Source organism: Halomonas terrestris (assembly GCF_049166755.1).
Lineage (GTDB): Bacteria > Pseudomonadota > Gammaproteobacteria > Pseudomonadales > Halomonadaceae > Halomonas.
Window position 1 is genome coordinate 1 of the sequence record NZ_JBMHFZ010000006.1, and the last position, 114,538, is coordinate 114,538.

The 114,538-nt window shown below is 68.5% G+C and carries 98 protein-coding genes (1 of these 98 cut by a window edge); 67 read left to right on the forward strand and 31 right to left on the reverse strand.

Going from position 1 to position 114,538, the window contains the following annotated elements:
• Window positions 1-205: 205 nt before the first annotated feature.
• From purH to dsbD, 7 genes are all read right to left on the reverse strand, one after another.
• Window positions 206-1,786, reverse strand: a complete 1,581-nt coding sequence (gene purH, locus ACOMD9_RS07630) for a bifunctional phosphoribosylaminoimidazolecarboxamide formyltransferase/IMP cyclohydrolase (protein WP_421413361.1) — start codon at window positions 1,784-1,786, stop codon at window positions 206-208.
• Window positions 1,787-1,896: 110 nt separating this feature from the next.
• Entirely contained in the window at window positions 1,897-2,244 is a 348-nt protein-coding gene (gene fis, locus ACOMD9_RS07635) for a DNA-binding transcriptional regulator Fis (RefSeq protein WP_421413363.1), read from the reverse strand.
• A complete protein-coding gene (dusB, locus tag ACOMD9_RS07640) occupies window positions 2,241-3,302 on the reverse strand; it encodes a tRNA dihydrouridine synthase DusB (protein ID WP_421413365.1) in 1,062 nt (353 codons plus the stop codon). Before dusB ends, fis begins: the two co-directional genes overlap by 4 nt.
• A 107-nt stretch (window positions 3,303-3,409) precedes the next feature.
• Window positions 3,410-4,324 (reverse strand): 50S ribosomal protein L11 methyltransferase, encoded by a 915-nt coding sequence (gene prmA / locus ACOMD9_RS07645; RefSeq protein ID WP_421413367.1) that lies wholly within the window; start codon window positions 4,322-4,324, stop codon window positions 3,410-3,412.
• Window positions 4,325-4,423: 99 nt separating this feature from the next.
• A complete protein-coding gene (gene accC / locus ACOMD9_RS07650) occupies window positions 4,424-5,767 on the reverse strand; it encodes an acetyl-CoA carboxylase biotin carboxylase subunit (RefSeq protein WP_421413370.1) in 1,344 nt (447 codons plus the stop codon).
• Between the two features lie 29 nt (window positions 5,768-5,796).
• A complete protein-coding gene (accB, locus tag ACOMD9_RS07655; RefSeq protein ID WP_421413372.1) occupies window positions 5,797-6,258 on the reverse strand; it encodes an acetyl-CoA carboxylase biotin carboxyl carrier protein in 462 nt (153 codons plus the stop codon).
• Between the two features lie 241 nt (window positions 6,259-6,499).
• Window positions 6,500-8,344, reverse strand: a complete 1,845-nt coding sequence (gene dsbD, locus ACOMD9_RS07660) for a protein-disulfide reductase DsbD (RefSeq protein WP_421413374.1) — start codon at window positions 8,342-8,344, stop codon at window positions 6,500-6,502.
• Window positions 8,345-8,533: 189 nt separating this feature from the next.
• On the opposite strand from dsbD, the gene ACOMD9_RS07665 reads away from it, so the two are divergent.
• Complete coding sequence (locus tag ACOMD9_RS07665) at window positions 8,534-9,793, forward strand: DUF2333 family protein (protein WP_421413376.1); 1,260 nt, start codon at window positions 8,534-8,536, stop codon at window positions 9,791-9,793.
• Between the two features lie 61 nt (window positions 9,794-9,854).
• Here the strand turns inward: ACOMD9_RS07665 and ppa are convergent, their stop codons facing one another.
• Window positions 9,855-10,385, reverse strand: a complete 531-nt coding sequence (gene ppa, locus ACOMD9_RS07670; RefSeq protein WP_421413378.1) for an inorganic diphosphatase — start codon at window positions 10,383-10,385, stop codon at window positions 9,855-9,857.
• Window positions 10,386-10,649: 264 nt separating this feature from the next.
• Between ppa and ACOMD9_RS07675 the strand changes: the two genes are divergently transcribed.
• Entirely contained in the window at window positions 10,650-12,377 is a 1,728-nt protein-coding gene (locus ACOMD9_RS07675; protein ID WP_421413728.1) for a protein kinase domain-containing protein, read from the forward strand.
• Between the two features lie 70 nt (window positions 12,378-12,447).
• Here ACOMD9_RS07675 and ACOMD9_RS07680 read toward each other — a convergent pair whose 3' ends face one another.
• A complete protein-coding gene (locus ACOMD9_RS07680) occupies window positions 12,448-13,704 on the reverse strand; it encodes a 6-phosphofructokinase (protein ID WP_421413381.1) in 1,257 nt (418 codons plus the stop codon).
• A gap of 208 nt (window positions 13,705-13,912) precedes the next feature.
• Between ACOMD9_RS07680 and mpl the strand changes: the two genes are divergently transcribed.
• The 3 genes from mpl (at window position 13,913) to ACOMD9_RS07695 (ending at window position 16,619) form a co-directional block, all read left to right on the forward strand.
• Complete coding sequence (gene mpl, locus ACOMD9_RS07685) at window positions 13,913-15,304, forward strand: UDP-N-acetylmuramate:L-alanyl-gamma-D-glutamyl-meso-diaminopimelate ligase (protein ID WP_421413383.1); 1,392 nt, start codon at window positions 13,913-13,915, stop codon at window positions 15,302-15,304.
• Window positions 15,297-15,911, forward strand: coding sequence for a flavin prenyltransferase UbiX (locus tag ACOMD9_RS07690; protein WP_421413385.1), 615 nt, complete (start codon window positions 15,297-15,299; stop codon window positions 15,909-15,911). The genes mpl and ACOMD9_RS07690 overlap by 8 nt, the downstream gene beginning before the upstream one ends.
• An 84-nt stretch (window positions 15,912-15,995) precedes the next feature.
• Window positions 15,996-16,619, forward strand: a complete 624-nt coding sequence (locus ACOMD9_RS07695; protein WP_421413730.1) for a LysE family translocator — start codon at window positions 15,996-15,998, stop codon at window positions 16,617-16,619.
• A 158-nt stretch (window positions 16,620-16,777) separates the two neighbouring features.
• Here ACOMD9_RS07695 and ACOMD9_RS07700 read toward each other — a convergent pair whose 3' ends face one another.
• The 3 genes from ACOMD9_RS07700 to ACOMD9_RS07710 are packed head-to-tail and all read right to left on the reverse strand — an operon-like array spanning window position 16,778 to window position 20,000.
• Complete coding sequence (locus tag ACOMD9_RS07700; RefSeq protein ID WP_421413387.1) at window positions 16,778-18,181, reverse strand: bifunctional DedA family/phosphatase PAP2 family protein; 1,404 nt, start codon at window positions 18,179-18,181, stop codon at window positions 16,778-16,780.
• A 27-nt stretch (window positions 18,182-18,208) separates the two neighbouring features.
• The gene (locus ACOMD9_RS07705) at window positions 18,209-19,138 is read right to left on the reverse strand and encodes a GGDEF domain-containing protein (protein ID WP_421413389.1); all 930 of its coding nucleotides are present in this window, start codon (window positions 19,136-19,138) and stop codon (window positions 18,209-18,211) included.
• Window positions 19,131-20,000: a hypothetical protein gene (locus tag ACOMD9_RS07710; protein WP_421413392.1), complete on the reverse strand. Its 870-nt coding sequence runs from the start codon at window positions 19,998-20,000 to the stop codon at window positions 19,131-19,133. The genes ACOMD9_RS07705 and ACOMD9_RS07710 overlap by 8 nt, the downstream gene beginning before the upstream one ends.
• Window positions 20,001-20,099: 99 nt before the next feature.
• Here ACOMD9_RS07710 and ACOMD9_RS07715 point away from each other — a divergent pair, with 99 nt between their 5' ends.
• From ACOMD9_RS07715 to lipB, 11 genes are all read left to right on the forward strand, one after another.
• On the forward strand, window positions 20,100-21,407 hold the full coding sequence (locus tag ACOMD9_RS07715; RefSeq protein WP_421413393.1) for a glutamate-5-semialdehyde dehydrogenase: 1,308 nt from the start codon (window positions 20,100-20,102) through the stop codon (window positions 21,405-21,407).
• Window positions 21,408-21,469: 62 nt separating this feature from the next.
• Complete coding sequence (gene nadD, locus ACOMD9_RS07720; RefSeq protein ID WP_421413733.1) at window positions 21,470-22,099, forward strand: nicotinate-nucleotide adenylyltransferase; 630 nt, start codon at window positions 21,470-21,472, stop codon at window positions 22,097-22,099.
• A 68-nt stretch (window positions 22,100-22,167) separates the two neighbouring features.
• Entirely contained in the window at window positions 22,168-22,545 is a 378-nt protein-coding gene (gene rsfS, locus ACOMD9_RS07725; protein ID WP_421413396.1) for a ribosome silencing factor, read from the forward strand.
• Window positions 22,542-23,009 (forward strand): 23S rRNA (pseudouridine(1915)-N(3))-methyltransferase RlmH, encoded by a 468-nt coding sequence (gene rlmH / locus ACOMD9_RS07730; protein ID WP_421413398.1) that lies wholly within the window; start codon window positions 22,542-22,544, stop codon window positions 23,007-23,009. The genes rsfS and rlmH overlap by 4 nt, the downstream gene beginning before the upstream one ends.
• Window positions 23,010-23,081: 72 nt before the next feature.
• On the forward strand, window positions 23,082-24,989 hold the full coding sequence (gene mrdA, locus ACOMD9_RS07735; RefSeq protein WP_421413401.1) for a penicillin-binding protein 2: 1,908 nt from the start codon (window positions 23,082-23,084) through the stop codon (window positions 24,987-24,989).
• 3 nt (window positions 24,990-24,992) lie between these two features.
• Window positions 24,993-26,153 (forward strand): rod shape-determining protein RodA, encoded by a 1,161-nt coding sequence (gene rodA, locus ACOMD9_RS07740; protein ID WP_421413404.1) that lies wholly within the window; start codon window positions 24,993-24,995, stop codon window positions 26,151-26,153.
• A gap of 33 nt (window positions 26,154-26,186) precedes the next feature.
• Entirely contained in the window at window positions 26,187-27,239 is a 1,053-nt protein-coding gene (mltB, locus tag ACOMD9_RS07745) for a lytic murein transglycosylase B (RefSeq protein ID WP_421413406.1), read from the forward strand.
• Window positions 27,236-28,264, forward strand: a complete 1,029-nt coding sequence (locus ACOMD9_RS07750; protein WP_421413408.1) for a septal ring lytic transglycosylase RlpA family protein — start codon at window positions 27,236-27,238, stop codon at window positions 28,262-28,264. Before mltB ends, ACOMD9_RS07750 begins: the two co-directional genes overlap by 4 nt.
• Before the next feature lie 53 nt (window positions 28,265-28,317).
• Window positions 28,318-29,520, forward strand: a complete 1,203-nt coding sequence (locus ACOMD9_RS07755; protein ID WP_421413410.1) for a D-alanyl-D-alanine carboxypeptidase family protein — start codon at window positions 28,318-28,320, stop codon at window positions 29,518-29,520.
• A 78-nt stretch (window positions 29,521-29,598) separates the two neighbouring features.
• Window positions 29,599-29,910, forward strand: coding sequence for an HP0495 family protein (locus tag ACOMD9_RS07760; RefSeq protein ID WP_421413412.1), 312 nt, complete (start codon window positions 29,599-29,601; stop codon window positions 29,908-29,910).
• The gene (lipB, locus tag ACOMD9_RS07765) at window positions 29,910-30,587 is read left to right on the forward strand and encodes a lipoyl(octanoyl) transferase LipB (protein WP_421413415.1); all 678 of its coding nucleotides are present in this window, start codon (window positions 29,910-29,912) and stop codon (window positions 30,585-30,587) included. The genes ACOMD9_RS07760 and lipB overlap by 1 nt, the downstream gene beginning before the upstream one ends.
• Here lipB and lipA read toward each other — a convergent pair.
• Complete coding sequence (gene lipA, locus ACOMD9_RS07770; RefSeq protein ID WP_421413418.1) at window positions 30,574-31,626, reverse strand: lipoyl synthase; 1,053 nt, start codon at window positions 31,624-31,626, stop codon at window positions 30,574-30,576. The two genes, lipB and lipA, sit on opposite strands and share 14 nt — an antisense overlap.
• A 199-nt stretch (window positions 31,627-31,825) precedes the next feature.
• Window positions 31,826-32,809 carry a LysR family transcriptional regulator gene (locus ACOMD9_RS07775; RefSeq protein ID WP_421413420.1) on the reverse strand — a complete coding sequence of 328 codons (984 nt, stop codon included), beginning with the start codon at window positions 32,807-32,809 and terminating at the stop codon, window positions 31,826-31,828.
• An 89-nt stretch (window positions 32,810-32,898) separates the two neighbouring features.
• On the opposite strand from ACOMD9_RS07775, the gene ACOMD9_RS07780 reads away from it, so the two are divergent.
• The 7 genes from ACOMD9_RS07780 (at window position 32,899) to ACOMD9_RS07810 (ending at window position 41,299) form a co-directional block, all read left to right on the forward strand.
• Window positions 32,899-33,858, forward strand: a complete 960-nt coding sequence (locus tag ACOMD9_RS07780; RefSeq protein ID WP_421413422.1) for an ATP-binding protein — start codon at window positions 32,899-32,901, stop codon at window positions 33,856-33,858.
• 88 nt (window positions 33,859-33,946) lie between these two features.
• Entirely contained in the window at window positions 33,947-36,445 is a 2,499-nt protein-coding gene (locus ACOMD9_RS07785; RefSeq protein WP_421413423.1) for a DUF3141 domain-containing protein, read from the forward strand.
• A gap of 259 nt (window positions 36,446-36,704) precedes the next feature.
• Window positions 36,705-39,332 (forward strand): type I DNA topoisomerase, encoded by a 2,628-nt coding sequence (topA, locus tag ACOMD9_RS07790; protein WP_421413425.1) that lies wholly within the window; start codon window positions 36,705-36,707, stop codon window positions 39,330-39,332.
• Window positions 39,329-39,793, forward strand: coding sequence for a DUF6586 family protein (locus ACOMD9_RS07795; protein ID WP_421413427.1), 465 nt, complete (start codon window positions 39,329-39,331; stop codon window positions 39,791-39,793). Before topA ends, ACOMD9_RS07795 begins: the two co-directional genes overlap by 4 nt.
• Before the next feature lie 5 nt (window positions 39,794-39,798).
• A complete protein-coding gene (locus ACOMD9_RS07800; RefSeq protein ID WP_421413429.1) occupies window positions 39,799-40,278 on the forward strand; it encodes a LabA-like NYN domain-containing protein in 480 nt (159 codons plus the stop codon).
• 114 nt (window positions 40,279-40,392) lie between these two features.
• Entirely contained in the window at window positions 40,393-40,857 is a 465-nt protein-coding gene (locus ACOMD9_RS07805) for a 2-hydroxyacyl-CoA dehydratase (RefSeq protein ID WP_421413431.1), read from the forward strand.
• Window positions 40,858-40,867: 10 nt separating this feature from the next.
• The gene (locus ACOMD9_RS07810; RefSeq protein WP_421413432.1) at window positions 40,868-41,299 is read left to right on the forward strand and encodes a hypothetical protein; all 432 of its coding nucleotides are present in this window, start codon (window positions 40,868-40,870) and stop codon (window positions 41,297-41,299) included.
• A 203-nt stretch (window positions 41,300-41,502) separates the two neighbouring features.
• On the opposite strand, the gene ACOMD9_RS07815 is transcribed toward ACOMD9_RS07810, so the two are convergent.
• Entirely contained in the window at window positions 41,503-42,501 is a 999-nt protein-coding gene (locus tag ACOMD9_RS07815; protein WP_421413434.1) for an IS110 family RNA-guided transposase, read from the reverse strand.
• 221 nt (window positions 42,502-42,722) lie between these two features.
• Between ACOMD9_RS07815 and ACOMD9_RS07820 the strand changes: the two genes are divergently transcribed.
• A complete protein-coding gene (locus ACOMD9_RS07820; protein ID WP_421413436.1) occupies window positions 42,723-44,315 on the forward strand; it encodes an ABC-F family ATPase in 1,593 nt (530 codons plus the stop codon).
• Window positions 44,316-44,569: 254 nt separating this feature from the next.
• Window positions 44,570-44,983: a CopD family protein gene (locus ACOMD9_RS07825; RefSeq protein WP_421413438.1), complete on the forward strand. Its 414-nt coding sequence runs from the start codon at window positions 44,570-44,572 to the stop codon at window positions 44,981-44,983.
• Window positions 44,984-45,028: 45 nt separating this feature from the next.
• Here the strand turns inward: ACOMD9_RS07825 and ACOMD9_RS07830 are convergent, their stop codons facing one another.
• On the reverse strand, window positions 45,029-45,499 hold the full coding sequence (locus tag ACOMD9_RS07830; RefSeq protein WP_421413440.1) for a DUF2231 domain-containing protein: 471 nt from the start codon (window positions 45,497-45,499) through the stop codon (window positions 45,029-45,031).
• A 69-nt stretch (window positions 45,500-45,568) separates the two neighbouring features.
• Between ACOMD9_RS07830 and coxB the strand changes: the two genes are divergently transcribed.
• From coxB to ACOMD9_RS07850, 4 genes are read left to right on the forward strand one after another with little or no spacing between them, the layout of a single operon-like run.
• Window positions 45,569-46,555, forward strand: a complete 987-nt coding sequence (gene coxB / locus ACOMD9_RS07835; protein WP_421413443.1) for a cytochrome c oxidase subunit II — start codon at window positions 45,569-45,571, stop codon at window positions 46,553-46,555.
• Window positions 46,552-49,074, forward strand: coding sequence for a cytochrome c oxidase subunit I (gene ctaD / locus ACOMD9_RS07840; protein WP_421413446.1), 2,523 nt, complete (start codon window positions 46,552-46,554; stop codon window positions 49,072-49,074). The genes coxB and ctaD overlap by 4 nt, the downstream gene beginning before the upstream one ends.
• Entirely contained in the window at window positions 49,071-49,427 is a 357-nt protein-coding gene (locus ACOMD9_RS07845) for a hypothetical protein (RefSeq protein WP_421413448.1), read from the forward strand. The genes ctaD and ACOMD9_RS07845 overlap by 4 nt, the downstream gene beginning before the upstream one ends.
• A gap of 16 nt (window positions 49,428-49,443) precedes the next feature.
• Window positions 49,444-51,723 (forward strand): heavy metal translocating P-type ATPase, encoded by a 2,280-nt coding sequence (locus ACOMD9_RS07850; RefSeq protein ID WP_421413449.1) that lies wholly within the window; start codon window positions 49,444-49,446, stop codon window positions 51,721-51,723.
• Here the strand turns inward: ACOMD9_RS07850 and ACOMD9_RS07855 are convergent.
• Entirely contained in the window at window positions 51,720-54,143 is a 2,424-nt protein-coding gene (locus ACOMD9_RS07855) for a phosphoketolase family protein (protein WP_421413451.1), read from the reverse strand. The two genes, ACOMD9_RS07850 and ACOMD9_RS07855, sit on opposite strands and share 4 nt — an antisense overlap.
• Before the next feature lie 230 nt (window positions 54,144-54,373).
• Here ACOMD9_RS07855 and ACOMD9_RS07860 point away from each other — a divergent pair, with 230 nt between their 5' ends.
• Window positions 54,374-54,988, forward strand: a complete 615-nt coding sequence (locus tag ACOMD9_RS07860) for a L,D-transpeptidase family protein (protein WP_421413452.1) — start codon at window positions 54,374-54,376, stop codon at window positions 54,986-54,988.
• Window positions 54,989-55,163: 175 nt separating this feature from the next.
• Window positions 55,164-55,427, forward strand: coding sequence for an Lpp/OprI family alanine-zipper lipoprotein (locus tag ACOMD9_RS07865; protein WP_282721603.1), 264 nt, complete (start codon window positions 55,164-55,166; stop codon window positions 55,425-55,427).
• A gap of 114 nt (window positions 55,428-55,541) precedes the next feature.
• On the opposite strand, the gene ACOMD9_RS07870 is transcribed toward ACOMD9_RS07865, so the two are convergent.
• Window positions 55,542-56,576, reverse strand: coding sequence for a L,D-transpeptidase family protein (locus ACOMD9_RS07870; RefSeq protein ID WP_421413734.1), 1,035 nt, complete (start codon window positions 56,574-56,576; stop codon window positions 55,542-55,544).
• A 201-nt stretch (window positions 56,577-56,777) separates the two neighbouring features.
• On the reverse strand, window positions 56,778-60,227 hold the full coding sequence (gene mfd / locus ACOMD9_RS07875) for a transcription-repair coupling factor (protein WP_421413455.1): 3,450 nt from the start codon (window positions 60,225-60,227) through the stop codon (window positions 56,778-56,780).
• Window positions 60,228-60,442: 215 nt separating this feature from the next.
• Between mfd and ACOMD9_RS07880 the strand changes: the two genes are divergently transcribed.
• The 10 genes from ACOMD9_RS07880 (at window position 60,443) to sthA (ending at window position 70,849) form a co-directional block, all read left to right on the forward strand.
• Window positions 60,443-61,906: a glyceraldehyde-3-phosphate dehydrogenase gene (locus tag ACOMD9_RS07880; RefSeq protein WP_421413457.1), complete on the forward strand. Its 1,464-nt coding sequence runs from the start codon at window positions 60,443-60,445 to the stop codon at window positions 61,904-61,906.
• 318 nt (window positions 61,907-62,224) lie between these two features.
• Window positions 62,225-63,574, forward strand: coding sequence for a Na(+)-translocating NADH-quinone reductase subunit A (locus ACOMD9_RS07885; RefSeq protein WP_421413459.1), 1,350 nt, complete (start codon window positions 62,225-62,227; stop codon window positions 63,572-63,574).
• Window positions 63,574-64,800, forward strand: coding sequence for an NADH:ubiquinone reductase (Na(+)-transporting) subunit B (locus tag ACOMD9_RS07890; protein WP_421413461.1), 1,227 nt, complete (start codon window positions 63,574-63,576; stop codon window positions 64,798-64,800). Before ACOMD9_RS07885 ends, ACOMD9_RS07890 begins: the two co-directional genes overlap by 1 nt.
• Window positions 64,800-65,615, forward strand: coding sequence for a Na(+)-translocating NADH-quinone reductase subunit C (locus tag ACOMD9_RS07895; protein WP_421413464.1), 816 nt, complete (start codon window positions 64,800-64,802; stop codon window positions 65,613-65,615). The genes ACOMD9_RS07890 and ACOMD9_RS07895 overlap by 1 nt, the downstream gene beginning before the upstream one ends.
• Before the next feature lie 2 nt (window positions 65,616-65,617).
• Window positions 65,618-66,286, forward strand: a complete 669-nt coding sequence (locus ACOMD9_RS07900) for an NADH:ubiquinone reductase (Na(+)-transporting) subunit D (protein ID WP_421413466.1) — start codon at window positions 65,618-65,620, stop codon at window positions 66,284-66,286.
• A gap of 1 nt (window position 66,287) precedes the next feature.
• Window positions 66,288-66,905, forward strand: coding sequence for an NADH:ubiquinone reductase (Na(+)-transporting) subunit E (nqrE, locus tag ACOMD9_RS07905; protein ID WP_421413469.1), 618 nt, complete (start codon window positions 66,288-66,290; stop codon window positions 66,903-66,905).
• Window positions 66,906-66,977: 72 nt separating this feature from the next.
• Window positions 66,978-68,210, forward strand: a complete 1,233-nt coding sequence (nqrF, locus tag ACOMD9_RS07910; RefSeq protein ID WP_421413471.1) for an NADH:ubiquinone reductase (Na(+)-transporting) subunit F — start codon at window positions 66,978-66,980, stop codon at window positions 68,208-68,210.
• A complete protein-coding gene (locus ACOMD9_RS07915) occupies window positions 68,207-68,998 on the forward strand; it encodes an FAD:protein FMN transferase (RefSeq protein ID WP_421413474.1) in 792 nt (263 codons plus the stop codon). Before nqrF ends, ACOMD9_RS07915 begins: the two co-directional genes overlap by 4 nt.
• Window positions 68,999-69,015: 17 nt before the next feature.
• A complete protein-coding gene (nqrM, locus tag ACOMD9_RS07920; protein ID WP_421413475.1) occupies window positions 69,016-69,270 on the forward strand; it encodes a (Na+)-NQR maturation NqrM in 255 nt (84 codons plus the stop codon).
• Window positions 69,271-69,457: 187 nt separating this feature from the next.
• The gene (gene sthA / locus ACOMD9_RS07925; RefSeq protein WP_421413477.1) at window positions 69,458-70,849 is read left to right on the forward strand and encodes a Si-specific NAD(P)(+) transhydrogenase; all 1,392 of its coding nucleotides are present in this window, start codon (window positions 69,458-69,460) and stop codon (window positions 70,847-70,849) included.
• Window positions 70,850-70,919: 70 nt separating this feature from the next.
• Here the strand turns inward: sthA and ACOMD9_RS07930 are convergent, their stop codons facing one another.
• The 6 genes from ACOMD9_RS07930 to leuS all read right to left on the reverse strand — a co-directional run bounded on the left by ACOMD9_RS07930 (window position 70,920) and on the right by leuS (window position 77,117).
• Window positions 70,920-71,357 (reverse strand): DUF488 domain-containing protein, encoded by a 438-nt coding sequence (locus tag ACOMD9_RS07930; protein ID WP_421413479.1) that lies wholly within the window; start codon window positions 71,355-71,357, stop codon window positions 70,920-70,922.
• Window positions 71,354-72,265, reverse strand: coding sequence for a PA2778 family cysteine peptidase (locus ACOMD9_RS07935; protein WP_421413481.1), 912 nt, complete (start codon window positions 72,263-72,265; stop codon window positions 71,354-71,356). Before ACOMD9_RS07935 ends, ACOMD9_RS07930 begins: the two co-directional genes overlap by 4 nt.
• Window positions 72,266-72,349: 84 nt before the next feature.
• Complete coding sequence (locus ACOMD9_RS07940; RefSeq protein WP_421413737.1) at window positions 72,350-72,748, reverse strand: PA2779 family protein; 399 nt, start codon at window positions 72,746-72,748, stop codon at window positions 72,350-72,352.
• Window positions 72,749-72,947: 199 nt separating this feature from the next.
• Complete coding sequence (holA, locus tag ACOMD9_RS07945; protein WP_421413482.1) at window positions 72,948-74,006, reverse strand: DNA polymerase III subunit delta; 1,059 nt, start codon at window positions 74,004-74,006, stop codon at window positions 72,948-72,950.
• A 10-nt stretch (window positions 74,007-74,016) separates the two neighbouring features.
• Complete coding sequence (locus ACOMD9_RS07950; RefSeq protein WP_421413484.1) at window positions 74,017-74,508, reverse strand: LPS-assembly lipoprotein LptE; 492 nt, start codon at window positions 74,506-74,508, stop codon at window positions 74,017-74,019.
• Window positions 74,509-74,534: 26 nt separating this feature from the next.
• The gene (leuS, locus tag ACOMD9_RS07955; protein ID WP_421413487.1) at window positions 74,535-77,117 is read right to left on the reverse strand and encodes a leucine--tRNA ligase; all 2,583 of its coding nucleotides are present in this window, start codon (window positions 77,115-77,117) and stop codon (window positions 74,535-74,537) included.
• A gap of 214 nt (window positions 77,118-77,331) precedes the next feature.
• On the opposite strand from leuS, the gene ACOMD9_RS07960 reads away from it, so the two are divergent.
• A complete protein-coding gene (locus tag ACOMD9_RS07960; protein ID WP_421413489.1) occupies window positions 77,332-77,850 on the forward strand; it encodes a zinc ribbon-containing protein in 519 nt (172 codons plus the stop codon).
• A gap of 12 nt (window positions 77,851-77,862) precedes the next feature.
• On the opposite strand, the gene ACOMD9_RS07965 is transcribed toward ACOMD9_RS07960, so the two are convergent.
• Together ACOMD9_RS07965 and ACOMD9_RS07970 are read right to left on the reverse strand one after the other, a co-directional pair.
• A complete protein-coding gene (locus ACOMD9_RS07965) occupies window positions 77,863-79,116 on the reverse strand; it encodes a hypothetical protein (protein ID WP_421413739.1) in 1,254 nt (417 codons plus the stop codon).
• A gap of 109 nt (window positions 79,117-79,225) precedes the next feature.
• On the reverse strand, window positions 79,226-80,137 hold the full coding sequence (locus ACOMD9_RS07970) for a LysR family transcriptional regulator (RefSeq protein ID WP_421413491.1): 912 nt from the start codon (window positions 80,135-80,137) through the stop codon (window positions 79,226-79,228).
• Between the two features lie 298 nt (window positions 80,138-80,435).
• Here ACOMD9_RS07970 and leuC point away from each other — a divergent pair, with 298 nt between their 5' ends.
• The 18 genes from leuC (at window position 80,436) to ACOMD9_RS08060 (ending at window position 100,567) form a co-directional block, all read left to right on the forward strand.
• A complete protein-coding gene (gene leuC / locus ACOMD9_RS07975; RefSeq protein WP_421413493.1) occupies window positions 80,436-81,884 on the forward strand; it encodes a 3-isopropylmalate dehydratase large subunit in 1,449 nt (482 codons plus the stop codon).
• A gap of 3 nt (window positions 81,885-81,887) precedes the next feature.
• Complete coding sequence (gene leuD / locus ACOMD9_RS07980; protein ID WP_421413495.1) at window positions 81,888-82,541, forward strand: 3-isopropylmalate dehydratase small subunit; 654 nt, start codon at window positions 81,888-81,890, stop codon at window positions 82,539-82,541.
• A 214-nt stretch (window positions 82,542-82,755) separates the two neighbouring features.
• Complete coding sequence (gene leuB / locus ACOMD9_RS07985) at window positions 82,756-83,835, forward strand: 3-isopropylmalate dehydrogenase (protein WP_421413498.1); 1,080 nt, start codon at window positions 82,756-82,758, stop codon at window positions 83,833-83,835.
• A gap of 149 nt (window positions 83,836-83,984) precedes the next feature.
• Window positions 83,985-85,097: an aspartate-semialdehyde dehydrogenase gene (gene asd / locus ACOMD9_RS07990; protein WP_421413500.1), complete on the forward strand. Its 1,113-nt coding sequence runs from the start codon at window positions 83,985-83,987 to the stop codon at window positions 85,095-85,097.
• A gap of 241 nt (window positions 85,098-85,338) precedes the next feature.
• Window positions 85,339-88,014, forward strand: a complete 2,676-nt coding sequence (locus ACOMD9_RS07995; RefSeq protein ID WP_421413502.1) for a FimV/HubP family polar landmark protein — start codon at window positions 85,339-85,341, stop codon at window positions 88,012-88,014.
• A gap of 7 nt (window positions 88,015-88,021) precedes the next feature.
• On the forward strand, window positions 88,022-88,945 hold the full coding sequence (gene truA / locus ACOMD9_RS08000; protein WP_421413505.1) for a tRNA pseudouridine(38-40) synthase TruA: 924 nt from the start codon (window positions 88,022-88,024) through the stop codon (window positions 88,943-88,945).
• 4 nt (window positions 88,946-88,949) lie between these two features.
• On the forward strand, window positions 88,950-89,588 hold the full coding sequence (locus ACOMD9_RS08005) for a phosphoribosylanthranilate isomerase (protein ID WP_421413507.1): 639 nt from the start codon (window positions 88,950-88,952) through the stop codon (window positions 89,586-89,588).
• A 75-nt stretch (window positions 89,589-89,663) separates the two neighbouring features.
• A complete protein-coding gene (gene trpB, locus ACOMD9_RS08010) occupies window positions 89,664-90,878 on the forward strand; it encodes a tryptophan synthase subunit beta (protein WP_421413509.1) in 1,215 nt (404 codons plus the stop codon).
• Between the two features lie 15 nt (window positions 90,879-90,893).
• Complete coding sequence (gene trpA, locus ACOMD9_RS08015) at window positions 90,894-91,709, forward strand: tryptophan synthase subunit alpha (protein WP_421413741.1); 816 nt, start codon at window positions 90,894-90,896, stop codon at window positions 91,707-91,709.
• Window positions 91,710-91,787: 78 nt separating this feature from the next.
• Window positions 91,788-92,804, forward strand: coding sequence for an acetyl-CoA carboxylase, carboxyltransferase subunit beta (gene accD / locus ACOMD9_RS08020; RefSeq protein ID WP_421413512.1), 1,017 nt, complete (start codon window positions 91,788-91,790; stop codon window positions 92,802-92,804).
• 11 nt (window positions 92,805-92,815) lie between these two features.
• The gene (locus ACOMD9_RS08025) at window positions 92,816-94,297 is read left to right on the forward strand and encodes a bifunctional folylpolyglutamate synthase/dihydrofolate synthase (protein WP_421413514.1); all 1,482 of its coding nucleotides are present in this window, start codon (window positions 92,816-92,818) and stop codon (window positions 94,295-94,297) included.
• Window positions 94,294-95,007 (forward strand): SPOR domain-containing protein, encoded by a 714-nt coding sequence (locus tag ACOMD9_RS08030; protein WP_421413516.1) that lies wholly within the window; start codon window positions 94,294-94,296, stop codon window positions 95,005-95,007. The genes ACOMD9_RS08025 and ACOMD9_RS08030 overlap by 4 nt, the downstream gene beginning before the upstream one ends.
• A 2-nt stretch (window positions 95,008-95,009) precedes the next feature.
• Complete coding sequence (locus tag ACOMD9_RS08035) at window positions 95,010-95,588, forward strand: CvpA family protein (protein WP_421413519.1); 579 nt, start codon at window positions 95,010-95,012, stop codon at window positions 95,586-95,588.
• Between the two features lie 58 nt (window positions 95,589-95,646).
• On the forward strand, window positions 95,647-97,170 hold the full coding sequence (purF, locus tag ACOMD9_RS08040) for an amidophosphoribosyltransferase (RefSeq protein WP_421413521.1): 1,524 nt from the start codon (window positions 95,647-95,649) through the stop codon (window positions 97,168-97,170).
• 10 nt (window positions 97,171-97,180) lie between these two features.
• On the forward strand, window positions 97,181-98,377 hold the full coding sequence (locus ACOMD9_RS08045) for an O-succinylhomoserine sulfhydrylase (RefSeq protein WP_421413524.1): 1,197 nt from the start codon (window positions 97,181-97,183) through the stop codon (window positions 98,375-98,377).
• Window positions 98,378-98,511: 134 nt separating this feature from the next.
• Entirely contained in the window at window positions 98,512-99,201 is a 690-nt protein-coding gene (locus ACOMD9_RS08050) for a type 1 glutamine amidotransferase domain-containing protein (protein WP_421413527.1), read from the forward strand.
• 164 nt (window positions 99,202-99,365) lie between these two features.
• Window positions 99,366-99,920, forward strand: a complete 555-nt coding sequence (locus ACOMD9_RS08055) for a cytochrome b (protein WP_421413530.1) — start codon at window positions 99,366-99,368, stop codon at window positions 99,918-99,920.
• 62 nt (window positions 99,921-99,982) lie between these two features.
• Window positions 99,983-100,567 (forward strand): YceI family protein, encoded by a 585-nt coding sequence (locus ACOMD9_RS08060; protein ID WP_421413533.1) that lies wholly within the window; start codon window positions 99,983-99,985, stop codon window positions 100,565-100,567.
• Between the two features lie 133 nt (window positions 100,568-100,700).
• Here ACOMD9_RS08060 and ACOMD9_RS08065 read toward each other — a convergent pair whose 3' ends face one another.
• Window positions 100,701-101,495, reverse strand: coding sequence for a 2OG-Fe dioxygenase family protein (locus ACOMD9_RS08065; protein ID WP_421413535.1), 795 nt, complete (start codon window positions 101,493-101,495; stop codon window positions 100,701-100,703).
• A 412-nt stretch (window positions 101,496-101,907) separates the two neighbouring features.
• Here ACOMD9_RS08065 and ACOMD9_RS08070 point away from each other — a divergent pair, with 412 nt between their 5' ends.
• From ACOMD9_RS08070 to ACOMD9_RS08085, 4 genes are all read left to right on the forward strand, one after another.
• A complete protein-coding gene (locus tag ACOMD9_RS08070) occupies window positions 101,908-103,641 on the forward strand; it encodes a putative bifunctional diguanylate cyclase/phosphodiesterase (protein ID WP_421413538.1) in 1,734 nt (577 codons plus the stop codon).
• Between the two features lie 117 nt (window positions 103,642-103,758).
• Window positions 103,759-105,048, forward strand: coding sequence for an MATE family efflux transporter (locus ACOMD9_RS08075; RefSeq protein WP_421413743.1), 1,290 nt, complete (start codon window positions 103,759-103,761; stop codon window positions 105,046-105,048).
• Between the two features lie 212 nt (window positions 105,049-105,260).
• Window positions 105,261-106,520 (forward strand): D-amino acid dehydrogenase, encoded by a 1,260-nt coding sequence (locus ACOMD9_RS08080; RefSeq protein ID WP_421413541.1) that lies wholly within the window; start codon window positions 105,261-105,263, stop codon window positions 106,518-106,520.
• Window positions 106,521-106,904: 384 nt separating this feature from the next.
• Entirely contained in the window at window positions 106,905-107,717 is an 813-nt protein-coding gene (locus tag ACOMD9_RS08085) for a hypothetical protein (RefSeq protein WP_421413544.1), read from the forward strand.
• Between the two features lie 152 nt (window positions 107,718-107,869).
• Here ACOMD9_RS08085 and ACOMD9_RS08090 read toward each other — a convergent pair whose 3' ends face one another.
• Together ACOMD9_RS08090 and ACOMD9_RS08095 are read right to left on the reverse strand one after the other, a co-directional pair.
• Complete coding sequence (locus ACOMD9_RS08090; RefSeq protein ID WP_421413546.1) at window positions 107,870-109,057, reverse strand: amino acid aminotransferase; 1,188 nt, start codon at window positions 109,055-109,057, stop codon at window positions 107,870-107,872.
• Window positions 109,058-109,396 (reverse strand): 4a-hydroxytetrahydrobiopterin dehydratase, encoded by a 339-nt coding sequence (locus ACOMD9_RS08095; RefSeq protein WP_421413549.1) that lies wholly within the window; start codon window positions 109,394-109,396, stop codon window positions 109,058-109,060.
• Window positions 109,397-109,610: 214 nt separating this feature from the next.
• On the opposite strand from ACOMD9_RS08095, the gene ACOMD9_RS08100 reads away from it, so the two are divergent.
• Entirely contained in the window at window positions 109,611-111,173 is a 1,563-nt protein-coding gene (locus ACOMD9_RS08100; protein ID WP_421413551.1) for a sigma-54-dependent transcriptional regulator, read from the forward strand.
• 45 nt (window positions 111,174-111,218) lie between these two features.
• Entirely contained in the window at window positions 111,219-111,851 is a 633-nt protein-coding gene (locus ACOMD9_RS08105; protein ID WP_421413554.1) for a hypothetical protein, read from the forward strand.
• Between the two features lie 10 nt (window positions 111,852-111,861).
• Here the strand turns inward: ACOMD9_RS08105 and ACOMD9_RS08110 are convergent, their stop codons facing one another.
• Window positions 111,862-113,823, reverse strand: coding sequence for a RecQ family ATP-dependent DNA helicase (locus ACOMD9_RS08110; protein WP_421413556.1), 1,962 nt, complete (start codon window positions 113,821-113,823; stop codon window positions 111,862-111,864).
• Between the two features lie 156 nt (window positions 113,824-113,979).
• Here ACOMD9_RS08110 and ACOMD9_RS08115 point away from each other — a divergent pair, with 156 nt between their 5' ends.
• Window positions 113,980-114,538: the beginning of an ATP-binding protein gene (locus ACOMD9_RS08115; RefSeq protein WP_421413558.1), read on the forward strand. It continues 3,125 nt past the right edge of the window; only the first 559 of its 3,684 coding nucleotides appear in the window; it begins with the start codon at window positions 113,980-113,982; its stop codon lies beyond the right edge, outside the window.

The following is a 114,538-nucleotide window of genomic DNA, read 5'->3' on the forward strand; positions in this document are numbered from 1 at the left end:
CTGAGAGCTTTAAGCCATAAGCTTTAAGCCATAAGACAGAAAACCCCATCGGTTCTGCCGATGGGGTTTTCTATATCTGACTTGCTTGAGAAGACGGCTGGGCGATGGTCAGGCTAGGCGAAAGTTGGCGAAAGAGCGGAGTTTGCTGTTGCAAATGAGCATCTTGAGCCGACTTTCAACGACGCATGACCGAGATCCAGTGTCTTTAATGCCTAAAATGGCGCATCCCCGTGAAGACCATGGCGATACCGGCCTCGTTGGCGGCGTCGATCACCTCCTGGTCGCGCATCGAGCCGCCGGGCTGGATCACCGCGGCGATGCCGGCCGCCGCCGCGGCGTCGATGCCGTCGCGGAAGGGGAAGAAGGCGTCGCTGGCCATCACCGAACCGGGTACCGAGAGGCCCTCGTCGGCGGCCTTGATGCCGGCGATCCTGGCCGAATAGACGCGGCTCATCTGGCCGGCGCCCACGCCGATGGTCTGGCCGTCCTTGGCGTAGACGATGGCGTTGGACTTGACGTACTTGGCCACCTTCCAGGCGAAGGCCAGGTCACGCATCTCCTGCTCGGTGGGCACCCGCTCGGAGACCACGGTGAGTTCGTCGCGTCCCACCATGCCCAGGTCGCGATCCTGTACCAGCAGGCCACCGGTGACCCGCTTGAAGTCGTGGGCATGCTCGCGCTCCCCGGGCCAGTGTTCGCCCACGTCGAGCAGGCGCACGTTCTGCTTCTCGGCGACGATGGCGAGGGCGTCGTCGGCCACCCCCGGAGCGATGATCACCTCGACGAACTGGCGGTCGATGATAGCGCGAGCGGTCTCGGCATCCAGCGGCACGTTGAAGGCGATGATGCCGCCGAAGGCGCTGGTGGGGTCGGTGGCGAAGGCCTTGTCGTAGGCCTCGAGGGGGCTTGCCCCCACTGCCACGCCACAGGGGTTGGCGTGCTTGACGATCACGCAGGCGGTGTCGGTGAAGGCCTTGACGCATTCGAAGGCGGCATCGGTATCGGCCACGTTGTTGAAGGAGAGCGCCTTGCCCTGCAACTGGGTGGCGGTGGCGACGCTGGCCTCGCGGGCACCGGCTTCCACGTAGAAGGCCGCGCCCTGGTGGGGGTTCTCGCCGTAGCGCATGGCCTGCTTCTTCTCGAACTGCAGGTTGTAGGTGCGCGGAAAGCCGTCCTCGCCCCCCGGCACGCGCTGGCCGAGGTAGTCGGCGATGGCGGCGTCGTAGCCCGCGGTGTGCTCGAAGGCCTTGACCGCCAGGTCGAAGCGGGTGGCCTCACTCACCGCGCCGTCCCGGGCGGCGAGTTCGTCGAGCACCCGGGCATAGTCCTCGGCATTGACCACGATGGTGGTGTGGGCGTGGTTCTTGGCACAGGCGCGCACCATGGTCGGGCCACCGATGTCGATGTTCTCGATGGCATCCCCGAGGGTGCAGTCCGGCTGGGCCACGGTCCGGGCGAAGGGGTAGAGGTTGACCACCACCATGTCGATGGGGTCGATCCCGTGTTCGGCCATCACGGCATCGTCCTGGCCGCGACGCCCCAGGATGCCGCCGTGGATCTTCGGGTGCAGGGTCTTGACCCGGCCGTCCATGATCTCCGGGAAGCCGGTATGCTCGGAGACTTCGGTAACGGCGATGCCATTCTCCTGGAGCAGGCGGAAGGTGCCGCCGGTGGAGAGCAGTTCGACGCCGTGCTCGGTGAGACCGCGGGCGAAGTCGACGATGCCGGTCTTGTCGGAAACGCTGATCAGCGCGCGGCGAACCGCGGCGGAGGAGGGTTGGGCCATGGGGACACTCTCTGGCTGGCAGTGGGTGGGTGGAACGTCGGGTCATGGAAGCCGGGGCACGAAGCGCATGGCGGCATGGCGAAGGGTGCCACGGGGCTCCCTCGTCGTGATCAGATCAGGCCGTACTGCTTGAGCTTCTTGCGCAGGGTGCCGCGATTGAGCCCCAGCATCTCCGCGGCACGGGTCTGGTTGCCCTGGGTGTGCTCGAGCACGGCGGCCAGCAGTGGCGACTCGACCTCGGCCATCACCATGGCATAGAGGCCGGTGACGTCGCCGCCGTCCAGGTGGTCGAAGTAGCGTCGCATGGCGGCGTCCACGGCTTCGCGCAACGGCTGCTGCGATGCCGGCCCGGCCTGGCGGTCGCCCTGGGCAGGGTCGGCCACGTCGGCGAGATCACGGGAGGTCCGGGCATCTAGCCCCGACAGCTCGGGATTCTGGGGAAAGGCTTGGCTGGTCATGCGGCACAGATTCCATCCGTCGTCACGCCCCGGGCCAGGCGGCTCGCAGCCGCGGCGGGGTCGTGACGAAACAGTTCGTCAATGAAGCGGCACTGGGCTGTCGGGCACTCCAGGCCGTTGAAGGTGGCTCGCAGGGCACGCCTGCCCGCCTCGTCGAGACGGGCATCGCCGGCCAGGTACCAGCCGACATGCTTGCGTGCGATGCGCACCCCCATGTGCTCACCATAGAAGTCATGCAGGGCCGCGAGGTGGGCGCGCAGGACGCTGGCGCGCTCCCCGTCGGCCGGGGGAGGGAGATGCTCTCCCCGGCGCAGATAGTGATCGATCTCGCGGAAGACCCAGGGATTGCCCTGTGCGCCGCGACCGATCATCACTGCATCCGCCCCAGTATAGTCGAGGACACGGGCGGCCTTCTCGGCGGAATCGATATCGCCGTTGGCGAAGACCGGGATGCCCACCGCGGCCTTGATGGCGGCGATGGTGTCGTACTCGGCCTCGCCCGAGTAGCGCTGCTGGCGATGGCGGCCATGGACCGCCAGGGCCTGGATGCCGGCGTCCTCGGCCAGCCGTGCCACACGCACGCCGTTGTTGCTCTCGGCGCACCAGCCGGTGCGGATCTTCAGCGTCACCGGCACGTCCACGGCGGCCACCACGGCGTGGAGGATCTCGGCCACCAGGGCCTCGTCACGCAGGAGTGCGGAGCCGGCGGCCTTGTTGCACACCTTCTTGGCCGGGCAGCCCATGTTGATGTCGATGATCTCGGCACCCTGTGCGGCATTGAGCCGCGCCGCCTCGGCGAGCATGTCGGCGTCTCCGCCGGCGATCTGTACCGCTCGGGGCCCCGGTTCGCCGCGATGGTCCATGCGCAGGCGCGACTTGCGGGTGTGCCACAGCCCCGGGTCCGAGGTGACCATCTCGCCCACCACCAGGCCCGCCCCCAGTTGCCGGCAGAGCTGGCGGAAGGGGCGGTCGGTGACACCGGCCATGGGCGCCAGGATCACCCTGTTGGGCAACTCGAAGCGGCCGATCCGGGGCAGGGGGGAGCGGGTCTCGGGCATGATGGCGTCTGTCGGTTCGAAGGGGGCATATCATACGCCCCCGCCAGTCGATGGTGAAGGCGATCTTTGGTTGGGAGGCCGTCGCAACGGCCTTCGCTTCCCGCCGTTCAGCCGGGCCGATGCCCGCTCAGCCTCACCCAGCCCTCGCGTCCCACCGGCGCCTCCATCAGCAGGCCCTCGGCGCGGTAGGCCTCGAGCACCTCCTCGGCCTGGTGCTCGAGAATGCCGGACAGGGTCAGGCGACCACCCGGCGCGACATGGCCGGCGATCATCGGGGCCAGCTCGACCAGCGGTCCGGCGAGGATATTGGCCACCACGATGGGGAAGGTCTCGCCAGCGTCGAGCTGCTCCGGGTAGCAGAGGCGCAAGTCGCGCTCGGCCACGTCATTGCGTTGAGCATTGTCGCGGCTTGCCTGCAGCGCCTGGGGGTCGATGTCGGTACCCACGGCGCCGGCCGCCCCCAGCCGGAGGGCGGCGATGGCGAGTATCCCCGAGCCGCAGCCCACGTCGAGGACCTCTCGACCCTCGATCTCGTCGGCCACGGCCAGCCCGTCGAGCCACTCCAGGCAGAGCGCCGTGGTCGGGTGGGTGCCGGTACCGAAGGCGAGCCCCGGGTCCAGGTGCAGGTTCACCGCGCCGGGCTCCGGCGGCTCGTGCCAGCTCGGCACGATCCACAGCCGCTGGCCCATGCGCAGCGGCCGGAAGTCCTCCATCCACTCGCGCTCCCAGTCGCGGTCGGCCAGCAACTCGACCTCGATCTCGGGGCAGGGCTCCCCGGGAAACTCGGCGGCCCAGGCCTGGCGCACCCGGTCGAGCATGGCATCGACGCCCTCCAGGTCGTCGTAGAGGCCGGTGAGTACCGTCTCGTCCCACAGCGGGGTGGTGCCGCGCTCGGGTTCGAAGACCGGGTCGTCGTGGGCGTCCTGCAGGGTGATGGCGGTGGCGCCCTCGGCGAGCAGCAGCTCTTCCAGGGTCTCGGACTGTTCGGGGGCGATATGAGCCTTCAGTTGTAGCCAGGGCATGGCGGCGGGCTCCTCGAGGCGGCGATCGGGTCGCCGGGGTGACGGACATCGGGAAACGAAAACGGGGTGGCGTCGGCCACCCCGCGAAGCGCTGCGCGCTTACTGCGCGAGCTTCTTTTCCAGGTAGTGGATATTCACGCCACCCTGCTGGAAATAGCCATCGCGGACCAGGTCCTTGTGCAGGTCGGTGTTGGTCTTGATGCCCTCCACCAGCAACTCGTCCAGCGCGTTGCGCATGCGGATCAGCGCGGTCTCGCGGTCGGCGCCCCAGGTGATCAGCTTGCCGATCAGCGAGTCGTAGTGGGGCGGCACGGTATAGCCGGTATAGACGTGGGAGTCCATGCGCACCCCGAGTCCGCCGGGCGGGTGGTAGAGGGTCACCTTGCCGGGGGAAGGCATGAAGGTGCGGGAATCCTCGGCGTTGATGCGGCACTCGAAGGCGTGGCCGTTGAGCTGTACCTCTTCCTGGCTGACCGACAGCGGCAGCCCCGAGGCGATGCGCAGCTGCTCGCGGACGATATCCACCCCGGTGACCATCTCGGTGACCGGATGCTCGACCTGGACCCGGGTGTTCATCTCGATGAAGAAGAACTGGCCGTCCTCGTAGAGGAACTCGAAGGTGCCGGCGCCGCGATAGCCGATGGTGATGCAGGCCTGGCGGCACGCCTCGAGCACCTCGGCGCGGGCGGCCTCGTCGATGCCCGGGGCCGGGGCCTCCTCGATCACCTTCTGGTGGCGGCGTTGCAGGGAACAGTCGCGATCATAGAGGTGGATGGCGTTGCCCTGGCCATCGGCCAGCACCTGCACCTCCACGTGGCGCGGGTTCTCGAGGAACTTCTCCATGTAGACGGTGCCGTCGCCGAAGGCCGAGTGGGCCTCGGTGCGGGTGACGGTGACCGCGGAGAGCAGGTGGGCCTCGGTATGCACCACGCGCATGCCGCGCCCGCCACCACCCGCGGCGGCCTTGATGATCACCGGGTAGCCGATGCGCCTGGCGATGGCGACGATCTCGCCCTCGTCATCCTCCGGCAACGGGCCGTCGGAGCCGGGCACGGTGGGGACGCCGGCCTTCTTCATCGACTCGATGGCGCTGACCTTGTCGCCCATCAGGCGAATGGTCTCGGCGCGGGGGCCGATGAAGATGAAGCCGGAGCGCTCGACCTGCTCGGCGAAGTTGGCGTTCTCGGACAGGAAGCCGTAGCCGGGGTGGATGGCGCTGGAATCGGTGACTTCGGCGGCGCTGATCAGCGCCGGGATATTCAGGTAGGACTGGGCCGAGGGGGCCGGCCCGATGCACACGGCCTCGTCGGCCAGGCGTACGTGCATCAGCTCGCGGTCGGCCTTGGAGTGGACCGCGACGGTCTTGATGCCCAGTTCCTTGCAGGCGCGCAGGATGCGCAGGGCGATCTCGCCGCGATTGGCGATGAGAACCTTGTCCAGCATGATGGGGTCCGCCAGTGTCTGTGGGAAGATCAGGAGATGACGACCATCGGCTGGTCGAACTCGACCGGCTCGCCGTCCTCGACCAGGATCGCCTCGATCACGCCATCGCGATCGGCCTCGATCTGGTTCATCATCTTCATGGCCTCGATGATACACACGGTATCACCCTTCTTGACGCTGGAGCCCACCTCGATGAAGGGCTTGGCACCCGGTGCCGGGGAGCGGTAGAAGGTGCCGACCATGGGCGAGCAGACGGCATGCCCCTGATAGGCGGGGGCCGACTCGCCGGCGGGCTCGGCGGGCGCCGCCACGGCCTCGGGAGCGGGTGCCGGCGCCGCCGGGGCATAGCCCTGGGGCATGGGCTGCTGCAGGCTCGGGCCATTGGGGTGTCGGCTGATGCGTACCGATTCCTCGCCTTCCTGGATCTCGATTTCGCTGATGTTGGACTCTTCGAGCAGTTCGATCAGCTTCTTGACCTTGCGGATATCCATGGCTCTGTCTCGATCGATTGGTATCGGTGGGTGGCGGCAGTCCCGGGGCGCTGTCAACCCGGGCCAACTCGCAATAGATCGCGGCAAGATGGCGACTCTTGCCGCCTCTATCGGCCTTGATAAGGCATTGACGCCGGAGTGTGCCGAAAATCGGCGTGGATGTCCAGCAGGCGTGAGAACAGCGTTCGATCATCACGTTCAAACGCCTGTTTGACGACGTTCGCGGTCATTCGCCACCGACTCAGCCCCGGCGGCCGCCCAGCCAGTCAAGCACGCCGTCCAGGTGACTGGCCAGGCCGGCAGCGCGCATCTCCCCCTGGATGCGTGCCTCGCGGATCTCCTCCTCGCCATCGAAGAACAGCAGGCTGGGCGGGCCGAAGAGACCGAAGTGATCGAGCAGCTCGCGAGTGGTGTCACCGGTGTCGGTGACATCGACATTGATGCGGGCAAAGGCCGAGAGGGGTTCGGCGACCCGGGGGTCAGGGTAGACCTGGCGCTCCATCTGCTTGCAGGAGATGCACCAGTCGGCGGTGAAGTGCACGAAGGCCGGCCGTTCCCGGTCGGCGGCCCCGGCCAGGGCCTGGCGCAGGCCGTCGAGTCCGCTGACCGTGGTGATTTCCGCTTCCACGCTGCGGGCCTGGCTCCCGGCGCTGGTCAGTCCCGCCAGCGGGCGCAGCGGGTCCGTGGCACCGCCGGCGGCACCCAGCACCAGGGCGATGCCCCAGGCGAGCAGCACCAGGCCGGTCGCCTGGCGTACCCGCGGCCAGCCCTGGGCCTGGTTGACGGTCATCGCGCCCAGGGCCAGGGCACTGCCGATGGCCAGGGCGGCCCACAGCAGCAGGGCCACGCTGGCGGGCAGCAGCCGCTCGATCAGCCAGATCGCGACCCCCAGCATCAGGATGCCGAAGGCGATCTTCACACCGTTCATCCAGGCGCCGGTGCGCGGCAGCAGGGTGGTGCCGAAGGTGCCGACCAGCAGCAGGGGCACCCCCATGCCGAGCCCGAGGGCGAGCAGGGCGGCGCCGCCCATCAGGGCATCCCCGGTGGAGGAGATGAACACCAGGGCGCCGGCCAGGGGCGCCGAGACGCAGGGCGAGACCACCAGCACCGACAGTGCCCCGGCCAGTGCCAGGCCGCCCGGGCCGCTGCGCTGGGCGCGGGCCTGCCAGGCGTCGATGCGCCCGGCGATTCGGGGCGACATGCGCAGCTCGAAGGCACCGAACATCGCCAGGGCGAAGAGGGTGAAGAGCACCGCGAAGGTGATCAGCACCGGGGCCGACTGCAGGCGGGCCTGCAGGTTGAGGCCGGCGCCGAACAGGCCCATCAGGACCCCGACGGCGGCATAGGTCAGCGCCATCCCCCCCACGTAGCTGGCCGAGAGCGCGAAGGCCCGTGGCCGGGAGGGGTTCTGGCCGACGATGATCGACGACAGGATCGGCACCATGGGCAGCACGCAGGGCGTGAAGGTCAGACCCAGGCCGGCGAGGAAGAACAGGCCCAGCGCCAGTGGCAGGCTGGCGTCGGCCATCAGGGCACTGAAGCGACCATCGGCGCTCTGGGGGGCGGCCGGGGCGGCGGCGTCGCGCGTGCCGGTGTCGCCGGGGCCCGCACCACCGGCGCCCCAGCCGGCGAAGGCGGCCGGCGCGGCGCGCTCGGCGGCCTGGAGGTCGACCCGCTCGGGGGGATAGCAGAGGCCGGCATCGGCGCAGCCCTGGAAGGTCAGCGTCACCGGCAGCACGCCGCTGGCGCCATCCTCGATCGGCACCTCGAAGACCACGTCATCGCGGAACACGTAGACGTCGCCGAGGAACTCGTCACTGGTGAATTCGCCCTGGGGAACCTCGGGCTCGCCGAGGGTCGCGGTGTCGGCGTCCACCGCGAACTGGTGGCGATAGAGGTAGTGTTCGGGCGTGACCTCGACCCCCACGAAGAGGGTCTCGCCATCATGCCAGGCGCTCGGCTGGAAGGCTTCCAGCACCGGCAGGAAGTCTCCGCTGGAGGAGCTCGAGGAGAACCACTGGGCATGACTGCTGAGAGGAAGTAGCGCGAGGGCCAGCAGGCAGGCCAGGTGTCTGATGTTCAACACGGTCTTCCTTTTCCAGATGGGCGCGAATATGACTCCCCGCGACTGCCTCGGGTTCCGTGACGGACGCCGCGAGGGGGCATCAGCTGCTAGGATAACGCAGGAGGCCGGCGCTGTAGATCACATGATGCCGGCCTCGGCTGCGCCCCATTGTCGCGCTGCCGCATCTGCCAACATCAGGGAATCGGGACCATGGCATTGACGGGAACGGGCGCCGCCAGGCGCCGAAGGAGGGCCGAGGCGCTGGAGCGTCCGGAGTACGGCTGGATATGGAAGCCGCTGCTGGCGCTGGTGGGGGCCTACCTGCTGGTGACCGTGGCGCTGGGGATCTGGTGGAGCCGGGTGCCGGCCGCCTTCGACGTGGAACAGGCCACCGCCGAGCGGCGTGGTGAGCAAGCTTCCACCCCGGCGGCTCGCGGCGCGGTGACCACCGCCACCCTGATGACCGCGGTGCATACGCTGCTGGACAAGCCCGGCGGTTACCTGCGCAACGATATAGCCCCGCCGGGGCTGTGGTTGGACAACATGCCCAACTGGGAGCTCGGGGTGCTGACCCAGGCCCGTGACCTCTCCCGGGCGTTGTCGGTCATGGAGCCGGGCGACCACCCGGCGCTGGAGGAGGCCGCCGAGCGGCTGCGGGGGGACAGCCGCGACTGGCTCTACCCCTCCACCGAGCAGCGTCTCGAGGAGGCCCTCGCGTCACTGGGGGGCTACCTGACGGCGCTCGGGGAACAGGGGGATGCCGGCTTCACCGCGGGGGCCGGCCTGTCGGCCTGGCTGGAGCAGGTCGCCTGGCGTCTCGACGACCTGGGGAGGCGTCTCTCGGCCAGCGTCGGCAGTCGCGAGCAGCTTCGCGACCTGGACATCGAGCCCGATGAGCTGCCGCCGCGCACTCCCTGGCACCGGGTCGACGACATCTTCTTCGAGGCCCGGGGCACCGGCTGGGCGCTTCCCCACCTGCTCGAGGCGGTGCGCCGTGACCAGGCGGACGTGCTGGAGCGCGCCGCGGTGCTGGGTGAGTGGGAGATGCTCGTCGCCGAGCTGGAGCGCACCCAGCGCCGGCTGTGGAGCCCGGTGGTGCTCAACGGCTCGGGGTTCGGCCTCTTCGCCAACCATTCGCTGGTGATGGCCAACCATGTCATCCGTGCCCGGGACCTGGCCCGGGAGCTGGCGGCGGCCCTCGAGGTGCCGCCGGCAGGGCTGGCGGCTCCCGAGGCGTACCAGGAAGAGGCGCCCATCGAACCCCCGGTGGAGGAGGTCGAGCGTCGCGAGGGGGCCGGGGGCGAGAGCCCGCCGCCGGCGCTTGAGTCGCTGGAGGAGCTCCGCGAGGACGACCGGGCCGGGGAGCCGGCCCCGAGGGCCGCTGACGACGAGGAGCCGATGCCTCCCGAGACCGATGAGTATCAGGCGCCGGCCTCGGAGGAAGAGCGCGGAGCTTCCGGCGGGGAGTGACTCCTCGACAGGCGAACGGGCCGCCCGGAGGGCGGCCCGTTCGGTAGGACGATCCGTGCGATCAGGCCTTCTCGTAGGCCGCCACGGACTTCTCGATGGCCTTGCGGGCAGCCTCGACGCCTTCCCAGGACTCCACCTTCACCCACTTGCCCTTCTCGAGATCCTTGTAGTTCTCGAAGAAGTGGGCGATCTGCTGGCGCAGCAGCTCGGGCAGGTCGGTGACCTCCTGGACGTCGTCGTAGAGGGTGGAGAGCGTGGGGTGCGGCACGCAGACCAGCTTGGCGTCCTCGCCGGCCTCGTCGGTCATGTTGAGGATGCCGACCGGACGCGCACGGATCACGGCGCCGGCCTGTACCGGATAGGGCGTCACCACCAGCGCATCCAGGGGGTCGCCGTCGTCGGCCAGGGTGTGCGGGATGAAGCCGTAGTTGGCCGGGTAGAACATCGGGGTGGCCATGAAGCGGTCGACCAGCAGCGCACCCATGTCCTTGTCGATCTCGTACTTGATCGGCGTGTGGTTGGCCGGGATCTCGATGGCGACGTAGACGTCGTTGGGGAGATCCTTGCCGGCGGGGATGTTGTCGAAGTTCATCGTCGCTTCCTTCGGTTGGCGAAAATCCGGATAGGCGAAAAATCCGGCGAATTATACGGAGCCGATGCGGGGATTACCAATGCGACAAAGGTGCCGCGAGACGGGGCCGAGGCTCGGCGCAAGGTGGCGCCTCGGGGTGGATGGGGGCGTCTTCGCCGTTGGTTGACACCCCGGCTGCACCGCCACGAGTGTATCATGGTGTTCCGATGGAGCCGGCAGCCTCGTGCGACGCCGGCCAGCCGTTTCGACTCCGAGGAGAACGCCTTGGCACCCGACCAGCTGTCACTGAGTTATGGACAGGCCTTCGTGGCCCCGGACCGGCGCCGGCATCGCAGCTCGATGTCGGTACGGGTGCCCGAGCAGGCCCTCCTGCGTGCCAAGGGGGCCTGTGCGGTGATCAGCGATTCCACCTCGCGCAACGCCATCGCCAAGCAGGCGGGGGACCTCAGCGTGCGTGGCTTCCTGGCGGACTACTTCTCCACCCCGGACCACTGGGACGTCAAGACCTCGGCGACCCGGGTGCTGCGCGCCCTCAACGGCTGGTGCTACAGCCAGAGCCAGCATCTCGCGGAAGGCAGCTATGTCGCCTCGCTCTCGGCCGTGGTCTACCGGGGACGCGAGGCGCACCTCTTTCACATGGGCGATACCCTGGTGTTCCGGCTGCGCGGCGCGGAGTTCGAGCAGCTCTCCCGCGACCATGTCACCGACCTGGGCGGCTATCGCTACCCCTCGCGGGCATTGGGCATGGACGGCAGCATCGACATCGACTACATGCACATGCCGATCAAGCAGGGTGACCTCTTCCTGTTCACCACCCAGGTGGCGCTGGGGACCCTGATGCCCTCGGAGTACGTGCAGCTGATCCGCCAGGATGCCAGCGACCTGGATGCCGCCTGCGAGCGCCTGGCCGAGGCAGCGGTCGCCCGTGCCCAGGCGCGTGGCTATGGAGCCGAGCAGTTCTGCTTCCAGCTGGTGCGGATCGACCAGCTGCCCGACGAGGAGCAGGACGTGCCGGGGCGGATCTACGGCGACCTGCCGATTCCCCCGGAACTCGCCCCCGGCGAGCGCCTGGACGGCCTGGAGGTCCAGGCCGTGCTGTCGCGTACCGCCCAGTCGCGGGTCTACCGCGTGCGAGACGTGCACACCGAGCGGGAGATGGTGATGAAGGCGCCGAGTCCCGAGCTTTCCAACCGCAACGCCTACCTGGAGCACTTCCTGCTCCAGCAGTGGGTGGTGGAGCGGGTCAAGTCGCCCTTCGTGGTGCGCATCATGGAGCCCTCGCGGCCACGGCGCTATCTCTACTACCTGATGGCCTATGTGGAGGGCGAGACCCTGATCGACTGGGCACGCCGACACCCCCAGGCGAGCCTGGTGCAGCGCCTGGACATCGCCAACCAGCTGGGCAAGGCCGTGCAGGCGCTGCATCACCGCGACCTGCTGCACCAGCAGATCCATCCCGGCAACGTGTTGATCGACCCCCATGGCCAGGTGGTGCTGACCGATTTCAGCGCCTGCCATCTGCGCGACGTGGACGGTCACAAGCGCTCCCGGGAGCTGGTGCGCCAGGTCGGGTTGACCGAACACAGTGCCCCGGAATATGCCCTGGACGATTCGGTAGGGCGGCGCAGCGACCAGTACTCGCTGGCGTCCACCGTCTACTGGTTGCTGACCGGCGAGCTGCCCTATGCCCTGGCGCCCAACCGCCTGCGCCGCCATACCGACCTGGAACAGCTCGTCTACCGCAGCGCCAGGACCCTCAATCCCGAGGTGACGCCCGCCCTGGATGACGCCCTGCGCCGGGCACTGGACCCGCAGCGTGCGCTGCGTTACCGGCGCATGTCGGAGTTCCTGCACGCCCTGCGTCAGCCGCTGAGCGCCGAGCGTGAGGGAGGGCGTGCCACCCCCCGAATGCTGCGCGAACCGGCCGGCTTCTGGCAGGGGGTGGCGGGGATCCTGCTGCTGCTGCTGGTGCTGTCGTGGCTGTTGCGGTAAGCGCCGAGGCTGACCCCATGGGGGGCACGGGCCACGAGCTGCGAGCAGACTAGTGCCCGAAGCCCTAAGCCTAGAGCTTGAAATCGGCCAGCTTGCGGTCGACCTTGGCCAGCTTGAGGTGGGCGACCTTCGGCAGGCCGTTCTCGAAGGGCGGGAAGTCCTCGCCCTGGATCAGCGGCGATAGGTACTGGCGGCACGCCTCGGTGATGCCGAAGCCGTCCCCGCGGATGTACTCGGCGGGCATGAACTTCTCCCGATTGGCCACCTCGGCCAGCGGGGCGGCCTCGATGCGCCACTCGTAGGGGGTGTCCGAGACCCGCTTGATCGCCGGCATCATCGAGTTCTTGCCCTCCAGGGCCAGCTCCACCGCCTTCTCGCCCACGGCATAGGCCTGGTCGACGTCGGTCTTCGAGGCCAGGTGCCGCGCGGCACGCTGAAGGTAGTCGGCGACCGCCCAGTGGTACTTGTAGCCCAGGTCCTGCTTGACCATGCCGGCCAGTGTCGGTGCCACGCCGCCCAGCTGACGGTGGCCGAAGGCATCGGTGTTGCCCGAATCGGCCAGGAAGGTGCCGTCCTCGTAGCGGGCCCCCTCGGAGACCACGATCACGCAGTAGCCATACTTCTGCACCGCCTCCTCGACCCTGGCCATGACCCTGGCGCGGTCGAAGGGGACCTCGGGGAAGATCACCAGGTGGGGCGGTTCGCCCTCGCCGTTGCCGGCCAGGGCCCCGGCGGCGGCGATCCAGCCGGCGTGGCGGCCCATCACCTCGAGCACGAACACCTTGGTCGAGGTGGCGCACATCGAGGCGATGTCCAGGGAGGCCTCGAGGGTGGAGGTGGCGATGTACTTGGCCACGCTGCCGAAGCCGGGCGAGTTGTCGGTGATCGGCAGGTCGTTGTCCACGGTCTTGGGCACGTGGATGGCGGTCAGCGGGTAGCCCATCTTCTCGGAGAGCTGGGAGACCTTGAGGCAGGTGTCGGCGCTGTCACCGCCGCCGTTGTAGAAGAAGTAGCGGATGTCGTGGGCCTTGAACACCTCGATCAGACGCTCGTACTGGGCGCGGTGGCTCTCGATGTCCTTGAGCTTGTAGCGGCAGGAGCCGAAGGCGCCACCCGGGGTGTGGCGCAGCGCCGCGATGGCTTCGTCGGATTCCTGGCTGACGTCGATCAGGTCCTCGGTCAGGGCGCCGATGATGCCATTGTGGCCGGCATAGACCCTGCCGATCCGATCCGGGTGGCGGCGACAGGCCTCGATCACGCCGCAGGCGCTGGCATTGATCACGGCGGTGACGCCGCCGGACTGGGCGTAGAAGGCATTGTGGGCCATGGGGCTTTCCTGTTCCTGGTCACGTCGAGGGGTCCGAAAGCCCGAGAGTCTAGCCGAAAGTGGCTGGGGCTGCATCCGAGCGCCCGCCACACCCAAGTCCCCTTGGGTCCCCGCGGCGACGGTGCCCGCTGGAGCACGCCGCGGGCGCCATGCTAGTCTCCCGTGACCGCGCCGCGGCCTGCGGCGGCATGATGCAGTCGGAGACAGCATGCACCTTCACATTCTCGGTATCTGCGGCACCTTCATGGGCAGCCTGGCACTGCTGGCCCGCGAACTGGGCGCCACGGTCAGCGGTTCGGATGCCAATGTCTATCCGCCCATGAGCACCCAGCTCGAGGAGGCCGGCATCCAGCTGACCGAGGGCCATGCGGCCGCCAACCTGGAACCGCATCCCGACCTGGTGGTGGTCGGCAACGCGCTCTCCCGGGGCAACCCCGAGGTGGAAGCGATGCTCGACCTGGGGCTGCCCTATGTCTCGGGTCCCCAGTGGCTGGCCGAGCATGTCCTGCCGGGGCGGCGGGTGATCGCCGTGGCCGGCACCCACGGCAAGACCACCACGGCGAGCCTGCTGGCCTGGCTGCTGGAGTCCGCCGGCCTCGCCCCGGGTTTCCTGATCGGCGGGGTGCCGCGCAACTTCGGTGTCTCGGCGCGCCTCGGGGCCCATGACGCTCCCTTCGTGGTCGAGGCCGACGAGTACGACACCGCCTTCTTCGACAAGCGCTCCAAGTTCGTCCATTACCGCCCCGAGATCGCCATCCTCGGCAACCTGGAGTTCGATCACGCGGACATCTTTCCCGACCTGGCCGCCATCGAGCGACAGTTCCACCACCTGGTGCGCACGGTACCCGGCCGCGGCCGGCTGCTGGTGGCCGATGGCGAGCCGGCACTGGACAGGGTGCTCGAGCAGGGGTGCTGGACGCCGGTCGTCCGTTTCGGCAGCGACGCCGCCAGCCCCTGGCGGCTGGAACTCGAGCGCGAGGACGCCTCCCGCTTCCAGGTGATCCACCAGGAGGGCCAGGGTGAGGAAGGCGTCGACGAGGATGCGGTGGTGGACTGGCCGCTGACCGGGGCCTACAACGCCCGTAACGCCCTGGCCGCCCTGGCGGCGGCGCACGCCTGCGGGGTCGACCTGGCACGGGGCTGTGCGGCGCTGTCGCGCTTCGAGTCCCCTCGCCGGCGCCAGGAGCTGCGTGGCGAGGTGGCCGGGATCCAGGTGATCGACGATTTCGCCCACCATCCCACGGCCATCGCCGCCACCCTGGAGGGGCTGCGCGCCGCCACCGCCCGCGGCCGGCTGCTGGCGGTGATCGAGCCGCGCTCCAACACCATGCGCCTGGGCACCCTGCGCGATCGCCTCGCCGGCAGCGTCGCCGCCGCCGATGCCGCCTTCTGGTACCAGCCCCCGGGGCTCGACTGGTCGCTGGCGCCGCTGCTCGCCGGGAGCCCGGTGCCGGCCCGGTTGCATGAGGACCTCGATGCCCTGGTCGAGGCCCTGGTGGCCGAGGCGCGCCCCCTCGACCGCATCGTGGTGATGTCCAACGGCGGCTTCGGCGGCATCCACGAGAAGCTTCTGGCCGCCTTGGAGGTGGCCCATGGCTGAGGGACTGCGAGCCCCGGTCACCGTGGCGATCACCGGTGCCTCCGGGGCCCAGTACGGCCTGCGCCTCATCGAGACGCTGGTGGCGGCCGACCACGCGGTCTGGGTGATGATCTCCAGGGCCGCCCACCTGGTGATCGCCACCGAGACCGACACCGCGCTGCCGGCCCGCCCGGAGCGCCTGGCCGAGGTGCTGAGCGAGCGCAGCGGCGCGGCCCCCGGCCAGATCCGCTGCTTCGGGCGGGAGGACTGGATGGCCCCGGTGGCCTCGGGCTCCGGGGCGCCATCCTCCATGGTGATCTGCCCCTGCTCCACCGGCACCCTCTCGGCGGTGGCCACGGGGGCCAGCAACAACCTGATCGAGCGTGCCGCCGACGTCGCCCTCAAGGAGCGCCGCCAGCTGATCCTGGTCCCCCGCGAGACCCCCTTCTCGGCGATCCACCTGGAGCACATGCTGAGCCTGACCCGCATGGGGGCGGTGATCCTGCCGGCCGCCCCGGGTTTCTACCACCAGCCGGCGTCGATAGATGACCTGGTCGACTTCATCGTGGCGCGGATTCTCAACCAACTGGGGATCGAGCACCACCTGGTACCGCGCTGGGGCGAATGACGGGAGGCTCCCGGTCTGGGAGTCGTCGCGGCGGTGTCACCCGCTCCTGCCAGGCTGGGGCACACAAGGACGAGGCCTTCGATGATGATCAAGCTGTCGCTGCTGTCGGTCTTCGTGCCGACCTTCCTGCTCGTGTCGCTGACCCCCGGGATGTGCATGACGCTATCCATGGTGCTGGGGATGACCCAGGGCGTGAGGCGCACCCTGTGGATGATGGCCGGCGAGCTGGTCGGGGTGGGCCTGGTGGCCGCCGCCGCCGGTGCCGGCGTCGCTACCCTGATGCTGCGCCAGCCTGAGCTGTTCGCGCTGTTCAAGTGGGTGGGTGGCGCCTACCTGGGGTATCTGGGGGTGATGATGTGGCGCTCCCGGGGGCGCATGGCGATTCCGCTCGAGAGCGTCGAACTGCCGCCGGCGGGCCGCGGCCAGCTGGCGCTGCAGGGTTTCGTCACCGCGGTGGCCAACCCCAAGGGCTGGGCCTTCTTCGTGGCGCTGCTGCCGCCCTTCCTCGATGCCAGCCGAGCCCTGGGGGGACAGCTGGCCGTGCTGATCGCGGTGATCCTGGCCATCGAGTTCCTCTGCCTGCTGCTCTACGCCGCCGGCGGACGCAGCCTGCGCCGGCTGCTCGGCGAGAGCGGCAACGTGCGCCTGCTCAACCGCATCGCCGGCTCGCTGATGGTCGGCGTCGGGGTGTGGCTGGCCCTGGGATGACCCGGCTTCGCCGGGAGCTACAAGTGAAAAGCGTTGCTGCGGCTAGGCTGGGTAGTCGCATCATGGCTTACGGCTTACGGCTTACGGCTTACGGCTTACGGCTTACGGCTTACGGCTTACGGCTTACGGCTTACGGCATACGGCTTACGGCTTACGGCTCAGACGGGCGGTAGCCAGGCCACCCGGGCGCTCACCAGTATCAGCGAGGCGCTGCCCAGCCACCACCAGGGGCAGAGGGCGAGTGACGGTCGCGCCTTCTGCTGCCAGGCCAGGTGCACCAGGGCACAGACCACCAGGCCGAGCAGGGCGCCACCGACCAGGTCGCTGAGCCAGTGAACGCCGATCACCAGCCGCGAGAGTGCCATGGGAACGGCGAGCAGGATGGCGGCCCAGTAGACCCAATGGCGCTGGTGGTGGGGAAGCTCCCGGGCGATGAAGGCGGCGGCGAGGCCGAGCACCACCACGGCGGTGGAGGCATGGGCGCTGGGGTAGGCCAGGGAGCCGGCCAGGTAGTCCGGCGTTCCCGGGCGGTCCCGGCCGATCAACGCCTTGCCCAGGGTATTGAGCAGCGCAATGCCACCGAGCCCTGCCGAGATGTGCACGAAGGCCGCCAGGTGGCGCTTCCACAGCAGCCATGCCCCCCAGGGAAGCACCAGGGCGATCACTCCGTAGCGGTCGCCGACCCTTGCCAGCACCTGGCCGAGGCGCTCCAGGCCGGGCGTGGCCAGTGCCGTGAAGAGCTGGTTGACGCGCAGGTCGATTGCCAGGGGTCCCTGCTGCTGGATCACCAGCAGCGTCCATCCCGAGAGCGAGCCCAGGGCGAGGATCAGCAGCAGCCAGCTGGCCAGTGGCACCTCGCCTTGGCCCCGCCAGCTCTGGACCAGCCAGAAGCGCCGCATCACCGGGTGGCGGCGCGCGCCGACGGCGGCGAGCCGGTAGAGGCGGCCGGTACGGGTGACCTGCTGGCGCAGCCAGGAGAACACCACGGCCAGCACCACCAGCAGCACGATCAGGGCGACCAGCCAGGTCTCGATGCCCTCCGGCAGGCCCAGCAGCTGTTGCCAGGTGCGGCCCAGGAGGTAGCCGGGCAGCACATAGGCGGGCGCCCAGAGGGCCGCCGAGGCGAGGTTGGCCCAGGTGAAGGCCCGGGGCGACATGTGCAGCATGCCGGCGATCATCGGCACCATCGGGCGAACCGGGCCCACGAAGCGGCCGAAGAACACCGACAGGCTGCCGTAGCGTCGGAAGAAGCGGGCGCCCCTGGCCAGCCACTCCGGGTGGCGCGCAAGGGGCCACAGGCGGGTGACCCTTTCGCGCTGGGTGTAGCCCAGCAGGAAACTCATCCCGTCCCCCGCCACGGCGCCGAGGAAGGCGACCGCAATGACCGCCGACAGGGCGATCTCCTGGTGGCCGGCCAGGGAGGCCGCGGCGGTGATCAGGATCACGCCGGGCACCAGCAGGCCGATCAGCGCCAGTGACTCCATCAGGGCGATGGCGGCGATGATCAGCAGCAGCAGGGCAGGCGAGGGGGTCAGCTGGTAGAGGGTGTCGGCAAGACTCAAGTGGTGGCTCCGTGGTCGGGCAGGGCGTCAGCTCTCGGTCAGTCGCAGGCTGCGGGTCTGCAGGCGCTGCTCGAAGTGTTCGGGGGCTTCATGGGGCAGCAGCAGGCAGAGTGCCATGCGGGTCTCGATCGGGCCGGTCTCCAGCAGTACCGTGCGTTGCAGCGACTCCTCCAGCCGCTGGCGTACCAGCATGGCGCCGTTCTCGCTGGTGTCGGGCAGCACCAGCCAGAAGTCTGCCTGGCCCTCCCGGCCCAGCAGGTCGTGGTCGCGGCAGCGCCTCTCGACCTCGGCACAGAGCGCATCGAGCAATGCCTGGCGGGCCCTGGCGCCGAACTGCTCGCTTGCCATGTCGAGCTGGGGCAGGTGGATCAGCAGCACCGCCAGGCGCTGGTCGAGAAGGTTGGCACGTTCGCATTCGCTGTACAGACGATCCTTCAGGGTCAACCGGTTGATGGCCGGGCATTCCGGGTCGCGCGGGTCGGTGGCGCGCAACAGCGCCTGCTGCCGCAGGTGCTCCCAGGGTGCCAGGCCGGCCACCACGACCAGGGTCAGATAGCCGAGCATCAGGTCGCGGCTCAGTTGCGCATCGCCGAGCAGCATCAGCCAGATCGGCACCAGCATCACGTTGAGGAGCATGGCCGGCCCCAGCGGCAGCAGCAGCAGGGTGAGCACCGGCGGCAGGCCGAGCCACAGCGGTGCCGGCCCTTGCTGTTGCGGCAGCTCGACGGCGATCAGCAGGTAGCCGCAGATCAGCACCAGATAGGCCGACAGCCGCGCGTGGTCCTCCTGTCCAAGCCGCAGCAGGGCGGCCAGCAGCATCAGCGGGGTCAGCAGCACCGGCAGCAGGATACTCGGATAGTCGCCCATCAGGTAGAGCCACAGGGCGTGCCCCAGCAGCAGCAGGGCACCGGTGCCATAGACCAGGGCATGCAGCCGTGCGGGCCGGGGGTCAGTCATGCTCCGGCTCCCGGATCACGGTCACTGGGGTGTGCTGGCGCTCCAGGGCCCGGCACTCGTCACCCAGCGACTCGACCCGTGACAGGGTGGAAGCGCGCAGCCGGTCGGGCGTGCCGAGCGCCTCCAGCAGTTGGTCACGGCGCCGCTCGGCCTGGTCGGGGTCGCGGCTCAGCAGCAGGGTGGCCAGGGTGCGCCGGTCCAGGTAGTAGCAGTTCTCGAAGCTGCGGGTGAGTCGGCAGAGCCGACGGGCCAGCTGCCAGAGGCGGTTGCGAGAGGTCTGGAGGATCAGCAGTTCGGCATGGACGCCCTCTCGCTGGGCCCGTGCCCGTTCGCGCACCAGGTCGTGGGAGAGCTGGTCGCGGGGCCAGAGACTCAGCCCCGGTATCAGGCGCATGCGGCGACGGGCCGAGCCCCGCAGCGGCTGGAGGTCACGGCCGCGTAGCAGGCCGAGGAACAGCAGGCCGGCCAGCACCAGTCCCGAGAGGACCGCCTGCTCGGGGCCCATCCTGTCTATCAGGGACCACCAGGTCAGGCCGGCGAGCAGGGCGTTGAGACCGGCCATCCAGGCGGGCTGGGGCAGCATGATCAGCACCGCCCAGGCCCACAGCCAGACCAGGTGGCGCTCGGGTGCCACCCACAGCAGGGCGGCCAGCAGCAGGCTGGGCAGCAACTGCCACGGCACCGTGGAGGGTCGCCGGTGGCTGAACTCCAGCAGCGTTGCGGTCACGCCCAGCCAGGCCGTTGCCAACCACAGCAGCAGGGCTTCTGGGAGGGAAGGCGCAGCGGGAGCGAGCAGCGCCAGCAACAGGGCCGCCGCCAGCAGGTTGGCTCGCAGCAGGCCGACTTTGTACTTGCTCTGCATGGTGGCTTACTATGAATCCCTTCCCGGTTTTCAGCACAGTATAACGCCGGCCCCGTCGCTGTCTCGCGCCGGTGCCGGCCTCAGGAGACACTCTACGGCATGACTGCTCACGCCTCCCAATCCGCTTCGCCCACCGGCGCCGAGACCGTCGGCGATGTCGACACCTACATGGAGCGCCTCGGCCAGGCCGCTCGTGCCGCGGCCACCGCGATGCGCCGCACTCCGACCGGGCCCAAGAATGCGGCCCTGATGGCCATGGCCGAGCGGCTCGGCGGGGCACGGGCGGAGGTGCTCGCCGCCAATGCCCGCGACCTGGCCCGGGGGCGGGAGAGCGGCCTGGACGCGGCCCTGCTCGACCGCCTGGCCCTGGACGACAGGCGCATCGACGCCATGATCGAAGGGCTGACCCAGGTCGCGGCACTGGCGGACCCGGTAGGCGAGATCGATGGGCTGCGTTCACGCCCCAGCGGCATTCAGGTGGGCCAGATGCGTGTCCCGCTCGGCGTGATCGGCATCATCTACGAGTCGCGACCCAACGTCACCCTGGAGGCGGCCAGCCTGTGCCTCAAGTCCGGCAACGCCTGTATCCTGCGCGGCGGCTCCGAAGCGCACGACTCCAACGCCGCCATTGCCGCCTGCATCCGCGCGGGGCTCGCCGATGCCGGGCTGCCCGAGACGGCGGTGCAGGTGGTGGCCACCACCGACCGTGCCGCCGTGGGCCGGCTGATCGCCATGCCCGAGCATGTCGACGTGATCATCCCGCGGGGCGGCAAGTCGCTGATCGAGCGCATCGCCCGGGAGGCACGGGTGCCGGTGATCAAGCACCTCGACGGGATCTGCCACGTCTACATCGATGCCACCGCCGACCCGGAGAAGGCCCTGGCCATCGCGGTGAACGCCAAGACCCATCGCTATGGCACCTGCAACACCATGGAGACCCTGCTGGTGGACGCCCCCGTGGCCGAGGCGCTGCTGCCGAAGCTGGCCGCGTCCTATGCCGAGCACGGCGTCGAGTTGCGCGGCTGCGAGCGCACTCGCGCCGTTCTCCCCGAGGCGGTTCCCGCCGCCGAGGCGGACTGGCATGCCGAATACCTGGCCCCGATACTGGCGATCCGCGTGGTGGACGGCATCGACGAGGCCATCGTGCATATCGAGCGCTACGGTTCACACCACACCGATGCCATCGTCACCGAGCACTATGGCCTGGCCCGCCGCTTCATGGCCGAGGTGGATTCCAGTTCGGTGATGGTCAATGCCTCGACCCGCTTCGCCGATGGTTTCGAATACGGGCTGGGGGCCGAGATCGGCATCTCCACCGACAAGCTGCACGCCCGCGGCCCGGTGGGGCTCGAGGGGCTCACCACGCGGAAGTACGTCGTCCTCGGTGACGGCCAGGTGCGCCAGTGAGCGAGCGGTTTCCCGTTCCCCTGCCCGCCGGGGCCAATGACGATCCGCCGCCGCGCATCGCCATGCTCGGCGGGACCTTCGACCCGGTGCATCTGGGGCACCTGCGCAGCGCCGTGGAGCTGCATGAGGCGCTCGCGCTGGACGCCGTGCACATGATTCCCGCCAGCATGCCGCCGCTGCGGGGAGAGCCGCATGTCTCGCCTGCCGAGCGCCTCGCGCTGCTGCGCCTGGGGATCGGCGACACCCCGGGCCTGGTTGCCGACCCCCGCGAGCTGCGACGCGACGGCCCCTCCTTCAGCGCCGACACCCTGGCCACGCTGCGCGAGGAGTTCGGCGGCCAGGCCCGCCTGGTGATGGCGCTGGGGCATGACGCCTTCCGGCGGCTGGCCGACTGGCACCAGCCCGAGCGGCTCTTCGAACTGGCCCATCTGGTGGTGATCGACCGTCCCGACTTCGAGGCGCCGCTGCCATCGGCACTGGTGGCGCTGATCGATGGCCGTGAGGTCGACGCCGCCGAGACCCTGATGGAGCGGCCGGCCGGCGGCCTGCTGCGCCTGGCGCTGCCCTCGCGCATGGCCATCTCGGCGACCGAGGTGCGCCACCGCCTGGCGGAGGGCCGCAGCGTGCGCTATCTGCTGCCCGAGGCGGTGGAGGCGCGCATCCTCGCCCATGGCTTCTATTCCGGTTCCTGACAGCAGGCGCAACCCGGTACAATGGGAAATCGAGATTTCGCTTCAACGAGGGGCAGACACGAAGGGCTATGCATATCGACGCACTCAAGACTCTGGCGGTGGACGCGCTGGAGGAACTCAAGGCCAGGGACATCAGCCTGCTGGATGTCTCGCGCCTGACCAGCGTGACCGACCTGATGGTGATCGCCAGCGGGACCTCCACCCGGCACGTGGCGGCACTGGCCAACAACGTGGTCGAGAAGGCCAAGGCCAGCGGCATCCAGCCGCAGGGCGTCGAGGGCGAGAATGGCGCCGATTGGGTGCTGGTGGACCTGGGCGACCTGGTGGTCCATGTGATGCTGCCCGAGACACGCCAGCTCTATGACCTCGAGCGCCTCTGGGCCGACCTCCCCAGCGACTGGGAGGCTCGGGAGTCGCATGGTGGAGGAGAGGCGGGCAACGCATGAGGATCCGCCTGCTGGCGGTGGGAACCCGCATGCCCGGCTGGGTGACCCAGGGCGTCGAGGAGTACCGCAAGCGGATGCCCCGTGACTTCGCCCTGGAGGTGGAGGAGATCGCTCCCGGCAAGCGCGGCAAGAACGCCGACACGACCCGGGCGATCGTCGCGGAATCCGAACGTATCCGTGCCAGGCTGAGGGGCAATGAACGGGTGGTGGCCCTGGAGGTGGGCGGCAAGGCCTGGAGCACCGAGCAGCTGGCCCGCGAGGCCGAGTCGTGGCGCCTCGAGGGGCGCGACGTGGCCCTGCTGGTGGGCGGCCCCGATGGCCTCGAGCCGGGGCTCTCCGCGCGCGCCGACCAGCGCTGGTCGCTGTCGCCCCTCACGCTGCCGCACCCGCTGGTGCGTATCCTGCTCGCCGAGCAGCTCTACCGCGCCTGGACCCTGATGGTGGGCCACCCCTATCACCGTTGAGCCGGCATGCCACCGTGAAGCCGACGTGAATCACTCCTCCGTGCGAGGCATCAGCCGAGGGCATTCCCGAGCATGCGCGAGCGACGCGACACCCTGAAGAACGCCGAGCAGGAACTGCGCACCTTCCGCGTGCGCTCGCTGCTGGCGGTGCTGCTGGTCTTCGCCATGACCGCCCTGTTGATGGGGCGGCTGGTCTACCTGCAGGTGGTTCAGCACGAGGTCTACAGCACCCGCTCGGAGAAGAATCGGGTCCGGGTCGAGCCCCTGCCGCCGACCCGGGGCCTGATCTACGACCGCAACGGCGTGCTGCTGGCCGAGAACCGCCCCACCTACAACCTGACCCTGGTGAGGGAGCGGGTCGACGACCTGGACGCCACCCTGACGCTGCTGGTGGACCTCCTCGAGCTGTCCGACGAGGAGATCGAGGCCTTCCGGGTGCGCTCGCGCCAGCGCCAGCGCCCCTTCCAGCCGGCGTTGCTGATGAGCGACCTCGACGAGGACCAGATCGCCCGCCTGGCGGTCAACCGCCATCGCCTGCCCGGCGTCGAGGTCGAGGCCCAGCTGCTGCGCTACTACCCGGACGCCGAGATCATGGCCCATGCCCTGGGCTACGTCGGGCGCATCAACGCCGAGGAGCTGCAGACCCTGGATGCCGGGCGCTATGCCGGCACGCACTTCATCGGCAAGACCGGGGTCGAGCGCTTCTACGAGGATGCCCTGCATGGCCAGTCGGGGCTGCGCAAGGTCGAGACGAACGCCCGCGGCCGGGTGCTGCGTGAGCTCGGTCGCACCGACCCCGTGCCGGGAGAGAACCTCACCCTGACCCTCGACAAGGAGCTGCAGCAGCTGGCCTACGAGCTGCTCGACGGTCGGCGTGGTTCCATCGTCGCCATCGTGCCGGCCACCGGCGAGATCCTGGCCATGGTCTCGGTGCCGGGCTTCGACAGCAACCAGTTCGTCACCGGCATCGACGTGGCGTCCTACCGGGCACTGCAGGAGGACATCGACCTGCCGCTGTTCAATCGCGCCATTCGCGGCCAGTACCCCCCGGGCTCCACCATCAAGCCCTTCCTCGCCCTGGCCGGCCTGGTGGAGGGCGCGATCACCCCCGACAAGACCATCTTCGATCCCGGGTACTACCAGTTGCCCAACGACTCGCGGCGCTATCGCAACTGGTTGCGCTGGGGGCACGGCCGGGTCGACATGGAGCGCTCCATCGCCGTCTCCAACAACACCTACTATTACTCCCTGGCCCACGACATGGGCATCGATCGTCTCCATGAGAACATGAGTGCCTTCGGCTTCGGCCAGCGGGTGGGCCATGACATCTTCGGCGAGAGCACCGCCCTGATGCCCTCCCGGGACTGGAAGCGTGGCCGCTTCAATCAGCCCTGGTACCCCGGCGAGACCCTGTCGGTGGGGATCGGGCAGGGCTACTGGCAGGTGACACCGCTACAGCTGGCCACCGCCACCGCCGTGCTCGCCAACCGCGGCCAGTGGGTCCGGCCGCGCATGGCCAGCCGCATCGGCGACGAGGAGGTCCCCGTGGCCCTGCCCGACACGCCGGAAGACATCGTGCTGGCCACCGAGGCCTGGTGGGACAAGGTGTTCTCCGGCATGGAGAAGGTGCTCAGCGGCCATGAGGGCACGGCACGGCGCACCGGGGCAGGGCTCGAGTACCGCATGGGCGGGAAGTCGGGGACTGCCCAGGTTTTCTCGCTGGGGCAGGATCAGCGTTACGACGCCGAGGAACTCGCCGAGCGACTGCGTGACCACGCCCTGTTCATGGCCTTCGCACCGCTGGAGGACCCCCGGATCGCCGTGTCGGTGATCGTCGAGAACGCCGGCGGCGGCAGCACCCATGCGGCGCACCTGGCCCGTGCCATGACCGATGCCTGGCTGCTCGAGGATGAGGAGCTCGATGTCGAGGAGCTGCGCGAGGCGATGGAAAATGATAGCGGCAATGTGGCGGGTAACTGACCCATGGCACTGATCGAACTGCCCCGGGCCCTGCGTGGCCACCCGGTGCGTCCCCCCGAGAGCGGCATCGCCCGTCGTCGCAGCATCTGGGAGCGCGCCCACCTGGACCCCTGGCTGCTGGGCATGCTGCTCATCCTGATGCTGGCGGGCCTGATGGTGCTCTACAGCGCCACCGGCCAGCGACTCGAGGCGGTGATCGCCCAGGGCATCCGTTTCGGGGTGGCGCTGGTGGTGATGCTGCTGCTGGCCCAGCTGTCACCCACCACGCTGCTGCGCTGGGCGCTGCCTGTCTATGTGGTCGGCCTGTTGATGCTGGTGGCCGTGGAGCTGGTGGGCGACATGGGCATGGGCGCCCAGCGCTGGCTGGTGATCCCCGGGGTCATCCGCTTCCAGCCCTCGGAACTGATGAAGCTGGCCATGCCGCTGATGGTGGCCGCCTACCTCAGCCGCCGCGAACTGCCGCCACGCCTGCGGGACCTGGCGGTCTGCGCCCTGCTCATCGGCCTGCCGGTGGCGCTGATCGCCAAGCAGCCCGACCTCGGCACCTCGCTGCTGGTGGCAACGGCAGCGATCTTCGTGGTGCTGCTGGCCGGGCTCTCCTGGCGCTTCATCGCAGCGCTGGCGGGCCTGGCGGCGGCGGCACTGCCGCTGCTGTGGATGAACCTGCACAACTACCAGCGCCAGCGCGTGCTGACCTTCCTCGACCCCAACAGCGATCCGCTGGGCTCGGGCTGGAACATCATCCAGTCGACCACCGCCATCGGCAGTGGCGGGGTGTTCGGCAAGGGGTGGCTGCAGGGCACCCAGTCCCAGCTGGAGTTCCTCCCCGAGCGGCATACCGACTTCATCGTCGCGGTGCTGGGCGAGGAGTTCGGGCTGGTCGGCATGCTGGCGGTGCTGGTGCTCTATCTGCTGATCATCAGCCGAGGCCTGTGGCTGGCCGCCGGCGCCCAGGACACCTTCGGACGGCTGCTGGCCGGCAGTATCGTCCTGACCTTCTTCATCTATGTCTTCGTCAACGTGGGCATGGTCAGCGGCATCCTGCCGGTGGTCGGGGTGCCACTGCCACTGGTCAGCTATGGTGGCACCTCCAGCGTGACCTTGCTGGCCGGTTTCGGTATTCTCATGGCCATTCACGCTCACCGCAGGCTGCTGCCGCGCTAGCAGGGAGAGGGCAATAGAATGACGGTGTCCCGTATGCAAGGACCGAGGGGGCTGGCCGTGATCGCCGGCGCCGGGTTGTCGCTGCTGGCCCTCGCCGCCGAGGCCGCGCTGGATTTCGACCCGGCCCGCCACGAGGCGGTGGGGGCCCTGGTCGAGGAACTCGCCGAGAAGGGCATCGAGCGCGATTGGCTCGAGGCCGCCATGCGCGATGCCGACTTCCAGCAGGGCGTGCTGGATGCCATGGCCGGTGCCGCCGAGCGACACCTGCGCTGGGACGAGTACCGAGAGATCTTCCTGCAGCCCGAGCGCATCAGCCGCGGGGTGGCCTTCATCGAGGCGCACCGGGATGCCTTCGACCGCGCCGAGGCCGAGTATGGCGTTCCCCCCGAAATGATTGCGGCCATCATCGGAGTCGAAACCAGCTACGGCCGCTTCACCGGTCGCCACCGGGTGCTCGACTCCCTCTCCACCCTGGCCTTCCACCACCCGGTGCGTGGCGACTTCTTCAGGGGCGAGCTGGCCGCCTTCCTGGAGATCACCCGCGAGCAGGGGGTCGATCCCGGCAGCCTCGACGGCTCCTATGCCGGGGCCATGGGTTATCCCCAGTTCATTCCCACCAGCTACCGCGCCTATGCGGTCGACTTCGATGGCGACGGCATCCGCGACCTCTGGACCAATCCGGTCGATGCCATCGGCAGCGTAGGCAACTATTTCGCCGAGCACGGCTGGCGCCCCGGTGCGCCGATCTATCATGACGCCGAGGGCCCCGGCGACTTGCCCGGCAGGGTCGAGTTCAACCAGACCCGTCCGCCCTATGCCGACATCGCCACCCTGGCCGGGGTCGGCATCGTCCCGCGTGGCGAGCTCGCCGTCGATCGGGAGGTGGTGCCGCTGGCCCTCGACTTCGAGGACGGCGCCTACCGCTATCGGGTCGGTCATCGCAATTTCTACGTGATCACCCGCTACAACCACAGTCACCTCTACGCCATGGCGGTGACCGAGCTGGCCGAGGCGATTCGCGATGCCCGGGCTCTGGAGGCCACGCCGCTGACACCGCCCGGCGACGACTCGGAGGGTGCATCATGAGGGCCTGGTGGAGTGCCTTGTCCCTGTTGCTCCTTCTGGCGGGCTGCGCCGGGGGCGGTGGAACCCCCTCCGACGGCGAGCGCACGGCCACGGCAAGGGCGGTTGTCCCCGCCGATGGCGAACGCTACACCATGGCCGGCGACGCCTACCCCCAGGAGCCGCCCGACGTCAGCCGGGTCCCCGATGCCACGCCGCGTATCGAGCCGCCCTCGCGGGGGGGCAACCGGCCCACCTACGAGGTGTGGGGCAAGACCTACCGGGTGCTGCCCGATGCCCGCGGCTACGCCCGCCAGGGCACCGCCTCCTGGTACGGAGAGAAGTTCCATGGTTACGCCACCTCCAATGGCGAGATCTACGACATGTACAAGATGAGTGCCGCCCATCGCTCGCTTCCGCTGCCGAGCTACGTGCGCGTGACCAGCCTCGAGAACGGCAACTCGGTGATCGTACGCGTCAATGACCGCGGCCCCTTCCACAGCGATCGGGAGATCGATCTCTCCTATGCCGCCGCGGCGCGCCTCGATATCCTCGACCGTGGTACCGGGCCGGTGAAGGTCGAGGCCATCGACGTGGAGCGGTGGATCGCCGAGAACGGCTCGGTGCCGGACAACGGCGCCGGACGCCAGGCGACCTCGGTACGCGGCGCCGAGTCGGCCGGCGAGACCGCCGCGGTGGCCGCCACTGCCCCGGTGGAACGGGCCGAGACACGCGCCGCGGAAGGCCGCCCGGCTGACGGCAGCCCCGCGGAACGCCGCCCGGCTGACGGCAGCCCCGCGGAACGCCGCCCGGCTGACGGCAGCCCCATCTACCTGCAGATTGCCGCCCTCGGTTCCGCGGAGAGCGCCCAGGCCCTCAAGGCCCGGCTGCAGAACGAGCTGTCCCACCCCGTGCGGGTGGCGAGTGCCACCGGCCTGCATCGCGTTCAGGTGGGGCCGCTCGCCCATGATGGCCAGGTCGACCCGGTGCGCGACGAGCTGCGTCGCGCCGGTTTCGGCCAGACCTTCGTTGTCAACGGTGTCGATTGAGTCGTCACCTCCGTATCATGATGCCCTCGATGTCCCTGATGAGATTCTCCCCCATGAGAGTGTTCCCCTCGCTTCCCTGTCGTCGCTGCTTCCCGGTGTTGCTGGTCCTGCTGGTGCTGGCCATTCCCCAGGCCCTGGCCCAGGCGGTGCCGGCTCCCCAGACCATGATCCCGGCCCCACCACAGCTGGCGGCCAAGTCGTGGTTCCTGATGGATGCCGACAGCGGCCGGGTGCTGGTGGAGCACAATGCCGACGAGCGCCTGCCGCCGGCGAGCCTGACCAAGCTGATGACCGCCTACCTGGTCGAGCGCGAGCTGGACCGTGGCAACATCACCATGGACGACATGGTGGAGATCAGCGAGAACGCCTGGCGCACCGGTGGCTCCAAGATGTTCATCGAGGTCGGTACCCGGGTCGCGATCCACGACCTGCTGTATGGGATCATCATCGCCTCGGGCAACGACGCCAGCGTCGCCGTGGCCGAACACCTCGCCGGCGGCGAGGCGCCCTTCGCCGACCTGATGAACCAGCACGCCACGCGCCTGGGGATGCACAACACCAACTACGCCAACGCCACCGGCCTGCCGCACCCGGAGCAGTACTCCTCCGCCCGGGACATGGCGCTGCTCTCCCAGTACATCATCAACGACTATCCCGAGCACTACGCCGTCTACGCGGAGAAGTACTTCACCTACAACGACATCCGCCAACCCAACCGCAACCGCCTGCTGTGGCGCGACCCCAGCGTGGATGGTCTCAAGACCGGCTGGACCACCGAGGCCGGCTACGGCCTGGTGGCGTCGGCCAAACGTGACGACATGCGGCTGATCTCGGTGGTGATGGGGACCAACTCCGAGGAGGCGCGTGCCCAGGAGACCCAGAAGCTGCTCAGCTACGGCTTCCGCTATTTCGAGACGCTCAAGCTCTATGACCGGGGGGCCGTGCTCAACACTCCGCGGATCTGGGGTGGCGAGAAGAACGAGCTGCGGGTGGGTGTCGGCCAGGACGTGCAGATGACCGTGCCACGTGCGCGCAACGAGCAGCTCACGGCCCGCCTGGACATTCGCGCCGACCTCGAGGCGCCGATCCAGGCGGGTGAGAACGTCGGCACCCTGGAGGTTCGCCTGGGGGACGAGGTGGTCGGTGAGCGGCCGCTGGTCGCCCTGGAGGGCATCGAGGAGGGCGGCCTGTTCAAGCGCCTCTTCGACCAGGTGCAGCGCTTCTTCAGCAACCTGATCGGCGGCTGGTTCGGTTGACGGTGCCGAGCGCCCGGGGTTGGTTACCCCGGTCCGCCTTGAGTAGAATGGTCGGGTACTCTCCAGCTGGAACGATGCATGAACCCCAAGTCACTGCGTGATCTGCGCGGCCCCGGCCGCCCGGCGGGCGGCAAGCCGCCGAAGATCACCTTCCCGTGCCGCTATCCCCTCAAGGTGGTGGGCGACGCCGCCGAGGATTTCGCTGCCACCGTCTGCCAGGTGGTCAGCCGTCACGATCCGGACTTCGATGCCAGCAACCTCAAGGTGGTGGCGAGCCGCAACGGTCGCTTCCAGTCGGTGCGCCTGACCATCCGTGCCACCGGCGAGGCCCAGCTGCAGGCGCTTTTCGTCGAGCTCAAGGCCACGGGCCGCGTGCACATGGTGGTGTGATGGCGGCAAGCCCCGCGTCTCCTGCCACGCTGCCTCCCGTCGAGCTGCACCGCCTGGGCCGCCGCCCCTACCGGCCGGTGTGGCAGGCGATGCGCGACCTCACCGACCATCGCGATGCCGAGACGCCGGACCAGTTGTGGCTGGTCGAGCACGACCCGGTGTTCACCCAGGGCCAGGCCGGCAAGCCCGAGCATCTGCTGATGCCGGGGGAAATCCCGGTGGTCCAGACCGACCGCGGCGGCCAGGTCACCTACCACGGGCCGGGCCAGGTGGTGCTCTACCCGCTGATCGACGTGCGCCGCGCGGGCCTCGGCGTCCGCGAGCTGGTCAGCGCCCTGGAGAATGCGGTGATCGCCTTGCTCGCCGAGCATGGGGTCGAGGCCCGGGCGCGCCCCGATGCCCCCGGCGTCTACGTGGGGGAGGCCAAGATCGCCTCGCTGGGGCTGCGTATCCGCCGCGGCGGGAGCTTCCACGGGGTGGCCCTCAACGTCGACGGCGACCTCTCGCCGTTCCAGCGCATCAACCCCTGCGGCCATGCCGGCATGGCGATGACGCGCCTGGCCGATCTCGTCGACGACCGCCCGGGCGTCGAGGCGCCCAGTGTGGAGAGGGTGGGGGAGCGCCTGGCGGAGTGCCTGGCGCTCGAGCTGGGAAGGGGGCTGGTCAGCCGACGTTGACCGCGTCGATGCGGTCGGGATCGGGCTGCTGGCCGGGGACCTCGGCCGGGGCGGCCAGGCCCAGGTTGTTCTTCTCGAAGACCCGGTCGGCGCGGTAGCTGGAGCGCACCAGCGGGCCCGAGGCCACCTCCATGAAACCCTTCTCCAGGCCGATGCGGCGATAGCGCTCGAACTCCTCGGGGGTGACGTAGCGCTCCACCGGCAGGTGGTTGCGGGTCGGGCGCAGGTACTGGCCCAGGGTGACGATGTCCACGCCGATCTCGCGCAGGTCGTCGAAGGTGGCCAGTATCTCCTCCTCGGTCTCGCCCAGTCCCAGCATCAGGCTGGTCTTGGTCAGCACCTCCGGCTTGTGCCGCTTGGCGTGGGCCAGCACGTCCAGGGTCTTGCGGTAGCCGGCGCGGGGATCGCGGACCCGACGGGTGAGGCGTTCCACGGTCTCGACGTTCTGGGCGAACACCTCGAGGCCGGAGTCCACCACGTCCTCGATGGCGGCATGCACGCCGTCGAAGTCCGGGGTCAGCGCCTCGACCACCACCTCGGGGGTGTTGGCCTTGATGGCGCGGATGCAGGCCGCGTAGTGGGCGGCGCCGCCGTCCTCCAGGTCGTCGCGGTCCACCGAGGTGAGCACCACGTAGCGCAGGCCCATCAGTTCCACCGACCTGGCGGTATTGGCCGGCTCCTCGGTGTCGAGCCACCCCTTCGGGTTGCCGGTGTCCACGGCGCAGAAACGGCAGGCACGGGTGCACACCGAGCCCATCAGCATGATGGTGGCGGTGCCGTTGCTCCAGCACTCGCCCATGTTGGGGCAGTGGGACTCGGCGCAGACGGTGCTCAGGCGATGGGTGCTGACGTTGCGCTTGACGGCCTCGAAACGCTCGCCCCCGGGAATCTGGGCGCGCAGCCACTTCGGCTTGCGCCCCAGGTCAGGGCCATCGCCCTCCTGGCGGCGCTGCTTGATGCCGTCCTTGATGGCGGCGAAGCCCTGCTCGGTACGGAACTTCTCTCCGCTGGGAATCGGTTTCGAGGTGTTGTCGCTCATAGGGTGGGAACCCCTCCGCTCGGCGGCTGCGAGGGCCATGGGGGGATGCGATGCGTCCGGGGCCGATGCCCGGGCGAGCCCCGCATGGCGCGCAGACTGTTACGTGGGTTGCAGGCGGCCAATTTACCACAGCCTCCCCGGGGTGGGACAGACGCCGGGCGGTGCCCGGCGCCGCCACCCGGTCTCGCCATGATGTCGGTCAGGAACCGAGCGGCAGGCAGGCCACGCCGTGGTTGGGCAGGGGGCGCGGCGGGGCGTTGAAGTGGTCGTGGAAGTCCGCCAGGTGCTCGCGCACGAAGCGCAGGAAAAGCTCGGTGGCGGGAGTGGGGAAGCGGGTGCGGGGATGGACGGTGCACCAGGAGTGGCGCAGCGGGAAGCCGGGCAGGGCAAGCTCGGTGAGCAGGCCGGCCTCGATCTCCAGGCGCACCGCCAGTCGTGGCAGCACCGCCACGCCCAGCTGCGCCATGACCCCCTGCTTGACCGCCTCGTTGGTGCCCAGCTCGATGGTGTGGGCCAGCCGGATATCCTGGGCGGCGGCCAGCTCCTCGAAGGCGCTGCGCACGCCCGAGCCCGGCTCGCGCGTCAGCACGTAGTGGCGAGCGAAGTCCTCCAGGGTCGGTGCCCTGGCCGACAGCAGCGGATGTCCCGGCCACACCACCGGGATCATCTCGTTGTCCAGGAGCGGCATGAACACCAGGTCCTCGTCCACCGGGACCCGGGCCATGATCACCAGGTCGTCGCGGCACTCGGCGAGCCGCTCCAGCGCCTGGCTCCGGTTGCACACCCGCAGCCGTACCCGGATATTGGGATAGTGGGCGCGGAAGCGTGCCAGCAGGTGGGGGACCACGTACTGGGCGGTGGAGACCGCGGCGATGTCGAGGTCGCCGGTGATGGTGCCTGCCATGTCGGAGAGCGCCATCTGCAGTCGGGATACCTGGCCGAAGATCGCCTCGGCCGAGGCGGCGAGGGTATCGGCAGCGGGCAGCACGTGGAGTGTCCTGCCGGCATACTTGAACAGCGGCTGGCCCAGCGCCTGCTCGAGCTGGCGGATCTGCGAGCTCACCGCCGGCTGTGTCAGCCCCAGCCGTTCGGCCGCCCTGGAATAGGAGTGCTGGTCGTAGACGGCCTGGAAGACTTGCAACTGGCGGAAGGTCAGGCGATTGAGCAGCTTGGGAGTGGTCATGGTTCATCCGCCCGGCCGTGGCGACCCTCAGGTGGTCCGGCTGTCATGCTAGCATCGCCGGTCCCGTCCGGGCCATCACCGGAGTTGCCATGACGCCCCGAACCTTCCGCCTCCCCGGCGCCAGTGATCCCTCTCCCCGGCTGCTGCTGGCGGCCTCCACCCTTGCCGGCCTGAGCGTCCGCCAGGCCAGCCGCGAGCTCGGCATCGATTGTCTCGAGGCCACGACCCCGGACGAGCCGTTCGACAGCCTGGTCGAACGCGCCCTTGCCGCGCACTGCCGCGCCCTGCACCCGGGCGAGTGCGAGCCGGCCCGGCAGCTTGCCCTGGCCCTGGCCTGTCGTCGCGGCGGGCTTGCCTTCATCGGGCCGCCCCCCGCACTGATCGAGGCCATGTGCGACGGCCAGGCGATGTGCCAGCTGATGCGCGAGGCGGGATTGCCGCTGGCTTCGCCCGGCATGGCAGGGGAGGTGGTACGGGTGCCGGTGCTGGCGGATGGCGGCGGCCGGGTGCGCTACCTGCCGGCCCGCCATGCCCCCCGTGCCGACCTGGTCATGGCGCCCGTCGCCGGGTTGACGCTGGAGCGGCACGCCTACCTGGGCCGGCTTGCCGTGCAGGGGGTGGCGAGCATCGGGCTCGAGGGCCTGGTGACGCTGAGCTTCCGGGTGGGGGATAACCGCATCGGTTTCATGGCCATGACCCCGGGGTTGTCGGGCAGCGAGGCGCTGGACGAGGCCCTGACCGGGCTCGATCCGGTGGTCGAGCAATTGCGGCTGGGCGCGGGGGAACGGCTGCGGGCTCGACAGCCGAGCCTGGCTCCCCGGGGACATGCCCTGCAGTGGCGACTCTGCCTCGATCCCGGGGCGGCCTTCTCGGGCGGTCCGGGGCTGCGCCTCGACCGGCCTCCCGAGGCGCCTGATGCCGCACGCCTGCTGGCCCGCGGGCGCCAGCCGGAGGACGCCGCCCGACGAGCCCGGCGCGCTCTCGAGGAACTGCTCGGCGCCTCGCGGGCCAGGTCGCTGATGACGGCCGTTCCCCGCGGCTGGCGTTGAACAGACGGTCAATCTCTGCTCGTCGTGTTGGCGAAAATGCGCTATATTGCATTGCAGCATTTCTCCCACGCAACGCCAGGAGCTCGTGATGAACCTTCCGATGCCGACACCTCCGGCAGCCGCGCTGTCCTTCCTGGATCCGTTCGGCTTTGGACGCGCCGCAGGCCGTTACTGGCTGGATGCCTTCGAGCGAAGCGTGCTCTACATGGACGTCATGCGCGTCCGTGGCAACCAGTATCTCGAGCATATCGACAAGACCAAGCCAAGCGTGCTGGGCTTCGAGGCCGAGGTGCTGATCGACGGTCGCGAGCTGGCGCGGCCGGTCAACTACGAACTGCTGCGTATCCTGCCCCCGGAGGGCCAGGAGACCGACCCCCAGATGCGCCCCTTCGTGGTGGTGGATCCCCGTGCCGGCCACGGCCCGGGCATCGGCGGCTTCAAGCCCGACAGCGAGATCGGCGTGGCGCTGCGGGCCGGACACCCCTGCTACTTCATCGGCTTTCTGCCGTATCCCGAGGAGGGGCAGACCGTCGAGGACGTGGTCGAGGCGGAGATCGCCTTCCTGCGCCACGTGGTCGAATCCCATGCGGCCAGCGCCGAGAAGCCCATGGTCGTCGGCAACTGCCAGGCGGGCTGGCAGCTCATGATGGCGGCGTCGCTGGAGCCCGACCTGTTCGGCCCGATCCTGATCGCCGGGGCGCCGCTCTCCTACTGGGCGGGCGAGCGCGGCCGCGCGCCCATGCGCTACACCGGGGGCATGACCGGCGGCAGCTGGGTGACCTCCCTGGTCAGCGACCTGGGTGACGGCCACTTCGACGGCGCCTGGCTGGTGCAGAACTTCGAGAACATGAACCCGGCCAACACCTTCTGGACGAAGCAGTATCGCCTCTACGCCAACGTGGACACCGAAGCCGAGCGCTACCTGGAGTTCGAGCGCTGGTGGGGCGGTCACGTGGTACTGGGCGGTGACGAGATCCAGTACATCGTCGACAACCTCTTCGTCGGCAACCGCCTCTCCACGGCCCAACTGGTGACCTCCGACGGGCGACGCATCGACCTGCGCAATGTGCGCTCGCCGGTGGTGGTGTTCTGTTCCCGGGGCGACGACATCACGCCGCCACCCCAGGCACTGGGTTGGGTGCGGGACCTCTACGCCGGGGCGGAGGACATCGTCGCCAACGAGCAGACCATCGTCTACTGCGTCCATGACACCACCGGCCACCTGGGCATCTTCGTCTCGGGCAGCGTGTCCCGCAAGGAGCATGCCGAGTTCACCGCCAACATGGACTACATCGACGTGCTGCCGCCGGGGCTCTACGAGACCACCGTGTCCACGGCCGCGGAGCGCGAGGATGCCGAGCTGATCGAGCGGGACTACCTGCTGGAGTTTTCGCCGCGCACCATCGAGGAGCTCGACCACTACGTCCAGCACTCACCGGAGGACGACACGCGGTTCGCCACCGTGGCCCGGATATCGGAGATCAACCTGGGTCTGTATCGCCTCTTCGTGCAGCCCTGGGTGCGTGCCCTGTCCACGCCGGAATCGGCGAAGTGGCTGCGTCGCATGCACCCCAATCGCCTGGGCTACCGCCTGCTCTCCGATCGCAACCCGCTGATGACCGCGGTGCCGGTGCTGGCCGAGCGGATTCGCGCCAACCGCCACCCGCTGGACGAGGACAACCTGTTCCGCGTGCTGGAATCGATCGCTTCCGATCAGATCGCCGGCAGCCTGAATGCCTGGCGTGACCTGCGCGACGGCGCCATCGAGCGCACCTTCCTCGACCTCTACGGCCAGCCGTTGCTGCAGTCCCTGGTGGGGCTGGGGGGCGACGCCCACGCGCATCGCCGCCTTCCCGGCGCCGAGCCGGAGCACCGCCGCTTCATCGAACGTCGCCGGAACGAACTGCGCGAGCACATTGCCGAGGGGGGCAGCCACGAGGCGGTCATTCGTGCGTTGATCTTCGTGCTGGGCGGCGCCCCGTCCACCGACGAGCGCAACTTCAAGCGGCTGAGGGCGACCCACGCCGAACTGGAGTCCGAGCTCTCCGTGGCCGACTTCAAGCGCCTGATGCGCGAGCAGTTCTTCATCCTCAAGCTGGACCGCGAGGCGGCCGTCGAGGCGCTGCCCGAGCTGCTCGAGGGACAGACGGCGGAGCAGATCGCCGATCACCTGATGCACATCGAGCACGTGCTGGCGGCCAGTGGCGAACTCTCCGAGCACTCTGCCGATCGGCTGGAGCGGGTCAAGTCGCTGTTCGAGCAGGCCATCGACCAGGCACCGCTGGTCGAGGCGCAGTCGCGTGCCGAGGCCGAGGAGTGGGTGGCCAGCCAGGCCGAGGCCCAGCGCCAGGCCTTCAGCGACGTGGAGGGCCTGATGGAGTCGCAGCCGGCCGCCGGGGAGAAAGCGCCGACCGAGCCCGAGCCGACTGCCAAGCCAGAGGCGACGGCCACGCCGGCCGCCGGGTCCGAGCCGGAAGCGGAGGCCGGGTCCGCTGCCAGGGCCAGGCCCGCGACCCGCCAGACCACTGCTCGGCGCGGCACCACCGCCTCACGCCGCAAGCCGGGCGGCGGTGGCAACAAGCGCTGATCGCGCCACGCCACCGGGCTTCCAGCGCCCTCGCCGCGACATGCGGCGAGGGCGTTGTCGTTGCGGCGGATGCCTTGCCCATACCGGCCATGGCGGTCTAGGGTCAGAAGGCCGGCGCGGGGCTCGCGCCGAGGTTGCGACTGGCGTGATGCACGGCGCTGGGGTAGGGTAAGCGCATTTTTCACCCGCCGCGGATGGGCGGGACGGAATCGTCAGGTGCGGCCTCGCGGGGCGCGCCATGCACATTTAGTGGAGCACTATGGGCAAGTCACTGGTCATCGTCGAGTCGCCGGCCAAGGCCAAGACGATCAACAAGTATCTCGGCAACGACTTCATCGTGAAGTCGAGCGTGGGTCATATCCGTGACCTGCCGACCAGCGGCTCGGGCAAGGCGGCCTCCGACCCCAAGGAGCGTGCACGCCAGGCTGCGGCGACACGGAAGATGTCCCCGGAAGAGAAGGCCGAGTACCGCAAGCACAAGTCGCGCGAGCAGTTGATCCGGCGCATGGGTATCGACCCCGAGCACGGCTGGGAGGCCCATTACGAGATCCTGCCGGGCAAGGAGAAGGTGGTGGCCGAGCTCAAGAAGCTCGCCGAGAAGGCCGATGCCGTCTATCTCGCCACCGACCTCGACCGCGAGGGGGAGGCCATCGCCTGGCACCTTCGCGAGACCATCGGCGGCGACGAGGCGCGCTACAGGCGGGTGGTCTTCAACGAGATCACCCGGAACGCCATCCAGGAGGCCTTCCAGGACCCCGGCACGCTGAACATCCCGCGGGTGGAGGCGCAGCAGGCGCGCCGCTTCCTGGATCGGGTGGTCGGCTTCATGCTCTCGCCGCTGCTGTGGGCCAAGATCGCCCGCGGCCTTTCCGCCGGACGCGTCCAGTCGGTGGCCATGCGCCTGATCGTCGAGCGCGAGCGCGAGATCCGTGCCTTCGTCCCCGAGGAGTTCTGGGACGTCCATGCCGACCTGGTCTCGAAGGACGGCGAGCCGGTGCGCTTCGAGCTGGTGCGCCAGGGCGGCAAGCCGTTCCGCCCCACCTCCGAGGCCGAGACCCTGGAGCGTATCGCCGCGCTGAAGCAGGCGAGTCTCTCGATCACCGCCCGGGAGGACAAGCCCACCCGGTCGAAGCCGAACGCCCCCTTCATCACCTCGACCCTGCAGCAGGCCGCCAGTGGCCGGCTGGGCTTCTCGGTGAAGAAGACCATGACCCTGGCCCAGCGTCTCTACGAGGCGGGCTACATCACCTACATGCGCACCGACTCCACCAACCTCTCCAGGGATGCGGTGGAGCATGTCCGCGACTTCATCGGCAGCGAGTTCGGGGCGCGCTACCTGCCCGAGTCGCCCAACCGCTATTCCAGCAAGGAGGGCGCCCAGGAGGCCCACGAGGCGATCCGCCCCTCCGAGGTCGACCGCCGTGCCACCGACCTCGCCGGCATGGAGCGCGACGCCGAGCGGCTCTACGAGCTGATCTGGCGCCAGTTCGTCGCCTGCCAGATGACCCCGGCCGAGTACCTCTCCAGCACCCTGACCGTGGAGGCCGACGGCTTCGAGCTCAAGGCCAAGGGGCGGGTGCTCAAGTTCGACGGCTACACCCGGGTCATGAAGCCGGCCGGCAAGAATGAGGACCAGTCACTGCCGGACCTCGCCGAGGGCACCCCGATGACCCTCGAGCGCCTCGACCCCCAGCAGCACTTCACCAAGCCGCCGGCCCGCTACACCGAGGCGAGCCTGGTCAAGGAGCTGGAGAAGCGCGGCATCGGCCGGCCCTCCACCTACGCCTCGATCATCTCCACCATCCAGGATCGCGGCTACGTCAAGCTGGAGAACCGGCGCTTCTACGCCGAGAAGCTCGGCGACATCGTCACCGAGCGCCTCAAGGAGTCCTTCCCCGACCTGATGGACTACTCCTTCACGGCGCGCATGGAGGACAGCCTCGACGAGGTGGCCGAGGGCGAGCGCAACTGGCGCGCGCTGCTCGATGCCTTCTACGCCGAGTTCAGCAAGGAGCTCGAGGAGGCCGAGAGCGAGGCGGGCATGCGCCCCAACCAGCCCGTGCCTACCGATATCGACTGCCCCAGCTGCGGGCGCAAGATGCAGATCCGCACCGCCTCCACCGGGGTCTTCCTGGGCTGCTCGGGCTACAACCTGCCGCCCAAGGAGCGCTGCAAGACGACCATCGACCTGCTGCCCGGCGAGGAGGCGGTGGCCGCCGATGCCGACGAGGAGGCCGAGACCGACGCCCTGCGGGCCAAGCACCGCTGCCCCAAGTGTGGCACCGCCATGGACAGCTACCTGATCGACGAGACCCGCAAGCTGCACATCTGCGGCAACAGCCCGGACTGCGACGGCTACGAGGTGGAGCAGGGCAGGTTCCGCATCAAGGGCTATGACGGTCCCACCATCGAGTGCGACAAGTGCGGCTCGGAGATGCAGCTCAAGTCCGGCCGCTTCGGCAAGTACTTCGGCTGCACCAACAGCGAGTGCAAGAACACCCGCAAGCTGTTGCGCAACGGCGAGGTGGCGCCGCCCAAGATGGACCCGATTCCCATGCCGGAGCTCGAGTGCCAGAAGGTCGACGACCACTACGTGCTGCGCGACGGGGCCAGCGGGCTGTTCCTGGCGGCGAGCAAGTTCCCCAGGAACCGCGAGACCCGCCCGCCCCTGGTCCGCGAGCTCAAGGCCCACGCCGAGGAACTCCCCGAGAAGTATCGCTACCTGCTCGATGCGCCCAGCGAGGACCCCGACGGCCGCCCGGCCCAGATCCGCTTCTCGCGCAAGGCCAAGGAGCAGTTCGTGATGACCGACGAGGGGGGCAAGGCCACCGGCTGGAAGGCCACCTTCGACGGCCACCGCTGGCAGGTGGAGGACAAGCGCAAGTGACCCCGCGATCCCGCACCAATCAGCTGCTCTACCAGGCCGAGCTGCTGCTCGACACCCTGCCGGGCGACGACGAGCACGCCGAGGCGCGGCGCATGGCGGCGGAGGAGGGCGCCCTGGCGCTGTTCGAGCTGGCGCTGCAGTCGCTGCTGCGCGAGGTGACCGAGCACGCCCGCCTCGAGCGCCATGAGTGGCGCGAGCTGCTGGGCCCCGAGGGCGCCGGCATCGCCGAGCTGCACCGCCTGCGCGAGCTGGCTGCGCGTCCCGACAGCTGGCTGGCCTGGCTGGTCGTCAGGCTCGAGGCCCTGCACTCAAGCGACGGCGTGGCCCGGCGCACCAGCGGTGCCGCGGCCGGGCTGATCGCCGTGGGCAACGCCACGGCGCTGGGCGACGAACTGCGCTGGTGCCTCGCCGAGGCCAAGGCCGAACTCGCCGCCCTGCGCGAGACCAGCCAGGAGTGGTGACCCGCATGGCCGCGCAGCGTGTCGCCATCTTCGTCGACGTGCAGAACGTCTACTACACCACCCGTGAGGCCTTCGGCCGGCACTTCGACTACCACGCCTTCTGGGCGCGCTTCGCGGCGGGCCGCGAGGTGGTGGTGGCCAACGCCTATGCGGTGGAGCGCGGCGACCCCCGCCAGCGCCAGTTCCAGGCGATCCTGCGCACCATCGGCTTCGACGTGAGGCTCAAGCCCTTCATCCAGCGCCGCGACGGCTCCGCCAAGGGCGACTGGGACGTCGGCATCGCCCTGGACGCCATGGAGGCGGGGCCGCTTGTCGACCATGTGGTGCTGGTCTCCGGCGATGGCGACTTCGACCTGCTGGTGACCCGCCTGCGCGAGCGCTTCGGCGTCACGGTGACCGTCGTCGGGGTGGCGCCCCTCACCGCCGACTCCCTGATTCGCGCGGCCAGCGAGTTCGTGCCGGTCGACACCCACCTCCTGCGCTAGGCTTGCATCGCTTCCCGTTGATACACGTCAAGCGTGCCCCGGCGGCGTTGGCTAGGATGAAGACAGGAGCCAACCGGCAGCGCCGCTGGCGGCAACGACGAGGAGGTGGCAGGTATGCGTTTTCATCAGATAAAGGAACTGGTCGCCTGGGCGGCCGACTACCATGGGGGCCTCGCCGAGCAGTACACGAAGCTGGCGGCCGGCGGAGTGGACGAGAGGGTGCGCATGGCCCTCGAGTACCTGGCCGAGCACGAGCGCAAGATGCAGTCGGACCTGACCGCCTACCTGGGCGAGAATGGTGGCCATCGGGCCGTGCTGGAGACCTGGTTCGACGATCCGACGGACTTCCCGCATCCGCCGGTACTCGAGCGCCTTCCGGGCTGTATCGACTGCGAAAGCGTACAGAGCGTGCTGGCGACGGCCCTCACGGCCCATCGCACCCTCCAGGACCTCTACGCCCATCGCAGCGACAAGGCCGGCGCCGACAGCGAGCGGGAGTTCTTCGATTCGCTCTCCGCCGGGCACGAGGCGGAGGTTCGACGCATCGCCCGTGACATGCAACGACTCGAGGACTACTGAGGAGAACGCCATGACCGACCAGATGCTATCCCCCAAGATGCTCGGTTACTGGACGAGTGATCAGCTCCGTGAAGCCCCCGACGAATCCGGCATCTTCTGCGTGTTCCGGGCGGCGAGGGATCCCGAGTCCGGCGACATGGACGTGCAGGAACTGCTCTACGTCGGCGAGCACCGCAGCACGCGCTATGGCATCGAGCACCACGAGGAGCGCGACCGGTGGCAGGCATTCCTGCAGCCCGACGAGGAGCTGTGGTTCGCCGTGGGGCTCTGTGGCAGCGCCAACCGGGAGCGCCTGGCGGCGGCGATGATCAATGCCCACAAGCCGCGCTTCAACTCCCGCAGTGACTATCTCGAGCGCTTCCCCTTCGACGAGACCACGGTGCATATCTACGGCAAGAAGCACAAGCTGCAGAGCATCTTCACCGTCTACCGCCACGACTGAGCGGCCGCTCAGAGACGCCACGCGCGGCCCCGGCGGGTGTTCCTGCCGGGGCCGCTGTCGCTGTGGGGCCTGGCTCAAGCTGTTCGCAGAACAGGCGAGGTACCCAGCAGGAGCGCCATGTCTTGTCGGTTCGACGAACGCCCCGAGGTTCCGTGGGAGCTCGGGTTCCCCGAGCGAATGGCGCCGCAGGCGCCCCGGCGGCGTTACCCTGTGCCGCCCAGGAGCCTTTCGGTCTCCCTTCGCCGGGCGGAGCCCAGCTCCAGCACGCGGCGAACATGGCCGTTGCCGGTCCTGGTGATGCCCCCCTGGCGTCGGCTGCCACCACTTGAGTGCTCGCTTGGCACCAGGCCCAGATAGGCCATCAGTTGTCGCGGTGAGTCGAAGCGACTGATGTCGCCGAGTTCAGCGAGCACCGTCATGGCCGTGATCAGACCGATCCCGCGCATCGCCATCAACGCCTCGACCACCGGAGCCAGCGACCAGCTCGGCAGCGCCGCTGCCATCTGCTTTTCCAGGCCAGCCACTCGCCTCTGGGCTTCTTTCACGGCATCGACGTACTCCTCCAGCACGATCTGCTGAACCGGGGTGTCGAAGCGGACCGTCTCCAGCCAGCGAAAGTGAATGGGAATCCACTTGCTCTTGCCACGGTAGACCTTGCCATGCCGCAGCAGGAAGGCGCTCAGCCGCTGGCGGGCCTTGAGCTCGATGGCCTTCATGTCCTCCCGCGCTCGCGTCAGGTCGCGAATCGCCTCCTGCTCCGGTGTGGGCACCCACACCGGGGTGAGTTCGCCCGAGCGGGACAGGCGGGCCAACATCTGCGCATCACGGCGGTCGGTCTTGACGCGATCACCGGCGCGGCGGGGGATCAACGACGGAGCCACCACCTCGCAGTCATGACCGCTGGCCTGGACCTGATGATAGAGCCCATAGCCGCAGGGTCCCGCTTCGTAGCTGAACAACAAGGGCTGACCGCCAAAACGCTCGTTTAGCTGACGAACCAACTTGTCCACGGCCTTGGGCTCGTTGGGAATCTCGCCACGAAACTCGGGCTCCTGACGCCCCACTTCGGCAAGGGATACCGCAATGGTGGCTTTATGCACGTCCAGGCCAATATAAGCAGCATGGACGTTGCTGGCAGCGCTGAGTCGTTCAGCCACAGCCCCCTTAACAACGGATTGCTGAGTTGCGTTAGACTGATTCATGACCTGCCTCCCTCAATAGTGGCTCTGTGTTCTGGTCCCTACCTCAACGTAACCCACGACGTTGAGGCGGGGCAGGTCAATCCATCATGTCTGCAGTAAATGCTCAGCCTCGGCTGAGCGCCACGCCAAGCCGAGAAGCGCCCTGGCGCAGCGGGCGGTGTGAAGGGCGGCCATAACCGGTACAATCGCGGCCCTTCCATGCACCGACCGGACCCTTATCCTTGATCTCCACCGCCAACATCACCATGCAGTTCGGGGCCAAGCCCCTGTTCGAGAACGTCTCCATCAAGTTCGGCAACGGCCATCGTTACGGCCTGATCGGCGCCAACGGCTGCGGCAAGTCCACCTTCATGAAGATCCTCGGCGGCGACCTGGAGCCTTCATCTGGCCAGGTGATGGTCGAGTCGGGGGCCCGGCTCGGCAAGCTGCGCCAGGATCAGTTCGCCTACGAAAACGAGCGGGTCATCGACACCGTGATCATGGGCAACGCCGAGCTCTCGCGGGTAGCCGCCGAGCGGGAGCGCATCTATGCGCTGCCCGAGATGAGCGAGGAAGACGGCATGGCGGTGGCCGACCTGGAGGTGCGCTTCGCCGAGCTCGACGGCTACACCGCCGAGGCCCGCGCCGGCGAGCTGCTGCTGGGGCTCGGTATCCCGCTCGAGCAGCACTTCGGCCCCATGAGCGAAGTGGCGCCGGGCTGGAAGCTGCGCGTGCTGCTGGCCCAGGCGCTGTTCGCCGACCCCGACGTGCTGCTCCTCGACGAGCCCACCAACCACCTGGACATCAATACCATCCGCTGGCTGGAGGGGGTGCTCACGGCGCGCAGCAGCACCATGATCATCATTTCCCACGACCGCCACTTCCTCAACAGCGTCTGCACCCACATGGCGGACCTGGACTACGGCGAGATCAAGCTGTTCCCGGGCAACTACGACGACTACATGACCGCGGCCACCGCCGCCCGCGAGCGCCAGCACGCCGACAATGCCAGGAAGAAGGCGCAGATCGCCGAGCTGCAACAGTTCGTCAGCCGTTTCTCGGCCAACGCCTCCAAGGCCAAGCAGGCCACCTCCCGGGCGCGCCAGATCGACAAGATCAAGCTCGAGGAGATCAAGCCCTCGAGTCGGGTCAGCCCCTTCATCCGCTTCGAGCAGGCGCGCAAGATCCACCGCAACGCGGTCAACGTGGAGGGGGTTGCCCAGGGCTACCCCGGCGAGGCGCCGCTGTTCGAACGCTTCGGCATGACCGTGGAGGCCGGCGAGCGCATCGCCATCATCGGCCCCAACGGCATCGGCAAGACCACGCTGCTCAGGACCCTGGCCGGGGAGCTTGCGCCCCAGGCCGGCAGCGTGAAGTGGACCGACAGCGCCGAGCTCGGCCACTTCGCCCAGGACCACGCCGACGACTTCGCCAACGACGCCACCCTGTACGAGTGGATGGCCCAGTGGACCGACGGCGGCGAGCAGGTGATCCGCGGGGCGCTGGGGCGGATGCTCTTCTCCAGCGACGACATCGGCAAGTCGGTCAAGGTGATCTCCGGCGGCGAGCAGGGGCGCATGCTGTTCGGCAAGCTGTCGCTGACCCGGCCCAACGTGCTGTTGATGGACGAGCCCACCAACCACCTGGACATGGAGTCCATCGAGGCGCTCAACCTGGCCCTCGAGCACTACCCGGGCACCCTGATCTTCGTCAGCCACGACCGGGAGTTCGTCTCCTCCCTGGCCACCCGCATCCTCGACATGGGCGAGGACGGGATCACCGACTTCAGCGGCAGCTACGACGACTACCTGCGAAGCCAGGGCCTGTTCGGCTGAGGGCGAGGAGCCAGGGGCAAGGCATTCGGTGGGAGCTCGGGTTCCCCGAGCGAATGGCGCCGCAGGCGCCCTGGCGATGTTGCCTGCCTTTGAGACTCCCGCCCAGGAGTCCTTCGGCCTCCATTCGTCGAAGCGTCGAGCCGTGGGAAAGCCCAGCTCCCACAGTCATGGCGCTGCATGGCAGTGGGGGCGACGCTGGACTAGGGTGAAGGTGTTGCCGCCCCGGGTGGGCCGGCGTCACCGCAAGGATGCCCATGCCCTGGATCAAGCTCGTGCATATCGTGGCGCTGGTGAGCTGGTGCGGCGCGCTGCTCTACCTGCCGGTGATGCTGGCACAGTCGGCGCGCGGTGCGCCGCGCTTCGCCCCTGCCTCGCCGCCCATGCCGCGTTTCGTCTACAACAGCCTGGCCACCCCTGCCGCGCTGTTCGCCATCGTCTCGGGTACGTTGCTGTTCCTGGTCCAGGGGCTGGCCGGTGGCTGGCTGGTGCTCAAGCTGCTGGCGGTGACGGGCATGGTGCTGGCCCATGGGACCACTGGCTGGCTGCTGCTGCGGCTCGAGCAGGGTGAGGCCCGGGGGGTGGCGGGCGGCGCGATGGCGGCCTGGGGGCTGGCAGCGACCTGCATGCTGGTGGTGGTGGGACTGGTACTGGTCAAGCCGGCCCTGTAGTGGCGACGCCGGCCGGGGAGGAAGTGGATGCCGACACGTCAGCGCTCAGTCCTCGAGATCAACGCCCACCGCATGCTCGTAGACCAGCTGGCCGCCCAGCCAGCCGGCCAGGGCGATCAGAGCCGCGGTGGCCAGGCTCAGCGCCAGGCCCCAGGGCAGCAACGCCTCGCCGAGGAAACGCCACAGCCAGTTGAGCGACGCCAGCGACAGCATCACCACGGCGACCATGGCATGGCTCCAGGCGGTGACCAGGCGACGGATGTCCTTCACCGACACCAGGTCGATGACCCCGGCCAGGCTGGCGACCCAGCCACCGAAGGCACCGACCCCGGCCAGCCAGAGCGAGGCCCGTGCCCAGAAGGGGTCGCCGGTGTAGAGGTACCCCAGGTCGCTGGCCACCAGTGCCATCAGGGCGGCCACGGGGAAGTGGATCATCACCGGGTGCAGCGGGTGGCCGGCGACGGAGGCGCGGCTCCTGATCGAGCGCTGCGGTCTTCCTGGCCTGGTTTCGGGCATGGCGCCGTCCCTGTCGGCAGTGGGCTCCCTTCCCGCATTCAACGCCCCTGCCGTTGGCGGGTCAAGCCGATGGCGACCCTGGGCGGGTCGCTGCCCCTCCTGGCCGCCTGCGGGGGCGATCACTCCATCCTCGATCCTGCCGGACCGGCCGCGCAGGACGTGGCCTGGTTGTGGTGGGGCATGCTGGTGGCCTTCACCCTGATCTTCGCCGTGGTGGTGGGCCTGTGGCTCGCCGCCTTCCGCCCCCGTGAGGGTCGCGAGCGCAGCGAGGCCGAGCAGCGCCGCCTCGGCCTGCGCTGGATCCTGGGCGGGGGCATCCTGCTGCCGGGCGTGGTCGTCCTGGGGCTGCTGGCCTTCGGGGTGCCCGCCGGGCAGCGCCTGCTGCCGTTGCCGTTGCCCGATGGCGAGACGCCGCGGGTGATCGAGGTGATCGGCCACCAGTGGTGGTGGGAGGTACGCTATCCCGACGAGGCGGGGGAGGTGATCACCGCCAACCACCTGGCGATGCCCGCCGGCGAGCCGGTGGACTTCCATGTCACCGGTGCCGATGTGATCCACGCCTTCTGGGTGCCGCGCCTGGGCGGCAAGATCGACATGATCCCCGGGCGGGTCAACCGCATCCGCCTCGAGGCCGACGAGCCGGGGGTGTTCGGTGCCCAGTGCGCCGAGTTCTGCGGATCCCAGCATGCCCATATGCGGCTCCACGTGGAGGCCATGGCGCCGGAGGCGTTCGAGGCCTGGCTGGCCGCGCGGCGCGAGCCACCGCCCGAGCCTGTCGACGACCACGCCCCGGCCCGGGCCACCTTCGCCGAGCACTGTGCCCGCTGCCACCGGGTGGCGGGGCTCAGCGAGGGCGACACCGGTCCCGACCTCTCCGACCTCGGCGCCCGCGCCACCCTGGGGGCCGGGGTGCTCCCCATGGAGGAGGGCGCCATCGCCCGCTGGCTGGCCGAGCATCAGGCACTCAAGCCGGGCAACCGGATGCCGTCCCACGACCATCTCGACGCCGAGGCCCTGGAGGCCCTGGGCGCCTGGCTGGAGACCCTGCGCCCATGAGCGAATCGAGGCGACCCGAGCCCGAGCGCCTGCACCAGGAGCTGTCGGCGGTGTGGGGCAACCCGCCTGGCTGGCGCGGCCGGCTCAGCGTGGTCAACCACAGCACCCTGGGGCTGCGCTTCATGGCCACGGGCCTGGTCTTCTTCCTGCTCGGCGGGGTGCTGGCGATGCTGGTGCGCAGCCAACTGGCTCTCCCCGGCCAGGCCTTCATGGCGCCGGAGATCTACCACCAGGTCGTCACCATGCACGGTACGGTGATGATGTTCCTGTTCGCCATCCCCATGCTCGAGGGGCTGGCGATCTACCTGATCCCCAAGATGATCGGCACCCGGGACCTGGCCTGCCCGCGACTCACCGCCTTCGGCTACTGGTGCTACCTGTTCGGCGGGATCATCCTGTTCGCCAGCCTGCTGCTGGAGATGGCACCGGACAGCGGCTGGTTCATGTACACCCCGCTGAGCAGCGGTGAATTCTCGCCGGGCCCGGGGTCGGACTTCTGGCTGCTGGGCATCACCTTCGTCGAGATATCGGCCCTCTCGGCCGGTGTCGAGCTCACGGTGTCGATCCTGCGCACCCGGGCGCCGGGCATGGCGCTGCACCGCATGCCGCTGTTCGCCTGGTACATCCTGGCCATGGCGCTGATGATCGTGGTGGGCTTCCCGCCGCTGATCCTGGGCAGCGTGCTGCTGGAACTGGAGCGCGCCGCGGGGATGCCCTTCTTCACGGTGGCCGGGGGCGGCGACCCCATCCTCTGGCAGCACCTGTTCTGGCTGTTCGGCCATCCCGAGGTCTACATCATCTTCCTGCCGGCGGCCGGCATCGTCTCGACCCTGATCCCGGTCTTCGCCGGACGGCCCATCGTCGGCTACGGCTGGGTGGTGGCGGCCGTCGTCATCACCGGCTTCATCAGCTTCGGGCTCTGGGTCCACCACATGTTCACCGTGGGGATCCCCCAGCTCGCCCAGGCCTTCTTCTCGGCGGCCAGCATGCTGGTGGCGGTGCCCACCGCCATCCAGGTGTTCGTGTGGCTGGCGACCCTGTGGCTGGGCCGACCCCGCATGACCCTGCCGATGCTGTGGGTCAGCGGCTTCCTGGTGATCTTCGTCTGCGGGGGGCTCACCGGGGTGATGCTGGCCCTGGTGCCCTTCAACTGGCAGGTCCATGACACCCACTTCGTGGTGGCCCACCTGCACTATGTGCTGGTGGGCGGCATGCTCTTCCCGCTGGTGGCCGGGGCCTACTACTGGCTGCCGCTGGTCACCGGGCGGATGCCCTCGGAGCGCCTCGGCCGGCTCGGCTTCTGGCTCACCTTCCTGGGCTTCAACCTCACCTTCCTGATCATGCACTGGACCGGGCTGCTGGGGATGCCGCGGCGCATCTACACCTACGACACGGCCATGGGCTGGGACCTCTACAACCTGATCTCGTCGATCGGTGGCTTCATGATGGCGGCGGGCATCGCCGCGGTGCTGCTCGACCTCGTCCTCCATGGCCGCTACGGGCGCACCGCGACGCGCAACCCCTGGGGCGCCGACAGCCTCGAGTGGAGCCTGGCCATGCCGCCGGCGAACTACAACTTCGCCAGCCTGCCGCGGGTGGAGAGCCGCCATCCGCTGTGGGAGGCCCCCACCCTGGGGGACGAGATCGCCCGCGGCGAGCACGCCCGGCCCGGCGCCCCCCACGGTCGGCGCGAGCTGCTCGGCGGCGAGGCGCTCACCGGCCGGGTGCGCGAGGTGATCCACCTGCCCGGCAACAGCCTGCTGCCGCTCTACGCCGCCCTGTGCCTGGCAGTGGTCTGCGTGAGCCTGCTGGTGCGCCTCTATCCGCTGGCGCTGCTGGGCCTGGCGGGTGCCGGAGTGCTGCTGCTGCGCTGGTCCTGGGAGAATGGCGGCCATCCGCGAGCCGCGCCCCTGGTCCATGACGAGCCCGAGGATCCGCCCCTGCACTCGCGCACCGCCGACGGTCCCGGGCGCTGGACCATGGGGGTGGCCCTGCTCGCCGATGGCGCCTTCTTCCTCTCGCTGCTGTTCGGCTGGTTCTATCTCTGGACCGTCTCGCCCGAGTGGCAGATGCCCGAGCAGTCGCCGCTGTCGCTGCCGTTGCTGGTCGGGGCAGGGGGCGCCTTCACCCTCGGCGCTGTGTGGCTGGAGCGGCGTCTGCGGGTCCTGCGTGCGGGTGAGGACAGCGGGCTTGCGGCCGCGCTGTTTTCCATCGCCGCCCTGGGCGGGCTGCACCTGCTGCTGGGGGCGGCGCTGCTGTGGCGGGCGGAGCTGGCGCCGACGGCCAGTGCCCACGATGCCGTCCTGCTGGTGGCGCTGCTCTATGCCCTGGCGCACGGGTTGCTGGCCGGCGTGCTCACCCTCCTGCAGGGGCGGCGTGCGACGCTGGGCTACGTCAGCGCCCGGCTGCCCTTCGAACCGGGCGTGGTGGCGCTGCTGTGGCGCTACCACCTCGGCGCCTACTGGATCCTGGTGGCGGCGCTGGGGCTGCTGCCGAGGCTGATCGGAGGCGGAGCATGAGGCGGCATCCTCTCCGGCTGGCGGCCGGTCATCCGCTGCAGCTGGTCCTGGGCCTGACGATCTGGAGCCTGTGGTTCGTGACAGTCTACGGCGGGCTCTCGGTGGCCTGTGCCGTGGCGCCGCCGGCCCCGGCACAGGGGGCGATGACCGGCCTCAACGGCGGACTGGGCCTGCTGACCCTGGCGACCCTGGGCCTGCTGCTGTGGCTGGCCGGGTGGTGCCTCGGGGCGGCTCGCCGTTCGTCAGGCAGGGGGCGCTTCATGGCGGCGCTGGCTGCCGGCCTCCACCTCTTCTCGGCGGCCGGGGTGGCCTTCGTCGGGCTGCCGCTGGTGACCCTGCCGCCGTGCCTCTGATGCCAGGGGGATTCCCATGACACCGGCCAGCGCGACCCATGCCGCTTCCTCCCCCGCACCGGCCGCGTCCGCCGGCGAGGCGCTCTATTCGCTGGCGGGCATGTGGTGCAGCGCCTGTGCCCTGGCCATCGAGCATCGTCTCGAAGGGCTCCCGGGGGTGACACGGGCGGGAGTCGACTATGCCAGTGCGACCCTGCTGGTGGAGGGCGAGCGGGAGGCCATCGACATGGAGGCCCTGGCCCCGCGGGTGTCGCGCCTGGGGTATCGACTGCATCCGCTGGAGTCGGCCCCGGATGCCGAGGCGCGACTGGATGGCGAGAGTCGCCGCCTGGCCGGGCGGCTGCTGGTGGCAACACTGTTCGGCATGTGGACCATGCTGGCGTCGCTTTTGATCTACGTCGGGGCCCTGCCCGAGCCGCGCCTGGAGCGGGTGCTGGCCTGGGTCTCCGGCGCCTTCGCGCTGCCGGTGGTGACCCTGGCCGCCTGGCCCTTCTACCGCGCTGCTTGGCGCACCCTGCGCGCCGGGCGTCCCGGCATGGACGCCCTGGTCTCGCTGGGCGTCATCGGGGCGCTGGCGGTCTCCCTCTGGCTGCTGGGGGGAGGGGCGGCGGAGGTCTACTTCGATACCGCGGTGATGCTGGTCCTGCTGCTGCTGGCGGGACGCTGGGTCGAGACCCTGGCCCGCTATCGCAGCCTCGGCGTGCTGACGGGGCTGATGCCGGCCCCCACGGAGGTCGCGGTGCTGAGAGAGGCCGGTGAGTCGAGGGTGGCGCCGGCCGAGGTGGCGGTCGGCGAACGGGTCCGCGTCGCATCCGGGGAGCGGGTCCCCCTGGATGGTGACCTGCTCGACGACGGGGCCTGGCTCGACCTCTCGCCGCTGACCGGCGAGAGCCGGCCTCGCTTCGTGACGCGTGGCGACCGGGTGGTGGCCGGCAGCCGCAATCGCGACGCGCCGCTGACCCTCGAGGTCACCGCCCGGGCCGGCGAATGCCATCTGGACGGGCTCTACCGTGACATGCAGCGCAACCGGGCGGCCAGGGGCCAGCGGCGTTTGCTCGCCGAGCGCTTCGCCGGCTGGCTCTCGCCGCTGGCCCTTGGCCTCGCGCTGCTGACCCTGGGGGGGCTGCTGGCGGTGGGCGTTGATGCCGAGGAGGCGCTGGTGCGCTCACTCTCGGTGCTGGTGGTGGCCTGTCCCTGCGCCGTGGGCCTGGCCGTGCCCCTGGCCGGCCTGGCGGGCAGCGCCCGGGGCCTGGAGATGGGCGTGGCATTCCGCGACCAGGCGGCCCTGGAGCTCGCCGGCGCTGTCCGGTCGGTGGCCTTCGACAAGACCGGCACCCTGACGCTCGGCGACCTTGCCGTCACCGGCCTGGCAGCGGCACCGGGGATGACGGAGCCGGAGCTGCTCCGGCTGGCGGCCCGGGTGGAGTGGCGCAGCGAACATCCCGTCGGGCGGGCGATCCGTCGCCTTGCCCTGGCAAGAGGAGAGCTACCGGACGCGGCGCCCTGGCGGGTCGAGGAGCGCGCCGGGCGGGGGCGTATCGCCTGGCTGGCACCGCCGACCTCGGGCGAGGAGGCGGACCGTGCCCTGCGTATCGGGTCTCCGGACTGGCTGGATGCCCTGGGGGTGAAGCGGCCGGGCGACCTCGAGGACGATCTCGCCTGCACCCGGGTCGACCTGGCTCGGGGGCGGTGCTGGATCGGCAGCCTGTGGCTGGCCGACGCCCCGCATCCCGCGGCCGCGCCGCTGCTGGCGTCGCTCCACGACGAGGGGCTGGCGGTGGCGCTGATCAGCGGCGACCGGGCACCCCTGGTCCGCCGCCTGGGCAGCGAGCTCGGCCTGACGGCGTCTGCCTGCTTCGCCGGACGAGGCCCGGAGCAGAAGCGCGCCCTGGTGGCGGCGCTGCCCCGGCCGTCGCTCTATGTCGGCGACGGTATCAACGATGCCCCGGCCCTGGCTGCCGCCAGCCTGGGAGTGGCGCCACTGGGGGCCAGCAAGGCGGCGTGCGACGCCGCTGCCATCCTGCTGCTGCGCCCCGGGCCGGGCGGCGTGCGCGGGGCCATCGATCTCGCCAGGAGGACCCGGCGGGTGATGGGCCAGAACCTGGCGCTGTCGTCCCTCTACAACATCCTGGCGCTGGGCCTGGCGGCCTGGATGGCGATCCCTCCCCAGATCGCCGTACTGGCCATGGCGCTGAGCTCGCTCAGCGTGATCGGCAATGCCGGCCGGCTGGCCCTCGGCGGTGGGGGAGCCGGGCACCAGGCCCCGTGTCCCGCGCCGGCCGATGCGATGCGCTAGTCATGCCGCAGCGCCTCGGGATCGCCTTCGCCGGCCAGGGCATCCCGTTCCGGTTCGTCGAGCAGGGTGTCGAGGTCGAGGCCGGCCACCTCGCTGGCGGCCTCGAGCACATGGGCCCAGGTGGCACGGTTGGCGTAGAGCATGCCGAAGGTGTCCAGGGTGCCGCCGCGGTTGCGGTAGCCGAGAAAGCGGGTGCGCGTGCCGGTATCGAGCGGCCGCAGCACGCCACACAGCGGCTCGGGGCGACAGTGGGCCAGGAACACCCGGGCGGGCACGTCCGGTACCAGCTGGCCCAGCCGGCACTGGCTGAGGAGCGCCGTCGCCTCGCCCTCGTCGCGGGCCTCCCTCAGCCGCCCCGGCTCCTGGACGATGTAGAGGCTCGCGGTGATCCCGGCCGCCTCCAGCCGGGCCAGGGCCCGCTGCATCTCCACGAGCTGGTAGGCGCCCACCGCGAACAGCTGCAGGCGTGGCTGGCTGGCCTCGCGCAGGCACAGCAGGCCGTCCTCGGTCAGCTGCCGGGCCTGGTCGGCATCGAGCTGCACCGGTACCGGGTTCTTGGGGACCACCATCACCGCAACGCGACCGCGGCTCGAGTAGAGCGACCGCAGGGCCGCCACGGCGCTGGGGGCATCCACCGGGAAGAGCGCCGGAGCCACGTCATCCATCTCGCCGAGCCAGGCCTCGCAGAGGGTCGGATCCTGGTGGGACTGCTCGTTCTTGCCGTTCTCCCAGGTGTGCGAGCTCACCAGCAGGGGAAGCGAGAGCCAGCCCGGATCGCGGCCCGCCTCGCGGCAGTGGCGGGCGAAGATGATCTCCTGGCGCATGGCGCCGAGCATCTTGACAGCGAAGGCCTCGTAACTGGCCACCAGGTTGAGCCCCTGCCGGTTGGCCAGGGCGGCGCTGACCACGGCCTCCTCGTTCAGGGCGGTGATCACGGCGCCATCCAGTGCCTCGGCCACGCCCGGCTCGGGATCGGTGACCCGGTGATGGAGTCGATCCAGGGTGCGGTTGAGCCGGTTGCTTCGCATCTCGTCGGGGTTGCACACCCGCACCCGCAGCGCCGGGTTGGCCGCCACCAGATCGCTGAAGGCGACATCGATGGCCGCCATCGGCGAGGCCGCCGTGCCGATCTCGAAGCGCCCCATCTCGGGCAGTCGCGGCAGCGGGGGGCGCGGGTCGACCAGTGCATGTTCCCGCTCCCTGGGGCGGGCCTGCCGGTCATGGTCGTTGATCTGCACCAGGGCCTGCTTCAGGGTCTCGAGCGGTACATGGAGGGCCCGGGCGCCCTCGTTGAAGCGTGCGCGGGCGGCCTCGTCGTGTGCCGGGTTGTCCACCAGTGGCAGGTTGTGGGCGGCATTGGTGCCGGCACCGGGAAAACCGAAGCCCTTGATGGTCTCGGCGATCACGTAGGGCAGGCGCAGGGGGTAGCGGACATGGCCGGCCCTGGCCTGCTCGGCCTGGTCGGCGAGCTCCGCCTCGGCGGTGAGGATCGCCCAGACGAAGGCCGCCGGATCCCGGCCGTCGATGGTCAGCGGGGCGAAGCCGTTGAGTACCAGGTGGTCCTCGAACCAGTCGGTGCCGCCGGACTGGCTCATGGTGGTGCGCTGGTCGATGCGGCGACCGTTGGCGATCATCACCGGTACCACCGGACCCGAGTCGTCGGGTCGCCACCAGCGGGCGGCCCAGTCGCTGCCGCGCTGCTCCTCGAAGGCCCCGTCGCTGAGGAAGGCCACCAGATGCTGGCCCGGCAGCGGCATGTGCACGTACTGCAGGCCCGCGAAGCCCAGGTAGCCGCCCTCGCTCATGCCGCCTGCGGTATGGGCGTTGACGTGGCTGCCCAGTGGCGAGACGGGGTGGCCGTCGGCGTCGACGCCACAGTGATAGAAGTCGTTGACCAGCCGGGTCAGGGCCTCGTCGGTGAGGCCATAGCGGGCCGCATGGGTGGGGCTCATGTTGTCGACCAGCAGGTTCACGGCATCGATGGCCGCCACGCAGTGGCCCTGTCCCATCAGCCAGCTCCGGGTCAGGCCGGACAGGCTGTTGGCCGCCAGGTAGCCGACATATGCCGGCACCATGTTCAGGGCGCCCCCGGTATGCCCCTCGGGGTGGGGCTTGAAGTCGTCGGCCATCAGGGGCCTGCCATCGAGGCGCACGCGGCGTGCATAGGTCATGTGCGCCACCAGCCACATGCCCATGTTGGCCAGCAGGTCGGCGGCCCGTAGCCGGGAGAGCCAGGTCCTGCGCGCCCCGGCGTCCCCTGCCTGCCGCTCGAGCAACTGGGCGATCCGCTCGACGGTCACCTCGCCGTGCCGGATCACGCCTGTCCCGGCGGCCCAATCGGCGAATTCCGGGTCGCGGTCGCGGAGTGGGTGGCGCGGCATGGCCTCGGTACGGCGAGAACGGCGGTGGTCGGTCGGCATCGATGTGTTCCTTGTACGGCTGTCGGATAGGGTGGCTGCAGGCCCCGCTCCCCACAGACTAGATGCCGGACCCGTAGCCGGCCATGACGGGACCCAGCCCCCGGGCGCGTTGAGGGCGAACCACTGGCAGGGACCCCCGGAGTGCGTTATAAGGGCATCAAATTCCGTTCCGTCGGGGCCGCCCCTGCCGGGCCACCCGGGTACCCTTCAATGCAGTCGAGAACCACCTGATGAAAGCCCTGTCTCGCCGCCGCTTCACCCTGATGGCGCTGAGCGCTCCGTTCGCACTGCTGGGCGCCCACGCCGCCCAGGCCAACCTGATCGAGACCCTGCTGTCCCGAGCCCAGCTGCCCAAGTACCCCGACGAGCTCTGGGTACTGGTGGACGACCGCGAGGCGACGCTTTCGGTCTACCGCGGCAACCGCCTGCTGGAGCGTTTCGCCCCGATATCGCTGGGCCGCAGCGGGGCCAAGCCTGCCCGGCTGCGCGGCAGCAACGTCACCCCGCTGGGAGAGTTTCGCGTCAACCGTTTCAACCGCCAGAGCGACTGGCACATCTTCATCGGGCTCGACTACCCGACGCCCACCCATGCCCGCATGGCCCTGGAGGAGGGCGTCTACTCCCAGCAGGATTACGACGACTATTTCGACTACTATCGGCGCCGCGGCTACCCGCCCCAGCAGACCGCCCTGGGTGGCTTCATCGGTATCCACGGCATCGGCAAGGGCGACCCGGACATTCATAGCCAGTTCCACTGGACCCAGGGCTGCGTGGCAGTCACCGACGAACAGATCGAGCGACTGGCGGGACTGATCGACATTGGCACTCGCGTCGTGATCCGCTAGGCTTTACATGCGCAAGGGACGTTCAAAGCTATGGACAAGCGCCGTTGTGTATAATAAAACAGCGTTTGACTCCTGTGCTTCGCAGCAGAAGTCGCTGCAAGAAAGCCTGCACATGCAGGAAGCCTGATTCCAGGCATCACCAACGCAGTACCAAGGAAGACTCAAGGAGAACACCATGACTCTGAAGACCACCCTGAAGCTGACCGCCGCCGCTGCTTCCCTGGCCATCCTGGCCGGCTGTGCATCTACCAGCGCCCTGGAAGAAGTGCGTCAGACTGCTGAAGCCGCTCAGGCCGACGCTGCCGAGGCTCGCAGCATCGCCACCCAGGCCCAGAACACTGCCAACCAGGCTCAGCGTGATGCCCAGGCGGCTCTGCAGATGTCCGAGCAGAACCGTGAGGAGATGAACCGCATGTTCCAGCGTTCCATGCAGAAGTAATTCTGTCGGAGTGCTGGCATCATCCAAGGATGGTGGCGGTTCTGCAGTACGAGAAAACCCCGCTGAAGCGGGGTTTTCTCGTTGTGGCGCTGGATGGCCGTCTCCCGGACAGGGTCACTGGCGGCCCAGGGCGGAGAGCTCCAGTTCCTGGAAGAGGCCGTCGGCCTCCTCGAGTCCCTCGGGCGCCGGGGTGGGCTGCTCCTCCGCCTCGCGCAGCAGGGACACCAGGCTGCCGTCCGGGCTCTCCACCACGCCGCGCAGCATGGCGTAGTCGATCGGCGGCTGTTCGTCCCCGAAGGCGCGGGTCACCACCTCGATGGCGTTGAGGATCGGCTCGAAGGTGCCCTCGTTCTCCTCCAGCTGCGGAAAGGACTGGGCATAGAGCACCCCGTCCCGGGACCATCCCGCCTTGAAGGGCTGGTCGATGATGTTCACCTTGGTCCCGCTCGGGACACGATCGTAGAGTGACTCGATGTCCTCGGGAAACATGCGGATGCAGCCGCGGCTGGCGCGCATGCCGACGCCGTCGGGCTGGTTGGTGCCATGGATGAGATAGCTCTGCAGGCCGAGCAGGATCGCATGACGGCCCAGCGGGTTGTCCGGGCCGGGGGGTACCACCGCGGGGGGCGGTTCACCGCGGGCGGCGGCCTCCTCGCGCATGGAGCGCGGCGGCGACCAGGCGGGATCCTTGACCTTGACGGTGGTCCGGGTCTCGCCCACGGGGGTGGCGAAGCCGTCACGGCCCACACTGATCGGGTAGGTCTCGACCACATCCTCGCCGGAGTAGTAGTAGAGCCTGAGCTCCGACAGGTTGATCACGATGCCCTCGCGGGGCGCGTCGGGCAGGATGTGCTGGTTGGGTATGGTCACCTCGGTGCCGGCGAAGGGGGCCCAGAGGCTCACGTCCGGGTTGGCCATGCGGATCGCTTCGTAGCCCACGTTGTGCTGGCGGGCGATGTCGATCAGGGTGTCGCCTTCCTCTACCGTGACGGTATAGAGCTCGCCGATCACGTTGCCGGTCTCCGGAAGGGGGTAGTGGCCGCGGGGCCACTCCCGCTCCTCGGCCATAACGCCGTTGGCGAGCAGGGCGGAGAGGCCCAGGGTCATGGCGCAGCGGAGGCTGCGCCTGGCCAGTGTTGCGGTATTCATCAACGTCATGTCTTCTCGTGCAGGTGGACGACCAGGGGTCGACGCAGCCAGGGTGGTAGCGCCCGGCGGATCCTTGCCCGGCGCCGTGGGGTCAGTGGCGATGAAACGCGACAGTGACAGTATAGATTGCCCTGAGTCGCGACGGTTCGCCAGTCCTTGCCGTGCCGGCCAGGCCCTTCGGGGGCTGACCCCGAAGGGGGGCTACGCCGCCTCGGCCTTGCGGTTGAGCGCCTCGAGCAGTTGCTCCACCGCCTGGAAGCGGGACTCCTCCTTTTCCATGCTGGCCTCGAAGCGCAGGGTGTCGGCGCCATCGAGGCGGTAGCGATCGGGCGAGTGCTGGATCAGCTCCACCAGGGTCAGGGGGTCGACCCGTGTCTGGGCGCCGAAGATCACCCGTCCGCGCTCCGGGCCCGCCTCGAGGCGCGCGATGCCGAGCTTCTCGGCACGCTGGCGCAGCTTCGTCTGGCGGATCAGGGTCTTCACCGGGGCCGGGAGCAGGCCGAAGCGGTCGATCATCTCCACCTGCAGTTCCTTGAGCTCGGCCTCGTCGGCGGCGCTGGCGATGCGCTTGTACATCACCAGGCGCTGCTGCACGTCGTGCAGGTAGTCGTCGGGAATCAGTGCCGGCAGGTTGAGACTCACCTCGACCCCCTCGTCCAGCGGGGCCTCGATGTTGGGCGTCTTGCCGGCGCGGATGGCCGCCACGGCGCGGTCGAGCATCTGCATGTAGAGGCCGTAGCCGATCGCTTCCATCTGACCGCTCTGCTCCTCGCCGAGCAGCTCGCCGGCGCCGCGGATCTCCATGTCGTGACTGGCCAGGGTGAAGCCGGCACCCAGGTCCTCGGCCCCGGCGATCGCCTCCAGGCGCTTGACGGCATCCTTGGTCATGGCCCTGGGGTGGGGGGCCAGCAGGTAGGCGTAGGCCTGGTGGTGGCTGCGACCGACCCGGCCGCGCAGCTGGTGCAGCTGGGCCAGGCCGAAGCGGTCGGCACGCTCGATGACGATGGTGTTGGCACTGGGCACGTCGATGCCGGTCTCGATGATGGTGGAGCAGATCAGCACGTTGAAGCGCTTGTGGTAGAAGTCCGACATCACCCGCTCCAGCGAGCGCTCGGGCAGCTGGCCGTGGGCCACGCCGACCCGCGCCTCGGGCACCAGCGTGCGGACTGTCTCCGCGGCGGTCTCGATGGTCCTGACCTCGTTGTGCAGGAAGTAGACCTGGCCGCCGCGCAGGATCTCGCGCAGGATCGCCTCCTTGATGATCGCCTCGTCGCGCTGCTGCACGAAGGTCTTCACCGACAGGCGCCGCGCCGGTGGCGTGGCGATGATCGACAGGTCGCGGATGCCGCTCATGGCCATGTTCAGGGTGCGCGGGATCGGCGTGGCGGTCATGGTCAGGATATCCACCTCGGCGCGCAGGCTCTTGAGGCGCTCCTTCTGGGCCACGCCGAAGCGGTGCTCCTCGTCGATGATCAGCAGGCCCATCTTCGGCAGCTTCATCGATTTCGAGAGCAGCTTGTGGGTGCCGATGACGATGTCGGCCTGGCCCTCCTCGATGCGCTTGAGCGAGGCGGCCTGACCCTTGCCGGCGGTGAAGCGCGAGATCAGTTCCACCTGCACGGCGGTATCGGCGAAGCGGTCGCGGAAGTTCTCGTAGTGCTGGCGGGCGAGCAGGGTGGTGGGCACCAGCACCACCACCTGGCGCCCGGAGTGAACCGCCAGGAAGGCGGCGCGCATCGCCACCTCGGTCTTGCCGAAGCCCACGTCGCCGCAGACCACCCGGTCCATGGGCCTCGGCGCGGTCATGTCCTCGATCACCGCCTGGATGGCGGCACGCTGGTCGGGGGTCTCCTCGAAGGGGAAGTTGGCGGCGAAGCGCGCGTACTCGGCGTCGGGCGGCGCACAGGCGAAGCCTTCCCGGGCCTCGCGGCGGGCATAGATGTCGAGCAGTTCGGCGGCGGTGTCGCGGATCTTCTCGGCGGCCTTGCGCTTGGCCTTCTCCCAGTTGTCCGAGCCCAGCCGGTGCAGCGGAGCGAGTTCGTCATCGACCCCGGCGTAGCGGGAGATCAGGTGCAGGCTGTCGACGGGCACGTAGAGGCGCGCTCCATCGGCATACTCCAGGGTCACGAACTCGGCGGCCTGGCCGCCGGCCTCGATCGTCTCGAGCCCCTTGTAGCGACCCACCCCGTGGGCCTGGTGCACCACCGGGGCCCCGGGGCGCAGCTCGGAGAGGTGGCGGATGGCCAGCTCATCGGCGTCGGTGGCCCTCTCGCGCCGCCGGCTCTGGCGCACCACCTCGCCGAACAGCTCGGTCTCGCTGATCACGGCCAGATCCGGGTCGGTGAGCCACAGGCCGGCGTCGATCTCGCCCTCGGTGATGGCCAGGCGGCTGTCGGCATCGAGGAAGTCGGCAAAGCTCTCGACATGGGGCAGCCCGAGATGCAGCGGCGCCAGGGACTCCTCCAGCGCCTCGCGGCGACCGCGGGACTCGGCCACGAACAGTATCCGGGTGTCGACATGCTCGGCGAGGAACCCCTCGAGGGCGGCCAGCGGGTGCCTGGCCCGGGCGTTCACCGCCACCGCCGGCGGCGCCTGGGCCGCCACCGGCCGGGCATGGCGATGCTCGGCATCGTCGGTCAGTTCCACCCGCGGATGGTGCTTGATGGCGCCGAACACCTCGGCCACCGGCACGAAGGCGCGATGGGGTGGCAGCAGGGGGCGTGAAGGATCGACGCCGAGGTTCTCGTAGCGGCTCTCGATGGCGGCCCAGTGGTGCTCGGCGGCGTCGAAGACACCCGGCAGCAGTGCCACCCGGGTGCTCTCGGCGAGGTGCTCGAACAGCGTCGCGGTCCGCTCGAAGAACAGCGGCAGGTACTGCTCCAGGCCGGGGGAGGGGATGCCCTTGAGGGCGTCCACGTAGAGCGGGCACTGGCGGGGGTCGACGTCGAACAGGGTCTCGAACCCCTCGCGGAAGCAGGCGATGGCCGAGCGTGACAGCGAGTACTCGTGGGCCGGCAGCAGGTCGACCTGCTCGATCCTGTCCTGGCTGCGCTGGGTGTCCGGGTCGAAGTGGCGCAGGGTGTCGATCTCGTCGTCGAACAGGTCGATGCGCAGCGGGGCCTCGGCACCCATGGGGAAGAGGTCGATCAGGGCCCCACGCAGCGCGTACTCGCCCGGTTCGTAGACGGTCTCGACGGCACGGTAGCCGGCGCGTGACAGGGCATCCCGGAAGCCCTCCCGGTCGAGAGCCTGGCCCACGGCCAGGGTCATCACCCGCCCGGCGATGTAGTCCACCGGCGGCAGCCGCTGCATCAGGGTATTGATGGGCACCAGCACGATGCCGTGCTCGCCGTCCTGCAGCCGGCGCAGGGTGCGCAGCCGTGCCGAGACGATGTCCTGGTGGGGCGAGAAGCTGTCGTAGGGCAGCGTCTCCCAGTCCGGGAAGGGCAGCACGGGTAGCCGGGCATAGAAGCCCAGGTCGTTCTCCAGGCGCTGGGCCTGGGCGGTGTCGGCGGTGATCACCAGCAGTGGTGCATCGCTGGCCAGCCGGGCCAGGGCCAGGGCGCTGGCGCTGCCGGGGGGCGTCTGCCAGTAGAGGGTGTCACGCAGGCCCTGCGGCCTCGGCGGGTCGAGTGGCGAGAAGTTCGGCATGGTCTCTTCGGCTGGCTGACGGTGGGGCTCCGGCCCCACCGGCGATGGGTGTCGAGGTGGTTCCGGGGTCATCATACCAGCCCCGCGACGCGCTTGTAGTCAAACGCCGTTTCCTGTAATCCCCCTACAGCGGCTGCGACCATACATCGATTGCCCCCGACGGCCCGGCCCCCGATAATGTCGTCGACCCCTTCACACCATCAGAGAGGCTTCTCGTGAGTCAGCAACCCCTCGATACCGTCTTCCAGGAATGGCATGACAACCAGGCGATCGCCGAGCAGATGATCCCGCTGATCGGCAGCCTCTACCGCCATAACAACGTGGTCACCACCCTCTACGGGCGCTCGCTGTTCAATCGCTCGGTGATCCGTATCCTGAAAGACCACCGTTTCGTCAGGAAGGTCGAGGGGACCGAGCTCTCCGTGCAGGATACCTTCCCGCTGGTCCAGGCCATGACCCAGCTCAACCTGGGCCCGGCCCATGTGGACGTGGGCAAGCTCGGCGTCGCCTTCAAGAAGCGGGGTGGCGGTGATGCCGCGGCCTTCCTGCGCGAGGAACTCGCCGAGATCGTCGATACCCACGACCCGAGCCGCGGTAACGGCGAGCCCAAGGACGTGGTGCTCTACGGCTTCGGCCGCATCGGGCGCATCCTGGCCCGGGTGCTGGTGGAGAAGGCCGGCGGCGGCAACCTGCTGCGCCTGCGCGCCATCGTCGTGCGGGGGCGCGGCGACATCGCCAAGGACCTCGAGAAGCGGGCGAGCCTGCTGCGCCGCGACTCGGTGCACGGCCCCTTCGACGGCACCATCCAGGTGGATGCCGAGGCGCGCACCATCACCGCCAACGGCAACGTCATCCAGGTGATCTATGCCGACTCGCCAGCCGACGTGGACTACACCGTCCACGGCATCGACAATGCCGTGGTGGTGGACAACACCGGCATCTGGCGCGACGAGGCGGGCCTGGGGCAGCACCTGCAGTGCAGGGGCGTGGCCAAGGCGCTGCTCACCGCGCCGGGCAAGGGTGACATCAAGAACATCGTCTTCGGCATCAACGACGGTGACATCACCCAGGAGGACCGCATCCTCTCGGCGGCGTCCTGTACCACCAACGCCATCGTGCCGGTGCTCAAGGTGCTCAACGACGAGTACGGCATTGCCAATGGCCATGTCGAGACGGTCCACGCCTACACCAACGACCAGAACCTCATCGACAACTACCACAAGGGCGATCGTCGCGGCCGCAGCGCGCCGCTCAACATGGTGCTCACCGAGACCGGTGCCGCCAAGGCCGTGGCCAAGGCGCTGCCGGAGCTTTCCGGCAAACTGACCGGCAACGCCATCCGCGTGCCGACGCCCAACGTCTCCATGGCGATCCTCAACCTGACCCTGGAGAAGGAGACGGACGCCGAGGCGCTGAACGACTTCCTGCGTCGCATGTCGATCGAGTCGGCCTACCAGAAGCAGATCGACTACGTCGATTCGCCGGAGGTGGTCTCCTCGGACTTCGTCGGCAACCGCCATGCCGGCATCGTCGATGCCAAGGCCACTATCGCCAACGGCAGGCATGCCGTGCTCTATGTCTGGTACGACAACGAGTTCGGCTACAGCTGCCAGGTGGTGCGCATCCTGCAGCATGTCTCCAACGTGCACTTCCTCAAGCTGCCCCGCTCCCGCGCCTGAACCCGGGTCGCCGCCCCTCGAGCGAGGGGCGGCACCGGATGTCCCTCCCTCTCTCCGTCGTTCCCTCCCAGCCGCCTGTCTCGCGGAGATTTCAACGCAGATTCCACAGCCTGCGACAATTTTTCCCTTGCCCCAGGACAACACTTGCGACCTTCAGGCAGGTGGTCATCACACCGGCTTGTCTTTATAATACCGGGGATTTTTCGGGGTGGTCCGAGCTTGCCTCGGGCCTGACTGGTAACGTACTGAAACGACAAGCATTCGAATCCATTCGAACCCCTTTCCTTCGTATATCCGATCCATCAACTGGGCGAGACTATGATCGAAGTCAAGAAAGGCCTGGATCTCCCCATCACGGGGGCGCCCGAGCAGCGCATCGAGGATGCGCGCCCGGCACGTCACGTGGCGATCCTGGGTACCGACTACGTCGGCATGAAGCCGACCATGGAGGTCCGGGAGGGGGATAGAGTCAAGCTGGGCCAGCTGCTCTTCACCGACAAGAAGATCGACGGCGTGCGCTTCACGGCGCCCGCTGCCGGCGAGATCGTGGCCATCAATCGCGGCGAGAAGCGCAAGCTGCTGTCGGTGGTGATCAAGGTCGACGAGAACGAGGAGGCGGTCGAGTTCACCGCCCATGGCCGTGACAAGCTCGAGAGCCTGGAGCGCCAGGCCGTGGTTGACCAGCTGGTCGAGTCCGGCCTGTGGACCGCACTGCGTACCCGCCCGTATTCGCGCACTCCGGCCATCGACGGCACCCCGACGGACATCTTCGTCACCGCCATCGATACCCATCCGCTGAGTGCCGATCCGGCCGGGATCATCAACGAGCAGCCCGAGGCCTTCGAGGATGGCCTCAAGGTGCTGTCGCGCCTGACCGAGGGCAAGGTCTTCCTCTGCACCGCAGCGGATGCCCGTATCCCGGGCGGCGACGTCAAGGGCGTCCAGGTCGAGACCTTCGGCGGCCCGCACCCGGCCGGCCTGGTCGGCACCCATATCCACTACCTATCGCCGGTCGCCCTGCACAAGCGCGTCTGGCATATCGGCTACCAGGACGTCATCGCCTTCGGCAAGCTGTTCGCGGAAGGCAAGCTGGACGTCAGCCGCATCGTTGCCGTGGGCGGCCCCCGCGCCGAGCAGCCGCGTCTGCTGCGCACCCGGGTCGGTGCCAGCACCGATGAGCTGCTGGCCGGCGAGGTGATCGACCCCGATGGCACCCGGGTCATCTCCGGTTCGGTCTTCTCGGGCTTCACCTGCGAGGGCAGCCTGCGCTACCTGGGTCGCTTCCACAGCCAGCTCAGCCTGCTGGAAGAGGGCAACAAGCGTGTCTTCATGGGCTGGATGTCACCCGGTGCCAACCGCCACTCGATCCTGGGTATCTACCTGTCGAAGTTCACCGGCCTGAAGAACTATGCGCCGACCACCTCGACCAACGGCTCCGAGCGGGCCATGGTGCCGGTGGGCGCCTACGAGGAAGTGATGCCGCTGGACATCCTGCCCACCCAGCTGCTGCGCTCGCTGATCGTCGGCGACATCGAGACGGCGATGCAGCTCGGGTGTCTGGAACTGGATGAAGAGGACCTCGCCCTGTGCACCTACGTGTGCCCCGGCAAGTACGAATACGGTCCCATCCTGCGTGACAACCTCACCCTGATCGAGAAAGAGGCCTGATGATGGGTATCCGACAGACACTCGACAATCTCGAGCCGCACTTCCACAAGGGTGGCAAGTACGAGAAGTTCTATCCCCTCTTCGAGGCGGTAGACACCATCTTCTATGCGCCGCCCAACGTGGCCAAGACCACCGCCCACGTGCGTGACGGTATCGATCTGAAACGCATCATGATCACCGTGTGGCTGTGCACCTTCCCGGCGATGCTGTTCGGCATGTGGAACGCCGGCTGGCAGTCCAACCTGGCCATCGCCGACGGCTACGCCTCCATGGCCGGCTGGCGCGAGGCGATCATGATGACCCTCGCCAGCGGCCACAACCCCGACAGCGTGTGGGCGAATCTCGTGCTCGGCGCGACCTACTTCCTGCCGATCTACCTGGTGACCTTCGTCGTCGGTGGCTTCTGGGAGGTGCTGTTCGCGGTGAAGCGCGGTCACGAGGTCAACGAGGGCTTCTTCGTCACCTCCGTGCTCTATGCGCTGATCCTGCCGGCCACCATCCCGCTCTGGCAGGTGGCGCTCGGCATCACCTTCGGCGTGGTGATCGGCAAGGAGATCTTCGGTGGCACCGGCAAGAACTTCCTCAACCCGGCGCTGACCGGCCGTGCCTTCCTCTACTTCGCCTACCCGGCGCAGATCTCCGGGGACGCGGTGTGGGTGGCGGCCGACGGTTATACGGGCGCGACCCCGCTCTCGATCGGCTTCCAGGACGGCATGGCGGCCCTGACCAGCCAGTTCAGCTGGTGGGATGCCTTCATCGGCTTCGTTCCGGGCTCCGTGGGCGAGGTCTCGACCCTGGCGATCCTCATCGGCGCGGCGGTGCTGCTGTGGACCAAGATCGCCTCCTGGCGAATCATGCTCGGGGTCTTCCTCGGGATGGTGGCGACCAGCGCACTGTTCAACCTGATCGGCTCCGACACCAACCCGATGTTCGCCATGCCCTGGTACTGGCACCTGGTGATCGGCGGCTTCGCCTTCGGCATGGTGTTCATGGCCACCGATCCGGTGTCCGCCTCCATGACCAACCCGGGCCGTCTGATCTTCGGTGTGGTGATCGGCGTGATGACCGTGCTGATCCGGGTGGTCAACCCGGCATTCCCCGAAGGCATCATGCTGGCGATCCTGTTCGCCAACCTGTTCGCCCCGCTCATCGACCACTTCTTTGTACAGGCCAACATCAAGCGCCGCATGCAGCGCACCGGTGTGCCGGCCGAGGAGACTGCCTGATGGCACAGAGCAATAACTCCATCAAGAAGATCCTGACGGTGGCGTTCGCACTCTGCATCGTGTGTTCGGTCATCGTCTCGACGGCTGCGGTGGCCCTGCGCCCCCTGCAGCAGCTCAACCAGGAACTCGACCGCAAGACCAACATCCTCAACGTGGCCAATCTCTACGAGCCGGGGATGGATGTCGAGGAGGAGTTCGCCAACGTCACGCCGCGCATCGTCGACATGCGTACCGGCGAGTACACCGACGAGTTCGATCCGGACACCTACGACGGCTTCGAGTACCGTCGTGATCCGGCTGCCTCGCGTACCCTCTCCGGTGAGCGTGATCCCGCCGGCCTCACCCGCGTGGAGAACTTTGCCACCGTCTACCTGGTCGGTGACCCGGACGACCCCGAGCAGATCATCCTGCCAATCCGTGGCCAGGGGCTGTGGGGCCTGATGCGTGGCTTCCTGTCGGTGGAGGGTGACGGCAACACCATCGTCGGCATCACCTACTACGAGCACAGCGAGACGCCGGGGCTCGGCGCCGAGGTCAACAACCCGCGCTGGCAGGCCCAGTGGGAAGGCAAGCAGATCTTCGACGAGGAAGGCGATCTGACCCCGGCCATCCGTGTGGCCAAGGGCAGCGGCAGCGGCGAGCACGAGGTCGACGGCCTCTCCGGTGCCACCCTGACCAGCAACGGCGTCACCAACATGCTGCAGTTCTGGCTGAGCCCGGAAGGCTTCGGCGAGTATCTGGCCAAGTTCCGCAGCGCGGTGGACCCGGGCGAGGCCCAGGACACCGACGTCGAACTCGAAGCTGAAGGAGCCTGATCATGTCAGCCGCGACTCCCAAGGGCGTCCTGACGACGCCGATCTTCAAGAACAACCCCATCGCCCTGCAGGTGCTCGGCATCTGCTCCGCGCTGGCGGTGACCACCAGCATGAGCGTCTCGCTGGTCATGACCATGGCGGTGATCTTCGTGACCGCCTTCGCCAACCTGTTCGTGTCGCTGATCCGGCACCATATCCCGTCCTCCATCCGCATCATCGTGCAGATGACCATCATCGCCTCCCTGGTGATCGTGGTGGATCAGATCCTCAAGGCGTACGCCTACGAGATGTCCAAGCAGCTCTCGGTGTTCGTCGGCCTGATCATCACCAACTGCATCGTGATGGGGCGCGCGGAAGGCTTCGCCATGCAGAACACTCCCGGGATGTCCTTCCTGGACGGCATCGGCAACGGCATCGGCTACGGCTTCATCCTGATGACCGTGGGCTTCTTCCGCGAGCTGTTCGGGTCGGGCAGCGTGTTCGGCTTCACCGTGCTGGAGACCGTGCAGAACGGCGGCTGGTACGTGCCCAACGGCCTGCTGCTGCTGCCGCCGTCGGCGTTCTTCATCATCGGCCTGATCATCTGGGTGCTGCGTTCGCTGAACCCGGAGCAGATCGAGGAGAACGAGTTCAAGATGAAGCACAACACCGAACCGAAGGAGGCCGTGTAACATGGAACACTATATCAGCCTGTTCGTTGCCTCGGTCTTCGTCGAGAACCTGGCCCTGGCGTTCTTCCTCGGCATGTGTACCTTCCTGGCGGTGTCCAAGAAGGTCTCGGCGGCCTTCGGCCTCGGCATTGCCGTCATCGTGGTGCTGACCATCGCCGTGCCGGTCAACAACCTGGTCTACACCTTCCTGCTGGCCGAAGGGGCGCTTTCCTGGACCGGCATCAGCGGTGCCGAGAACATCGACCTCTCGTTTCTGGGGCTGCTCAGCTACATCGGCGTGATCGCCGCCCTGGTGCAGATCCTCGAGATGTTCCTCGACAAGTACGTGCCGGTGCTCTACAACGCGCTGGGTGTCTTCCTGCCGCTGATCACCGTGAACTGCGCCATCCTCGGCGGCGTGCTGTTCATGGTCGAGCGCAACTACAACTTCGGCGAGTCCGTGACCTATGGTCTCGGCTCCGGCGTTGGCTGGGCGCTGGCCATCACGGCGCTGGCAGGCATCCGCGAGAAGCTCAAGTACAGCGACGTTCCCGGCTCCCTGCAGGGGCTGGGCATCACCTTCATCACCGTGGGCCTGATGTCGCTGGGCTTCATGTCCTTCTCCGGCATCCAGCTCTGAGGCAGGTCGTGTTTTCCCGGTGGTGCTCGTCTCCGCCGGGAACCAGGCAACGTCAAGCAATAGGAAACCGACATGGTTGATACAACAGTCATCTTGCTCGGTGTGGTCATGTTCACCGTGGTCGTCATCGGCCTGGTACTGGTGATCCTGGCGGCACGCAGCAAGCTCGTCAGCACCGGGGACGTGACCATCGAGGTCAACGGCGACCCCGAGCACACCCTGACCACCCAGGCCGGCGGCAAGCTGCTCAACACCCTGGCCGCCAACGGCATCTTCCTGTCGTCCGCCTGTGGCGGCGGTGGTTCCTGCGCCCAGTGCAAGTGCCGGGTGGAAGAGGGCGGTGGGGCCATCCTGCCCACTGAGGAGTCCCACTTCACCCTGCGCGAGAAGAAGGAGGGCTGGCGCCTCTCCTGCCAGGTGCCGGTGAAGCAGGACATGAAGATCGAGGTCCCCGAGGAGGTCTTCGGCGTCAAGCAGTGGGAGTGCGAGGTCATCGCCAACCCCAACGTCGCCACCTTCATCAAGGAGCTCAACCTCAAGCTCCCCGAGGGCGAGGAAGTGGCCTTCCGTGCCGGCGGCTACGTGCAGCTGGTGGCGCCGCCCTACGACATCAAGTTCTCCGACTTCGACATCGAGGAGGAGTACCGGGGCGACTGGGAGAAGTTCGACCTGTTCAAGATCTCCCACAAGAACAACGAGGAAGTCATCCGCGCCTACTCCATGGCGAACTACCCGGAAGAGAAGGGCATCCTCAAGTTCAATATCCGCATCGCCACGCCGCCGCCCAACACCAACCATCCGCCGGGCCTGATGTCCACCTACGTCTTCAACCTGAAGCCGGGTGACAAGGTCACCGTGATGGGGCCCTTCGGCGAATTCTTTGCCAAGGACACCGATGCCGAGATGATCTTCGTCGGAGGCGGTGCGGGAATGGCACCGATGCGCAGCCACATCTTCGACCAGCTCAAGCGCCTCAAGTCGTCGCGCAAGATCTCGTTCTGGTACGGCGCACGCTCCTGGCGCGAGACCTTCTACAACGAGGAGTACGACCAGCTGGCCGAGGAGTTCGACAACTTCGAGTGGCACCTGGCACTCTCCGACCCGCAGCCCGAGGACAACTGGGAGGGGCCCACCGGCTTCATCCACAACGTCCTCTACGAGAACTACCTCAAGGACCACCCGGCGCCCGAGGACTGCGAGTACTACATGTGCGGGCCGCCCATGATGAACGCCTCGGTGATCAAGATGCTGCTCGACCTGGGCGTGGAACCCGAGAACATCCTGCTGGACGACTTCGGCGGATGACCTCCCTCGCCGCGAGGCGATACAAGGGGCTGGCCTGCGGGCCGGCCCTCTTTCTGTTTACCCTGGTGATGTTGCCGATGTCACTGCTGGCCGGATGCCGCAGCCAGCCGCCGCTTCACCAGTTCGAGGGCACAGCTCTCGGAACCGGCTACCACATCACCCTGCATGCCGACCTCGACGACCGGGCGCGTGAGCGCCTCCAGGCCGGCATCCAAGGTGAACTGGTCAGTCTCGAACAGGACCTGGCACGGCTGCGGGTCCCGCTTCGCCACGCCCGCGGCCCCCTGCCAGCGGGGGTGGGGAGCGACAGCACCTCCCTGGCGCAGCGACTGCTGCAGATGGCCCGGGCATTGGCGGTCGACCGGCTCGTTGCATTGCTCCTGGACCATGCCGTCGAGCATGCCATGATCGAGCTCGGCGGGATGGTGCGTGTGCGGGGTCCGGCAGGTCGTCGGGCCTGGCGCCTGGCTCTCGACCGGGCCGGAATGCCGCGAGAGGAGGGGCCCAGGCTCCGGCTTGCCGACGCCGCTCTCGTGCGGCTCGATGACATGCCCATGCCCCTTGCGGGAGGGGAGCGGGCAGCCCCCTTGGCGGCCAGCCGGCTGCTGGCGGTCAGTGTGGTGGCCCCCACGACCATCGAGGCCGAGCGCCAGGCTCGCGAGTTGATGGCGGCGGGGCCCGAGGCGCTTGAGCCGTTCCTGGATCGTGCGGTGCGCATCGTTGTCCTAACATCACAAGGTATTGAAATTCATCATGGCTCGGCACTCGAGACATATCTCGAGGAATGACCGAAGGGAGAACACTCATGACCATATGGCTTATCGTTCTGGGATTCATGCTGCTGATCGTGGCGGCCATGGCGATCGGGGTCATCCTCGGCCGCAAACCGATCGCCGGATCCTGCGGTGGCCTCAACCAGCTCGGTCTCAAGGAGGGCTGCGAGGTCTGCGGCGGCAAGGACGAGGTGTGCGAGGAGGAGAATCGCAAGCGCGGCAGTGCCCGTCGTCGCAGCGACGAGAGCCGCGGCACCGATCTCGGCTATGACGCCACCAGGCGCTGACCGGGCATCGCCCGGAGCTGTAAGCCGGCCCCCTCGGGGAGCTTGAAGCGGTAAGCGATAAGCATAACCATTGCCGCGGGCTGGTTCGGTGGCAGCGTCATGGCTTCCAGCTTCCAGCTTCCAGCTTCCAGCTTCCAGCTTCCAGCTTCCAGCTTTCAGTCAAGGGAACAAGGAGACGCAACAGCCAATGGCAGTCCATAACTACGACGTGGTGGTGATCGGGACCGGTCCGGCGGGGGAGAGTGCAGCCATCAATGCCGCCAAGCACGGCAAGCGGGTGGCGGCGATCGAGAAGCAGAGCACGGTGGGGGGCAACTGCACCCATTGGGGAACGATCCCCTCCAAGGCACTGCGTCACCAGGTCAAGCAGATCATGCAGTTCAACACCAACCGCATGTTCCGCGACATCGGCGAGCCGCGCTGGTTCTCCTTTCCCCGGGTGATGGAACGTTCCCGTGTCACCATCGACCAGCAGGTCGAGATGCGTACCAAGTTCTACGCCCGCAATCGCATCGACCTCTTCACCGGCGTGGCCCGCTTCAAGGACGAGCACACCCTGCTGGTACGCGACGACCACGAGGGCATGGAAGAGCTGGTGGCCCGGAAGATCATCATCGCTACCGGCTCCCGCCCCTACCGCCCGGCGGACATCGACTTCCGCCATTCGCGGATCTACTGCTCCGATACCATCCTCAGCCTCAATCATACGCCGCGCACCCTGATCATCTTCGGGGCGGGGGTGATCGGTTGCGAATACGCCTCGATCTTCTCGGGTCTCGGCGTCAAGGTCGACCTGATCAACAATCGCGACAGCCTGCTCTCCTTCCTCGACGACGAGATCAGTGATGCGCTCTCCTACCACCTGCGCAAGCATGGCGTGCTGATCCGCCACAACGAGGAGTACGAGCGGGTCGAGGGCAACGAGTCGGGTGTCACCGTCTACCTGAAGTCGGGGAAACGGCTGCGCGCCGACGCCTTCCTGTGGGCCAACGGCCGTACCGGCAACACCGACCAGCTGGGACTGGAGAACATCGGCCTGGAAGCCAACGGCCGCGGTCAGCTCTCGGTCGACGAGCACTACCGCACGGCCATGCCGCACATCTATGCCGCCGGAGACGTGATCGGCTGGCCGAGCCTGGCCAGCGCCGCCTACGACCAGGGGCTCAATGCCTCCAGCGAGATGGTGGACGACGACTTCCGCTACGTCACCGAGGTGCCCACCGGTATCTACACCATCCCGGAGATCAGCTCCTTCGGCCGCACCGAGCGCGAGCTCACCGAGGCGAAGGTCCCCTACGAGGTGGCCCAGGCCTTCTTCAAGGACACCGCGCGGGCCCAGATCACCGGTGATACCGTGGGCATGCTGAAGATCCTCTTCGACCAGGACAGCCTGGAGATCTACGGCATCCACTGCTTCGGCGACCAGGCCTCCGAGATCGTCCACATCGGCCAGGCGATCATGCAGCAGCAGGGCGAGGCGAATACCCTCAAGTACTTCGTCAACACCACCTTCAACTATCCCACCATGGCCGAGGCCTACCGAGTCGCCGCCCAGAACGGGCTGAATCGGGTGTTCTAGGGGGGGGCCGTCCCTGTCCACAAGAAGCGCCCCCGCGGACAAGACCTGCGGGGGCGCGTGCTTCTCGCGATCAGCTGTCCGGTTGGTCGTCGCCCAGTCGGTGGGCGAAGCACGGCGGCGAGGTGGGTTCGCGATCCTCGGCGTCCTCGGCCTCGAGGGCCTGCAGGAGGGCCTCGCGCAGGATGGGCAGGTGGGAGTCGTCCAGTTCCCGGGCGGCGGAGAGCAGGGTCAGGCGGCCGCGCCGGGCGTGACGCATCAGCGGCAACAGGCTGTCGGGATCGTCGCGCAGTTCGCCGCGATAGCGGGCGGCGAAGACGGCATGACTGATCTCCTCCTGGTGGTACTGGCGGCGCAGGGCGGGGGATGGCGAGGCGTCACGGTACCAGTCGGTGAGTGCGAGGCTCTCGCGTCGCTTGCCGCGTGGCCAGAGGCGGTCGACCAGGACTCTGGCGCCGTCCTCGGCCTCGGCGGGGCGGTAGATGCGCTTGAGGACGATGTCGTAGCTCATGAAGTGCCCTCCTCCTCGAGACCGGCCAGTGCCTCCTGCGCATGGGGTTGCCAGTGGCCGGGGCGATCGGCGGCCTGGCGCAGCGTCCGTCGGGCGGCGTCGGGGTCGCCCTGGTCGCGAAGGACGAGACCCAGGTTGAGCCAGGCCACGGCCAGGTCCGGCTGGATCGCCACGGCGCGTTCGAAGGCCTTGATGGCCCCCTGTGCATCACCCGTGGCATGTCGTGCATTGCCGAGGGCGAAGTGGCCCATGGCGGCCCGGGGAAAGCGCTCGACCAGGGCCCCCCAGGCGGGCAGGGTGGTCTCGGGTCCCTGCACCCGCTCATAGGCGGAGATCGCGTCCAGGGCCCGGTATTCGACGATTCCCTCGGGAAGCTCACCGGGGGGCAGGGCAACGAAGGCCCAACGGTCGCTACGCGCCCAGGTGGCATCGAAGCGACGGAAGGACTCGACCCGCTCGGGCTCCTCGCCACTGTGCAGGATCAACTCGTTGGCGTCCAGGTCGTAGCCGATGGCCACGGCATAGTGCCACATCGGCCAGGCGGGCAGGGCGAGGTTCTGCATCACCACCACCGGGTGCCCGGCGTCGATCTCGGTCAGCAGTGCATCGATGCGGTTGTCGATGACGAAGGGGATGCGGCCGTGCCGGCGCACGGTGGCGAGCATCTCGGGCTGCACGCTTCCCTCTCGGCCGGGAAGGAAGACCTGGGGAATCAGGGTATCGACCTCCACGTCCACGCCGTCGGCGTTGAGCACCATGGCAAGCGAGGCGGGGCCGCACTGGTACTCGCGCTGGGCATGGAAGGGGACGTCCTCGATCAACGCCTGGCGGGAGAGGCGCACCTCGGTGGTCTCGGCCAACCGGGGCGTGCCGGCACAGCCTGCCAGTATCAGTGTCAGCAGCAGCAACGCGAGAACGCCCGCAGTGCGGGCGTTCCATGGGGCGTCATGACGGTGCTGCCGTGGACGGCATGGTGTCATGGGATGCCCCGGTCAGCGTGTGAAGGGGAAGACGTTGGTCAGGCCGAGGATATCGGTGACCAGCAGCACGAGGAATATCAGCACCAGTGCGCCCACGACGCTGGCCCCGGCGGGGAGCTGCTCGAGCTGTTCGGCCATCTGGGCGGCTTCCTCGTCCGAGAGGGCAGCAACACGGGCTTCCACCTCCGCGAGGTCCACGCCCTGGGCGAGGAGCTGTTGCTGGACGTCGTCGCGCGCGAGAATTTCCTGGATACGCTCGCGGTCGCCCTGGCCACGTTCGGCATTCAGCGCCGCCTCCGTGGTGATCAGGTCGCTGCCCGGAGTGGGCTGGGGAGCAGCGGCTACGGGCAGGCTGCCGAGCACCAGGGCGGCGATCAGCAGCGGGCTGAGGTAGCGGCAGATCTTCTTCATCATGTCGGTGTTCCTTCTTCTTGGGTTGGGCTTCCGGCTCCTTGATGATCCACGCGTCGCGTCCAGGCGAGGCTGCGGTCGAGACGTGCTTGCAGCGATGCCCTCCCAGTATAGGCAAAAATGGCGAGCAGTTTCATGCCCTTGGCGCAAACTGATCGGTTCGGGTGGTGGGGGAGGCGTGATCCGACGGCCAGCCTCGTCAGGCAATGCGGTAGGAAAAGGGCAGTTCGGCGAGCAGGCCTCGCCCTCCGGCCAGGGTCAGGGCAAGGTCGTGGAGCCCATCCTGGACCGGCAACGGCGAGGCACCCTTGATGGCGAGATCGAGGCGCTGGGCGAACAGCAGCAGCTTGTGCAGCCGCTTCATGGGCAACCGGCCCAGGGCCTGCTGGTAGGCGGGGCGGCGCTTGTCGAAGATGGCCGGTTTCTGTGACTTGCAGGCGTGCTCGAAACTCTGGCCCTGGTCCAGGTGCTGATGCAGGGAGAGCAGGGTCCGCAGTTCGCGGGTCAGGGCCCACAGCACGATGGGAGCCTCGACACCTTCGCCGCGAAGGCCGGCGATGATCCGCGAGACCCGTGATCGCTCACCCTTCAGGCAGGCGTCGACCAGGGTGAAGACGTCATAGCGGGCGTTGTCCTCCACGCCACCGGCGACCTCGCGTGGCGAGATGCGCGTGCCGGGGGGCAGCAGCAGTGCAAGCTTCTGCAACTCCTGGTCGGCGGCGAGAAGATTGCCTTCGGTGCGCTCGCCAAGCAGTCGGGCGGCCTCGAGCTCGATGCCGAGGCCATGGCGTTCGGCCCGGTCGCTCAGCCAGTAGCCCAGCCGGGAGGCATCCACGGGCCACACCGGCACGAACAGGCCGAGCTTGTCGAGTGCCTGGAACCAGGCACTCTTCTGCTGGCGGAAGTCCAGCTTGCCCATGCTTGCCAGCAGGACGTTGTCGCTGCCCTGGAGCCCGTCGGCGTACTCCTTGAGCGCCTTGCTGCCCTCCTGGCCCAGGTTGCTGCCGCTCAGGCGCAGTTCGATCAGCTTGCGTGAAGCGAACAGCGAGAGGCTGGCGGAGGCCTCCCGCAATCGCCCCCAGGCGAAGTTGGCCTCCACGTGGAGGATCTCCCGCTCCTCGATGGAAGCGGCACGGGCCGCACTGCGCACCGCGTCACAGGCCTCCATGTGCTGTAGGGGCTCGTCACCGGCGACGATCACCACCGGGGGCAGCTTCCTCGCCAGGGCATCGGGGAGCTTGTCGGCATAGATCTTCAAGCGAGCACCCTCATCTCTCCACCAGTCCCCTGAGCCGGTCGAGGAGGCGGTTCACCGCTTCGTGGCGCAACTGCGCGCGGGTCTCCTCGCGGATATCGTCCTGGGCCAGCAGGTTGCCGTCGCTGACCGTGAAGCGGGCGCTCTGCTCGAGGGTCTGCTGGTCGAGCAGGTAGGCGCCGTCGGCCTGGCGCTGCACCGAGAACGGCACCCTGAGCACCATCTCCAGCTCGCGAGGACCGCTGTCGAGCACGCTGAGGCTCCGCTCACGAAACTCTTCCCCCGGCAGGTTGAGTACCAGGGGCGCGCCGGCGTGGAGCCGCGTGCCGGCGGACTCCAGCCGCTCGGCGGCCAGCCGTGCGAGATCGCTGTCGGGGCCGGCGAGCGCCAGTTCCGGCAGTACCGACTCGGGACTGTCGAAGCCCCGCAGGCGAAAGCCGCAGCCCGACAGCGCCAGGGAGGCGCCGGTGGCCAGTCCGAGGTGTAGAAAGGTACGGCGCTGCATGGATGTCTCCCTGTCTCGCGGGGGGATCAGCCCACCACGATGTTGACCAGCTTGCCGGGCACCACGATCACCTTGCGGATCGTCTTGCCCTCGGTGTGGCGCTGGACGTTCTCGGCGGCCAGTGCCTGGGCCTCGATGGCCTCCTTGGCGGCATCGGCGGCCACCTCGATCCGGGCGCGCAGCTTGCCGTTGACCTGCACCACCAGTTCGATGGTGTCACGGGCCAGTGCCGATTCGTCGAGGACCGGCCAGGCGGCATCGATGACCGGCTCCTCATGGCCCAGTGCCTGCCACAGGGTGTGACAGGCGTGGGGGGTGATCGGTGCCAGCAGCAGCACACAAGCTTCCACCGCCTCGCGGGCCACGGCGAGACCCCGGGGCGAGGTGTCCTCGAACTTCGAGAGGGCGTTGGTCAGCTCCATCACCGCGGCGATGGCGGTATTGAAGGTGGTGCGCCGACCGATGTCGTCGCTGGCCTTCCTGATGGTCTCGTGGGTCTTGCGTCGCAGGTCACGCTGGGCATCGCTCAGGGCCGTGACGTCCAGCTCGCCGGGCTGACCCGCATCGAGATGCTCGCTAACCAGGCGCCACAGGCGCTTGAGGAAGCGGTTGGCGCCCTCGACGCCGGAATCCGACCACTCCAGGGACTGCTCGGGCGGGGCGGCGAACATCATGAACAGCCGCACGGTGTCGGCGCCGAAGCGGTCGATCATGGATTGCGGGTCGACACCGTTGTTCTTGGACTTGGACATCTTCTCGATGCCGCCCATCTCCACCGGTGCCCCGTCGCTGACCAGCACGGCGCTGATCGGCCGGCCCTTCTCGTCACGCTTGACCTCGACATCGGCGGGGTTGAACCACTCCTTGCCACCATTGGGCGTATGGCGATAGAAAGTCTCGGCGATCACCATGCCCTGGGTGAGCAGCCGCTGGAAGGGCTCGTCGGTCTTCACCAGGCCGAAGTCGCGCATCAGCTTGGTGAAGAAGCGGGCATACAGCAGGTGGAGGATGGCGTGCTCGATGCCACCGATGTAGAGGTCCACCGGCAGCCAGTAGTTGGCGCGCTCGTCGAGCATGGCGTCCGGGTTGTCGGCACAGCAGAAGCGCGCGAAGTACCAGGACGACTCCATGAAGGTATCGAAGGTGTCGGTCTCGCGGGTCCAGCCGTTGCCCAGGTCGGAGAACTCCGGCATCCGCTTGAGCGGTGAGCCGGTGGCGTCCACGGTGACCTCCATGGGCAGGGCCACCGGCAGCTCGTCGTCGGTGAGCGGTACGGTCTGGCCCTCGGGGCCGTACTTGACCGGGATCGGCGCCCCCCAGTAGCGCTGGCGGGCCACGCCCCAGTCGCGCAGGCGGAAGTTGGTCTTCACCTCGCCGCGCCCGAGCGCCTCGAGCCGGGCGGCGATGGCCTCGAAGGCCGCGTCGAAGTCCAGGCCGTCGAATTCGCCGGAGTTGATCAGGGTGCCGTAGTCGTCATGGGCACCTTCGCTGAGGTCCGGCGACCGGCCGTTCGTATCACTGATCACCGCCTCGATGGGCAGGCCGTATCGGGTGGCGAACTCCCAGTCACGCTGGTCATGGCCGGGCACGGCCATGACGGCCCCGGTGCCGAACTCCATCAGCACGAAGTTGGCCACATAGACCGGGACCTCGCGGCCGGTGAGGGGGTGCACCGCTACATGGCCGGTGGGCATGCCCTTCTTCTCGCGGGTGGCCAGTTCGGCTTCCGAGGTGCCGCCGCGGGCGCATTCGGCGCAGAAATCGGCCAGTGCCGCATTGCCCTCGGCGGCCTGCCTGGCCAGCGGGTGGTCGGCGGCCACGGCCATGTAGGTGACGCCCATCAGGGTGTCGGGGCGGGTGGTGTAGACCGCGAGCGGCTCGGCCGGGGCGCCATCGGCGCCCTTGATGTCGAATGTCAGCTCGATGCCGCGCGACTTGCCGATCCAGTTACGCTGCATGGTCTTGACCTGCTCGGGCCAGTCGATGCGGTCCAGGTCGGCCAGCAGCTCCTCGGCATAGTCGGTGATCTTGAGGAACCACAGCGGGATCTCCTTGCGCTCCACCAGGGCGCCGGAGCGCCAGCCGCGGCCCTCGATCACCTGCTCGTTGGCCAGCACGGTCTGGTCGACAGGGTCCCAGTTGACGGTCGACATCTTCTTGTAAACCAGGCCCTTCTCCACCAGCCTGGTGAAGAACCACTGTTCCCAGCGGTAGTAGCTCACGTCGCAGGTGGCGAACTCGCGGCTCCAGTCGTAGGCGAAGCCCAGCGCCTTGAGCTGTGCGCGCATGTAGTCGATGTTGTCATAGGTCCACTTGGCCGGCGGTACCCGGTTCTGGATGGCGGCGTTCTCCGCCGGCATGCCGAAGGCGTCCCAGCCCATGGGCTGCATGACGTTCCTGCCCTGCATGCGCTGGTAGCGGGAGACCACATCGCCGATGGTGTAGTTGCGTACATGCCCCATGTGCAGCTTGCCGCTGGGGTAGGGGAACATCGACAGGCAGTAGAACTTCTCCCGGCTGGCATCTTCCACCGCCTTGAAGCACTGGTTCTCGTCCCAGAACTGCTGGGCGTCGCGTTCGATCTCGAAGGGCTTGTACTGTGCGTCCATCTCTGTCTACGGGTACCTTGCAAGTCGGGCGCACCGCTCGCGGCGTTGCGCGGGTCTACGGGCATTGTCCGGTGTCAAGAACTCGGCGCCAGAATGCGTCAAGGCATTGAACTGCCGGCAGGATGTCGTCTAAATGGTAAGCAAGGATACCCCAGCACGGCAGGGCCCGGCTATGCCCGGGCGCCTCCGCCCCGAGAACGGAAAGGAGCAGAACATGAGCGAGCAGAAGGATCCCCGTCACGACCACCGCCTGCGTGAGGGCTATGAACGCCTGCTGGCCAGGCTCCAGGAAGGCGCCCACGAACTGACCTGGGAGAACCTGCAGCAGGATCTCGACGATGCCGTGGAGTTCGAGGCCGAACTGGAGGAGTTCACCAAGGATGAGCTGTCCCTGCTGCGTGCCTGGGTCGAGCGCGATCTCAAGGAGATGCGGCGCTATCTCGGGGCCGGGGGCGAGAGCGTGGCAACCTGGCTGGGTATCGATCTCTCCATGCTGTCGCGCAAGGTGGTGGAGTCGCTGTTCTCCATCGCCGATCGCAGCAAGATCGAGCGCGAGCAGTTCGAGGAGGACCTGGAGGCCGCGCGTGCCGACTATTGCGAGGGCGAGATGGCCGCTCCCGGGCGCATGGCCTGCGTGCACTGCGGCGCCGAGGTCACGCTGGAGGGCGTGGCGCGCATCGAGCCCTGCCACCAGTGCGGCCACCGCTATTTCGCCCGTGCCCCGCTGGAGTGACCGCGAGCCCGTCTACAGCCCCTTGTCCAGCCCCAGGATGGCGACGATGACCGCCACCGCCATCACCGCCGCATAACCCAGGTTCTGGCGCATCATTCGCGAGCCGCTGATGCCGTAGCGCCCCTGCAGGGAGAGGTTGATGCCCGACAGTGGCCCCACGCTGGTGCCCACCGCCCAGGAGGCCAGGGCCACGAAGGCGAACAGGGTCTGGCGGCCGGCATCCAGTTCCAGCATCGAGGCCAGCACCGAGACGCCGATGATGGGATGCAGGCCGGCGACGGCGCTGGCCACGATGGCCAGGAAACTGGCCACCGCCTCGAGGGGGCCGAAGCGGGCGAAGAGCGTCCATTCGCTGCCCGTGGCGGCGGCGATGTAGGTCGAGAGGCCCTGGGTCAGCAGGCCCGCGCAGAGGAAGAGCGAGATCTCGCCGCGCATGGCGGGGAGCCGGTTCAGGGCGTGCCCGCGTACCCGACGCAGCGTCCAGCGTGGCCCCCGGGGCAGGTTGGAGAGCAGTGCCACGCCGGGCAGCAGGAAGGTGATGATGCTGACGATGGTGAGTCCCGGCGTCAGCCCGTAGTGGAAGAGCATCACCAGGGCGGCCATCGACACCGGCATCAGCAGGCTCGACGGCGACAGCGAGAAGCCCGCGGTGTCCGCGAGGTCGAAGCGGCGCGACAGGTCCAGCAGACTGAGCAGCCCGGCACACAGCGCCAGGGGCAGCCCGAAGGCCATCACGGTCGCGAATCGCATCTCGGGCGCCAGGGTCATCACCACGCCCATGGAGGCGAAGAAGGGCGACCAGAGCGCGGCACTCGACAGCCCCCGATTGAGCGCCAGCAGCTGGGGCGTGGTCAGGGGGCCGCTGCGCTGCAGCCGGTCGCCGATCATGAACACCGTGGAGAGGTTGAGGATCGCCCCGAGCAGATGCACCCCCAGCCAGGTACCGGCGATGCCGCGGGCACCGGTCACCGGGCGTCCCAGCGGTCGGGTCTCGCCGCGGCGGTTGCCCATCAGCCCGATGAAGCTCACCCCCACCAGCATCGCCACCACATAGCTGTTGCCGTCGAGCATGCGCGGCCAGGCGACCTCGGCACCATGCTGCCACCTCGCCACGATCAGCAGTCCCGTGCCGATGCCCGCCAGGGCACCGGCCTGCCGACGGGTGCGGCGGGGCAGGTCGGGCCACAGCAGCAGCACCGCCAGCCAGAAGGCATAGCTCACCAGCTGGGGCAGTACCCCCAGGCCGGCGAAGCGCATGACCTGCATCACCAGGCCGGCGAGGATGAGGCCGCCGGCGAGCGCATGGCGGGTCGAGGGCTGGGGGGCGGTACTGTCGGTCACGGCGGCAGGCACTCCGGGAGATATTCTGAGCAGACTAAACACTTCGGCGTCCCGCTCGCCACTCCCGGGCTGCCGGCTCGCGGGTGGCCTCGAGCTCGTCGAGCATGGCCCGGGCGGCGTTGGAGAGGGTCCGGCTCTTGTGCACGAGGTAGCCCAGCGGGCGGTGGATGGGCGGGTGGTCGACCTCCAGTACCCGGAGCTCGGCCGTCAGCAGCCCTTCCGGCAGCAGGCTCCAGCCCAGGCCGATGGCGCTCATCATCCTCAGGGTCTCCAGGTAGTTGGTGGAGAGTGCCACGGGCAGGGTGAGGCCGGCCGCCGCGAAGCGCGCCTCGATCAGGGTGCGGGTGAAGGTGAGCGGGCCGGGCAGTACCGCGTCGAATTCGCAGAGCTCCTGGAGGGTCAGGCGTGCGCGGCCGGCCAGGGGATGGTCGGGGGCGCAGACGAAGCAGAGCCGGTCGATCCATACCGGCACCACCTCGAGCTGCTCGTCGGGATGGGGGGCGAGGGTCACCACGGCGATCTCCAGTTCGCCGTCCAGCACCCCCTGGTAGGCCTGCTCGGAATCGAGGAAGTGCAGGTCCAGCCTCACCCCGGGATGGCGACCGATATAGGCCTTGAGCAGCGGGGGCAGCCGATGCAGGCCGATATGGTGGCTGGTGGCGAGCGTCAGGCTCCCGGCCACGCTGCCTTCGAGGTTGCCCAGGGCACGGCGGCTGTCGTCGACCATCACCAGGATCTGACGGGCGCGCGGCAGCAGCACGCGACCGGCCTCGGTCAGGCCTATCCTGCGGCCGATGCGATCGAACAGGCGGGCGCCTGTCTGTGTCTCAAGGGCAGCGATGCGCTTGCTCACCGCCGGCTGGGTGAGGTGGAGCTGTTCGGCGGCGCGCGAGAAGCTGCCGGTGTCGGCCACGGCGAGAAAGGCCTGCAGGCTCTGGGTGTCCATGGGCGTCCTCCCCGTCGAGCGAGATAAAGTGGATTCCATAAAGGAATCCATTCCATAAATAACATGAATTGCTTTTATGGACGAGTCGCAGGACACTGCTATGCATAGCGTCGAGGCTGCCCCTGAGGGGGCAGACCCCGGCCAAGTCATGCAGCCTGTCGTGGTGTACGCTTCGAGCGGATTCGACACCGCTGGGGTCTGACCCCATAGGAGCGCCAGCGCCGGGACAGCCACGACTTCGGGCAGCATTTTGATGACCGACCGGATGAGAACAGGGCCCAGGGCCCGGGAGAGCGAGATGGCAGGCCAGACACTCTACGACAAGTTGTGGTCGCAGCACCTGGTGAAGGAGCGCGACGACGGCACCGCCTTGATCTACATCGACCGACAGCTGCTCCACGAGGTGACCTCGCCCCAGGCCTTCGAGGGCCTGCGCCTGGCGGGGCGCAAGCCGTGGCGGCTCGACGCCAACCTGGCGACGCCGGACCACAACGTGCCGACCACGCTCAAGGAGCGCGCCGAGGGCAACGCCGGCATCGAGGACCCGGTGTCGCTGATCCAGGTGCAGACCCTGGATGACAACTGCGGCGAGTTCGGCATCGAGGAGTTCAAGATCAACGACCCGCGCCAGGGCATCGTCCACGTGGTGGGCCCGGAGCAGGGCGCCACGCTGCCCGGCATGACCGTGGTGTGCGGCGACTCCCACACCGCCACCCACGGCGCCTTCGCCGCCCTGGCCCACGGCATCGGCACCTCCGAGGTGGAGCATGTGCTCGCCACCCAGTGCCTGCTGGCGCAGAAGATGAAGAACATGCAGGTGCGCGTCGAGGGCGAGCTCGGCACCGGCGTCACCGCCAAGGACATCGTGCTGGCCATCATCGGCCGCATCGGTACCGCCGGCGGCACCGGCTACGCCATCGAGTTCGCCGGCAGCGCCATCCGCGATCTCTCCATGGAGGGCCGCATGACGGTGTGCAACATGGCCATCGAGGCCGGCGCCCGGGTCGGCCTGATCGCCGTGGACGACACCACCATCGAGTATCTCGCCGAGCGCCCCTTCGCACCGAAGGGCGAGCAGTGGCAGGCCGCCGTGGCCGACTGGCGTGGGCTCGTCTCCGACCCCGACGTCGAGTTCGACAAGGTGGTGACCCTGGACGCCGCCGAGATCGAGCCGCAGGTGAGCTGGGGCACCAGCCCCGAGATGGTCACCGGGATCTCCGGCGAGGTGCCCGACCCGGCCGAGGCACCCGACGAGACCATGCAGCGCGGCTATATTCGCGCCCTGGAGTACATGGGGCTGGCACCGAAGCAGAAGATCACCGACATCCGGCTCGACAAGGTATTCATCGGCTCCTGCACCAACTCGCGCATCGAGGACCTGCGCGAGGCGGCCAAGGTCGCCAAGGGCAAGCGGGTGGCCGACTCCGTCAAGCTCGCCATGGTGGTGCCGGGCTCCGGCCTGGTGAAGCGCCAGGCGGAGGCCGAGGGCCTCGACAAGGTGTTCATCGAGGCGGGTTTCGAGTGGCGCGAGCCGGGCTGCTCCATGTGCCTGGCCATGAACGCCGACAAGCTCGGTGCCGGGGAGCACTGTGCCTCGACCTCGAACCGCAACTTCGAAGGGCGCCAGGGCTTCGGCGGGCGCACCCACCTGGTCAGCCCGGCGATGGCTGCCGCGGCGGCCATCGCCGGCCACTTCGTCGACGTGCGACGCATCGATGATCCTCAACCGACTGCCCAGGAGGCCTGAGCCATGCACAAATTCGAACGCATCGACGGCCTCGTCGCCCCGCTCGACCGGGCCAACGTCGACACCGACCTGATCATCCCCAAGCAGTTCCTGAAGTCGATCAAGCGTACCGGCTTCGGTGTCAACCTGTTCGACGAGCTGCGCTACCTCGACGAGGGGCAGCCCGGCCAGGACGTTTCCCGGCGGCCGCTGAACCCCGACTTCGTGCTCAATCAGCCGCGCTACCAGGGGGCCAGCGTGCTGCTCGCCCGCCGCAATTTCGGCTGCGGCAGCTCCCGCGAGCACGCCCCCTGGGCGCTGGAGGACTTCGGCTTTCGCGTGGTGATCGCGCCGAGCTTCGCCGATATCTTCTACAACAACGCCTTCAAGAACGGCCTGCTGCTGGTCACCCTGCCGGAAGAGGTCGTGGACCGCCTGTTCGCCGAGGTGGAGGCCAGCGAGGGCTACCGGCTCGACGTCGATCTCGAGAACCAGCGGGTGATCACGCCCTCCGGCGAGATCCTCGAGTTCGAGGTGGACGCCTTCCGCAAGCACTGCCTGCTCGAGGGGCTCGATGACATCGGCATCACCCTTCAGGACGAGGACGCGATCCGCGCCTTCGAGGCGAAGCATCGCGCCGCGCGCCCCTGGCTGTTCCGCGATAGCGCCCGGGCGTGATGGCGTAAGATCAAGCTGCTCTTGCCGGGGCCAGGGGGCGCCGGGGGCAAGCCGAAGAGGAGGTCCTATGCCAGGGATGGCATCGGTAGCGCCCAGGGATGGGTTCACAGCGCCTCCTCGCAGGCTTGCCGCCGGAAAAGCCCCCCCCCGTCCCGGCGGTGATTCCATTCGGCCTGCCGCGCGGCGTCCGGTGAGGCCATACAAGGACGAGATCATGACTCAGAAGATTCTGGTACTGCCGGGCGACGGCATCGGCCCCGAGATCACCGCCCAGGCGAGCCGCATCCTGGCCGCCTGCCAGGCCCATGGCCTGGACGTCGAGGTGGAAGAGGCCCTGGTCGGCGGCAGCGCCTATGACGCCCATGGAGAGCCGCTGCCCGCCGAGACCCTGGAGAAGGCCAGGGTCGCCCGGGCCATCCTTCTCGGCGCCGTGGGTGGCCCCAAGTGGGACACACTCGAGGACCTCGCCAAGCGCCCCGAGAAGGGCCTGCTGGGCCTGCGCAAGAACCTCGGCCTGTTCGGCAACCTGCGCCCCGCCATCACCTACCCGCAGCTGGCGTCTGCCTCGAGCCTCAAGCCCGAGCTGGTCGCCGGCCTCGACATCATGATCGTGCGCGAGCTCACCGGCGGTATCTACTTCGGCCAGCCCCGCGGCATCGAGGAGCGGGGTGGCGAGCGGGTGGGCTTCAACACCTACGTCTACTCCGAGAGCGAGATCGAGCGCATCGGCCGGGTCGCCTTCGAGATGGCCCAGAAGCGCAACAAGAAGCTCTGCTCCGTGGACAAGGCCAACGTGCTCGAGGTCACCATCCTGTGGCGCGAGGTGATGGAGCGGCTGGCGCCGGAATACCCGGACGTCGAGCTCTCTCACATGTACGTCGACAACGCCGCCATGCAGCTGGTGCGCGCACCCAAGCAGTTCGACGTCATGGTCACCGGCAACATGTTCGGCGACATCCTCTCCGACGCCGCCGCCATGCTCACCGGCTCCATCGGCATGCTGCCCTCCGCCTCGCTCAACGAGAGCGGCCAGGGGATGTACGAGCCCTGCCACGGCAGCGCCCCGGACATCGCCGGCCAGGGCATCGCCAACCCGCTGGCGACCATCCTCTCGGTGGCCATGATGCTGCGCTACTCCCTGGACGAGCCGGCGCTGGCGCAACGCATCGAGGGCGCCGTTGGCAAGGTGCTGGACGACGGCCTGAGAACCGCCGATATTGCGTCCGAGGGCACTCGCACCGTCTCCACCGCCGAGATGGGCGACGCCGTGCTGGCGGCCTTCGAGGCCCAATAGGCTCAAGGGGTATCGCATTTCGCAGGCTTGCCGCCAGATCAGCCCCGAGCGGTCTGTCCATCGGCACTAGTCCTGCTCTGGCGTGAGCCTGCGATCCCTTCCGGCTTCCTGTATAATAAGCCCCACATTCGATTTCTGGAGGACTTCACATGTTGAAAGTCGGTTTCGTCGGTTGGCGCGGCATGGTGGGCTCGGTGCTCATGCAGCGCATGGTGGAAGAGGGTGACTTCAAGGGCATCGAGCCGGTCTTTTTCACCACCTCCCAGGTCGGCCAGGCCGGCCCCGACGTCGGCGTCGACGTGCCTCCCCTCAAGGATGCCTTCGACCTCGAGGCCCTCAAGGCGCTGGACGTGGTGGTGACCTGCCAGGGCGGCGATTACACCAAGGAGGTCTACGGCGACCTGCGTGGCGGCGGCTGGAAGGGTTACTGGATCGACGCGGCCAGCACCCTGCGCATGGAGGACGAGGCCACCATCATCCTCGATCCGGTCAACCGCCACGTCATCGATGACCAGCTCTCCCGCGGTGCCAGGACCTTCGTCGGTGGCAACTGCACCGTGAGCCTGATGCTGATGGGCCTGGGCGGCCTGTTCGAGGCCGACCTGATCGAGTGGATGACCTCCATGACCTATCAGGCCGCCTCTGGCTCCGGCGCCAAGCACATGCGCGAGCTGCTCAACCAGATGGGCGCCCTGCGCGACAGCTCGGCCGCCGAGCTCGCCGACCCGTCCAGTGCGATCCTCGACATCGACCGCAAGGTGACCGCGGCGATGCGTTCGGGCGACTTCCCCACCGACAACTTCGGCGCACCGCTGGCCGGCAGCCTGCTGCCCTGGATCGACACCAAGCTCGACAACGGCCAGAGCAAGGAGGAGTGGAAGGGCACCGTGGAGACCAACAAGATCCTCGGCCTGCAGGACAACCCGATCCCCATCGACGGTCTCTGCGTGCGCATCGGTGCCATGCGCTCCCACAGCCAGGCCTTCACCATCAAGTTGAAGAAGGATGTGCCGATGGACGAGATCGAGGACCGTCTCGCCAGGCACAACGACTGGGTCAAGGTGGTGCCCAACGACAAGGAGGCCACCCTCCGCGACCTGACCCCGGCGGCCGCTACCGGTACCCTGACCGTCCCCGTGGGCCGGCTGCGCAAGCTGGCCATGGGGGGCGAGTACCTCTCCGCCTTCAGTGTCGGCGACCAGCTGCTGTGGGGGGCCGCCGAGCCGCTCAAGCGGATGCTCAAGATCCTTCGCGAGCAGTGATCGCCAGCGGTTGATCGGGCATGGGGCACCTCCCTCGGGAGGCGCCCCTTTTCTTTGCGCGCAGGCCGGGGTCGCACAAGGGCCTTACCCTGGCTTACGTTGAAAGGCGGAGCGTCAAACATGATCCGGGGCAGGCATGCCGGATCATGTTTGTGATACATAAGAAGCCTAGAAAACTGATCATTTCTCCGGATGCCCGCCGACCGAGCGGAGGTGGTGCCGGGAGACGCAAGGGAATCCCATGAAACGCAAGCTGACTCTCGCCATGCTGCTCTCGCTCTCTGCCGCCAGCCCGATGGCACTGGCGCTGGGGCTGGGCGAGGCCGATGTGCACTCGACGCTCAATGCGCCGCTGCGCGCCACCATCCCCCTCACCGACACCGGCGGGATGCAGGCGGGTCTGCTCAACGTCTCGGTGGCCGACGAACGCACCTTCTCGGCCGCCGGCCTCGCTCGCACGCCGCTGGCGGCAAGCGTGCGACTGGCGGTCGAGCAGCGCGAGGGGCGGCTGGTGCTGGACCTGACCACCGAGCGGCCCGTGCGCGAGCCCTGGCTCGATCTGCTGCTGCACTTCGACTGGCCCGATGGCCGGCAGCTGCGCGAGGTAACCCTGCTGCTTGATCCACCCGACTATGACCAGATGCCCACCCTGATCGGAACCCCGGCGCGGCCGGAGCCGCCGTCCGCGACCGTCTCGACGGCGCGCAGCGAGCCGGAGTCCCGATCGCGCCCCGTGGCCCGTACGGCGGCCGCAGGCGACAGTGACGACCCGGCCTGGGTGCGCAGTGGCGATACCCTCTGGGCGGTGGCCGGTCGACTGCGCCCGGACAGCGGTATCAGCATGAACCAGATGATGGTGGCGCTGGTGGAAGCCAACCCCGAGGTGTTCCCCTCGGGCAACATCAACGCGATGCGGGCCGGCTTCACCCTCGTGGTGCCGGGGCGCGAGTCGATCACCTCGCGCTCGACCGCCGACGCCGACGGTATCGTCCAGGCCATGAATCAGGCGTGGGCCAATCGCGGCAGCGGGGCGCCCGCGCGGGTCCCCCTGGGGGGCAGTCAGGAGGTGGCACCGGAGGCGGCCGTGGCGGTGACTGATGCCGCGTTGCTCGGTACCGCCGAGCCTTCGGCTGCGCCGGCAAGCGAGGAGGAGCCCGAAGCGGCAGCGCCTGCCCCCGTCGACATCCCGTCGGGGGACCTCGACGAGGAGGCGCCGCGCCTGACGCTGCTCACCGATGCCGAGGTGGCCGCCGAGGCTGCCCCGGATGAGGATCCCGGGGAGGGAGCCGGTCCCGGCGAGGGCGGTGCGGGCGAGGAGGCGTCGACGACCCCCGCCGCGCGCGGCGAGCTCGACCCCTCCTTGCTCGAGGGCCTCCAGGGAGAAGGCGAGCTGACCAGCGACGAGCGCCTCATTCGTCTCGAGGCGCGCTGGCTCGAGAATCGGCAGGCCCTGGAAGTGGTGCGCGACGAGCGGGATGCACTGCAGGACGAGCTGGGCGAGATGCGCGAGGAACTGGCCGCCCTGCGCGACCAGGTGGCTGCGTTCAGCGCCGGGGGGCAGGGTGTCGACGGCCCCGGGACAGGGGGCGTGGTGCCGCCCGGTGAGAGCGAGCAGGCGGTCGAGACGCCCTGGTGGGGCGCCTTCTACCAGGGGGCTCAGGATCGTACCCTGATGCTCGGAGGAGCTGCGCTCGCCGCCCTCCTGGCACTCTGGGCGCTGGTGCGTCGCCGGCAGCGGCGAGACGAGACGGTATCCACCTTCGGCCAGGTGCAGCGGGTCGCCCCCGGGGAGCGTGTGGCTGGCCCCGAGGTGGCTGCCGCCGCGACGCCCGGCGGCGGCGAGGCCGCACCGGTGCGGGCCTCCATGCCCAAGGCGGAAGCTATCGACGAGGCCGATATCTTCATTGCCTATGGTCGCTATGACCAGGCACGGGAGCTGCTCGAGGCCAGCCTGGTACGCGAGCCGGAGCGTGACGACCTGCGCCTCAAGCTGTTGATGGTTCACCTGGAGCAGGGCGACCAGGAGCAGGCCGATCGCGAGGCCTCGCGCCTCAGGGCCTCCGGCGACCCCCGGTTGCAGGCCGAGGTGGAGAACCTGATGAGCCGGCGCGCCGCGGCGTCGCCGGCACAGTCGGCGCCGGTCGAGGGTGGCCGAGCCGTCTTCGCCGAGCCGACGGAGCTGCCGCCACGCCGTTTCGACGACCCCGACGAGGAGGACGAGCAGGGCGAGAAGGGGCAGGAGAATCCGGCGGCGCCCGCTTTCGGTGGCGAGGTCCCGAGGGGCGTCGACGACATGCCCCCCGGGCCGGAAGGCGGCGAGGATCCGGCGGCCCCCTACCGTCGCCCCGAACCGCGGCCGGGAGTCGACCCCGGGCGTCAGCCCGAGCCGCGCTCGCAGCCCCGGCTCGACAATCCCCCCGAGCCTGAGCCGGCGGCCGAGCCGGAACATCGGCCGGCGTCTGCCTCCTCGCCGGCCTCCCCGGACACGTCGCCCGACGAATCCCGCGATGACGCCCCGCCCTCCGGGCCTCCGCTCGCCAACCGCATCGACGACCTGGGTCGCGACATCATCGACTACCGTCCACCGACCCTGGATCCGAGCCCGTCACCCCGGGAGGAGACCCCGATGCAGCCCAGCGTGGAATTCAGCACTTCCGGTGACACCGGGGCGCCGGCAGAACCGGCAGCGAGCGATGATTGGGAGGTCGAAGAGGTGGCGTTTCCGCCGCTGGATCGGGATAATGAATGGCTTTCCGCCGGCGCCTCCTCATCGCCCAAGCTGGCCGAGGCCCGTCGCCTGCTGGAGGCGGGCGAGATCGACCAGGCGCGGCCCCTGCTGCGCAGGCTGGCCGACGCCTCCGACGATCCAGTGGCACGGGAGGAGGCCCGGGAGTTGATCACCCGCCACGACCTCTGAAGGCCGCATGACCCTTTTTCGCCCCCTCGATGATCGCCACCCCCTCACTGGCCGCTTGGTCATGGGGGTGGAATATGACGGTAGCGCCTACTGTGGCTGGCAGCGTCTCAAGCATGCCCCCTCGGTACAGGGCGAACTGGAGAAGGCGCTGGCGAAGGTGGCCGGCCAGCCGGTGACGGTGCATGCCAGCGGCCGGACCGATTCCGGTGTCCACGCCACCCGCCAGGTGGTGCACTTCGATCCCCCAGCACCACGCTCGCAGAAGGCCTGGGTATTCGGCGTCAACGCCAACCTGCCCCGGGATATCGCGGTGCGCTGGGTGAAGGCGGTACCCGACAGCTTCCACGCCCGCTTCAAGGCGCTGGCCCGCCGCTACCGCTACGTGATTCTCAACCAGCCCAGCCGCCCGGTGCTCGAGCGGGCCAACGCCACCTGGTGTCGCGACCCCCTGGATGCCGATGCCATGCATCGGGCCGCCCAGGCGCTGGTGGGGGAGCACGACTTCTCGAGCTTCCGCGCCGCCGGCTGCCAGTCGAAGACCGCCTGGCGCCACCTGCACTTCATCGAGGTGCACCGTCATGGCCCTCTGGTGGTGATCGACGTCCAGGGCAATGCCTTCCTGCACCACATGATCCGCAACATCGTCGGCGCCCTGGTGACCGTCGGGCGCGGGGAGCGCGGCGATGACTACCTGGCCGAGCTGATGGCACTGAAGGATCGTACCCTGGCCGATGTCACTGCGCCGGCCTGCGGCCTGCACTTCGTCGATTCGCTCTATGACGAGGCCTGGGAATTGCCGCGGGAACCCCTGGGGCCGAACCTGCTGGCCTTCCTCGGCGAATGGACCGGCGAGCGCGCGCTGCCCGACTGCCCCATGGTCGAGTTCCGCCGCGGCCGGCCGGTCGCCTCCCTCACCCCTGCCGAGGAGTAGGCACATGATGCAGCGCACCCGCGTCAAGCTCTGCGGTCTCACCCGTCCCGAGGATGTCGATGTCGCCGTGGCGGCGGGCGCCGATGCCCTGGGCTTCGTGCTCTGGCCGGGCAGCAAGCGGGCCCTCGACGAGGCCCGCCTGGCCGAGCTGGCGGCGCGGGTGCCGGCCTTCGTCACCCGGGTCGGGCTCTTCGTCGACCAGGAGCCGGCGCTCATCGAGCGCTGCGCGCGTCACCTCGATCTGCTGCAGTTCCATGGCGAGGAGACGCCGGCGTTCTGCGAGCGCTTCGACCGCCCCTGGATCAAGGCGCTGCGCATGCGCGATGGTCTCGACCTGCACGCCCTCGCCGCTGCCTATGATGGCGCCCGGGGACTGCTGCTGGACGCCTACCGCCCCGGCGTGCCGGGCGGTACCGGCGAGACCTTCGACTGGGGGCGAATCCCCGCAAGCCTGGCAAAACCTGTTATCCTCGCGGGAGGATTGAGCGCCGACAACGTGGCCGAGGCCATCGCCCGGGTTCACCCCTTCGCGGTAGATGTCTCGGGTGGCGTGGAGGCCTCTCCCGGGATCAAGGATGCAGAGCGCATCGCGGCTTTCCTGCAGGCCGTCGGGCGTGGCGACGAGTGTCGCTCGGCGGACTGATCCCCGGTTCCCCGGCCCGTGTTTCACCCGCTTTCAACCACCAGCCCCTTTCTGGCGACCTGTGAGGTGTCTTTCGTGAGCAAGTTCAGTGACCTGACCCGACTGCCGGATGCCCGTGGCCACTTCGGTCCCTACGGCGGCCGGTTCGTCTCGGAGACCCTGAGCTTCGCCCTGGACGATCTGGCGAAGACCTACCTGAGTCTGCGCGACGATCCGGCGTTCCAGGCGGAATTCGACTATGACCTGGCCCACTATGTCGGCCGTCCCTCTCCGCTCTACCATGCCGAGCGGTGGTCGAAGCAGCTCGGCGGCGCCCAGGTCTGGCTCAAGCGCGAGGACCTGAACCACACCGGCGCCCACAAGGTGAACAACACCATCGGCCAGGCGCTGCTCGCCAAGAAGAGCGGCAAGCCGCGGGTCATCGCCGAGACCGGGGCCGGTCAGCATGGCGTCGCCACGGCCACCGTGGCGGCGCGCCTGGGGCTCAAGTGTGACGTCTACATGGGGGCCGAGGACGTGGAGCGGCAGAAGCTCAACGTCTATCGCATGCGCCTGCTCGGCGCCAACGTCATTCCGGTGACCTCCGGTACCCGCACCCTCAAGGATGCCATGAACGAGGCGCTGCGCGACTGGGTCACCAACGTCGACGACACCTTCTACATCATCGGTACCGTGGCAGGCCCGCACCCCTATCCGATGCTGGTGCGAGACTTCAATGCCGTGGTCGGCCGCGAGGCGCGCCGCCAGTCCTTCGAGGAGTTCGGCAAGCTGCCCGACGCGCTGATCGCCTGCGTCGGAGGCGGCTCCAACGCCATGGGGCTCTTCTATCCCTTCGTCGAGGACGACGAGGTGATGATGTACGGTGTCGAGGCCGGCGGCGACGGCGTCGAGACCGGCCGCCATGCCGCACCACTGGCCTCCGGAGCGCCGCGCGGCGTGCTGCACGGCAACCGCACCTACCTGATGTCCGACGAGGGCGGCCAGGTCTCCGACACCCACTCGATCTCGGCGGGCCTGGACTATCCCGGGGTGGGGCCCGAGCACGCCCTGTGGAAGGACGTGGGCCGCGTCAATTACGTGGCCGCCAACGACGATGCCGTGCTCGAGGCGTTCCGCGAGCTGACCCGGGTGGAGGGCATCATGCCGGCACTGGAATCCGCCCATGCCCTGGCCCATGCCAAGGTGCTGGCGCCGACCATGCGCCCCGACCAGCAGATCGTGGTCAACCTCTCCGGGCGTGGTGACAAGGACATCCTGACCGTGGCCAAGATCGACGGCATCGAACTCTGAATGGCGAACCTGACTATGAACCGTATCGACCAACGCTTCGCCGCGCTCAAGGAGCAGGGGCGTCGCGCGCTGATTCCCTTCATCACCGCCGGCGACCCGGCGCCCCAGCACACCGTGGGCTTCATGCACGCCCTGGTGGAGGCGGGGGCCGACGTCATCGAGCTCGGCGTTCCCTTCTCCGACCCCATGGCCGACGGCCCGGTGATCCAGAAGGCCTGCGAGCGGGCCCTGAAGCACGGAGTGCGACTCGGCCACCTGTTCGAGATGGTGCGCGAGTTCCGCCAGGCCGACACCACCACCCCGGTGGTACTGATGGGCTATCTCAACCCCATGGAACGCATCGGTCTCGAGGCCTTCGCCGAGCAGGCCGCGTCGGCCGGTATCGACGGGGTGCTGACCGTGGACATGCCGCCGGAAGAGGCCGATGAGTTCGGCCCGATCCTCAAGGCCCGCGGACTGGCCTCGATCTTCCTCGTCGCCCCTACCACTTCCGGTGCCCGGGCCGCTACAATATGCGCCCACGGCGAAGGCTACCTCTACTATGTGTCGCTGAAGGGCGTGACCGGGTCGGCGATTCTCGATGCCGAGGACGTGGCCGCGCACCTGGCGCCGCTGCGCGAGATGACCGATCTGCCGCTGTGCGTCGGCTTCGGTATCCGCGACGGTGCCTCGGCGGCGGAGGTGGGCAAGGTGGCCGACGGCGTGATCGTCGGCTCGGCCCTGGTCAGCCGCATCGCCGACAACGCCGAGCGCCCCGAGGTCATCGCCGGCGAGCTCAAGGCCGTGCTCGGCGAGATGCGCCAGGCCCTGGATGCCATGAGCGCGGGCTGAGCCTGGCCTTCGCCACACGCTTCGATTCACGCGTCCGGCCGTCCCGGACGCCGACGACATGACGGAACCCTTTCTGACATGAGCTGGCTAGACAAGATCGTGCCCTCCATGGGGCGTATCCAGCGCAAGGACCGCCGGGCCAGCGTGCCCGACGGCCTGTGGCGCAAGTGCCCCAAGTGCGAGGCGGTGCTCTACCTTCCCGAACTCGACAAGCACCACAACGTCTGCCCCAAGTGCGACCATCACCTGCGGCTGACCGCCCGCAAGCGGCTCGACTGGTTCCTCGACAGGGAGGGCCGCGAGGAGCTGGCCACCGAGGTGGAACCCGTCGATCGCCTCAAGTTCCGCGACTCCAAGAAGTACAAGGATCGCCTGGCCGCGGCCCAGAAGGAGACCGGCGAGAAGGATGCCCTGATCGCCATGCGCGGCACCCTGGACGGCCTTCCGGTGGTGGTGGTCTCCTTCGAGTTCACCTTCATGGGCGGTTCCATGGGGAGCGTGGTGGGCGAGAAGTTCGTCCGTGCGGCGACCCTGGCCCATGACGAGGGCATCCCGCTGATCTGCTTCTCCGCCTCCGGCGGGGCGCGCATGCAGGAGGCGCTGTTCTCCCTGATGCAGATGGCCAAGACCTCGGCCGCACTGGAGAAGCTCAAGCAGGCCGGCGTGCCCTACATCTCGGTACTCACCGACCCGGTGTTCGGCGGCGTCTCGGCATCGCTGGCGATGCTCGGCGACCTCAACGTGGCCGAGCCCAACGCCCTGATCGGCTTCGCCGGTCCGCGGGTCATCGAGCAGACCGTGCGCGAGAAGCTCCCCGAGGGCTTCCAGCGCAGCGAATTCCTGCTCGAGCACGGCACCGTCGACATGATCGTCCACCGCAGCGAGATGCGTGACCGCCTGGGCGGCGTACTGCGCAAGCTGACCCACCAGCCGGCCATCGGCCTGGCCGACGAGGCGGATCGCGAGCTCGACCTGGTGGATGTCGCCGAACAGGCGTCGGTCGTCGACGAGGATGTCTCGCCCGAGCACGAGGATGCCACGACTGCCCGGGTCGAGGACGCGGCGCATGACGAACGCGCCGATGGTCCACGCTGACCTCCATCGCCATGACTGACGCGGCCCTGCCCACTTCCCTCGACGCCTGGCTGGCCCGGCTGGAAGCCGCCCACCCGGTGGGCATCGACCTCGGCCTGGATCGCGTGGCCGAGGTCGCCCGCCGCATGGGGCTGCTGGCGCGCCCCCCGGCCACCCGGGTGATCACCGTGGCCGGCACCAACGGCAAGGGATCCACCGTGGCCGTGCTCGAGGCGCTGGCCCGGGCCCATGGCCTGGCCACGGCCACCTACACCTCGCCCCACCTGCTTCGCTACAACGAGCGCCTGCGCCTGGACGGCGCGGAAGCCGATGATGGCACCCTGATCGCCGGCTTCGAGGCGGTCGAGGCCGCCCGGCTGGCCGGCGAGCCGATGAGCCTGACCTACTTCGAGGTCGGCACCCTGGGAGCGCTGTGGGCCATCGCCCGTCGTGCCCCCGACCTGGCGATCCTCGAGGTGGGGCTCGGTGGGCGGCTCGACGCCGTCAATGTCGTCGACCCGGATGTCGCGGTGGTCACCACCGTGGCCCAGGACCATGCCGCTTTCCTGGGCACCGACCTCGAGCAGATCGGCCGCGAGAAGGCCGGCATCCTGCGGCCTGGCCGCCCCGCGGTCCTGGGCAGCCGCGACCTGCCCGCCAGCGTTCGCCAGGTGGCGAGCGAGCTGGGTGCGCCGGTGCTTGCCTTGGGTGAAGCCTTTTGCCGTACTCGAGGAAAGGATGGCTGGACCTGCCACCTTTGGCAGCCGCATTGGGGTCAGACCCCGGCGGTATCGACGCCGTCCCCTGGGTGCACGACGCCGGGTTTTGCGACTCGGCTGGGGTCTGACCCCAATGGCTGTGCCGGCGATGTGTCTCGTCCGGGGCCTGACCCCACAGGCGAGGCCTCCCGGCGGTCGGAGTCTGAACCCGGGAGCGCCCTTGTCCTTGGCGGCCTGCCCGACCCCGGCCTGCCCCTGGATAACGCCGCCACGGCCCTGCAGGCCCTGGCGCTCGCCGACGTCGAACTGGATGAGACTGCCTGCCGGCGGGCCCTGGTCGAGGTGCATCTCCCCGGGCGCATGCAGTGGCTGGGGCAGTGGTGCCTCGACGTGGGCCACAATCCCCACGCGGCGGCCTACCTGGCCGAGCGGCTCTCGGCGCGGCCCTGCGACGGCCGTACCATCGCCCTGCTCGGCATGCTCGGCGACAAGGACGCCGAGGGCGTGACGGCGGCGCTGGCCCCGGTGGTGGACGCCTGGGTGACGGTCGGCCTCGCCGGCCCGCGGGGGCGTACCGCCGACGACCTGGCCGGCCTCCTGGTGGCCCTTGGCCGGGAGGTATGGCACCGCGCGGCATCACCCGCCGAGGGAGCCGCCTGGCTGGATGCCCGTCTCGCCCCCGGGGACCGGGTCCTGGTGTGCGGCTCCTTCTTCACCGTGGGCGAGGTACTGGCGTGGTGGCAGTCGTCGGCTCAGACTGAAGCGGACGAGACCGTCAGCGAGGGAGCACCATGAAGTACGGAATGCGAGAACGCCTCAGTGGGGCCGTGATCCTGATCGCCCTGGCGGTGATCTTCATCCCCATGCTGTTCGACGAACCCGCCCCGCGCAGCGAGCGCCCCCAGCCGGTGCTGACCATCGAGCAGCCGGTCGACGTCGAGCGTCGGGATGTGCCGGATCCGCAGCCTCCGGCGAGCCTCGGGGAGATCCAGTCGCCTTCCGCGCCGGCATCCCCCGCGGCGGAGGGCGGCGAGGTGTCCGCTGGCGACGAACGCCCCGAGGCCGCGCCCCAGGAAGCGCAGGCCGAGTCAACCCCCGAGGAGGTCATGGTGGAGGCCGCCGAGGCGGTGACGGCGGCCGACCCCGATCCCGCGCCGGGGCGGGAGGAGACCCCCGACCCCATCGCCGAGCTGGCCCGGGCCGCCGACCAGCGCCTCGCCGAGGATGCCGGTCGTTCCGAGGGCGAAGCCTCCGCACCGACGCCGGCGGCCTCCGGCGGCGAGTGGGCGGTGCAGGTGGGCAGCTTCGGCGATCCGGCCAATGCCGAGCGCCTCGAGGCGCAGCTCGCGGAGCAGGGCTTCGCCGTCTTCAGCCGTCCACGGGACAATGACCTGACCACCGTCTACGTGGGGCCCTATGACTCCTCCGCCGACGGCGAACACGCCATGGGCGAGCTCAAGGAGCGAGCCAACCTGCAGGGGCTGCTGGTCCGGGTGAGAGATTGAACATGGCGCTGACCTGGGTCGACTGGATCTTCCTCGCCGTGCTGGCCGTGACCACCCTGGCCGGCTTCATGCGCGGCCTGGTGCGCGAGGCGCTGGGTCTGGCGGCCTGGATCATCGCGCTGCTGGCAGCCCGGCTGCTGGCCGAGCCGGTGGCGGAGCTGCTGGCCGGGTTGATCGACAACCCCGATGCCCGCCTGGTGCTGGCCTTCGTGCTGGTGATCTTCGCCGTGGTGCTGCTCTGCGGTATCGTCATCCGCATGATGCATGCCGCCATCGAGTGGGTGGGCATGGGGCTGTTCAACCGGGTGATGGGGGCGGCCTTCGGGACCGCCAAGGGCGCGGCGATCCTGGTGCTGGGCACCATCCTGATCACCCTCACGCCACTGGCCCAGCTCGAGGCGTGGCAGGAGGCCGAGCTGCGTCCGACCTTCGAGCAGCTGCGCGACTGGGCGGTGAGCCAGCTCGAGGCGTGGGAGGGACGCCTTCCCGAGACGCCGGAGTCGCTGAGCGAACTCTCGCTGCCCGGCAGCGAGCGACATGACGCGTTGTCCGACGAGGCGACGACGACCCCTGACGAGTGAATCCCGGGGTGGCGCCTGGCGTGGCCACCCTGAACCAAGGCAAGCGAGGTAAGGTGGAATGTGCGGTATCGTGGGCCTGATGGCCAAGCAGGCGGTGAACCAGGGCATCTATGACGCCCTGACGGTGCTCCAGCATCGCGGACAGGATGCCGCCGGCATGATGACCTGGCATGAGGGCCGCTTCCTGCTGCGCAAGAGCAACGGCCTGGTGCGGGACGTCTTCCACACCCGTCACATGGCACGCCTCAAGGGCTTCCTGGGCATCGGCCATGTGCGCTACCCCACCGCCGGTTCCGCCAGCGAGGCGGAGTCGCAGCCGTTCTACGTCAACTCCCCCTACGGGATCTCGCTGGCCCACAACGGCAACCTGACCAATTCCGACCAGCTCAAGCAGGAGCTGTTCTCCTCCGACCTGCGCCACATCAACACCAGTTCCGACTCCGAGGTGCTGCTCAACGTCTTCGCCCACGAACTGGGCAAGCAGGGGCTGCACCTGGAGCCCGGCGACATCTTCGACGCGGTGCGCCGGGTGCACCGTCGCTGCCGCGGTGGCTATGCCGCCGTGGCGATCATCAACGGTGTCGGCATGGTCGCCTTCCGCGACCCCCACGGCATCCGCCCGGTGGTGTTCGGCACCCGTGACGAGGGGGCGGGCCAGGAGGTGATGATCGCTTCCGAATCGGTGGCGCTGGACGTGGGGGGCTTCGAGCTGCATCGCGACCTGGACCCGGGCGAGGCGATCTTCGTCGACATGACGGGCACCATCCATACCCAGCAGTGCGCCGACCGGCCGCGGCTCGCCTCGTGCATCTTCGAGCACGTCTACCTGGCGCGGCCCGACTCCATCCTCGACGGCGCCTATGTCTACGGCACCCGCATGCAGATGGGCCGCAAGCTGGGCGACCGCATCCAGAACGAGTGGCCGGAGCATGACATCGACGTGGTGATCCCGATTCCCGACACCTCGCGCACCTCGGCACTGGAACTTGCCCAGCACCTGGGGGTGACCTACCGCGAGGGCTTCATGAAGAACCGCTACATCGGGCGGACCTTCATCATGCCGGGCCAGACCCAGCGCAAGAAGTCGGTGCGCCAGAAGCTCAACGCCATCGACGTCGAGTTCAAGGGCAAGAACGTGCTGCTGGTGGACGACTCCATCGTGCGCGGCACCACCTGCAAGCAGATCATCCAGATGGCCCGCGAGGCCGGTGCCAACAAGGTCTACTTCGCCTCCGCCGCGCCGCCGGTGCGCTACCCCAACGTCTACGGCATCGACATGCCGGCGGCCAACGAGCTGATCGCCCATGGTCGCAGCGAGGCCGAGGTGGGCGAGCTGATCGGCGCCGACCGCATCTTCTACCAGGATCTCGACGACCTGAAGGCCGCCTGCCGCGAGGTCAATCCCAACCTCGAGGCGTTCGACTGCTCGGTGTTCGACGGCAAGTACGTCACCGGCGATATCGACGACCGCTACCTGGCGAACCTGGAGGCGTCGCGCAGCGATGCCGCCAAGCAGGAGCAGAGTGTCGGCGACCACGCCCTGGTGGGGATGCACAATCAGGACGACGACATCGACGACTGAGGGGGCCGTCATGGATCAGCAAGAGTCTAGTGAAGTCACCTGGGCGCTGGAGACCCTGGCGATCCGCGCCGGCCACCGGCGTACCCACGAGCAGGAGCATGGCGAGCCGATCTTCCCCACCTCCAGCTTCGTCTACGGCAGTGCGGCGGAGGCCGCGGCCAAGTTCGGCGGCGAGGAGCCGGGCAATATCTACTCGCGCTTCACCAACCCCACGGTACGGACCTTCGAACAGCGCCTGGCCGCCATGGAAGGGGGTGAGCGCTGCGTGGCCACCAGCTCCGGCATGGCGGCGATCCTCTCCACGGCCCTGGCGCTGCTGTCGGCCGGCGACGAGATCGTCGCCTCGCGGTCGCTGTTCGGCTCCACCGTCAGCCTGTTCGACAAGTACCTGGGCAAGTTCGGCATCACCACCCGCTACGTCGAGCTGTCCGATCTCGCCGCCTGGGAGGCGGCGATGACGCCGGCAACCAGGCTGCTGTTCGCCGAGACGCCCTCCAACCCGCTCTCCGAGGTGGTCGACATCGCGGCGCTGGCCGAGATCGCCCATCGCCATGACGCGCTGCTGGCCATCGACAACTGCTTCCTGACCCCGGCATTGCAGAAACCGATCTCGCTGGGTGCCGACCTGGTGATCCACTCCGCGACCAAGTACCTGGACGGGCAGGGCAGGGCGATCGGTGGCGCCGTGGTGGGACGCGACAGGGAGCTCGAGGAGCTGTTCGGGGTGGTGCGCACCTGCGGGCCCTGCCTGAGCCCCTTCAATGCCTGGATCTTCACCAAGGGGCTCGAGACCCTGAACCTGCGCATGCGCGCCCACTGCGACAATGCCCGGATCCTGGCCGAGTGGCTGGAAGCCCACCCGGCGGTGGAACGAGTCCACTACAGCGGCCTGGCCAGCCACCCCCATCATGAACTCGCCGCCCGCCAGCAGCAGGGCTTCGGCGCGGTACTGGGCTTCGAGGTGAAAGGGGGGCGTGCGGCGGCCTGGTCGGTGATCGACGCCACCCGGATGCTCTCCATCACCGGCAACCTGGGCGACGTCAAGACCACCATCACCCATCCCGCCACCACCACCCACGGACGCCTGAGCGACGAGCAGAAGGCCTCCTCCGGCATCACCGAGGGGCTGATCCGGGTCGCCGTGGGGCTGGAGTCGCTGGATGATATCCGTACTGACCTCGCCCGGGGCCTCGACGCCCTGGCGTGAAGCGCCCTGCAGCTCGCCAGTGACGCCCGTCCCGCCTTCGGTGGGGCGGGCGTTGCCGTGTCCGGGCTTGAACTCTCGCCGGACATCGCCATCTCAGCAGGGCATGCATTCACTACCGCCCAAGGAGGGCAGCGATGAAGATCCTGATGGTACTGACGTCCCACGACCGCATGGGCGATACCGGCCATGCCACCGGCTTCTGGCTCGAGGAGTTCGCCGCCCCCTACTACGTGTTCAAGGATGCCGGCGCCGAGATCACCCTGGCCTCGCCGAAGGGCGGCCAGCCCCCGGTGGATCCCAACTCCCGGGCCGAGGAGGCGCTCACCGAGGAGACCCGCCGCTTCGAGGCGGATGACGCGGCCAAGGCGCAGCTGGCCAGCACGCGAAAGCTCGCCGAGGTCGAGCTGGGCGACTTCGACGCGCTCTTCTTCCCGGGTGGCCATGGCCCGCTCTGGGACCTCACCGAGGATGGCGATGTGACGCGGCTCATCGAGGGCTTCCTGGCCGCCGAGCGCCCGGTGGGCGCGGTCTGCCATGCGCCGACCGTCCTGCTCGCGGCGCGCACCCCCGAGGGCGAGCCGCTGGTCAAGGGCCGGCGTGTCACCGGCTTCGCCAACAGCGAGGAGGAGGCCGTCGGCCTGGCCGGCGTGGTGCCGCACCTGCTCGAGGATGCCCTCAAGGCACGGGGAGCACGCTACGAGCGCAGTTCCGATGACTTTGCGCCCTTCCAGGTGCGCGACGGCCTGCTGGTCACCGGACAGAATCCCGCTTCCAGCGCCTCCACGGCGCGCTTGCTGCTCGAGGTGCTGACGGAACGCCATTGACGTTCCGGTTTCGCCGAGCGCCGCCATGCCGCTCGTCGCCTGCCATGTGACGGGCGACATGCGGTTTTTACGAACGATCTGTTCGGCTTTTTTCAGCGGTTGCTGATGATGCGCTGCGATAAGCTCTTCGCCAACGTCAGCAAGGATACCGAGGAGCCGTCGACATGTGGCGCAATACCCGTTCGGGCTGGGGCATCGTCAGCATCATCTTCCACTGGCTTGGCGCCGTGGCGGTGATCGGGCTCTTCGGACTCGGCTGGTGGATGACCGGACTCGGCTACTTCGATCCCTGGTACAACCTGGCGCCCTGGTGGCATCGCTCCATCGGCATGCTGCTGCTCTTCGCCACCCTGCTGCGGCTGGCGTGGCGTTTCGCCAATCCGACCCCGGTGGCCAGGGGGCGTCGTCTGGAGCGCCTGGCGGCCCACCTGGGCCATGTCGCCCTCTATGTGCTGATGCTGGTGGTGATGGCCAGCGGCTACCTGATATCGACGGCTCGCGGCCGCGGCATCAGCGTCTTCGACTGGTTCGAGGTGCCGGCGCTGGTCAGCCAGCTCCCCAACCAGGAGAGCATCGCCGGCGAGATCCACTGGTACAGCGCCCTGGCCTTGATCCTGCTGGCCGCGGGGCATGCCCTGGCCGCACTCAAGCACCACCTGATCGACCGCCACGACATCCTCGTTCGAATCCTCAATCCGGCGCACTCCCGGCGTCCCTGAGTCGGGTGCGCCGCTTCCACGAGCCACCCGCGGGTGGCCCACTTGCCAAGGAGACATCACCCATGCCGAAGAAGACCGCGCTCGCCGCTGCCCTGACCGCCGCCGCCCTGGTACCGTTCTCCCAGGCCCAGGCCGATGACTACGTGATCGATACCGAAGGCCAGCACGCCTTCATCCAGTTCAAGATCAACCATCTCGGCTACTCCTACATCCTCGGCAGCTTCGAGGAGTTCTCCGGCCAGTTCCACTACGACCCCGAGAACCTCGAGGCATCCAGCGTCGAGATGGAGGTCGACGTGAACAGCCTCAACAGCAATCACGCCGAGCGTGACCGCCACTTCCTCAGCGATGACTTCCTCGATGCCGGCGAGTATCCCACCGCCACCTTCGTTTCCACCGGCTTTTCGCCGGACGGTGACGACACCGGCGTACTGACCGGTGACCTCACCCTGCACGGCGAGACCCGCGAGATCGAGATGCCGGTGACCCTGGTGGGCGAGGGTGAGGATCCCTGGGGCGGCTACCGTGCCGGCTTCGAGGGGGCCACCATGCTGACCCTGGCCGACTTCGGCATCGACATGAGCGACTTCCCCGAGGTCATGCACGAGCTCGAGCTCTATGTGACCTTCGAGGGCGTGCGCCAGTAAGCCGGCAGTTACCACGGCACCCTGCCTGGATCTTGCAACGGCCGGGCTTGGCGACGACACCCCCGGGTTTTCACCCGGGGGTGTCGTCGTCATGAACCGTGACGCCGGGGCTCCCTGTCCCGGTGCCCGGAGCTCAGTGGGTTTCGTTGAGCACCGCCTCGGGGAAGTGCCGCCGCAGGATGCGGTTCTGGAAGTCGTCCACGAAGCGGCTGTTGATGATGATGATGAACCGCTCGAACGGGAGGGTGGCGTCCTGCTGGGCGATGCCATCCACGCTGTGGTAGAGACGGTCATCGCACAGGTGCAGGATGTCGCCGGGGGCCAGGGTGGCATCCGCCAGGGGACGAGTCCCGGCCTTGTCGGCATAGAGATGGTTCTCGGCACCGGTGACATTCTCCCGGTTCAGGACCAGGATGCTCAGCGCCTTGCAGCCATCCGCATGGATGCCCTGACCCTGCAGGGGGTCGACCCGGCCGTCGCCACGCACCCCGGTGATCTGCATCAGGATCGGTTCCCGGGGGCCGATGCCCCAGAGCCGTGCCCAGGCGCGGACGAAGGCCTTGACGTCGGAGCGCGCGAGGAAGTCGGGCGTCAGCGGATCGTAATAGCGCAGGCGGTCCGCCATGCTCTCGGCATCGTTGAAGGACCCGCCCTGTGCCATCGGGCAGTCTCCCATCACTTCGACATCGCCGTGTGAATCCAGGGTCAGCCAGGACATGCGCTTCCAGCGCCGGTTGACGTAGGGATCCCGTGGCAGGTCGGCGACGAAGCCTTGCCAGGCCTCGAGGTCGATCCGGCTGCGAATATCGGTGAGGCTCCAGTGCTGTTGCCGCAGGGTGGTGGGGACCTCCGGCGACCAGTAGTCGGCGAGCGGGTCCAGGGGCATGGTGGTGACATCGAAGCCGTGCTTGAGGATTTCGAGTTTCATGGTCTTTCTCCTGTTGCTTGGGCGGAATTGCCCGGATGTCCCCGGCGAGAGAACGACGGCGACAGTAGAAAAATGAAAAGGTTTGAAACTGAATGTCAAAAATATGTACGAAAAACTACCTATCCCTCTGATCTGTCCACGGCGAGTCCGGCCTGGGTCGCCAGGATGGGATCCGTGATAACGCATCGTTAGGCCATTACCGACGAACGCATGTAGGATGAGGATGAAAGCATGATGGCCGTTACCAACCCGGGGTAATGTCGAGCATCGTCATGCATCGATGAGGAACTTCATGACCGGTCGCGATTCCCGTCTCCGGCAAGGGCCAGGATGCCTGCCACAGGAGAGGCACAAGGATCGTTGCGACGCCCCAGAACCCGACGCTAGCGGTGGCCGTACCGAGGACACCGGCATGCAAGAAGTGGCGCTGGTCCGGCGCCAGTACCTGGAGAGCGAGCAGCGATTCCGAGCCTTGCTGGAGAGCCTGCCCAAGGTGGCGGTGCAGGGGTATGATCGGGAACGTCGCGTGATCTACTGGAACGAGGCCAGCACACGCCTCTATGGATATACCGCCGAGGAAGCCCAGGGATGCCTGCTCGAGGACCTGATCATCCCCGAGTTCATGCGTGAGGGGGTCATCCGGGCCCACCGCGACTGGGTTCACCAGGGGGTCGAGATTCCCGCCGAAGAGCTCGAACTGAAACACAAGAGCGGTGAACTGGTCTCGGTGTTTTCCCACCATGTCATGCTCGGGGAGCATACCGACTCACCGCTGATGTTCTGCGTCGATGTGGACCTGTCCGACCAGAAGCAGGCACGGCGTGACCTGGACTTTGCCACCCGCTTCGATAGCCTGACCCATCTGCCCAACCGCCGGACACTGGAGATCGAGCTCGACGCCCTGCTCGCTTCCTGCCAGCGGCAGGACACCGTCCTGGCACTGGTCTACCTGGACATCGATCACTTCGTGGACATCAACGATGCGCTTGGCTACGAGCAGGGCGATCGATTGCTGGTCGAGCTGGCGCGCCGCCTGCGCGGTTGCCAGCGGGTGACGGATCTGCTCGCGCGGGTGTCGAGCGACGAGTTCGTCCTTGCCTTTCCCGGCCTGCATCGAGAGGGCGATGTGCGGCGTCTGGTGGGCAATGTCCAGCTGGCCCTGCGCGATCCCTTCCTCCTCGATGGCCGGGACCGCCAGGTGACCGCCGGTCTCGGGGTGGCGCTCTTTCCCGAGAACGGTACCAGCGCTCGTGAGCTGATCCGCAATGCCGATGTCGCGAAGAATCGCGCCAAGCTGGAGGGTCGCGGCGGGCTGCAGTTCTTCGAGCAGCACCTGCATGATGAGCTGGTGCGACAGCACCACCTGATCACGCAACTGGAGCAGGCCCTGGAAAACGGGGAACTCTGCCTGCATTACCAGCCGCAGGTCTCCGCGGTGAGCGGGAGGGTCGAGAACCTCGAGGCACTGCTGCGCTGGCAGCCGGCGGAGGGGCCCCCGGTGGCGCCAGCCGAATTCATTCCGCTGGCCGAGCGTTCGGGGTTGATCCATCGTCTCGGCGACTGGGTGATCCAGGAGGCCTGCCGCCAGCAGGTGGAGTGGCGGGGAAAGGGGTTCGGCGAGCAGCGCATCGATATCAACGTTTCCGGTCGTCAGTTGCTTCGCCCCGATGCCCTGCAGCGGTTCGAGGCCTGCCTCCTGCGGCATGGCCTCGGGTATCGCGATATCGGCATCGAGCTCACCGAGAACGTGCTGATCGAGGCGGACGAGTCGGTGCTCGATGGGCTCCGAAGGCTCTACCACCGGGGCATGCGTATCGCCATCGACGACTTCGGCACCGGCTACTCATCACTGAGCTATCTCAAGCACTTTCCGGTCACGGCGCTGAAGATAGACCGCAGTTTCGTGCATGACGCCCCGCACCAGCCCGAGGATCGGGCGATCATGGAGGCGGCGATCTTCATCGGCCATCGGTTGGGTCTCGAAGTCGTCGCCGAAGGGGTCGAGAATGTCGAGCAGCTGACCCTGCTGCGCGAGATGCGCTGCGATCTCATCCAGGGGTATTTCTTCTATCGGCCGATGCCGGCCGAGGCTATCGAGCGGTTGCTGGCGGGTCTCGTTCCCGGCCATCAGGGATTCTCGGGCTGAGCCCCGAGCCGCTTTGACGTAGAATGCCCGGTCGCATCGCGTTGTGGAGTCCCCGTGTCCGTTTCCGATTCCGACCGCCCCTCGCTCGGGCATACCCTGTGGCGCCAGACCTGGCCCATGGCCATCGGCGTGCTGGCGCTGCTCGGCTTCCAGCTGGTGGACAGTGCCTTCATTGCCCGCCTGGGCACCACACCGCTGGCCGCCCAGACCTTCACCTTTCCACTCTCCTTCCTGATCATCGGCATCCAGGTGGGGCTGGGCATCGCCATCGCGGCGCTGATCTCCCGTGCCCTGGGAGCGGGGGAGCAGGAGCGTGCCCGACGGCTCGCCAGCCTGGTGCTGCTGGCGGGCACCGCCACCATCGCCCTGCTGGCGCTGCTGCTCTGGGCGCTCCAGGTGCCGGTCTTCGGCCGCCTGGGCGCCGATGCCGCGACGCTGGCGCTGATCCGTGACTACTGGGCTCCCCAGCTCCTCGCGGCCTGGCTGGGCGCGGCCCTCTACTTCGGCTACAGCCTGTTCCGGGCCCATGGCGATACCCGGTTGCCGGGCAAGATGATGGTGGCCACCAGCCTGATCAACCTGCTGCTGGATCCTTTGCTGATCTTCGGCCTTGGCCCCTGGGCCGGGCTGGGACTGCCCGGTGCGGCCTGGGCCACCGTCGTCGCCTTCTCCTGCGGACTGCTGGTGCTGGGGCGCCGGCTCGGGAAGACCGACTGGTTGAGCTGGCAGGGGCTGGGCCGGGAGGCACGGGCGTCGGCGAGGCCCTTCGCCGGTATCGCCGGGCCGGCCATGATCAGCCAGCTGATGCCGCCGCTGGCCGCCATGCTGGCGATCTCGGTGGTGGCCACCCTCGGCGAGGCCGCGGTGGCGGCCTGGGGCCTGGCGAGCCGCCTGGAGACACTGTCGTTGATGGTGGTCCTGGCCATGACCATGTCGCTGCCCCCCTGGCTGGGGCGCTGCTACGGTGCCGGCGACTGGGACCAGGTGCATCGGCTGATGCGCCTCGCCCTGCGGGTCGTGGTGGTCTGGCAGCTGGGGCTCGGGCTGGTCATGGCCTTGCTGTCACCCTGGGTGGCGCTGGCGCTCTCCGGCAATCCGGAGGTGCGTGGCGACCTGGCGCTGCTGATCCGCTTCCTGCTGCCGAGCTATGCCGCGCTCGGCGTCTGCATGATCGTCGTCTCGGCGGGCAATGCCCTGGGCTGGCCACTGCGTGCCATGCTGATGTCCGGGGCGCGCCTGTTCCTCTTCTACCTGCCGTGCCTCGGCATCGGGGCCTGGCTGGGGGGCCTGGCCGGGCTCGCCGCGGGCGCGGCGGTGGGGAACCTGCTGGCCGGGCTGGTCGCCTGGCAGGTGCTGCGGCGCATCCTGGCCAGCCCGGCGCGACGGGAAACAGAGGTGTCCAGTTGATCTGTCTTTTAATCTGTATTAATTCGGGTTTTTATCATGCATTTAATGGATAATACGCATGATATATAAATAATAATGACAATAAACAGCATCATTTTCTGATGTTCCTTCCCTACACTGCCCGGGGCGTCCGGTACCGCACCGGACGTCGCTCGTTTCGGTTCACCAACAAGCAGAAGGCCCGACACCGGGCCGGCATGGGGAGAGAGGCAATGAAGGTACTGATTCTCGGCAGCGGCGTCGTCGGCGTCACCAGCGCCTACTATTTGGCCCGCCAGGGCCATGAGGTCACGGTGGTCGATCGCCAGCCGTCGCCGGCACTGGAGACCAGCTACGGCAACGCCGGCCAGGTCTCCTTCGGCTTCTCTTCCCCCTGGGCGGCCCCCGGCATACCGCAGAAGGCCGTCAAGTGGATGTTCCAGGAGCATGCCCCGCTGAAGATCCAGCCCAGGATGGATCCGGTCATGGCCCGCTTCATGATGCAGATGCTCGGCAACTGCAACGCCGAGCGCTACATGGTCAACAAGGAGCGCATGGTGCGCGTGGCCGAGCACAGCCGTGCCTGCATCAACGCGCTGCGCGAGGAGACCGGGATCCGCTACGAGGATCGCCAGCGTGGCCTGATGCAGCTGTTCCGCCACGAGAGCCAGGTGGAGGCGGTGGCCAAGGACATGAAGGTACTCGAGCAGTGCGGCGTGCGCCATCGGCTGCTGGGGGCCGACGAGATCGCCGGCGTGGAGCCGGCCCTGGCCCGGGTGCCGGGCAAGTTCGTCGGCGGCCTGCACCTCCCCGATGACCAGACCGGCGACTGCTACCTGTTCACCAACCGCCTGGCCGACTACTGCCGTGACCGGCTCGGGGTGACGTTCCGCTTCAACGTCGACATCCAGCGCATCAAGCGCAGCGCCGGCCAGGTGGAGAGCGTGGTGACAAGCGTCGGCGAGCTGACCGCCGATGCCTACGTGGTCTGCCTGGGGAGCTACTCGCCTTTCCTGGTCAAGGACCTGGGTATCAAGCTGCCGATCTATCCGGTCAAGGGCTACAGCCTGACCGTGCCGGTCACCGACGATGGCGGCGCCCCCCAGTCCACGGTGATGGACGAGACCTTCAAGGTGGCGATCTCGCGTTTCGACGATCGCATCCGCGTGGGCGGCACCGCCGAGCTGGCCTCCTACAACCTCGACCTGCTGGAGAAGCGCCGGGCCACCATCGGCATGGTGGTGCGCGACGTCTTCCCCGAGGGCGGCGACGTGGCCAGTGCCGAGTTCTGGACCGGCCTGCGCCCCATGACACCCGACTCCACGCCGATCATCGGCGCCACCAGCGTCGACAACCTGTGGCTCAACACCGGCCATGGCACCCTCGGCTGGACCATGAGCTGCGGCAGTGCCCAGCTGCTGGCGGATCTGATGAGCGGCAGGGCGACGGCCATCGACCCCAGTGGCCTGGACGTCTCCCGTTACGCGGCCTGATTCCCGCCTGCTCCACGTCCCCTCCGATGCCCCGTCTTCTCGACGGGGCGTACCGGTGCGGCTGCCTCTTGCGCTGCTGTCCCGGTGATCAGGGCTGTCGCGCAGCACCGACGCGGCCATCGTCAGTCGCACTGGCCATGCCCGCGTTTTTCCGCCCGGCGTCGTCGCCTCGTGACGACAGTTTCCGCGACTTCCTGACTGCGGGAGCATGGCAGGCGCTTTCTTCTCTTGTGCAACTATCCGATATGCAGTGCTTTTCCAGCTTCTGGCATGGTCTTCGCTGGAGCAGGGCAGGAACTCTGCCCGCTGCGGCGAGCGACTCAGGGAGGCGTCATCCCTGTCCACGGAGAGCAGCCCCGGGGAAGTGGGGCACAAGGAGGCACTATGAAACTCAAGACCCTGACAGCCAGCATGGCACTGATCTTCTCCGGCATGGCCGTCCAGGCCCAGGCCGTGGGCCTGGAGGACGAGATGGCAACCGGTGGTTTCTCTGCATCACCGATGATGACCCAGTCCAGTGACACGCTCCTGCTGGCGGCAGCCGATGGCGGTGCGGATGGTGGTGCCGACGGCGGCGCCGATGGTGGCGCCGATGGTGGCGCCGATGGTGGTGCCGATGGCGATGCCGATGGCGGTGCCGATGGTGGTGCCGATGGTGGTGCCGACGGCGGTACCGATGGTGGTGCCGATGGTGGTGCCGATGGTGGTGCCGATGGTGGTGCCGATGGCGATGCCGATGGTGGTGCCGACGGCGATGCCGATGCCGGTACCGACGGCGATGCCGAGACCGATGCCGGCCTGGACGCCGAGGGCGATACCGAGGCCGACACCGAGGCCGACACCGAGACCGGCCTGGATACCGAGGGCGAGACCGAGGCCGACGCCGAGACTGGCCTGGACGCCGAGACCGAGACTGACGCCGAGACCGGCCTGGATACCGAGGGCGAGACCGAGGCCGACGCCGAGACTGGCCTGGATGCCGATGCCGATGCCGATGCCGATGCCGATGCCGAGGCGGACACCGACGTGGATGTCGAGGCCGATGCCGAGGTCGATGAGGAGGCCAGGACCAAGGCGCCCGGGCTCGACCGTGCCACGGAGCGTGCCGCGGAGCCCGCCAAGGGGCGCCTCGAGGCGGTTCGGGATCGAGTGCGGGGCATGTTCGGCGGGGACGATGACCCTGCCGGGGAGAACTGAGGCCTGGGCTGCCCGGGCAGGTCGCCCGGGCTCTCCCCTCGGCCTGGCCCGCGCCCGGCGCTCGCTCCGGGCCCGATGGCGACGGACGAGGTCGGCGCATGCAAAACGCCCGGGAAAGTTCCCGGGCGTTGCGGTTGGGGCGCTGGCGACGATCAGTTGACCGCGGCGATCGCCTTGGCCAGATAGGGCAGGTTGTCGTGGGAGAAGCCCGCGACATTGGCCCGGCCGGAGCGCACCATGTAGATGCCGAACTCGTCGCGCAGGCGGTCGACCTGCTCGGGCGTCAGGCCGGTGTAGGAGAACATGCCGCGTTGCTCGGCGACGCAGGCATACTTCTGGTCGAGGCCGTAGGGCTTGAGGGCCTCGACGAAGTCGCGACGCAGGGTGTTGATGCGGTCGCGCATCTCGGTGAGCTCCTCGCGCCACACGGCGGCAAGCTCCGCCGAGTGAAGGATCTCGCTGACGATGGACCCGCCGTGGGCCGGCGGGTTGGAGTAGTTCTCGCGGGCCACGATGGCGATCTGCGAGCGGACGTTCTCCATCTGCTCGTTGTTCCTGGCCACCATGATCAGGCAGCCGGTGCGCTCGCAGTAGATGCCGAAGTTCTTGGAGCAGGAACTGGTGATGATCACCTCGTCGAGGTTCTCGGCCATCAGCCGGACGCCGTAGGAGTCCTCGTCCAGCCCCTCGCCGAAGCCCTGGTAGGCGAAGTCGATCAGTGGCAGCAGGTTGCGCTCGCGGACGACTTCCAGCACCTGCTGCCACTGCTCCCGGGAGAGGTCGAAGCCGGTGGGGTTGTGGCAGCAGGCGTGGAGCAGCACCACGTCACCCTCGGGGATGTTCTTGAGGGCCGCGAGCATGCCGTCGAAGTCCAGGCGGTTCTCGGCATCCACGTACGGGTACTTGTGCAGCGTCAGGCCGGCAGCCGGGAAGATGCCCAGGTGGTTCGGCCATGTCGGGTCGCTGACCCAGATGTCCTTGCCCGGCAACTGGTGGGCGATGAAGTCTGCCGCCAGGCGCAGGGCACCGGTGCCGCCGGGTGACTGGGTGGCACTGGCCCGGCCGGCCTCGAGCACGGGCGAGCCCTCGCCCAGCACCATGGGCAGGATCACCTCACCGTAGCTCGGGGCGCCGTGGGAGCCGATATAGGTCTTGGTGGTCTCGTTCTTGAGCAGCAGGGCCTCGGCTTCCTTGACGGCGCGCATCACCGGGGTGTTGCCCTGGGCGTCCTTGTAGACGCCGACGCCGAGATCGACCTTCTGGGGATTGGTATCCTTCTTGAAGGCCTCGATCAGACCGAGGATGGCATCCCCGGGAACCCGCTCAATGTGTTCGAACATTTATTTCGCTACCTCGTCGGTTCTGGCGGCAAGAATGAAATCGTTCCTGTGCAGGCCGCCGATCTTGTGGGACCACCAGGTCACGGTGACCTTTCCCCATTCGGTCAACAGGGCCGGGTGGTGTCCGGCGTCCTCGGCGATCTCGCCGACGCGGTTGGTGAAGTCGAGGGCCTGCTGGAAATTGCGGAACGTGAAGATCCGCTTGAGCTTCATGATGCCATCGCGCTCGATGATCTGCCACTCGGGAATCTCCGTCCGGTACTGCTCGATCTCGGCGTCGGTGACCGTCGGGGCGTCGGCGGTGCAAGCCTCGCACTGCAGTTCGTGAAGCTGGCTCATGGTACCTCCTGCCTGTCGTCGGGAAGTGAGACACGGGATGTCCTGACTCGAAAGGTCGTGCAGCGGGCCGACAGCGTCAAGCCGGGGAGGGCGGCATTGAGCCGCCCGGGGTGTCACGTTATCTTGACAGGAGAGTCACGCCCGCGTGACGCCCTTTCATGGCGAACGACTGCATGGCGGTCTTCGCCCCCGACCGACGAGCGAGCCCGCCCCGATGCGACTGAGGTTTCACTGCCAGAACCGGATCGGCATCCTGCGCGATATCGTCGCCCCCTTCGCCGACTACGGCCTCAACGTGGCCCGCGGCGAGGTGGGGGGCGAGCATGGCAACGCCATCTACCTGCACGTGCCCAACCTGCTCAACGCCCAGCTCACCACCCTGAAGCCGGAGCTGGAAGCGGTGCCCGGGGTGTTCGGGGTGCGCCGGGTGAACCTGATGCCCAGCGAGCGGCGCCACCTGGAGCTCGATGCGCTGCTCTCGTCGCTCTCCGACCCGGTGATGTCCATCGACATGGAGGGGCACGTGGTGGCAGCCAATCGCGCCGCCGGGCAGCTGCTCGGCGTGCGCATCGACGAGGTACCCGGGCTGTCGCTCGACCGCCACCTGCCCGAGGTCGACCTGCCGGGGCTCATCCGGCGCAACAATGCCCGGGTGAACGGCCTGCGCATCAAGCTGCACGAGACCACCTTCCTCGCCGATATCGCCCCCCTGCACCGCGAGCACCAGGAGGACGTGGCCTCGCTGGCGGGGGCCGTGGTGACCCTGCATCGGGCCGATCGTATCGGCGAACGCATCTACCAGGTGCAGCGCCAGGAGCTGCGGGGCTTCGAGGCGATCTGCCAGGCGAGTCCCCGGCTCGAGTCGCTGATCCGTGAGGCCCGGCGCATGGCGCCGCTGGACGCCCCGCTGCTGATCCAGGGCGAGACTGGTACCGGCAAGGAACTGCTGGCGCGGGCCTGCCACCTGGCCAGCGCGCGTGGCCAGGCGCCGTTCATGGCGCTCAACTGTGCCGGCCTGCCCGAGTCCATGGCCGAGACAGAGCTGTTCGGCTATGCCCCCGGCGCCTTCGAAGGGGCGCGCCCCGAGGGCAAGCTGGGCCTGCTGGAGCTGACCGCCGGCGGCACCATCTTCCTCGACGAGGTGGGGGAGATGAGCCCACGCCTGCAGGTCAAGCTGCTGCGCTTCCTGCAGGATGGCGGCTTCCGGCGCGTGGGCAGCGACGAGGAGACCTGGCTCGATGTCCGGGTGATCTGCGCCACCCAGCAGGACCTGCCGCGACTGTGCGCCGAGGGCCGCTTCCGTCAGGACCTCTACCACCGCCTCAACGTGCTCTCGCTGACCGTACCGCCCCTGCGCGAGTGCCGTGACGGCATCGAGTGGCTCGCGACCCACTTCATCGACCGTGCCGCTCGGCAGATCGGCTGTCGCCTGCCGGCGCTCACGCCAGCCGCCCTGGCGCGCCTCTCCGCCTACCACTGGCCCGGCAACGTGCGCCAGCTCGAGAACGTGCTCTTCCAGGCGGTGTCGCTGTGCGAGGGCGAGACCATCGAGGCGTCGCACCTGCGCCTGCCGGACGTGGGCGACGTGCCGGGACTGGCCGGCATCGAGCTGGAGGGGTCGCTGACCGAGATCCTCACCGAGGTGGAGCGCCGGATACTGGTGGCGCTCTACCCGCAGCACCCCTCCAGTCGCCAGCTTGGCAAGCGGCTCGGGGTCTCGCACACCACCATCGCCAACAAGCTCAAGCGGCATGGGCTCGGCGGCGAGGAGGCATGAGGGGCCGACTGCTAGAGTAAGGGCATCCCGGCAAGGAGTGCGTCGATGCCTGACAACGGTCACCCCCGTCCGGCCGACGGCCGCCTTCCCCTCTGGCTGAAGCTGGCCTTCACCGCCTGGATCCTCGGCTGGGCGCCGACATTCGCCGTGCTGCTCGGAACCCAGAACTACTTCTGGCTGTGCAACCTGGCCAACTTCCTGATCCTGGCGGGGCTCTGGTCCGAGAGCCGGCGGTTGATCTCGATGCAGCTTCTCTCGGTGCTGCTGGTGGGCAGCTTGTGGGCGCTTGACGTGGGCACCGCCTGGCTCACCGGGGTTCACCCCATCGGCGGCACCGAGTACATGTTCAATGCCGAACAGCCCCTGCTGACCCGGCTGCTGTCGCTCTATCACCTGGTGCTGCCGGTGGTGGCGGGGCTGGCCGTCCGGCGGCTGGGCTACGATCGCGGGGCCCTGGCCTGGCAGACCGGCCTCACCTGGCTGGTGATTCCCGCCACCTGGCTGTTCACCGATCCCGAGCGCAACATCAACTGGGTTCATGGCCCCTTCGGCCAGCCCCAGGAGATGCTCGATCCCCTGTTCTACCTGGTCATGCTGATGCTGCTCTGGCCGCTCGTGATCTACCTGCCGACGCACCTGTCGATGTGCTGGCTGCAGGACCGCGGCTGGCTGAAGTGAGCCGGTCGCGTCAGTGCTGCCCGACCCAGTCGCGCACCTCGGCATAGGGGTAGCCCTCCAGCGCAGCGAAGCCGGGCAGCCGTCGAGCCTTGAGGCGGGTGAACAGCGGCGTGGTGATGCCGCACAGGAAGCGCGCCAGCAGGTCCGGCGTGGCGGGGTGGCCATCGCCCTGGGTGGCCAGGCGCGTCTTGAGTTCACCGACCAGCTCGTCCGGGTGGCGGCCCTTCAGCGGGGCGCGCTCGGGCCCCTGGGGAAGCCGTGCGGGCTGGCCGCGGCAGGCCGAACAGTGGCCGCAGTGCTCAGGGGCACGGTCGTCGCCGAACCACTCGGCGAGTCGCCGGCTCAGGCAGCGGTCGCTCTCGAAGAGTTCGAGCATGGCGTGCAGCCGGGCGATCTCGGCCTGCTCCTTGTCCCGGAAGTAGCCGTGCAGTTCGTCGGCCAGCGCCGCCGGGTCGAGGTCGGGGCGCAGCACCTCGTAGACCTCGGTGAGCTGGCGGCTCTGCAGCTCGAGCCAGCCCTTGTCGACGAAGTAGTCCAGGGCGGTGATCACGCGGGCCCTCCCGGTATCCAGGCCGCGTTCCCGGCCGAGGGCCTCCAGCGTCGCGAAGTCGAGCTCGTGCCAGGTACGGGCGCGCTTGGCGGCATCCAGGATCGCCTGGACGAAGGCGCGGCGCTCGCCCTGGAAGCGCTCGACCAGTGCCTCGGGCTCGCACAGCAGCTTGAAGCGGTAGTCGGCGAAGTAGGCGTGGCGGGGCCGGATGACGCCCCGCAACTCGAGCTGCACCAGCAGTGTCTTGAGCGGCAATGGCCGGATGTTGGCGTGCTGCGAGAGGCCGTTGATCTGCAGCTCCCAGCGCGGGCCGGCCGTCAGCAGCTCGTCGATCACCCGGCGGATACCGTGGGGCTCGGGGGTGTCGCCGTAGACGAAGGTCTCCAGCACCCCCAGGGTGTCGCGGCCGGCCAGCATCAGGCACTCCGAGGACTGGCCGTCGCGGCCGGCGCGGCCGATCTCCTGGCTGTAGTTCTCGATCGACTTGGGCAGGTCGAAGTGCACGACGTGGCGGATGTCGGCCTTGTCGATGCCCATGCCGAAGGCGATGGTGGCGACGATGCAGTTCGTCCGGCCGGCCATGAAATCGTGCTGGATGGCCTCGCGGCGCTCGCCGTCGAGGCCGGCGTGGTAGGCGGTGGCGTTTATGCCCGCCTTGCCCAGGTAGGCCGCCAGGCGCTCGGCGGTCTGCTGCAGGGTGACGTAGACGATGGTCGGGGCGGGCGTGCCGCCCTGCAGCCGGGGGCGCAGCCAGTCGACCAGGGCCCGCGGGCGGGCATCGGCCGGCGTCGGGGCGACCCTGAGGTCCAGGTTGGGTCGGTAGAAGCCGGTGGCGGTGACGTCGGTGGCCTCGATGGCGAAGCGTGACCGCATGTCGTCGATCACCCGCGGGGTGGCCGTGGCGGTGAGCAGCAGCACCCGGGGGATGCCGAACTCGCGCTGGTGGTCGGGCAGCTTGAGGTAGTCGGGGCGGAAGTTGTGGCCCCACTCGGAGATGCAGTGGGCCTCGTCGACCACCATCAGCGAGATCGGCACCCGGCGGATGAAGGCGCGAAAGCGCTCGTTCTTGAGCCGCTCCACCGAGATCATCAGGATGCGGATCTCGCCACGGGTCACGCCCTCCATCACCGCCGCGGCCTCCTCGCGGCTCTGGCCGGAGTCGATGCTGGCGGCACGGATGCCGTGGCGCTCGAGGAAGGCGAGCTGGTCCTGCATCAGCGCCAGCAGCGGCGAGATCACCAGGGTCAGGTGGGGCAGGTGCAGGGCCGGGAGCTGGTAGCAGAGCGACTTGCCGGAACCGGTGGGGAAGATCGCCGCCGCCGAGCGGCCGGCCACCACCGCCTCGATCACCGGCCGCTGGCCGGGGCGGAATTGCCGGAGGCCGAAGACCTCGGTCAGGGTATGTTCGATGGTGCTGTCCATGGCCATGTCGTCCTGTAAACGGGCATCTCGCGTCGCGGGTCGGCTTCATCCTCGCAAGATAAGGCACGGGTGGGAATACCGCCGGTTGGTCGTGCATGACAGCGATAGGTAGAATGGTCGCTTGTGGCAAATCTCTAACCCCATCAAGGACGCGGCATGGCTCACCTGTTACGTATCGTGATGATCCACGGGCACCTCGAAGGCGTGGTGGAACTGAGTGTCGACGGTCACACCAATATCTGCGGCACCAATGCCTCGGGCAAGACCACGCTGCAGCGCCTGGTCCCGGTGTTCTACGGCGAGCTGCCCAACAAGGTGGTGCCCAGGACGCGTCTCAAGTTCGACGCCTTCTATCTGCCGCATCGCAACAGCTATCTGGTCTACGAGTACCGCCGCGAGGAGGGCGACGTCTGCCAGGCGGTGCTGACCCGCAAGAGCGAGGGCGGCGTGGAGTACCGCTTCGTCGGTGCTTCCTACCGCCCCGAGGACTACCTGGTGGAGAGCGAGAGCGGGGTCACCGGCCTGGACTATGCCCAGTGGGCCAACGGCCTGCGCCGCCAGGGCATCAGCGTGTCGCCAAAGCTGGGTGCCACCTCCGAGTACCGCTCGGTGATCCAGAACGACTTCACCCAGCACGGCGCCACCCAGGCCCAGGGCAGCCGCCGCGAGGGGTTGCGCCTGCGCCAGGTGGCCGCCCGCTTCAGCCTGGTCCGCC

Bases quoted from the DNA above. Each gene is read 5' to 3' on its own strand.
- purH (WP_421413361.1), bottom strand. From the start codon at position 1,786: ATGGCCCAACCCTCCTCCGCCGCGGTTCGCCGCGCGCTGATCAGCGTT.
- fis (WP_421413363.1), bottom strand. From the start codon at position 2,244: ATGACCAGCCAAGCCTTTCCCCAGAATCCCGAGCTGTCGGGGCTAGAT.
- dusB (WP_421413365.1), bottom strand. From the start codon at position 3,302: ATGCCCGAGACCCGCTCCCCCCTGCCCCGGATCGGCCGCTTCGAGTTG.
- prmA (WP_421413367.1), bottom strand. From the start codon at position 4,324: ATGCCCTGGCTACAACTGAAGGCTCATATCGCCCCCGAACAGTCCGAG.
- accC (WP_421413370.1), bottom strand. From the start codon at position 5,767: ATGCTGGACAAGGTTCTCATCGCCAATCGCGGCGAGATCGCCCTGCGC.
- accB (WP_421413372.1), bottom strand. From the start codon at position 6,258: ATGGATATCCGCAAGGTCAAGAAGCTGATCGAACTGCTCGAAGAGTCC.
- ACOMD9_RS07665 (WP_421413376.1), top strand. From the start codon at position 8,534: ATGGCATTGACGGGAACGGGCGCCGCCAGGCGCCGAAGGAGGGCCGAG.
- ppa (WP_421413378.1), bottom strand. From the start codon at position 10,385: ATGAACTTCGACAACATCCCCGCCGGCAAGGATCTCCCCAACGACGTC.
- ACOMD9_RS07680 (WP_421413381.1), bottom strand. From the start codon at position 13,704: ATGGCCCACAATGCCTTCTACGCCCAGTCCGGCGGCGTCACCGCCGTG.
- mpl (WP_421413383.1), top strand. From the start codon at position 13,913: ATGCACCTTCACATTCTCGGTATCTGCGGCACCTTCATGGGCAGCCTG.
- ACOMD9_RS07690 (WP_421413385.1), top strand. From the start codon at position 15,297: ATGGCTGAGGGACTGCGAGCCCCGGTCACCGTGGCGATCACCGGTGCC.
- ACOMD9_RS07695 (WP_421413730.1), top strand. From the start codon at position 15,996: ATGATCAAGCTGTCGCTGCTGTCGGTCTTCGTGCCGACCTTCCTGCTC.
- ACOMD9_RS07705 (WP_421413389.1), bottom strand. From the start codon at position 19,138: ATGACTGACCCCCGGCCCGCACGGCTGCATGCCCTGGTCTATGGCACC.
- ACOMD9_RS07710 (WP_421413392.1), bottom strand. From the start codon at position 20,000: ATGCAGAGCAAGTACAAAGTCGGCCTGCTGCGAGCCAACCTGCTGGCG.
- ACOMD9_RS07715 (WP_421413393.1), top strand. From the start codon at position 20,100: ATGACTGCTCACGCCTCCCAATCCGCTTCGCCCACCGGCGCCGAGACC.
- nadD (WP_421413733.1), top strand. From the start codon at position 21,470: ATGCTCGGCGGGACCTTCGACCCGGTGCATCTGGGGCACCTGCGCAGC.
- rsfS (WP_421413396.1), top strand. From the start codon at position 22,168: ATGCATATCGACGCACTCAAGACTCTGGCGGTGGACGCGCTGGAGGAA.
- rlmH (WP_421413398.1), top strand. From the start codon at position 22,542: ATGAGGATCCGCCTGCTGGCGGTGGGAACCCGCATGCCCGGCTGGGTG.
- mrdA (WP_421413401.1), top strand. From the start codon at position 23,082: ATGCGCGAGCGACGCGACACCCTGAAGAACGCCGAGCAGGAACTGCGC.
- rodA (WP_421413404.1), top strand. From the start codon at position 24,993: ATGGCACTGATCGAACTGCCCCGGGCCCTGCGTGGCCACCCGGTGCGT.
- mltB (WP_421413406.1), top strand. From the start codon at position 26,187: ATGCAAGGACCGAGGGGGCTGGCCGTGATCGCCGGCGCCGGGTTGTCG.
- ACOMD9_RS07750 (WP_421413408.1), top strand. From the start codon at position 27,236: ATGAGGGCCTGGTGGAGTGCCTTGTCCCTGTTGCTCCTTCTGGCGGGC.
- ACOMD9_RS07755 (WP_421413410.1), top strand. From the start codon at position 28,318: ATGAGAGTGTTCCCCTCGCTTCCCTGTCGTCGCTGCTTCCCGGTGTTG.
- ACOMD9_RS07760 (WP_421413412.1), top strand. From the start codon at position 29,599: ATGAACCCCAAGTCACTGCGTGATCTGCGCGGCCCCGGCCGCCCGGCG.
- lipB (WP_421413415.1), top strand. From the start codon at position 29,910: ATGGCGGCAAGCCCCGCGTCTCCTGCCACGCTGCCTCCCGTCGAGCTG.
- lipA (WP_421413418.1), bottom strand. From the start codon at position 31,626: ATGAGCGACAACACCTCGAAACCGATTCCCAGCGGAGAGAAGTTCCGT.
- ACOMD9_RS07775 (WP_421413420.1), bottom strand. From the start codon at position 32,809: ATGACCACTCCCAAGCTGCTCAATCGCCTGACCTTCCGCCAGTTGCAA.
- ACOMD9_RS07780 (WP_421413422.1), top strand. From the start codon at position 32,899: ATGACGCCCCGAACCTTCCGCCTCCCCGGCGCCAGTGATCCCTCTCCC.
- ACOMD9_RS07785 (WP_421413423.1), top strand. From the start codon at position 33,947: ATGAACCTTCCGATGCCGACACCTCCGGCAGCCGCGCTGTCCTTCCTG.
- topA (WP_421413425.1), top strand. From the start codon at position 36,705: ATGGGCAAGTCACTGGTCATCGTCGAGTCGCCGGCCAAGGCCAAGACG.
- ACOMD9_RS07800 (WP_421413429.1), top strand. From the start codon at position 39,799: ATGGCCGCGCAGCGTGTCGCCATCTTCGTCGACGTGCAGAACGTCTAC.
- ACOMD9_RS07805 (WP_421413431.1), top strand. From the start codon at position 40,393: ATGCGTTTTCATCAGATAAAGGAACTGGTCGCCTGGGCGGCCGACTAC.
- ACOMD9_RS07810 (WP_421413432.1), top strand. From the start codon at position 40,868: ATGACCGACCAGATGCTATCCCCCAAGATGCTCGGTTACTGGACGAGT.
- ACOMD9_RS07815 (WP_421413434.1), bottom strand. From the start codon at position 42,501: ATGAATCAGTCTAACGCAACTCAGCAATCCGTTGTTAAGGGGGCTGTG.
- ACOMD9_RS07825 (WP_421413438.1), top strand. From the start codon at position 44,570: ATGCCCTGGATCAAGCTCGTGCATATCGTGGCGCTGGTGAGCTGGTGC.
- ACOMD9_RS07830 (WP_421413440.1), bottom strand. From the start codon at position 45,499: ATGCCCGAAACCAGGCCAGGAAGACCGCAGCGCTCGATCAGGAGCCGC.
- coxB (WP_421413443.1), top strand. From the start codon at position 45,569: ATGGCGACCCTGGGCGGGTCGCTGCCCCTCCTGGCCGCCTGCGGGGGC.
- ctaD (WP_421413446.1), top strand. From the start codon at position 46,552: ATGAGCGAATCGAGGCGACCCGAGCCCGAGCGCCTGCACCAGGAGCTG.
- ACOMD9_RS07845 (WP_421413448.1), top strand. From the start codon at position 49,071: ATGAGGCGGCATCCTCTCCGGCTGGCGGCCGGTCATCCGCTGCAGCTG.
- ACOMD9_RS07850 (WP_421413449.1), top strand. From the start codon at position 49,444: ATGACACCGGCCAGCGCGACCCATGCCGCTTCCTCCCCCGCACCGGCC.
- ACOMD9_RS07855 (WP_421413451.1), bottom strand. From the start codon at position 54,143: ATGCCGACCGACCACCGCCGTTCTCGCCGTACCGAGGCCATGCCGCGC.
- ACOMD9_RS07860 (WP_421413452.1), top strand. From the start codon at position 54,374: ATGAAAGCCCTGTCTCGCCGCCGCTTCACCCTGATGGCGCTGAGCGCT.
- ACOMD9_RS07865 (WP_282721603.1), top strand. From the start codon at position 55,164: ATGACTCTGAAGACCACCCTGAAGCTGACCGCCGCCGCTGCTTCCCTG.
- ACOMD9_RS07870 (WP_421413734.1), bottom strand. From the start codon at position 56,576: ATGAATACCGCAACACTGGCCAGGCGCAGCCTCCGCTGCGCCATGACC.
- mfd (WP_421413455.1), bottom strand. From the start codon at position 60,227: ATGCCGAACTTCTCGCCACTCGACCCGCCGAGGCCGCAGGGCCTGCGT.
- ACOMD9_RS07885 (WP_421413459.1), top strand. From the start codon at position 62,225: ATGATCGAAGTCAAGAAAGGCCTGGATCTCCCCATCACGGGGGCGCCC.
- ACOMD9_RS07890 (WP_421413461.1), top strand. From the start codon at position 63,574: ATGATGGGTATCCGACAGACACTCGACAATCTCGAGCCGCACTTCCAC.
- ACOMD9_RS07895 (WP_421413464.1), top strand. From the start codon at position 64,800: ATGGCACAGAGCAATAACTCCATCAAGAAGATCCTGACGGTGGCGTTC.
- ACOMD9_RS07900 (WP_421413466.1), top strand. From the start codon at position 65,618: ATGTCAGCCGCGACTCCCAAGGGCGTCCTGACGACGCCGATCTTCAAG.
- nqrE (WP_421413469.1), top strand. From the start codon at position 66,288: ATGGAACACTATATCAGCCTGTTCGTTGCCTCGGTCTTCGTCGAGAAC.
- nqrF (WP_421413471.1), top strand. From the start codon at position 66,978: ATGGTTGATACAACAGTCATCTTGCTCGGTGTGGTCATGTTCACCGTG.
- ACOMD9_RS07915 (WP_421413474.1), top strand. From the start codon at position 68,207: ATGACCTCCCTCGCCGCGAGGCGATACAAGGGGCTGGCCTGCGGGCCG.
- nqrM (WP_421413475.1), top strand. From the start codon at position 69,016: ATGACCATATGGCTTATCGTTCTGGGATTCATGCTGCTGATCGTGGCG.
- sthA (WP_421413477.1), top strand. From the start codon at position 69,458: ATGGCAGTCCATAACTACGACGTGGTGGTGATCGGGACCGGTCCGGCG.
- ACOMD9_RS07930 (WP_421413479.1), bottom strand. From the start codon at position 71,357: ATGAGCTACGACATCGTCCTCAAGCGCATCTACCGCCCCGCCGAGGCC.
- ACOMD9_RS07940 (WP_421413737.1), bottom strand. From the start codon at position 72,748: ATGAAGAAGATCTGCCGCTACCTCAGCCCGCTGCTGATCGCCGCCCTG.
- ACOMD9_RS07950 (WP_421413484.1), bottom strand. From the start codon at position 74,508: ATGCAGCGCCGTACCTTTCTACACCTCGGACTGGCCACCGGCGCCTCC.
- leuS (WP_421413487.1), bottom strand. From the start codon at position 77,117: ATGGACGCACAGTACAAGCCCTTCGAGATCGAACGCGACGCCCAGCAG.
- ACOMD9_RS07960 (WP_421413489.1), top strand. From the start codon at position 77,332: ATGAGCGAGCAGAAGGATCCCCGTCACGACCACCGCCTGCGTGAGGGC.
- ACOMD9_RS07965 (WP_421413739.1), bottom strand. From the start codon at position 79,116: ATGCAGGTCATGCGCTTCGCCGGCCTGGGGGTACTGCCCCAGCTGGTG.
- ACOMD9_RS07970 (WP_421413491.1), bottom strand. From the start codon at position 80,137: ATGGACACCCAGAGCCTGCAGGCCTTTCTCGCCGTGGCCGACACCGGC.
- leuC (WP_421413493.1), top strand. From the start codon at position 80,436: ATGGCAGGCCAGACACTCTACGACAAGTTGTGGTCGCAGCACCTGGTG.
- leuD (WP_421413495.1), top strand. From the start codon at position 81,888: ATGCACAAATTCGAACGCATCGACGGCCTCGTCGCCCCGCTCGACCGG.
- leuB (WP_421413498.1), top strand. From the start codon at position 82,756: ATGACTCAGAAGATTCTGGTACTGCCGGGCGACGGCATCGGCCCCGAG.
- asd (WP_421413500.1), top strand. From the start codon at position 83,985: ATGTTGAAAGTCGGTTTCGTCGGTTGGCGCGGCATGGTGGGCTCGGTG.
- ACOMD9_RS07995 (WP_421413502.1), top strand. From the start codon at position 85,339: ATGAAACGCAAGCTGACTCTCGCCATGCTGCTCTCGCTCTCTGCCGCC.
- truA (WP_421413505.1), top strand. From the start codon at position 88,022: ATGACCCTTTTTCGCCCCCTCGATGATCGCCACCCCCTCACTGGCCGC.
- ACOMD9_RS08005 (WP_421413507.1), top strand. From the start codon at position 88,950: ATGATGCAGCGCACCCGCGTCAAGCTCTGCGGTCTCACCCGTCCCGAG.
- trpA (WP_421413741.1), top strand. From the start codon at position 90,894: ATGAACCGTATCGACCAACGCTTCGCCGCGCTCAAGGAGCAGGGGCGT.
- accD (WP_421413512.1), top strand. From the start codon at position 91,788: ATGAGCTGGCTAGACAAGATCGTGCCCTCCATGGGGCGTATCCAGCGC.
- ACOMD9_RS08025 (WP_421413514.1), top strand. From the start codon at position 92,816: ATGACTGACGCGGCCCTGCCCACTTCCCTCGACGCCTGGCTGGCCCGG.
- ACOMD9_RS08030 (WP_421413516.1), top strand. From the start codon at position 94,294: ATGAAGTACGGAATGCGAGAACGCCTCAGTGGGGCCGTGATCCTGATC.
- ACOMD9_RS08035 (WP_421413519.1), top strand. From the start codon at position 95,010: ATGGCGCTGACCTGGGTCGACTGGATCTTCCTCGCCGTGCTGGCCGTG.
- purF (WP_421413521.1), top strand. From the start codon at position 95,647: ATGTGCGGTATCGTGGGCCTGATGGCCAAGCAGGCGGTGAACCAGGGC.
- ACOMD9_RS08045 (WP_421413524.1), top strand. From the start codon at position 97,181: ATGGATCAGCAAGAGTCTAGTGAAGTCACCTGGGCGCTGGAGACCCTG.
- ACOMD9_RS08050 (WP_421413527.1), top strand. From the start codon at position 98,512: ATGAAGATCCTGATGGTACTGACGTCCCACGACCGCATGGGCGATACC.
- ACOMD9_RS08055 (WP_421413530.1), top strand. From the start codon at position 99,366: ATGTGGCGCAATACCCGTTCGGGCTGGGGCATCGTCAGCATCATCTTC.
- ACOMD9_RS08060 (WP_421413533.1), top strand. From the start codon at position 99,983: ATGCCGAAGAAGACCGCGCTCGCCGCTGCCCTGACCGCCGCCGCCCTG.
- ACOMD9_RS08065 (WP_421413535.1), bottom strand. From the start codon at position 101,495: ATGAAACTCGAAATCCTCAAGCACGGCTTCGATGTCACCACCATGCCC.
- ACOMD9_RS08070 (WP_421413538.1), top strand. From the start codon at position 101,908: ATGCAAGAAGTGGCGCTGGTCCGGCGCCAGTACCTGGAGAGCGAGCAG.
- ACOMD9_RS08075 (WP_421413743.1), top strand. From the start codon at position 103,759: ATGGCCATCGGCGTGCTGGCGCTGCTCGGCTTCCAGCTGGTGGACAGT.
- ACOMD9_RS08080 (WP_421413541.1), top strand. From the start codon at position 105,261: ATGAAGGTACTGATTCTCGGCAGCGGCGTCGTCGGCGTCACCAGCGCC.
- ACOMD9_RS08085 (WP_421413544.1), top strand. From the start codon at position 106,905: ATGAAACTCAAGACCCTGACAGCCAGCATGGCACTGATCTTCTCCGGC.
- ACOMD9_RS08090 (WP_421413546.1), bottom strand. From the start codon at position 109,057: ATGTTCGAACACATTGAGCGGGTTCCCGGGGATGCCATCCTCGGTCTG.
- ACOMD9_RS08095 (WP_421413549.1), bottom strand. From the start codon at position 109,396: ATGAGCCAGCTTCACGAACTGCAGTGCGAGGCTTGCACCGCCGACGCC.
- ACOMD9_RS08100 (WP_421413551.1), top strand. From the start codon at position 109,611: ATGCGACTGAGGTTTCACTGCCAGAACCGGATCGGCATCCTGCGCGAT.
- ACOMD9_RS08105 (WP_421413554.1), top strand. From the start codon at position 111,219: ATGCCTGACAACGGTCACCCCCGTCCGGCCGACGGCCGCCTTCCCCTC.
- ACOMD9_RS08110 (WP_421413556.1), bottom strand. From the start codon at position 113,823: ATGGACAGCACCATCGAACATACCCTGACCGAGGTCTTCGGCCTCCGG.